The organism is Obesumbacterium proteus, assembly GCF_001586165.1.
Classification (GTDB): domain Bacteria; phylum Pseudomonadota; class Gammaproteobacteria; order Enterobacterales; family Enterobacteriaceae; genus Hafnia; species Hafnia protea.
The window spans coordinates 861,356-976,698 of sequence record NZ_CP014608.1; the positions used below are offsets into that span (position 1 = coordinate 861,356).

Annotated in this window: 97 protein-coding genes and 1 pseudogene (2 of these 98 running past the window's edge); 62 read left to right on the forward strand and 36 right to left on the reverse strand. The window is 49.5% G+C overall.

Annotated elements, in window-relative coordinates; all coding sequences use genetic code 11:
* Both dppD and dppF read left to right on the forward strand, forming a co-directional pair.
* Positions 1 to 970 carry the 3' portion of a dipeptide ABC transporter ATP-binding protein gene (dppD, locus tag DSM2777_RS04185; RefSeq protein ID WP_061553251.1) on the forward strand. Its footprint begins 11 nt before the window's first position, so the window shows 970 of its 981 coding nt (coding positions 12-981); the start codon falls outside the window, past its left edge; its stop codon occupies positions 968 to 970.
* Positions 967 to 1,974, forward strand: coding sequence for a dipeptide ABC transporter ATP-binding subunit DppF (dppF, locus tag DSM2777_RS04190; RefSeq protein WP_046458438.1), 1,008 nt, complete (start codon positions 967 to 969; stop codon positions 1,972 to 1,974). The genes dppD and dppF overlap by 4 nt, the downstream gene beginning before the upstream one ends.
* Before the next feature lie 439 nt (positions 1,975 to 2,413).
* Here dppF and bcsG read toward each other — a convergent pair whose 3' ends face one another.
* The 3 genes from bcsG to bcsE are packed head-to-tail and all read right to left on the reverse strand — an operon-like array spanning position 2,414 to position 5,845.
* Positions 2,414 to 4,078 carry a cellulose biosynthesis protein BcsG gene (gene bcsG / locus DSM2777_RS04195; RefSeq protein WP_061553252.1) on the reverse strand — a complete coding sequence of 555 codons (1,665 nt, stop codon included), beginning with the start codon at positions 4,076 to 4,078 and terminating at the stop codon, positions 2,414 to 2,416.
* Positions 4,065 to 4,286, reverse strand: a complete 222-nt coding sequence (bcsF, locus tag DSM2777_RS04200; protein WP_040044433.1) for a cellulose biosynthesis protein BcsF — start codon at positions 4,284 to 4,286, stop codon at positions 4,065 to 4,067. Before bcsF ends, bcsG begins: the two co-directional genes overlap by 14 nt.
* The gene (bcsE, locus tag DSM2777_RS04205; RefSeq protein WP_061553253.1) at positions 4,283 to 5,845 is read right to left on the reverse strand and encodes a cellulose biosynthesis protein BcsE; all 1,563 of its coding nucleotides are present in this window, start codon (positions 5,843 to 5,845) and stop codon (positions 4,283 to 4,285) included. The genes bcsF and bcsE overlap by 4 nt, the downstream gene beginning before the upstream one ends.
* A gap of 289 nt (positions 5,846 to 6,134) precedes the next feature.
* On the opposite strand from bcsE, the gene bcsR reads away from it, so the two are divergent.
* From bcsR to DSM2777_RS04250, 9 genes are all read left to right on the forward strand, one after another.
* Positions 6,135 to 6,332 (forward strand): cellulose biosynthesis protein BcsR, encoded by a 198-nt coding sequence (gene bcsR, locus DSM2777_RS04210; RefSeq protein WP_046458435.1) that lies wholly within the window; start codon positions 6,135 to 6,137, stop codon positions 6,330 to 6,332.
* Positions 6,332 to 7,087 (forward strand): cellulose biosynthesis protein BcsQ, encoded by a 756-nt coding sequence (gene bcsQ, locus DSM2777_RS04215; RefSeq protein WP_046458434.1) that lies wholly within the window; start codon positions 6,332 to 6,334, stop codon positions 7,085 to 7,087. The genes bcsR and bcsQ overlap by 1 nt, the downstream gene beginning before the upstream one ends.
* On the forward strand, positions 7,084 to 9,657 hold the full coding sequence (bcsA, locus tag DSM2777_RS04220; protein ID WP_061553254.1) for a UDP-forming cellulose synthase catalytic subunit: 2,574 nt from the start codon (positions 7,084 to 7,086) through the stop codon (positions 9,655 to 9,657). The genes bcsQ and bcsA overlap by 4 nt, the downstream gene beginning before the upstream one ends.
* 137 nt (positions 9,658 to 9,794) lie before the next feature.
* A complete protein-coding gene (gene bcsB, locus DSM2777_RS04225; protein ID WP_061555325.1) occupies positions 9,795 to 12,104 on the forward strand; it encodes a cellulose biosynthesis cyclic di-GMP-binding regulatory protein BcsB in 2,310 nt (769 codons plus the stop codon).
* Complete coding sequence (bcsZ, locus tag DSM2777_RS04230; RefSeq protein ID WP_082790853.1) at positions 12,104 to 13,288, forward strand: cellulose synthase complex periplasmic endoglucanase BcsZ; 1,185 nt, start codon at positions 12,104 to 12,106, stop codon at positions 13,286 to 13,288. Before bcsB ends, bcsZ begins: the two co-directional genes overlap by 1 nt.
* On the forward strand, positions 13,261 to 16,767 hold the full coding sequence (gene bcsC, locus DSM2777_RS04235; RefSeq protein ID WP_061553255.1) for a cellulose synthase complex outer membrane protein BcsC: 3,507 nt from the start codon (positions 13,261 to 13,263) through the stop codon (positions 16,765 to 16,767). Before bcsZ ends, bcsC begins: the two co-directional genes overlap by 28 nt.
* A gap of 302 nt (positions 16,768 to 17,069) precedes the next feature.
* The gene (gene hmsP, locus DSM2777_RS04240; RefSeq protein WP_211271124.1) at positions 17,070 to 19,079 is read left to right on the forward strand and encodes a biofilm formation regulator HmsP; all 2,010 of its coding nucleotides are present in this window, start codon (positions 17,070 to 17,072) and stop codon (positions 19,077 to 19,079) included.
* A 293-nt stretch (positions 19,080 to 19,372) separates the two neighbouring features.
* Complete coding sequence (locus DSM2777_RS04245) at positions 19,373 to 20,656, forward strand: dicarboxylate/amino acid:cation symporter (protein ID WP_025799519.1); 1,284 nt, start codon at positions 19,373 to 19,375, stop codon at positions 20,654 to 20,656.
* Positions 20,657 to 21,008: 352 nt separating this feature from the next.
* Positions 21,009 to 22,547, forward strand: a complete 1,539-nt coding sequence (locus tag DSM2777_RS04250; protein WP_061553257.1) for a M16 family metallopeptidase — start codon at positions 21,009 to 21,011, stop codon at positions 22,545 to 22,547.
* Between the two features lie 76 nt (positions 22,548 to 22,623).
* On the opposite strand, the gene kdgK is transcribed toward DSM2777_RS04250, so the two are convergent.
* Positions 22,624 to 23,568, reverse strand: a complete 945-nt coding sequence (kdgK, locus tag DSM2777_RS04255; protein WP_061553258.1) for a 2-dehydro-3-deoxygluconokinase — start codon at positions 23,566 to 23,568, stop codon at positions 22,624 to 22,626.
* Between the two features lie 352 nt (positions 23,569 to 23,920).
* Positions 23,921 to 24,121 carry a 2-hydroxymuconate tautomerase family protein gene (locus DSM2777_RS04260; RefSeq protein WP_025799514.1) on the reverse strand — a complete coding sequence of 67 codons (201 nt, stop codon included), beginning with the start codon at positions 24,119 to 24,121 and terminating at the stop codon, positions 23,921 to 23,923.
* 235 nt (positions 24,122 to 24,356) lie between these two features.
* On the opposite strand from DSM2777_RS04260, the gene pdeH reads away from it, so the two are divergent.
* From pdeH to DSM2777_RS04280, 4 genes are all read left to right on the forward strand, one after another.
* Positions 24,357 to 25,139, forward strand: coding sequence for a cyclic-guanylate-specific phosphodiesterase (gene pdeH / locus DSM2777_RS04265; RefSeq protein WP_046458466.1), 783 nt, complete (start codon positions 24,357 to 24,359; stop codon positions 25,137 to 25,139).
* Between the two features lie 114 nt (positions 25,140 to 25,253).
* Positions 25,254 to 27,305 carry an AsmA family protein gene (locus DSM2777_RS04270; protein WP_061553259.1) on the forward strand — a complete coding sequence of 684 codons (2,052 nt, stop codon included), beginning with the start codon at positions 25,254 to 25,256 and terminating at the stop codon, positions 27,303 to 27,305.
* A 114-nt stretch (positions 27,306 to 27,419) separates the two neighbouring features.
* Positions 27,420 to 27,932, forward strand: a complete 513-nt coding sequence (locus DSM2777_RS04275) for an E3 ubiquitin--protein ligase (protein WP_046458465.1) — start codon at positions 27,420 to 27,422, stop codon at positions 27,930 to 27,932.
* A 66-nt stretch (positions 27,933 to 27,998) separates the two neighbouring features.
* On the forward strand, positions 27,999 to 28,247 hold the full coding sequence (locus DSM2777_RS04280; RefSeq protein ID WP_061553260.1) for a GlsB/YeaQ/YmgE family stress response membrane protein: 249 nt from the start codon (positions 27,999 to 28,001) through the stop codon (positions 28,245 to 28,247).
* A gap of 41 nt (positions 28,248 to 28,288) precedes the next feature.
* Here DSM2777_RS04280 and DSM2777_RS04285 read toward each other — a convergent pair whose 3' ends face one another.
* The 3 genes from DSM2777_RS04285 to DSM2777_RS04295 all read right to left on the reverse strand — a co-directional run bounded on the left by DSM2777_RS04285 (position 28,289) and on the right by DSM2777_RS04295 (position 31,035).
* The gene (locus tag DSM2777_RS04285; RefSeq protein ID WP_061553261.1) at positions 28,289 to 28,939 is read right to left on the reverse strand and encodes a DUF421 domain-containing protein; all 651 of its coding nucleotides are present in this window, start codon (positions 28,937 to 28,939) and stop codon (positions 28,289 to 28,291) included.
* 106 nt (positions 28,940 to 29,045) lie between these two features.
* Positions 29,046 to 29,822, reverse strand: a complete 777-nt coding sequence (locus DSM2777_RS04290; protein WP_237087843.1) for a CDP-diacylglycerol diphosphatase — start codon at positions 29,820 to 29,822, stop codon at positions 29,046 to 29,048.
* 43 nt (positions 29,823 to 29,865) lie between these two features.
* The gene (locus DSM2777_RS04295; protein WP_025799500.1) at positions 29,866 to 31,035 is read right to left on the reverse strand and encodes an MFS transporter; all 1,170 of its coding nucleotides are present in this window, start codon (positions 31,033 to 31,035) and stop codon (positions 29,866 to 29,868) included.
* A 153-nt stretch (positions 31,036 to 31,188) separates the two neighbouring features.
* Here DSM2777_RS04295 and DSM2777_RS04300 point away from each other — a divergent pair, with 153 nt between their 5' ends.
* On the forward strand, positions 31,189 to 32,082 hold the full coding sequence (locus DSM2777_RS04300) for a LysR family transcriptional regulator (protein WP_061553263.1): 894 nt from the start codon (positions 31,189 to 31,191) through the stop codon (positions 32,080 to 32,082).
* Positions 32,083 to 32,145: 63 nt separating this feature from the next.
* On the opposite strand, the gene yhjD is transcribed toward DSM2777_RS04300, so the two are convergent.
* Positions 32,146 to 33,129 (reverse strand): inner membrane protein YhjD, encoded by a 984-nt coding sequence (gene yhjD, locus DSM2777_RS04305; protein ID WP_046458422.1) that lies wholly within the window; start codon positions 33,127 to 33,129, stop codon positions 32,146 to 32,148.
* Between the two features lie 544 nt (positions 33,130 to 33,673).
* Between yhjD and DSM2777_RS04310 the strand changes: the two genes are divergently transcribed.
* Both DSM2777_RS04310 and DSM2777_RS04315 read left to right on the forward strand, forming a co-directional pair.
* A complete protein-coding gene (locus DSM2777_RS04310; RefSeq protein ID WP_046458421.1) occupies positions 33,674 to 34,570 on the forward strand; it encodes a LysR family transcriptional regulator in 897 nt (298 codons plus the stop codon).
* 748 nt (positions 34,571 to 35,318) lie between these two features.
* Complete coding sequence (locus tag DSM2777_RS04315) at positions 35,319 to 35,948, forward strand: helix-turn-helix domain-containing protein (RefSeq protein ID WP_046458420.1); 630 nt, start codon at positions 35,319 to 35,321, stop codon at positions 35,946 to 35,948.
* Positions 35,949 to 36,037: 89 nt separating this feature from the next.
* On the opposite strand, the gene gorA is transcribed toward DSM2777_RS04315, so the two are convergent.
* Positions 36,038 to 37,390 carry a glutathione-disulfide reductase gene (gene gorA / locus DSM2777_RS04320; RefSeq protein WP_046448865.1) on the reverse strand — a complete coding sequence of 451 codons (1,353 nt, stop codon included), beginning with the start codon at positions 37,388 to 37,390 and terminating at the stop codon, positions 36,038 to 36,040.
* Between the two features lie 161 nt (positions 37,391 to 37,551).
* On the reverse strand, positions 37,552 to 38,418 hold the full coding sequence (locus DSM2777_RS04325; protein WP_046458418.1) for a LysR family transcriptional regulator: 867 nt from the start codon (positions 38,416 to 38,418) through the stop codon (positions 37,552 to 37,554).
* 227 nt (positions 38,419 to 38,645) lie between these two features.
* Between DSM2777_RS04325 and ampC the strand changes: the two genes are divergently transcribed.
* Positions 38,646 to 39,815, forward strand: coding sequence for a class C beta-lactamase (gene ampC, locus DSM2777_RS04330; RefSeq protein ID WP_061555327.1), 1,170 nt, complete (start codon positions 38,646 to 38,648; stop codon positions 39,813 to 39,815).
* 168 nt (positions 39,816 to 39,983) lie between these two features.
* Here the strand turns inward: ampC and gdhA are convergent, their stop codons facing one another.
* From gdhA to uspA, 3 genes are all read right to left on the reverse strand, one after another.
* A complete protein-coding gene (gdhA, locus tag DSM2777_RS04335; protein ID WP_061553264.1) occupies positions 39,984 to 41,327 on the reverse strand; it encodes an NADP-specific glutamate dehydrogenase in 1,344 nt (447 codons plus the stop codon).
* 225 nt (positions 41,328 to 41,552) lie between these two features.
* Positions 41,553 to 43,031: a dipeptide/tripeptide permease DtpB gene (gene dtpB, locus DSM2777_RS04340; RefSeq protein ID WP_061553265.1), complete on the reverse strand. Its 1,479-nt coding sequence runs from the start codon at positions 43,029 to 43,031 to the stop codon at positions 41,553 to 41,555.
* Between the two features lie 906 nt (positions 43,032 to 43,937).
* On the reverse strand, positions 43,938 to 44,375 hold the full coding sequence (uspA, locus tag DSM2777_RS04345; protein WP_008815546.1) for a universal stress protein UspA: 438 nt from the start codon (positions 44,373 to 44,375) through the stop codon (positions 43,938 to 43,940).
* Between the two features lie 786 nt (positions 44,376 to 45,161).
* Between uspA and uspB the strand changes: the two genes are divergently transcribed.
* A complete protein-coding gene (gene uspB, locus DSM2777_RS04350; RefSeq protein WP_025799478.1) occupies positions 45,162 to 45,497 on the forward strand; it encodes a universal stress protein UspB in 336 nt (111 codons plus the stop codon).
* Between the two features lie 307 nt (positions 45,498 to 45,804).
* Positions 45,805 to 47,118, forward strand: a complete 1,314-nt coding sequence (locus DSM2777_RS04355) for a sodium-dependent transporter (protein ID WP_061553266.1) — start codon at positions 45,805 to 45,807, stop codon at positions 47,116 to 47,118.
* Positions 47,119 to 47,167: 49 nt separating this feature from the next.
* Here DSM2777_RS04355 and pitA read toward each other — a convergent pair whose 3' ends face one another.
* Positions 47,168 to 48,661, reverse strand: a complete 1,494-nt coding sequence (pitA, locus tag DSM2777_RS04360; protein WP_046458412.1) for an inorganic phosphate transporter PitA — start codon at positions 48,659 to 48,661, stop codon at positions 47,168 to 47,170.
* A gap of 323 nt (positions 48,662 to 48,984) precedes the next feature.
* Here pitA and DSM2777_RS04365 point away from each other — a divergent pair, with 323 nt between their 5' ends.
* Positions 48,985 to 50,181 carry a BaiN/RdsA family NAD(P)/FAD-dependent oxidoreductase gene (locus DSM2777_RS04365; protein WP_061553267.1) on the forward strand — a complete coding sequence of 399 codons (1,197 nt, stop codon included), beginning with the start codon at positions 48,985 to 48,987 and terminating at the stop codon, positions 50,179 to 50,181.
* A gap of 41 nt (positions 50,182 to 50,222) precedes the next feature.
* Here the strand turns inward: DSM2777_RS04365 and DSM2777_RS04370 are convergent, their stop codons facing one another.
* On the reverse strand, positions 50,223 to 50,798 hold the full coding sequence (locus DSM2777_RS04370; protein ID WP_046458410.1) for a nuclear transport factor 2 family protein: 576 nt from the start codon (positions 50,796 to 50,798) through the stop codon (positions 50,223 to 50,225).
* A gap of 304 nt (positions 50,799 to 51,102) precedes the next feature.
* On the opposite strand from DSM2777_RS04370, the gene DSM2777_RS04375 reads away from it, so the two are divergent.
* Complete coding sequence (locus DSM2777_RS04375) at positions 51,103 to 51,372, forward strand: type II toxin-antitoxin system HicA family toxin (RefSeq protein ID WP_046458409.1); 270 nt, start codon at positions 51,103 to 51,105, stop codon at positions 51,370 to 51,372.
* Positions 51,369 to 51,698: a type II toxin-antitoxin system HicB family antitoxin gene (locus DSM2777_RS04380; protein ID WP_061553268.1), complete on the forward strand. Its 330-nt coding sequence runs from the start codon at positions 51,369 to 51,371 to the stop codon at positions 51,696 to 51,698. The genes DSM2777_RS04375 and DSM2777_RS04380 overlap by 4 nt, the downstream gene beginning before the upstream one ends.
* A gap of 60 nt (positions 51,699 to 51,758) precedes the next feature.
* Here DSM2777_RS04380 and mgtA read toward each other — a convergent pair whose 3' ends face one another.
* Entirely contained in the window at positions 51,759 to 54,467 is a 2,709-nt protein-coding gene (gene mgtA / locus DSM2777_RS04385) for a magnesium-translocating P-type ATPase (RefSeq protein WP_046458407.1), read from the reverse strand.
* A gap of 1,447 nt (positions 54,468 to 55,914) precedes the next feature.
* Between mgtA and DSM2777_RS04390 the strand changes: the two genes are divergently transcribed.
* Genes DSM2777_RS04390 through DSM2777_RS04410 form a run of 5 tightly spaced genes read left to right on the forward strand, consistent with a single transcriptional unit; the run spans position 55,915 to position 61,851 of the window.
* Positions 55,915 to 56,454 carry a fimbrial protein gene (locus tag DSM2777_RS04390; protein WP_046458406.1) on the forward strand — a complete coding sequence of 180 codons (540 nt, stop codon included), beginning with the start codon at positions 55,915 to 55,917 and terminating at the stop codon, positions 56,452 to 56,454.
* 48 nt (positions 56,455 to 56,502) lie between these two features.
* On the forward strand, positions 56,503 to 57,216 hold the full coding sequence (locus DSM2777_RS04395) for a fimbrial biogenesis chaperone (protein WP_061553269.1): 714 nt from the start codon (positions 56,503 to 56,505) through the stop codon (positions 57,214 to 57,216).
* A gap of 40 nt (positions 57,217 to 57,256) precedes the next feature.
* A complete protein-coding gene (locus DSM2777_RS04400; protein WP_061553270.1) occupies positions 57,257 to 59,854 on the forward strand; it encodes a fimbria/pilus outer membrane usher protein in 2,598 nt (865 codons plus the stop codon).
* 10 nt (positions 59,855 to 59,864) lie between these two features.
* On the forward strand, positions 59,865 to 61,172 hold the full coding sequence (locus DSM2777_RS04405) for a fimbrial protein (RefSeq protein ID WP_237087815.1): 1,308 nt from the start codon (positions 59,865 to 59,867) through the stop codon (positions 61,170 to 61,172).
* Positions 61,144 to 61,851: a fimbrial biogenesis chaperone gene (locus tag DSM2777_RS04410; protein ID WP_061553272.1), complete on the forward strand. Its 708-nt coding sequence runs from the start codon at positions 61,144 to 61,146 to the stop codon at positions 61,849 to 61,851. Before DSM2777_RS04405 ends, DSM2777_RS04410 begins: the two co-directional genes overlap by 29 nt.
* Positions 61,852 to 61,926: 75 nt before the next feature.
* Here DSM2777_RS04410 and DSM2777_RS24860 read toward each other — a convergent pair whose 3' ends face one another.
* Positions 61,927 to 62,286, reverse strand: coding sequence for a hypothetical protein (locus tag DSM2777_RS24860; protein ID WP_237087816.1), 360 nt, complete (start codon positions 62,284 to 62,286; stop codon positions 61,927 to 61,929).
* A gap of 29 nt (positions 62,287 to 62,315) precedes the next feature.
* Positions 62,316 to 62,789: a hypothetical protein gene (locus DSM2777_RS24865; protein WP_237087817.1), complete on the reverse strand. Its 474-nt coding sequence runs from the start codon at positions 62,787 to 62,789 to the stop codon at positions 62,316 to 62,318.
* A 441-nt stretch (positions 62,790 to 63,230) separates the two neighbouring features.
* Between DSM2777_RS24865 and DSM2777_RS04420 the strand changes: the two genes are divergently transcribed.
* Positions 63,231 to 63,869 carry a LuxR C-terminal-related transcriptional regulator gene (locus DSM2777_RS04420; protein ID WP_046458400.1) on the forward strand — a complete coding sequence of 213 codons (639 nt, stop codon included), beginning with the start codon at positions 63,231 to 63,233 and terminating at the stop codon, positions 63,867 to 63,869.
* On the opposite strand, the gene DSM2777_RS04425 is transcribed toward DSM2777_RS04420, so the two are convergent.
* On the reverse strand, positions 63,852 to 64,352 hold the full coding sequence (locus DSM2777_RS04425) for a GNAT family N-acetyltransferase (protein ID WP_046458399.1): 501 nt from the start codon (positions 64,350 to 64,352) through the stop codon (positions 63,852 to 63,854). The two genes, DSM2777_RS04420 and DSM2777_RS04425, sit on opposite strands and share 18 nt — an antisense overlap.
* Before the next feature lie 402 nt (positions 64,353 to 64,754).
* On the opposite strand from DSM2777_RS04425, the gene DSM2777_RS04435 reads away from it, so the two are divergent.
* The gene (locus DSM2777_RS04435) at positions 64,755 to 66,449 is read left to right on the forward strand and encodes a sensor histidine kinase (RefSeq protein ID WP_046458398.1); all 1,695 of its coding nucleotides are present in this window, start codon (positions 64,755 to 64,757) and stop codon (positions 66,447 to 66,449) included.
* A gap of 47 nt (positions 66,450 to 66,496) precedes the next feature.
* Here DSM2777_RS04435 and asd read toward each other — a convergent pair whose 3' ends face one another.
* Complete coding sequence (asd, locus tag DSM2777_RS04440; protein ID WP_061553274.1) at positions 66,497 to 67,600, reverse strand: aspartate-semialdehyde dehydrogenase; 1,104 nt, start codon at positions 67,598 to 67,600, stop codon at positions 66,497 to 66,499.
* Between the two features lie 286 nt (positions 67,601 to 67,886).
* Here asd and pldB point away from each other — a divergent pair, with 286 nt between their 5' ends.
* Together pldB and yigL are read left to right on the forward strand one after the other, a co-directional pair.
* Positions 67,887 to 68,912 (forward strand): lysophospholipase L2, encoded by a 1,026-nt coding sequence (gene pldB / locus DSM2777_RS04445; RefSeq protein ID WP_061553275.1) that lies wholly within the window; start codon positions 67,887 to 67,889, stop codon positions 68,910 to 68,912.
* Between the two features lie 16 nt (positions 68,913 to 68,928).
* On the forward strand, positions 68,929 to 69,741 hold the full coding sequence (gene yigL / locus DSM2777_RS04450; RefSeq protein WP_061553276.1) for a sugar/pyridoxal phosphate phosphatase YigL: 813 nt from the start codon (positions 68,929 to 68,931) through the stop codon (positions 69,739 to 69,741).
* 642 nt (positions 69,742 to 70,383) lie between these two features.
* Here the strand turns inward: yigL and fdhE are convergent.
* The 4 genes from fdhE to fdnG form a co-directional block, all read right to left on the reverse strand.
* Positions 70,384 to 71,313 carry a formate dehydrogenase accessory protein FdhE gene (gene fdhE / locus DSM2777_RS04455; RefSeq protein ID WP_025799437.1) on the reverse strand — a complete coding sequence of 310 codons (930 nt, stop codon included), beginning with the start codon at positions 71,311 to 71,313 and terminating at the stop codon, positions 70,384 to 70,386.
* Between the two features lie 94 nt (positions 71,314 to 71,407).
* Entirely contained in the window at positions 71,408 to 72,040 is a 633-nt protein-coding gene (gene fdoI, locus DSM2777_RS04460; RefSeq protein ID WP_061553277.1) for a formate dehydrogenase cytochrome b556 subunit, read from the reverse strand.
* Positions 72,037 to 72,975, reverse strand: coding sequence for a formate dehydrogenase subunit beta (gene fdxH, locus DSM2777_RS04465; protein ID WP_040046447.1), 939 nt, complete (start codon positions 72,973 to 72,975; stop codon positions 72,037 to 72,039). Before fdxH ends, fdoI begins: the two co-directional genes overlap by 4 nt.
* Before the next feature lie 12 nt (positions 72,976 to 72,987).
* Positions 72,988 to 76,038, reverse strand: coding sequence for a formate dehydrogenase-N subunit alpha (gene fdnG, locus DSM2777_RS04470; RefSeq protein ID WP_147288298.1), 3,051 nt, complete (start codon positions 76,036 to 76,038; stop codon positions 72,988 to 72,990).
* A 224-nt stretch (positions 76,039 to 76,262) separates the two neighbouring features.
* On the opposite strand from fdnG, the gene fdhD reads away from it, so the two are divergent.
* From fdhD to DSM2777_RS04490, 3 genes are all read left to right on the forward strand, one after another.
* Positions 76,263 to 77,069 (forward strand): formate dehydrogenase accessory sulfurtransferase FdhD, encoded by an 807-nt coding sequence (fdhD, locus tag DSM2777_RS04480; protein WP_061555328.1) that lies wholly within the window; start codon positions 76,263 to 76,265, stop codon positions 77,067 to 77,069.
* 407 nt (positions 77,070 to 77,476) lie between these two features.
* On the forward strand, positions 77,477 to 78,778 hold the full coding sequence (locus DSM2777_RS04485) for a GntP family permease (protein WP_061553279.1): 1,302 nt from the start codon (positions 77,477 to 77,479) through the stop codon (positions 78,776 to 78,778).
* 19 nt (positions 78,779 to 78,797) lie between these two features.
* A complete protein-coding gene (locus DSM2777_RS04490; RefSeq protein ID WP_418009382.1) occupies positions 78,798 to 79,934 on the forward strand; it encodes a glycerate kinase family protein in 1,137 nt (378 codons plus the stop codon).
* A 58-nt stretch (positions 79,935 to 79,992) separates the two neighbouring features.
* On the opposite strand, the gene DSM2777_RS04495 is transcribed toward DSM2777_RS04490, so the two are convergent.
* Positions 79,993 to 81,204: a CdaR family transcriptional regulator gene (locus DSM2777_RS04495; RefSeq protein ID WP_082790854.1), complete on the reverse strand. Its 1,212-nt coding sequence runs from the start codon at positions 81,202 to 81,204 to the stop codon at positions 79,993 to 79,995.
* Between the two features lie 398 nt (positions 81,205 to 81,602).
* Here DSM2777_RS04495 and sodA point away from each other — a divergent pair, with 398 nt between their 5' ends.
* Both sodA and yiiM read left to right on the forward strand, forming a co-directional pair.
* Positions 81,603 to 82,229 (forward strand): superoxide dismutase [Mn], encoded by a 627-nt coding sequence (gene sodA, locus DSM2777_RS04500; RefSeq protein ID WP_061553281.1) that lies wholly within the window; start codon positions 81,603 to 81,605, stop codon positions 82,227 to 82,229.
* A gap of 142 nt (positions 82,230 to 82,371) precedes the next feature.
* A complete protein-coding gene (gene yiiM, locus DSM2777_RS04505) occupies positions 82,372 to 83,043 on the forward strand; it encodes a 6-hydroxyaminopurine reductase (RefSeq protein ID WP_061553282.1) in 672 nt (223 codons plus the stop codon).
* Between the two features lie 10 nt (positions 83,044 to 83,053).
* Here the strand turns inward: yiiM and dsdC are convergent, their stop codons facing one another.
* On the reverse strand, positions 83,054 to 84,001 hold the full coding sequence (gene dsdC, locus DSM2777_RS04510) for a DNA-binding transcriptional regulator DsdC (protein WP_061555329.1): 948 nt from the start codon (positions 83,999 to 84,001) through the stop codon (positions 83,054 to 83,056).
* Between the two features lie 221 nt (positions 84,002 to 84,222).
* Here dsdC and dsdX point away from each other — a divergent pair, with 221 nt between their 5' ends.
* Both dsdX and DSM2777_RS04520 read left to right on the forward strand, forming a co-directional pair.
* Entirely contained in the window at positions 84,223 to 85,560 is a 1,338-nt protein-coding gene (gene dsdX, locus DSM2777_RS04515; protein ID WP_061553283.1) for a D-serine transporter DsdX, read from the forward strand.
* A 17-nt stretch (positions 85,561 to 85,577) separates the two neighbouring features.
* The gene (locus tag DSM2777_RS04520; protein WP_061553284.1) at positions 85,578 to 86,909 is read left to right on the forward strand and encodes a D-serine ammonia-lyase; all 1,332 of its coding nucleotides are present in this window, start codon (positions 85,578 to 85,580) and stop codon (positions 86,907 to 86,909) included.
* A 73-nt stretch (positions 86,910 to 86,982) separates the two neighbouring features.
* On the opposite strand, the gene DSM2777_RS04525 is transcribed toward DSM2777_RS04520, so the two are convergent.
* Positions 86,983 to 87,609, reverse strand: a complete 627-nt coding sequence (locus DSM2777_RS04525) for a lysoplasmalogenase (RefSeq protein ID WP_061553285.1) — start codon at positions 87,607 to 87,609, stop codon at positions 86,983 to 86,985.
* Between the two features lie 280 nt (positions 87,610 to 87,889).
* Between DSM2777_RS04525 and DSM2777_RS04530 the strand changes: the two genes are divergently transcribed.
* Together DSM2777_RS04530 and DSM2777_RS04535 are read left to right on the forward strand one after the other, a co-directional pair.
* Positions 87,890 to 88,210 (forward strand): DUF1820 family protein, encoded by a 321-nt coding sequence (locus tag DSM2777_RS04530; protein ID WP_046459987.1) that lies wholly within the window; start codon positions 87,890 to 87,892, stop codon positions 88,208 to 88,210.
* Positions 88,207 to 88,566 carry a DUF2500 domain-containing protein gene (locus tag DSM2777_RS04535; protein ID WP_046459988.1) on the forward strand — a complete coding sequence of 120 codons (360 nt, stop codon included), beginning with the start codon at positions 88,207 to 88,209 and terminating at the stop codon, positions 88,564 to 88,566. Before DSM2777_RS04530 ends, DSM2777_RS04535 begins: the two co-directional genes overlap by 4 nt.
* Positions 88,567 to 88,607: 41 nt before the next feature.
* Here the strand turns inward: DSM2777_RS04535 and DSM2777_RS04540 are convergent, their stop codons facing one another.
* Both DSM2777_RS04540 and rsmD read right to left on the reverse strand, forming a co-directional pair.
* Positions 88,608 to 88,880, reverse strand: coding sequence for a DUF1145 family protein (locus tag DSM2777_RS04540; protein ID WP_025799404.1), 273 nt, complete (start codon positions 88,878 to 88,880; stop codon positions 88,608 to 88,610).
* 15 nt (positions 88,881 to 88,895) lie between these two features.
* Positions 88,896 to 89,477, reverse strand: coding sequence for a 16S rRNA (guanine(966)-N(2))-methyltransferase (gene rsmD, locus DSM2777_RS04545; RefSeq protein WP_061555330.1), 582 nt, complete (start codon positions 89,475 to 89,477; stop codon positions 88,896 to 88,898).
* Positions 89,478 to 89,685: 208 nt separating this feature from the next.
* On the opposite strand from rsmD, the gene ftsY reads away from it, so the two are divergent.
* The 4 genes from ftsY to rpoH all read left to right on the forward strand — a co-directional run bounded on the left by ftsY (position 89,686) and on the right by rpoH (position 94,331).
* The gene (ftsY, locus tag DSM2777_RS04550) at positions 89,686 to 91,557 is read left to right on the forward strand and encodes a signal recognition particle-docking protein FtsY (RefSeq protein WP_061553286.1); all 1,872 of its coding nucleotides are present in this window, start codon (positions 89,686 to 89,688) and stop codon (positions 91,555 to 91,557) included.
* Positions 91,558 to 91,562: 5 nt separating this feature from the next.
* The gene (gene ftsE, locus DSM2777_RS04555; RefSeq protein WP_004090701.1) at positions 91,563 to 92,231 is read left to right on the forward strand and encodes a cell division ATP-binding protein FtsE; all 669 of its coding nucleotides are present in this window, start codon (positions 91,563 to 91,565) and stop codon (positions 92,229 to 92,231) included.
* Entirely contained in the window at positions 92,224 to 93,201 is a 978-nt protein-coding gene (gene ftsX / locus DSM2777_RS04560; protein WP_025799398.1) for a permease-like cell division protein FtsX, read from the forward strand. The genes ftsE and ftsX overlap by 8 nt, the downstream gene beginning before the upstream one ends.
* Before the next feature lie 278 nt (positions 93,202 to 93,479).
* Positions 93,480 to 94,331 carry an RNA polymerase sigma factor RpoH gene (gene rpoH / locus DSM2777_RS04565; RefSeq protein ID WP_025799396.1) on the forward strand — a complete coding sequence of 284 codons (852 nt, stop codon included), beginning with the start codon at positions 93,480 to 93,482 and terminating at the stop codon, positions 94,329 to 94,331.
* Positions 94,332 to 94,401: 70 nt separating this feature from the next.
* Here the strand turns inward: rpoH and panM are convergent, their stop codons facing one another.
* On the reverse strand, positions 94,402 to 94,815 hold the full coding sequence (gene panM, locus DSM2777_RS04570) for an aspartate 1-decarboxylase autocleavage activator PanM (protein WP_061553287.1): 414 nt from the start codon (positions 94,813 to 94,815) through the stop codon (positions 94,402 to 94,404).
* Positions 94,816 to 95,231: 416 nt separating this feature from the next.
* Here panM and DSM2777_RS04575 point away from each other — a divergent pair, with 416 nt between their 5' ends.
* The 5 genes from DSM2777_RS04575 (at position 95,232) to livF (ending at position 100,306) form a co-directional block, all read left to right on the forward strand.
* Entirely contained in the window at positions 95,232 to 96,344 is a 1,113-nt protein-coding gene (locus DSM2777_RS04575; RefSeq protein WP_040046461.1) for a branched-chain amino acid ABC transporter substrate-binding protein, read from the forward strand.
* 296 nt (positions 96,345 to 96,640) lie between these two features.
* On the forward strand, positions 96,641 to 97,567 hold the full coding sequence (gene livH / locus DSM2777_RS04580) for a high-affinity branched-chain amino acid ABC transporter permease LivH (protein ID WP_061553288.1): 927 nt from the start codon (positions 96,641 to 96,643) through the stop codon (positions 97,565 to 97,567).
* Entirely contained in the window at positions 97,564 to 98,835 is a 1,272-nt protein-coding gene (locus tag DSM2777_RS04585) for a high-affinity branched-chain amino acid ABC transporter permease LivM (RefSeq protein ID WP_046459441.1), read from the forward strand. The genes livH and DSM2777_RS04585 overlap by 4 nt, the downstream gene beginning before the upstream one ends.
* Positions 98,832 to 99,602 (forward strand): high-affinity branched-chain amino acid ABC transporter ATP-binding protein LivG, encoded by a 771-nt coding sequence (gene livG, locus DSM2777_RS04590; protein ID WP_025799388.1) that lies wholly within the window; start codon positions 98,832 to 98,834, stop codon positions 99,600 to 99,602. The genes DSM2777_RS04585 and livG overlap by 4 nt, the downstream gene beginning before the upstream one ends.
* A 2-nt stretch (positions 99,603 to 99,604) precedes the next feature.
* Complete coding sequence (gene livF, locus DSM2777_RS04595) at positions 99,605 to 100,306, forward strand: high-affinity branched-chain amino acid ABC transporter ATP-binding protein LivF (protein ID WP_040046465.1); 702 nt, start codon at positions 99,605 to 99,607, stop codon at positions 100,304 to 100,306.
* 51 nt (positions 100,307 to 100,357) lie between these two features.
* Here livF and DSM2777_RS04600 read toward each other — a convergent pair whose 3' ends face one another.
* Entirely contained in the window at positions 100,358 to 100,633 is a 276-nt protein-coding gene (locus tag DSM2777_RS04600) for a type II toxin-antitoxin system RelE/ParE family toxin (protein ID WP_061553289.1), read from the reverse strand.
* Positions 100,633 to 100,824 carry a type II toxin-antitoxin system RelB family antitoxin gene (gene relB, locus DSM2777_RS04605; protein ID WP_061553290.1) on the reverse strand — a complete coding sequence of 64 codons (192 nt, stop codon included), beginning with the start codon at positions 100,822 to 100,824 and terminating at the stop codon, positions 100,633 to 100,635. Before relB ends, DSM2777_RS04600 begins: the two co-directional genes overlap by 1 nt.
* A 343-nt stretch (positions 100,825 to 101,167) precedes the next feature.
* Here relB and ugpB point away from each other — a divergent pair, with 343 nt between their 5' ends.
* The 5 genes from ugpB to ugpQ all read left to right on the forward strand — a co-directional run bounded on the left by ugpB (position 101,168) and on the right by ugpQ (position 106,173).
* On the forward strand, positions 101,168 to 102,490 hold the full coding sequence (ugpB, locus tag DSM2777_RS04610; RefSeq protein ID WP_061553291.1) for a sn-glycerol-3-phosphate ABC transporter substrate-binding protein UgpB: 1,323 nt from the start codon (positions 101,168 to 101,170) through the stop codon (positions 102,488 to 102,490).
* A gap of 80 nt (positions 102,491 to 102,570) precedes the next feature.
* Positions 102,571 to 103,458 (forward strand): sn-glycerol-3-phosphate ABC transporter permease UgpA, encoded by an 888-nt coding sequence (ugpA, locus tag DSM2777_RS04615; RefSeq protein ID WP_061553292.1) that lies wholly within the window; start codon positions 102,571 to 102,573, stop codon positions 103,456 to 103,458.
* Positions 103,455 to 104,300 carry a sn-glycerol-3-phosphate ABC transporter permease UgpE gene (gene ugpE, locus DSM2777_RS04620; RefSeq protein WP_025799379.1) on the forward strand — a complete coding sequence of 282 codons (846 nt, stop codon included), beginning with the start codon at positions 103,455 to 103,457 and terminating at the stop codon, positions 104,298 to 104,300. Before ugpA ends, ugpE begins: the two co-directional genes overlap by 4 nt.
* Positions 104,301 to 104,304: 4 nt before the next feature.
* Positions 104,305 to 105,381 (forward strand): sn-glycerol-3-phosphate import ATP-binding protein UgpC, encoded by a 1,077-nt coding sequence (locus tag DSM2777_RS04625; RefSeq protein ID WP_061553293.1) that lies wholly within the window; start codon positions 104,305 to 104,307, stop codon positions 105,379 to 105,381.
* Between the two features lie 33 nt (positions 105,382 to 105,414).
* A complete protein-coding gene (gene ugpQ, locus DSM2777_RS04630) occupies positions 105,415 to 106,173 on the forward strand; it encodes a glycerophosphodiester phosphodiesterase (protein ID WP_061553294.1) in 759 nt (252 codons plus the stop codon).
* Positions 106,174 to 106,314: 141 nt separating this feature from the next.
* Here the strand turns inward: ugpQ and DSM2777_RS23630 are convergent, their stop codons facing one another.
* Positions 106,315 to 106,746, reverse strand: coding sequence for a hypothetical protein (locus DSM2777_RS23630; RefSeq protein WP_071889866.1), 432 nt, complete (start codon positions 106,744 to 106,746; stop codon positions 106,315 to 106,317).
* 273 nt (positions 106,747 to 107,019) lie between these two features.
* Here DSM2777_RS23630 and glpE point away from each other — a divergent pair, with 273 nt between their 5' ends.
* The 6 genes and pseudogenes from glpE (at position 107,020) to glpD (ending at position 111,717) form a co-directional block, all read left to right on the forward strand.
* The gene (gene glpE / locus DSM2777_RS04640) at positions 107,020 to 107,349 is read left to right on the forward strand and encodes a thiosulfate sulfurtransferase GlpE (protein ID WP_046459446.1); all 330 of its coding nucleotides are present in this window, start codon (positions 107,020 to 107,022) and stop codon (positions 107,347 to 107,349) included.
* Positions 107,350 to 107,396: 47 nt separating this feature from the next.
* Positions 107,397 to 108,233, forward strand: a pseudogene (glpG, locus tag DSM2777_RS04645) (rhomboid family intramembrane serine protease GlpG).
* Positions 108,234 to 108,279: 46 nt separating this feature from the next.
* Positions 108,280 to 109,038 carry a DeoR/GlpR family transcriptional regulator gene (locus tag DSM2777_RS04650; RefSeq protein WP_025799366.1) on the forward strand — a complete coding sequence of 253 codons (759 nt, stop codon included), beginning with the start codon at positions 108,280 to 108,282 and terminating at the stop codon, positions 109,036 to 109,038.
* A gap of 255 nt (positions 109,039 to 109,293) precedes the next feature.
* Positions 109,294 to 109,605, forward strand: coding sequence for a type II toxin-antitoxin system MqsR family toxin (locus tag DSM2777_RS04655; protein WP_061553296.1), 312 nt, complete (start codon positions 109,294 to 109,296; stop codon positions 109,603 to 109,605).
* On the forward strand, positions 109,589 to 109,990 hold the full coding sequence (locus DSM2777_RS04660) for a type II TA system antitoxin MqsA family protein (protein WP_226930139.1): 402 nt from the start codon (positions 109,589 to 109,591) through the stop codon (positions 109,988 to 109,990). The genes DSM2777_RS04655 and DSM2777_RS04660 overlap by 17 nt, the downstream gene beginning before the upstream one ends.
* Positions 109,991 to 110,232: 242 nt before the next feature.
* A complete protein-coding gene (gene glpD, locus DSM2777_RS04665) occupies positions 110,233 to 111,717 on the forward strand; it encodes a glycerol-3-phosphate dehydrogenase (RefSeq protein WP_025799362.1) in 1,485 nt (494 codons plus the stop codon).
* A 365-nt stretch (positions 111,718 to 112,082) separates the two neighbouring features.
* Here glpD and glgP read toward each other — a convergent pair whose 3' ends face one another.
* Positions 112,083 to 114,530, reverse strand: a complete 2,448-nt coding sequence (gene glgP / locus DSM2777_RS04670; protein ID WP_061553297.1) for a glycogen phosphorylase — start codon at positions 114,528 to 114,530, stop codon at positions 112,083 to 112,085.
* 94 nt (positions 114,531 to 114,624) lie between these two features.
* Positions 114,625 to 115,343, reverse strand: the 3' portion of a protein-coding gene (glgA, locus tag DSM2777_RS04675) for a glycogen synthase GlgA (protein WP_061553298.1). The gene runs 712 nt beyond the window's last position; only the last 719 of its 1,431 coding nucleotides appear in the window; its start codon lies beyond the right edge, outside the window — the gene reads right to left on this strand; the stop codon is at positions 114,625 to 114,627.

The window sequence follows — 115,343 nt, forward strand, 5'->3', positions numbered from 1 at the left end:
AGAAGTTAACGAGCTATCAGTTCACTTCGGTGAAAAAGATGCGCCGTTTCGCGCCGTAGATCGTATTAGCTATAGCGTCAATCAGGGTGAAGTAATTGGTATCGTTGGAGAATCTGGCTCTGGTAAGTCGGTGAGTTCACTGGCGATTATGGGGCTCATTGATTTTCCCGGCCGCGTGATGGCAAACGGACTGAGCTTTAACAATATCGATTTACAGAAAATCTCAGAGAAAGAGCGGCGTCAAATCGTGGGGGCGGAAGTCGCCATGATTTTTCAGGATCCCATGACCAGTCTGAATCCATGTTACACCGTGGGCTTCCAGATTATGGAAGCGCTCAAGGTGCATCAGGGCGGCAATAAAAGCACGCGCCGTCAGCGCGCTATTGACCTGTTAACGCTGGTGGGGATCCCCGATCCGGGCTCGCGTTTGGATGTGTATCCGCACCAGTTGTCCGGCGGGATGAGCCAGCGTGTGATGATTGCGATGGCGATTGCCTGTCGGCCAAAACTGTTGATTGCCGATGAACCGACCACGGCGCTAGACGTCACCATTCAAGCGCAAATTATTGAGTTGCTGCTGGATCTTCAGCAGAAAGAGAACATGGCGCTGGTGCTGATCACGCACGACTTAGCGCTGGTAGCCGAAGCCGCGCATAAAATCATCGTGATGTACGCCGGTCAGGTGGTTGAAGCCGGAACGGCGCAGGAAATATTCCGCACGCCACGCCATCCGTATACGCAGGCTCTACTGCGGGCATTGCCCGAGTTTGCCGCCGATAAAGCGCGCTTAGCATCGCTGCCGGGCGTTGTTCCAGGTAAATACGATCGCCCTAACGGCTGCTTGCTTAATCCGCGCTGCCCGTATGCGACGGACTTGTGCCGTGAGGTAGAACCGGAACTTAAGGAACTCAACGGACGTAAGGCGAAATGCCATACGCCGCTCGATGATGCGGGGAGGCCAACGCTATGAGTCAGGCAATATTGAATAAACAGGCACCGCTGCTTCAGGCCATTGATCTGAAAAAACACTATCCGGTGAAGAAGGGGATGTTTGGCGCTGAACGCTTGGTAAAAGCGTTAGACGGCGTTTCTTTCACGCTGGAAAAAGGTAAAACGCTGGCGGTAGTGGGCGAGTCGGGCTGTGGGAAATCCACGCTGGGGCGTTTGCTTACCATGATTGAGATTCCTACCGGCGGCGAGCTGTATTACCAAGGGCAGGACTTATTAAAACCAGACGCCACGGCGGAAAAGCTACGTCGCCAGAAAATCCAGATCGTGTTTCAGAACCCGTATGCTTCGCTGAATCCGCGCAAGAAAGTTGGCGCAATTCTTGAGGAGCCGCTCACCATCAATACCAAGCTTAGCGCCGCTGAACGGCGTGAAAAAGCGTTGGCGATGATGGCGAAAGTGGGGTTGAAAACTGAGCATTACGATCGCTACCCGCATATGTTTTCCGGTGGTCAGCGCCAACGTATTGCCATTGCGCGTGGGTTGATGCTAAACCCAGACGTTGTGATTGCGGATGAGCCGGTGTCTGCGCTGGATGTATCGGTGCGGGCACAGGTTCTGAACCTGATGATGGATTTGCAGCAGGAGATGGGGCTGTCTTATGTATTCATCTCTCACGATCTCTCCGTGGTTGAGCATATTGCGGATGAGGTCATCGTGATGTATCTGGGGCGCTGTGTGGAGAAAGGGCCGAAGGAAGCGGTGTTCAATAATCCGCGTCACCCGTATACCCAAGCGTTGCTGTCGGCAACACCTCGGCTCAACCCTGATATGCGCCGTGAACGTATAAAATTGACCGGTGAGTTACCGAGTCCGTTGAATCCGCCTCCAGGATGTGCGTTTAACGCTCGCTGTAGTCGTGCGTTTGGCACCTGCAAACAGCTGCAACCACAGCTCAGGCAGTATGGCGATCAGCTTATTGCCTGTTTTGCCGTCGATCAGGATGAGGCCGCACAGAGCGCTTAAAGCGGATTATCCATATAAATACTTATTTGAAGAGCCTCATACAGGCTCTTTTTTATGTGTACAAGATAGGCTTACTTTTTATGTGTAAATCTGCACACGAAGTGACTATTAGCATGCAAAAAAAAGAGAAATCAGATGTATTAGACTGCTGGTGCTATGACAGGCTTTTTCTTTGTTAGAAAAATCCTAACGGATGTTAATAGTATCAATCTTAATTGTCGGTTGCCGTTATTCTAAGGATACGTGTATTTGCAGATATATATTGTTGGGTTAATGGTGCATTAAAATATCCATATTAAAATAACGTCTACTCGTGGAAGATATATTTCCTGTATATGTAAACATATATTGGCGTAATGTGAAAATATGTTTTTATAGTGATCTAAGTAAGAAAAAGGCTCCCATTTGGGAGCCTTTTTAAACGTTTGACGATAGCGTGTTATTGCGGATAAGGAACCCAATCACCACCGTTAAGGCGAATATAAGGCTTGCCCTGATACTGAATAACGATGGCGTTATCGTTCTCTGAAACCGGTGCGGTTTGTGGCAGCCCTTTCAATAGATCCTGCCAATTCACGCTTGCTTCGGTGAAGATTTTACCGTCCACGGAGCGAGCGACCAGTTCTGAAAGTGCCAGATAGCTGCTTGGCTGATCGATAACGATTTCAGCCGGTCGCGGTGCTTTCATGCCGATAAACTTGATACCAACGGGAACGTCAGTGATGCTTGGGCTTGGTATATCACGCAGCCCAGACATCTGCATTTTATCCCCAACCAGCGCCGCACCGTGCTCAGGCACCACAACAACCATGATTTTGCGGTTTGATTTCTCTAGCTGGGTAAGGAACGTATCCAACTGATCAAACAGCTTCTGAGCGCGAGGCTTATAATCGGCAACTTTACTGCTGCCAACCATTCGGTTGCCATCGTGCAGCGGAATCAGGTTAAAGAAGGTTGCAGTACGCGCATCCCCTGATTTTTCAACCGTTTGTTCCCAGCGTTGCAGCACTTCAAGATCGTTAAAGATTGGCTCGCCATCAAAGGAAGTCAGCTCATTTGAAATACCTGCCTGAGACTCTAGCGGTGGCTGCAAATCAGCATATTTCCGTAGATCATCCAGATAGTTACCAAACTTGCCGCTATGGTCCATGATCAGGTTCTGACCGAAGCCTAGCTTAGCTAAATTATCCATCAGATAGCACTGCTGACCTGCGACAGAATAGAGCTCTTTATGCGACGGCTGCCCACAGCTGGCGCGTAACAAGCGGATAGAAGCCGGGCCACTGTAGGCGGTGGCTGAGTTGAAGTCTTTAAACAGAATATCGAAGTGTTTCCACAGCGGATGATCCTGTAAGCCAATGGAATCAACGTCAGACCATGCTAAAGAACAAATGTTGATAATCAGTAAATCAAAGGGTTGTGCATCAGTCGGCAGCGCTGCAGGGAACTGAGTTTGGCGCTGTTTTTCACTGGCATAGAACGCATCGAGGTAAGCCGACAAGTTCTTACTATCCGGTGGCGCCGTTTGTGCTGGCAGGTCGCCGGTTGCGGCTGGCGTAGAGCCTACGTTGGCGCTGGCCGTTGGTGTCGTCGCCGTATTATTACTTGCAATATCAGGGGTTAGCGAGATAGCAGGGCCGGCAATTTGCAACACATTCAGCCAAACGAGCGCACCCACCACGAAGACCGTTATGCGGATCCACTGTGAGATAAATAGGTAGCCGACCAGCATCACGAAGCCTGCGCCGATCATCTTCCAGTTGATAAAGCGGTTTATCAAATCCAGCATGTATGACGCTGAGAAGCCCGCCAACTGCGAGCCTTGACTCATAATACTGTTGATCCCCGGTAACCAGGTGTCGTGATAGAACAGACCAATACCGATAGGGATCGCAATCCAGTTACGCCAGCGATGCAAACGAGCATTTGGCAACGGGAAAAGCAAAAATGCGAGGAAAATCAGGTTAGAAAGCGCATCAAAATTGAGATAGCCAAACCACAACAGGGCGAATTTAAGCAGGAAATAGAAATTCCAACCGCCTAGCCCACGCCAGTAGTGCCACAGATCCGCTATGTTGTTCTTGGTATTACTATTCTTGGTCATTTTTACGGTCTACCGTGACTGAAGTGTTACGTTGCAAACGAGTATTACGCCGCAAGATCCCCTCGGATTTTAAATAGCGCGGCGTGAATAAAACCTGACGTACCGACTGAAGCAACATCGGCAATTTTTTACGCAAATAGTAGCCTAATGGCAGCAAAATCACCGCACACAGCACGATAAGTTGCAGTATATCCATACCGTTCATCATTCAGCACGCTCCTGATGTAATGCTAGAGACAGGCTGATTGGCTGCGGTGAATGCCGAGTTGGGTGCTCTTCGGCCACCGGACTGTTTTTATTACTGACCAACGGCGCGAGCCGGTCGGAAAGATGCCAGTTTGATGGCTTATTAAGCTGCATCTGCTGCAGTTCCATGATGATCAGCTTGTCTTGATACCAGACCATGCGGTTGGAGAAAACTTCTTCGACCGGCAGTGGGAAGATATGTTTAAGTGCAACATCTAAGTCATTGATTCGGCATGATGAAAGGAACAGCGTTAGCCGGTTTTCATCAATGGTGACTAAGTCACCAAAGCGGCGTGCGCGGCATAGCGTGAGCGCTTGTTCGGCGCGAAGTCCGGGTACTGGGCGCAACGCCACCAGAATGCCTTTGCTGTCTTCTGGTAATAATGTGTTATTCATCAATGACATCAACGTTTCACAGAAAGGATTATAAGGAATATATCCTTTCAAATTCAGCGGACGCATTGCATCAATGAGCAAATTAATATCGGCAGGAACATGGCGTGGATAGGTTTGCCCTTGAATCCCTTCTAACATGGTCAAACAGCGTGAAAGCGGTGCGTTATGCGGCACAATCAGGTTAGCACCACAGGCCAACAGCAAACGCTCATCGCTGAAACGTAAACAAGGGGCGCTTTCACGCACAACGAGCTTAATAATCTTTCCGCGCTGGCGGCGCAAAGTATGAATTTTTCGCGCTAACGCATCGAGCTGATCGCTGTTCGACAGCTGAAACACCAGCGTCGAGGCTTGCGCCGCGTAAGCGGCATTAAACAGCGCCAGATTACTTTCAAACAGATGCCAATTTTCTGACAACGGTGGAGCGCCTTCCAGCACGCCTTTATGGGCGAGATAGAGCTGTTCATCGTTACGTGGCTGCGGTGCCTGAGAGGTATCTTCTTGCGCGCGCCAGCCTTGCTCATCAAAAGAAACGCTAACGTCTTGCTGAGCGGTTACGCCGTTTTGATTACACCAATACGCCACATCATAACGGTGTAGATCCTGTAGCCAACGCAGGCTGGCAAGACCGCACAAAGTACGGTGTTGAGATTGCAGCGTTGCTCTTTGATTATTCGCGCTTTTTCCGTAATCTAAAATCAATAGCGTACAGTTTTGTTGGCGCAGCCAGCGGGCCGTGTTTTTCATCCAGTCGGTCAGCTCATAAGGCTGCAACTGCTCCCAAATGCTGGAGGGGGTTAGCAGCACCAACAGACGATTTTTCGGGTTTAAACCACGCATCAAATCTTCAGTCAGCTGCAATAGCGCTTTTTTATTTTCGGGCAGCGAATAGATTGGAAGTTTGTCGGGGCCATGGGCGTAGTTGGCGCTGATGATGTCCTGAGGAGGATGATTAACGCTGATTAATGCCGCGCGTGTTTCAGCTGGCTGGCTAGAGATAACCTGCTGGCAAAAACTTTTGGCATCAACTTCACGGTCTGCGCTTACCCAGTAGAGGCCGGGAGCCTGCATAATGAGAAGTTCATCCCATAATTGATGAACCCCAAGAGAAAACGATAGCGCCATAAGAGTTTAATTTCTCTGAATGTGGTTATGCCCAGTAAAACTGATTTTTTTATCTAATGGACAGATTTATCTTAGCCATATGAAATTCTTTTGCTTACTGTTTTACTACGACTTCATTTATTTGCAGGAGCATCAGTTTACTAGCGAAAAAGCATAAAGGAATGTAACATTATAAATAAATCACGACAAATTACTAAGACCCTTATGTTCTCGCTATTATATTGTAGCAACAGCTTTTCTTTATCTAGCTATAATCATAAACCATAGCCGATTTTTCACGGATAGCAGAATGAATGATAAAAGAAATAATCCGACTGAGAATAGCCCAACATTTACTTTCCAAAATGATATTGCGGCCTTAAGCAAAGCATTTTCTATTCCAAAAATCGACTATGTTGATATCTCTAGACAAGAACATATGAATGAAGTGATCCGCCGCTGGCCTCTTTTGGCGGAGCTGATGCAATTTTCAGGGAGCGCTAAGTAATGGCAATTATTGCTTTGCAGGGATTGCGGGGAGGTGTGGGAACCACATCTATCACCGCAGCGTTAGCGTGGGGATTGCAGCAGTTGGGTGAGTCAGTGCTGGTTATCGACGTTACCCCAGCGAATTTGCTACGCATGCATTTTAATACTGATTTCACTCACACGAACGGTTGGGCGCGTGCTGAATTTGATGGCACAGCGTGGCAAGACGCGGCGCTGCGTTACACCGACCTGCTTGATTTCCTGCCTTTCGGGCAAATTAGTGCGGATGAGCACGCGCAATTTTTCACTAATATTCATCGCTGGACACAGTGGGCGCAAAACATTTCTGCATTGCGTGCCAGTGGTCGCTACAACTGGATTTTGCTGGATGTGCCAAACGGTATGCATCCGCTGACACAACATTTCACCTCCCTTGCCGATGGCGTTATTAACGTTATTGTTCCAGACACTAACTGCCACACGCGTTTACATCAGCAGTCGCTGCCGCAGGGAACCTTCCTGTTAGCTAATCAACTGCTCGCCACCAGTAAACTGCAAGAAGATATTTACCAGCTGTGGCTGCAAAGTTTACCTTCGCTGTTGCCCATGGTGATTCACCGTGACGAGTCGATGGCAGAAGCGAGCGCCGCCAAGCAACCGGTTGGTGAGTATTATCCGCATTCTCTAGCGACTGAAGAAGTTATGACGCTTGCCAACTGGTGTTTGCTGCATTTTGATGCCGATGGCAACGTAGCTGATGGGTCGGTGTTATGAGGTTGATTCTCGATCTGTTTTTGATGACGCCAGCGCGTCAGGCGTTGGCCGATCGCTATCGTCAATACCGCCAGTATAATGAAGCCTCCCCATTAGGGGCGGCTTTAGGCTGTTTTTGGTTAGCCATGGCATGGTTGTTTCTAAAATTAGAATCTCCACGCTGGCAGCAAATCCGTAGCCAACAAATTACGCTTTTCCCCCACATTGATGCGCAGCGTCCGCGCCCGTTAGATATCATTCGTTATGCTATTCAGAGCCTGTGGCTGATCGTGTTCTCGATGCGTCGTTCGGCAAAGCGATATGGCTTGGGAACGCGATTTAAAGGCTTACACAATCGCTATCATGACTGGCTGAAAAGCTTACCCGATAAAGTACAAGAACACGGTGCTGAAGAGTCTGAAGAGGCCTTTAACCGTTTAGGTCAGGGCGTTCGGCGTATTATTTTAGGCGTGATGTGTGTGTTCTCTACCATCCTCGCCCTGTTGTGTATCTCGCAGCCGTTCGATTTAAGTTCCCAGTTTGTGTTTGTACTGCTGCTGTGGGGCATTGCCATGGTGGTGCGGCGTATTCCTGGGCGGTTCTCATCTCTGATGATGATTGTGCTGTCGTTAACCGTTTCCTGCCGTTATATCTGGTGGCGCTATACCTCAACGCTGAACTGGGACGATCCGGTCAGTTTAATCTGTGGGCTGTTGCTGTTAGCCGCAGAAACCTATGCGTGGGTGGTGTTGGTTCTGGGGTATTTCCAAACCATTTGGCCGCTTAATCGCCAGCCAGCACCGATGCCGGAAGACGTTAAGTCATGGCCAACCATCGATATCATGGTGCCAACCTACAACGAAGACATGAGCGTGGTTAAGCCAACGATCTACGCGGCGTTGGGCATTGACTGGCCGAAAGAAAAGCTGAATATCTGGCTGTTGGACGATGGTGGCCGCGAAGAGTTTCGTGAATTCGCGGAAACGGTAGGTATTAAGTATGTTGCCCGAACAACGCATGAGCATGCTAAAGCAGGGAACATCAATAACGCCCTGAAGCAGGCGACCGGCGAATTCGTAGCGATTTTTGACTGTGACCACGTGCCAACTCGTTCATTCCTACAGTTAACGCTGGGCTGGTTCTTTAAAGACAAAAAGCTCGGCATGATGCAGACGCCGCACCACTTTTTCTCCCCCGATCCTTTTGAACGTAACCTTGGTCGTTTCCGTCGCACACCGAATGAAGGCACTCTGTTCTATGGTTTGCTGCAAGACGGTAACGATATGTGGGATGCGACCTTCTTCTGCGGCTCTTGTGCTGTATTACGACGCACCGCGTTGGATGAAGTGGGCGGGATTGCCGTTGAAACCGTGACGGAAGATGCGCATACCTCCTTACGTTTACACCGTCGTGGATGGACTTCGGCCTATATTCGAATTCCACAGGCGGCGGGCTTAGCTACGGAGAGTTTGTCGGCGCACATTGGTCAGCGTATTCGTTGGGCGCGAGGCATGGTACAGATTTTCCGTTTGGATAACCCGTTGTTTGGCAAAGGCTTGAAGCTGGCGCAGCGTATTTGTTATGCCAACGCCATGCTGCACTTCTTATCGGGTATTCCGCGACTTATCTTCTTAACCGCGCCGCTGGCGTTCTTGCTGATGCACGCCTACATCATTTTTGCTCCGGCGCTGGCTATTGCCTTGTATGTTATTCCGCACATTGTGCATTCCAGCCTGACCAACTCAAAAATCCAAGGCAAGTACCGCCATTCGTTTTGGAGTGAAATTTACGAAACGGTTCTGGCGTGGTACATCGCTCGCCCTACGACGGTGGCGTTATTTAATCCGCACAAAGGGAAATTTAACGTTACCGCCAAAGGGGGATTGGTTGAGCACCAGCATGTTGACTGGGTGATCACCCGCCCGTATCTGATTTTGGTTTTGCTTAACTTTGCCGGGCTGATATTGGGTATTTGGCGTATGTCATTCGGGCCAGAAGATGAAATCTGGACGGTGGCGATGAGTATGGTGTGGGTATTCTACAACATGATCATTTTGGGCGGCGCCGTGGCGGTTTCGGTTGAAACTAAGCAGGTTCGTCAGTCCCACCGTGTAGAAATTGCGATGCCTGCCGCAATTGCGCGAAAAGACGGCCATATTTTCCCTTGTACGCTGCGTGACTATTCTGATGGCGGCGTGGGAATTGAGCTACGTTCAGGCAATGTGTTGCACGATGGTGAGAATATTACGCTGATGCTTAAGCGCGGACAGCAGGAATATTCCTTCCCAGCTAAGGTTACGCGAGTCTTCGGACAAAAAGCCGGTTTGCGTATGGATAACATGAGCGTAGCCCAGCACATTGAGTTTATTCAGTGTACGTTTGCTCGCGCAGATACTTGGGCGCTGTGGCAAGACAGTTTTGCAGAAGATAAGCCGGTAGAGAGTTTGGTGGATATTTTGAAACTCGGCTTCCGTGGATACCAAAGCCTTGCCGACTATGCGCCGCCGATTTTACGTAGCGTGTTTGTTGGATTTAACACTCTGGTTGCGTGGACGGTTTCGTTTATTCCGCGCGGGGTGAGCAGAGCGTGAGTAGGTAGGAAAAATAATAAGCTTTTCGGGACTTTTCTTTATTCATCGGTTTCAAGGCGCAGCGGAGACTCTCTGTGCGATGAGATGCGAAGGGTAAAGTGGTGACTCAGACATTGGCTCAACATGATGATAATGCGATGAATAAAAAAATATTTTGGCTAACTGCTGTGGCATTGGGTATTAGCACCTTGGTGCATGCTGAGCCGGTGTCTCCTGTAACCGAACCAGAAAATGTGGCGACAACAAATGCCGCTACGACCGCATTGACCGATCCCTCCGCGCCAGCAGCACCTCAGGTCGTTGGGATCCCGACGCGAGACGTTAACTTAACCTTCGCTAAGATTGCACCGGCGCCGGGCAGTATGCATTTGCGCGGCGTTGACCCTACCGGTCAGTTTGAATTTGGTGTGCGTAGCGATGAAGTTGTATCGAATGCGATGCTGAACTTAGAGTTTACGCCGTCGCCTGCGCTGTTCCCTGTGGAGTCACAGGTAAAGGTTTATCTTAACGATGAGCTGATGGGCGTGTTGCCGATTGCGAAAGAGCAGTTAGGTAAGAAAAATAGCGCACAGGTGCCGATTGATTCTCGCTATATCAGCGACTTTAACCGTGTACGCCTAGAGTTTGTTGGTCACTATCGTGCCGTTTGTGAGAACCCAGCGAGTACTGCACTCTGGCTGGACGTGGGCAAAAACAGCTCTATCAGCCTGACCTACCAAGGTTTGCCGCTGAAAAATGATTTGTCGCATTTCCCTGAGCCTTTCTTTGACGCTCGTGATTACAGCGCGCTAACGCTGCCTATCGTCTTTGCAGGTCAGCCTAACTTGTCAGAACAACGCGCTGCGGGCGTACTGGCATCTTGGTTTGGTAGCAAAGCGCAGTGGCGTGGGCAAAACTTCCCCGTTCTGTTTAACCAGTTGCCGGAAAAACACGGCGTCGTATTTGCGACCAACGATAAGCGCCCTGACTTCCTGCGTGATTATCCAGCCGTGAATGGGCCGGTGGTTGAGATGATCAGCCGCCCAGATAACCCGTATGTAAAATTGCTGCTGGTGCTGGGTCGTGATGATAAAGACCTGATGACGGCGGTACGCGGTATTGCCCAAGGTAACATTCTGTTCCGCGGTGATAGCGTTGAGGTTGAGGGCGTTAAAACGCTGACGCCTCGCGTGCCATACGATGCGCCAAACTGGGTGCGTACTGACCGCCCAATGACGTTCTCCGAGCTACAGACCTATGCCGAGCAGCTACAGTCGATAGGTTTAGAACCATCTCCGATTAGTGTGACGCTAAACCTGCCGCCAGATCTGTTCTTGATCCGTAGTACCGGCATTGATATGCGTATGAAATACCGCTACACGTCGCCTGCGACCGAAGACGGTTCACGTATGCGGATCAGCCTGAACAATCAGTTCATTCAGTCGTTCAACTTGGTACCTGAGCAAGAGAAAGGTGCATTGCTGATGCGCTTGCCGCTGTTCCAAGGGCTGATTGATAAAAATACCGATGTGGCTATTCCGGCCTTGAAGCTGGGTGCCAGCAACCAGCTGCGCTTTGATTTTGACTACGCGAATCCAATTTCTGGTGGTTCGGTGGATAACTGTGTGACCTCACAGCCAGTCCCTAACACGGTGGCGATTGACGGTACTTCAACCATCGACTTCTCAGGCTATCGCCACTTTATGGCGATGCCGGATTTACGTTCATTCGCCAACGCAGGATTCCCGTTCAGCCGTTTAGCTGACTTGTCAGAAACTGAAGTGGTTGTGGGTAAACAATCCACACCGGCTCAAGTGACGGCAATGCTTAACGCATTGGGCAGTATTGGTGCACAAACCGGTTTCCCAGCGCTGAATGTTTCGCTGACCGATGACTGGGCACAGGTGAAAGATAAAGACGCCGATGTGCTGCTGATTGGCTCTATTCCTGATGCACTCAAACAGGATGACAAAATCGACCTGCTGGTGGATGCAACGGAAAGCTGGGTCAAAATGCCGATGCGTCGACCTAACCTCGATACCATCATGCCAGAAGCTTCCGCGATGAAGCCTGACTCGCAGACCACCATTCGCTCTGAGGGTGCCATGGCTGCGGTGATTGGTTTCCAGTCTCCGTATCACGATCAGCGCAGCGTTGTTGCTTTGTTGGCTGATAGCCCACGTGGTTATAGCCTGCTTAATGATGCGATGATCGACAGCGGTAAGAAATCCTCGATGTCGGGTTCTGTGGTGGTTATCCGCGAGTCTGGTGTAAACAGCATGCGCGTGGGCGATGTTTACTACGTGGGTCATCTACCGTGGTGGGAACGTCTGTGGCATGTATTCTCGACTCACCCGATTCTGGTGGCCGTGCTGTCAGCGGTGAGCGTGGTGCTGTTGGCCATCGTGCTATGGCGTCTGCTGCGGATCTTACGTCGTCGCCGTTTATCTCCTGATGAGCGTGATTAATGATGTTTAGGTTTTTCACTCAGTCCCCCTTCGTTGGGGGACGACATGAGCCGAGATTCAGCGCGGTTGCGCTGTGTCTGCTCCTGCTGAGTTTTTGCACCCAGGCTGCCGCAAGCTGCGATTGGCCTGAGTGGCAACAGTTCAAACAGCACTATATCAGTGAACAAGGGCGGGTGATCGACACCAGCAGCCCGAAGAAAATTACGACCTCTGAAGGCCAAAGCTATGGCCTGTTCTTCGCTCTGGTAGCAAATGACCGGCCTACGTTTGAAAACATTCTGCAATGGACGCAGAACAATTTAGCGCAGGGCGATCTGAGCGCTCGCTTACCCGCTTGGCTATGGGGTATGAAAGAAAAAGATAAAAACGGCAAGCAGGAATGGGGCGTTCTTGATACCAATTCGGCCTCGGATTCCGATCTGTGGATTGCTTATTCATTGATGGAAGCGGGCCGTTTATGGAAAGTGCGCAGCTATCAGTCTCTAGGCGTTTTGCTGCTTCAACGTATTGCGCGTGAAGAGGTCGCTGACCTGCCGGGATTTGGTGAGGTGTTGCTGCCAGGTCGCGTCGGTTTTGCGCATGCACCGGTATGGACCGTTAATCCAAGCTATTTACCGCCGCAGCTGATGGCTCGCATGGCGGGTTTCCACGGGCCTTGGGCCGCGCTGCATAAAAATAATCAGCGCCTGCTGCTGGAAAGTTCACCGAAAGGGTTTGTGCCAGATTGGATAGACTGGCGTAAAGACAAAGGTTGGGAGCCCACGCCGGGCAAGCCTAACGTCAGCGGCTATGACGCGATCCGCGTTTATCTGTGGGCGGGCATGATGGCCGATAACGATCCTAACAAAGCTGCGTTGATCAAACAGTGGCAGCCAATGGCGGCGATGACCGCTGAGCTTGGATATCCACCGGAAAAAGTCGATGTTGCAACGGGCAAAGCATCAGGATATGGCAATTCAGGTTTTTCAGCAGCATTGCTGCCGTTCCTTGCCGGTTCTGATGCGCAAGCGGTTCAGCGCCAACGGGTACAAGATAATCCGTTGGGCGATGATGCTTATTACAGCTACGTATTAACGCTCTTTGGCCAAGGATGGGACCAACAACGTTTTCGTTTTAATTTAAAGGGTGAGCTTTTACCTCACTGGGACAGCAGCACATGCGCAAGTACCGCAATTTCTCATTAAGCGGGTTGAGTCTCTCGATCGGTTTATCTCTCGCTTCTCTGTCTGGTTCAGGCGTTGCCGCTGATGCAGCCGTTTCGCCAGAACAGTGGTTGCTAGAGCAAATCCGCGTGGGCGAAGCCAGCCATCGTGATGACTTAGTCACACAGTCGCTGTATCGCTTAGAACTGATGGATCCTAACAATCCCGATGTGATGGCGGCGCGTATGCGCTTGGCATTGCGTCAGGGCGATCAGCAGGTTGCGCAACAGCAGCTAGATAAATTGAAAGCGCAGGCACCGAATTCAGAAGCCTATAAGCAGGCAAAACTGAATATGGCGCTGACGACGCCTGAAGGCCGTCAACAGCTTCAGCAGGCGCGTTTATTAGCGACCGCAGGCCATGTTCCCGAGGCGGTGGCGGCTTATGATAAATTGTTTGAAGGTACGCCGCCGACTGTTGATTTAGCGGTGGAATATCTGCGCGTTGTTGCGCGTCAGCCGGGGCAGGAAAACAACGTCATTGCCAAATTGGAAGCGTTGAGCCAAACCAATCCGGGCAATGGTGAATTGCGCCGAGCGCTAGCAGGTATGCTTTTGGATACCAACCAAACGCAGAAAGCCTATGCAGTGCTGGAGAAAATGGCTGCGGATAGCAACACGCGGGGAGACGCTGCGGATCTGTGGATGGGTGAGATTAACCGTATTCCCGTCGGTGAACAAAGCGTTGCTGCTTTGCAGCGTTACCTCGTTATTTTTGCGCAAGATCCTTCCACCGTGGAAGCGCGTAAGAAGTTAGACGATCAGCAGAAACTTCTTTCCGACCCTGCTTTTATTGCCCGTTCTCGCGGTTTGGCGATGATTGATTCAGGCAAAGGCGGGGTGGCGATCCCTGAATTACAGAAAGCATTGGCATCCAATCCAAATGATTCCGACGTGCTAGGCGCGCTGGGTCAGGCCTATGCGCGGCAGGATAACCGTACAAAAGCGTTAGAGTATTTCCAACGTGCGTTAAAAGCCGATCCGACCGGATATGACCGCGATAAGTGGGTCAGCTTAATTAAAAGTAATCAGTACTGGTTGGCAATTCAGTCTGGTGATAAAGCGCTGAAGGCCAATCAGTTGGATGTTGCGCAGCAAAAATATCAGCAGGCGCGTGGGATTGATGATACGGATAGCTATGCCGTTCTTGGTTTAGCTGATGTTGCGGTGGCACGTAAAGATGATGCTGGCGCAGAAAGACTGTATCAGCAGGCGTTGCGGCTTGATTCAACTAACAGCAGCGCGGTGCGTGGGTTAGTGAACATTTACCAACGGCAATCACCCGAGAAGGCAATGGCCTATCTGGATCAGCTGCCGCGCAGTCAGCGTAAGGCGATGCAGAGTGCCATAAACAGCATTCAAAGTGATGTATTGCAGCAGCAAGCGCAGACTCTTGAGCAGCAACAGCAGTGGGCTGGAGCGGCAGATAAGCTACAACAGGCGCTGAAGCTGTCACCTAATGACGTATGGCTGACCTATCGCCTTGCTAAAGATTTGCATGCGGCTGGCCGTACTGATGATGCCGACCGTGCTTTCAATACCTTAGCGCAGCAGCTTCCAGGCGATCCTCAACAGGTTTATGCGCACGCGCTTTATCTTTCTGGCACCGATCGCGATCGGGCGGCATTAGCGCAGGTTGATGGATTACCGAAAGTGAAGTGGGATGCCAATATCCGTGAGCTTTCTGATCGTTTGCACTTCAGCGAAACGCTCAAAAAAGCCCAAGACCTGCGTGATGCTGGGCATGAAGACGAAGCGATTGCTTACCTACGTCAGCAGCCAGCCAATACTCGTGTCGATTTAACGATCGCCGATTGGGCATTAGAGCGTGAGGATTATGATGCGGCGTTGGCGGGTTATCGCGATGTACTAAAACGCGAGCCTAATAATGACTCCGCTCACCTCGGCGAAATTGAAGCCTTTGTTGCGCAAGGCGAGCTTGAACAAGCCCGCACTCAGCTACAGGCATTGCAGCAGGTTAAACCAACCGAAGCACCAAGCATGAATACCGAACGCCGCGTGGCGGGGGCTTGGGCATCCGTGGGTGATATGGCGAAGGCGCAGGCGATCTTTGATCGCATTACTCCGCAGGCAGCTAAAGTACCAGGACAAGACGGTGCATTGGTGATGCGCGATGCCGCCCGCTTTGAACAAAAGCAAGGGAACCCTGATAAAGCGCTCGATTATTACCGCGATGCGATGGTGTCTTCTGGCATTGCACCAACCAAACCGCAGGATAACGATACTTTCACTCGTCTAACGCGTAATGATGAAAAAGACGATTGGCTTAAGCGTGGTGTGCGTTCTGATGCGGCTGATTTGTATCGACAGCAGGATGTGAATGTCACGCTGGATCATGACTATGCACGTTCTAGCGGTACCGGTGGTTATTCCGATTTAACGGCCAATACCACCATGTTGCAGATGGATGCACCACTTTACGATGGGCGTATGTTCCTGCGTACTGATGTGGTGAACATGCAGGCGGGTTCCTTTAAAGGCGGGCCTTATAAAGAGAAATTTGGTACCTGTTACGTTAACGGCTGTAAGCCCGGTAATAGCCAAAACTCAACGGGTGCGAGCCTCTCCGCAGGTTGGAAAAATGACCATTGGGAAGGCGATTTTGGTACTACCCCAATGGGCTTTGACGTGGTGGATTGGGTCGGCGGGCTGAGTTATAGCAATGACTGGAACCATATTGGCTGGACGGTGAACGCTCACCGTCGTCCGATCTCAAGTTCGTTGTTAGCGTTCGGTGGTCAGAAAGATGCTCAAACCGGTATTACATGGGGCGGTGTACGCCGTACTGGTTTGGGAATCAGCGGCAGCTACGATCGTGGTGAAGCGCATGGCGTTTGGGCCGATTTGAGCGCCGATCAACTGACAGGGAAAAATGTTGCCGATAACAGCAGCATACGTTGGATGGCAGGGTACTATTACAAGCTGATCAACGAAAATAACCGCCGCGTGACCGTAGGCCTGAGCAATATGATTTGGCACTACGATAAGGACTTGAGCGGCTATACGCTGGGGCAAGGCGGTTATTATAGCCCGCAGGAATATATTTCCTTTGGTGTGCCGGTGAACTACCGCCAACGTACCGAAAACTGGTCTTGGGAATTGGGTGGCTCGGTGTCTTGGTCGCATTCGAAAACTGACACCGTCGATCGCTACCCGATTAAAAACCTGATCCCAGCACCAGATGTTGATAACAATAAGTACACGGATAAATATAATACGGATAGCGGCAGCAGCAGCAGCGGCGTAGGTTATACCCTACGAGCGATTGTTGAACGCCGAGTGACTTCCAACTGGTTTATCGGTGCGGGCGTAGATATTCAGGAAGCGAAAGATTATACCCCTAGCCACGGTTTGATTTATGTCCGCTATTCGGCGGCGGGCTGGCAAGGTGATATGGATCTGCCGCCGCAGCCATTAACGCCATACGCTGATTTCAAGTAATTACGTTATATCAAATCTGGTTCTACCAAGTTAAAAGGCCCGTATGTACTATGCATTACGGGTCTTTTTGTTTTTTGTTGGCATTGAGTTGCGTGCAATTTGGCGTTAAAAATGGTGCAAAATGCATCTACGTCACCCGATTATGCTTAAATGCGTGTAATTGTTTGTGAAAGAATTCGGCTTAAGGGTTAAAAACAGATGTGATCAAGTATACTCTGGCTGGGTCAATGGGGTGTTTAGCTAACAGTATCCCCACGTATTGGATTCTTATTGTTTAAATTAGATGTTATCGGAGAGACAGTTTGCGAGTCAGTCGTTCCTTAACGATCAAACAAATGGCAATGGTGTCGGTTGTGGCACTCATTACGATTTGTATTTTTGTCGTGATTCAGCTGTTCCATTTTGTGGACCAGCGTAAGGAGGACTACGTCCAGCAACTGGAGAATTTGGCCCATTCGGTACGTGAGCCGCTTTCTGAAGCCATGTTGAATATGGACGCGGTGAGAGCCCAAAAAATCCTCGATAGCTTAGTACCCATCGGTATTCTGAGCCGTGCCGACGTGATGTTGCCCAATGAGCTTCAGGCGCTTAAAGGACGTTTTCCTCAAGAGCGAGCCGTACCTGAAGCGGTGATGAAGATTTTCGATTTACCTGTTCAGGTTTCGATGCCGCTTTACGGCATTGAGCGCAATATCGCGGCGCGACAGCCGTCGTCTTACTTGGTTTTACAGGCCGATTCGTTCCGCATTTATCAGTTTATTTTGTCGACGCTGTCTACCATGGTATCGACCTATCTTTTGCTGGCGTTGATTCTTACCGTTGCCATCAGTTGGTGTATGAACCGGCTGTTGGTGTATCCGTTGCGCGCGCTGGCGCAAGAGTTGCGCAGCATGCCGCTTGATACACCTAATTTTCATCAGCTTACGCCGCCTCCGTCACACGGAGACGATGAGCTGGGCTTATTGGTGCGCAACTATAATCGCAATCAGCAGGCGTTAGAGAAAGCTCATCAGGTGATGAGCCGCATGTCTACACGCAATCCCCTGACCAATCTGCCCAATATGACGCTGTTTGTTCCTTTACTGGAACAACATTTATTGGTTTGTCGCAAAGAGAATTCTGGCATCGTTGTGATCAATATCGGCACCTTGCAAGAGGCGATGGGGGTGTTGGATACCACACAGCGTGATGCGTTACTGACGTCATTAGTGAGCCGGTTGAAAGAGTGTGTGAGCGAAGCCGATATGCTGGCTCAGGTTAATCAGGATCGCTTTGTGGTGCTGGTGCGGAACGTTGAAATGCCGCATTCGCTGATGCTCTTGGCGAAAGACCTGATGGACTCCATCACGCGGCAGCTTGATTTAGAGACTTTGGCGCTACGGCCAACGGCCAGCATTGGGATCTCGTTTTACCAGCCAAACGCTGAAGATACGATGGATGCCAAGAAAGAGGCCGAACTTCTCATGAGTCAGGCAAGCTCAGCCATGAATATGGCTATGCGTGAAGGTAAAAACCAAATCCTGTTCTTTGAACCGACGCTGGCCCGCAAGGCGAAAGAGCGGCTAACCAAAGAAACGGAGATTATGAACGCGCTCGCCCAAGGTGATTTCTCTCTCTATCTCCAACCGCAGATTGACTTGCGCACGGGCCGTTTGGCGGGGGCGGAAGCGCTGATCCGCTGGAATCGCAAAGACGGCGAGCTGACTTTGCCCTCTGAATTTATCCCGTTGGCGGAAGAAGTGGGTGGCATAGAAGCGCTGGATGAGTGGGTGATTAGCGAGTCGATGAAAATATTGTCGACTTGGCAACAGCAGAATATCGGCGTGCCGATTTCGCTGAATGTGTCAGGTATTCAGATTGCCAATCTCAGCTACGTTGAGCTGCTGGAAAGAATGTTGCTAGAGTATCAGCTTGATCCGCATATGCTGCATCTTGAGGTCACGGAAACGGCTTATATCAGTAACATGGAGCAGGCCGCAGAGATGTTGGCGCGTTTGCGCAAAACCGGTATCAAGATTGCTTTGGATGATTTTGGTATGGGCTACGCAGGCTTGAACTACTTGCAGCACCTGCCGGTGGACATCATTAAGATCGACAAAAACTTTGTTGACCAGATCCCTGCCGACGACGCGCTGGTGCGTATTGTGGCGTCGATTGCCGATGTGCTGGCACTGGACGTGGTGGCCGAGGGCGTGGAATCTCATGCGCAATGCGAGTGGCTGCTTGAACACGGTATCTACTACGCGCAAGGTTACTGGTTCTCTCCGGCGCTACCGCAGGAAGAATTCCAGAGAAAGTATTTTCTCATCTAAAGATAACGCTTAGTAAACAATTGATTATGGCCAGTTCGCTGGCCATCCTTCCATAAAAACCCCTTCCCTTTGTAGTGATAACCCTTTTTTCGTTGCGGGTTTGATGCGTTTCAGCTCATAAAAATGATAAAATTTGGTTACTAACTACAACATTGCATTTCCATATTGTTACGCCGGTGTTATTTTGCGTCCAACGCAGTACAGAGTCATAAAGGATGGTTGTACCGAGTGTAACCCCTGCCTTTAGTGCGTTGTATCTGATGCGTGCGTACCCGATAAGGAAGTGTATAAATATGAAAAAAAACCTCTTTAAAAGCCTCTATTTCCAGGTGTTATTAGCTATTTCTCTGGGGATATTACTAGGCCATTTCTACCCTGACCTCGGCGCACAGATGAAACCTCTGGGCGACGGATTCGTTAAACTGATCAAAATGATTATTGCTCCAGTTATCTTCTGTACGGTGGTGACTGGGATTGCAGGTATGGAAAGCATGAAAGCCGTTGGCCGTACCGGCGCAATTGCTCTGCTTTATTTTGAAGTCGTGAGCACCATTGCCCTGATTATTGGCTTGGTGATTGTGAATATTGTCCAGCCGGGCGCAGGGATGAACGTCGATCCTGCCGCGTTGGATGCCAAGGCGGTGGCGGTCTATGCCGATCAGGCTGCGCAACAGGGCTTGGTTGCCTTCATCATGGATATTATCCCAGGCAGCGTTATTGGTGCCTTTGCGAGTGGAAATATCCTTCAGGTTCTGCTGTTTGCCGTGATGTTTGGTTTCGCGCTGCATCATTTGGGCGAGAAGGGACAGATGATGTTTAACTTCATCGATAGCTTCTCAAAAGTCATTTTCGGCATCATTAACATGATTATGAAACTGGCTCCAATCGGTGCATTCGGTGCGATGGCCTTTACCATTGGTAAATACGGCGTCGGAACGCTGGTGCAACTGGGGCAGTTAATTATCTGCTTCTATATCACCTGCGTACTGTTTGTGGTGTTTGTACTGGGCTCCATCGCCAAAGCCACCGGATTCAGTATCTTCCGCTTCATTGCCTACATCAAAGAAGAGCTGCTGATTGTATTAGGGACCTCCTCATCTGAATCTGCGCTGCCGCGCATGCTGGATAAGATGGAGAAAGTGGGCTGTAAGAAATCGGTCGTGGGGTTAGTGATACCCACCGGATACTCCTTTAACCTTGATGGCACCTCGATTTACCTGACCATGGCAGCGGTGTTTATTGCGCAGGCAACTAACTCGCACATGGATATCTGGCACCAAATTACCTTGCTGGTGGTTCTGCTGTTGTCATCGAAAGGGGCCGCAGGTGTAACCGGAAGTGGATTCATCGTTCTGGCCGCCACCATTTCCGCGGTAGGGCATCTGCCGGTAGCGGGTTTGGCGCTGATTCTTGGTATCGACCGCTTTATGTCAGAAGCGCGCGCATTGACGAATCTGATTGGTAACGGCGTGGCGACTATTGTGGTTGCGAAGCGTGTTCGCCAGCTAGATGAAAAACAAATGAAGGCGGTTTTAGGTAAAAAAGACCGTAACGCAGCTCAAACACAGACCCTGTAACCCTCCTATTCCTCGGTTTTTGTTACCGAACATGACGGATTGCCCCCATTCGCTTGATGCGAGCGGGGGCATCTTTATAATGTGCCCATTCATTTCTACAACAACTCATTCGTCATACTTTCGGTTTCAGATGCGCGAGCGATCCTAACTTGCGACCTTCCTGAGCCTTTTGTTGTTTGGTGTCGATGTTGTTTAGAACTTTTTTCTCTCTGTCGGGTGACATAATCCCACTCTTGTGGTCTAAAAATCGATGTTTGACTCATCGCGTTGAGTTAGCCGTTTTTACAGGCCAGATGGGTTATCTTCCTCAGGGGAATTCGCACATTTTTGTCAGTATTTAGTAGGGGTTCACATGCAAGGCACCAAAATTCGGCTCATGGTTGGTGGATTGTTGTTGGCAGCGGCCAGCAGCTCTGTGCATTCTGAAGCACTACAGCCCGATCCCGCGTGGCAGGAAGGAAAACTGGATAATGGTTTTTCATGGCAGTTGTTAGCCACACCACAGCGCCCATCCGATCGGATTGAGTTGCGTATGATAGTGAGCACTGGCTCACTTGTAGAATCAAATCAGCAGGTGGGGTTTGCCCATCTGTTGCCGCGTTTAGCATTAACGCATAGCGATAACTTTACTGCGAGCCAGCTCCAATCGTTCTGGCAGCAGAGTATCGATCCTCAGCGCCCGTTACCTCCGGCGGTGAGCTCTTATGATTACACCGCATACAATTTAAGCTTGCCGAATAACCGCCCTGAGCTGCTGAAAGAAGCGTTGCAGTGGCTAGCGAATACCGCGGGTAAGCTGAATATTGATAGCAATACGGTGATTAGCGCCCTGCAATCACCGGAAAATTTAGTAGCGACGCTACCTTCTAACGCTAACGATCCTTTATGGCGTCTTCGTCTTAAAGGCTCAACGATGCTTGGACATGAGCCTGGTCAGGGGCCAAACCGTCCGGTAGATACTCAGATGCTGAAGGCGTTTTATCAGCAGTGGTATACGCCAGATGCTATGACGCTTTACGTGGTCGGCAACGTTGATTCCCGCTCTCTGAGCGAGCAGATCAATAAGGCTTTTGCCGAATTGAAAGGCAAGCGTGAAACGCCAGCAACCCTACCGACATTGGCTCCGCTGCCGACTACGCCGATTAACCTGATTGCTGATAATGCGCAGCAGGATACGCTGTCGATCACGTGGGATGTGCCTTGGCAGCCAATCCGTGATTCTCAGGTTCTTCAGCGTTACTGGAAAAGTGATTTCGCTCGCGAAGCGCTGTTCAGCCATTTACAGCAGGTATTGGCAAACAGCGATCTGAAAGGGTCGGTCAATCTGATGTTTGATTGTCAGGTGCAATATCAGCGTTCCCAGTGTGCCATCCATCTGTCGACTACGCAGGCCAATCTGAATAAAGCTCTGAGCTTTATCGCTACGGAAATGTCTGCGGTGCATGATGACGGTGTTACGCAGCAGGAATTCGACACCATGATTGCGCAGAAGAAAGATCAGCTAACCAAGCTGTTTGCGACTTATGCCCGCACGGATACTGATGTTCTGATGAGCCAGCGTTTACGCTCGCAGCAAAGCGGCGTGGTGGATATTTCTCCTGAAACCTACCAAAAACTGCGCCAGAATTTCTTGGCAACGCTGTCTCTGGATGATTTGAATCAGGAGCTGCATAACCAGCTTTCTCGTGAACCAACCTTGATCTTGCGCCAGCCGCGCGGCGAACCTGAGGAAAACGTGAAGGCGTTACGTGACGTCTACAACAATACCATGGGGCTGAACATGGAAGATGCCTCAGCGGCCGCTGAGGCAGTGCCGGAAGATGCATCATCTTCTGCTACAGCACCACAGGCGGATCCGGCGGCAAAAGAAGAGCCAACGTCAGCCCAGTAGATTTCAGTAATGCTGTTAACTAGATGATTTCCCATCCTTTCCCTTATTAGGGCAAGGATGGGATACAGACCGGTTATTAGCGAGGCATTGCTTCCTGCGGAATGATAGCGCCACGGTACTGAATGACGGTGCTGGCGGTTTGATGTCCGCGCTGTGCCGATGCGGTTGGTGTTCCCCCAAGCAGACGAACAGATAAATAACCGGCGCTGAATGAGTCACCCGCTGCGGTGGTATCAACTACTTTTTCTTTGGGTAGTTTAACCGCTGGCACATCGACGGTTTGCCCATCGACTGAAACGATACAAGAATCAGCGCCGCGCTTAATCACCACTTCGCTCACGCCAAGCGCATGAGTGCGTGCAATAACCTCATCAGCAGATTTTTGCCCCCACAGCAGATCTTCATCATCCAGCGTTAAAAAGGCGATATCGGTGCAGGCAAGCATAGCGGTATAGGCTGCTTGTGTTTGTTCGGCGCTCTGCCACAGGCGTGGACGGTAGTTATTATCAAAAATAACTTTGCCCCCGTTGGCGCGACAGCGTTTTAATAAAGTGAGTAAGCGCTTACGACTGTTATCATTAAGGATAGCGAGGCTAATCCCGCTGAGATAGAGATAATCAAACTGGGCTAATTGGTCACAAATGGCATCGGCGTTTTCGCCGTCTAACCAATAGCGTGCAGCGGCATCGTTGCGCCAGTAGTAAAAGGTACGCTCGCCGCTGGCGTCGGTTTCAATAAAATAGAGGCCGGGAAGTTTGTTATCCAAACGTTGGGTTAACTCCGTTTTTACCCCTTCACGCTGCCATGCATCTAACATTTCGTTGCTGAACGTATCTGTACCTAAGGCGGTGACATAGTGCACGGCCAGCTCATTTTCAGGGACCTGACGTGAAAGATAAACCGAGGTATTCAGCGTATCGCCACCAAAGCCACGGGAAAGATCCGCACCTTTCTGCGACAGTTCAATCATACATTCGCCGATGACGGCAATTTTTGCATTGGAATGGGAAGCAATGGTCATGAAGGAAAGCCTGTTTTATTGAGGTCGTAAAAACGCAGTTATCTTAGTTTCCCCGTTGGAAAACTCAGCGTCAATATAAATAAAACAGTGTTCTATTTTTATATGATATGGATCTAAAAATGAGTGTTTTGTGTAATGCCGTTTTGGCGATCGAGATACACGGGGCTAGTACCCCGCGGGGCCGTTATGGAACACATCCTTGTGTTCCACCTCAAGGGCCAACGCCGAAGCGTTGTTCAACTTTGCTCCAGGCAAAGTTGTCGGCGGCTTACGCCGCTACGACCCCATCGGTGTACTTCCCCTAAAATTGAGCTTAAGTGGGCGGCATTAGGTTACTGTTTACTACTGCACGCTACTTTTTCTTGCGCAGCTCGGTCACGCTTTTTCCGCCAATTCCCCAGTTATCGGTTTCGACTTCCTCAATGATAACCACGGTGGTGGCTGGGTTTTTTCCCATCGTATCGACCAGTAACTGAGTGACACCAGCAATCAGCGCTTCTTTTTGCTCGGTGGTGGCACCTTCACGAGTGATTTTGATATTAACGAAAGGCATTTTCAGACTCCATTGGTGTAAAAAATAAGCGAACAAACTCCCATAAAATGAATTAATAGCGTAGCTCATTTGCCAAACTCTGCTATCTGGCTACATCTGATTTACCCGCCGTCTTCAAGCAACTTGAATGATTTTGGCTATAAAGGTTTAAGGAGCCTTGCCGATAACTGATTTTGTTCATTGTCCGCAAGGGCAAGAAAGTGGTTCTCACATGATGTATGCGGATGGTGGATACATGAAAATTGGCAAGACAATCGAGGCGGGGTGGATTATGCCCACGTTGCCCGCACTGGAGCCTACCCGCGAGCTAAATTTCTGGAGCCAGTGCCAGAGAAGCTATACCTTCCAGCCTATTTACTGTACCAGCGGTGTGCCGTTAGCGATTGAATTGCTGACAGCGGTTTGCCACCCAGATAATCCTGATTGCCGTTTGTCACCTGAAGATTACTTCGAGCAAATCTCACAGGATCTGCGTGAAGATGTGGTGCTGGAACAGCTTAGACTGATTCAGCACTGGCATAGCTTTATTCAGCAGCGCGATTTGTTGGTATCTGTGAACGTTGATGGACAAACGCTGCAGTCTATTCAGCTATTGCCAGAAGCTCGCAAACTACTGGAAAGTATGCCCTATTTGCGCTTTGAAATGGTTGAACATGCCTATGCAGCGCTGACGATCCCTATTCAGTCGCTAGAGGACGTACATCGTTTATGGCTTGATGATTTCGGCAGCGGATTAGCGAATTTCTCTTCGCTGATGGAGTGCCGCTATGAGTTCGTTAAACTCGATCGTGCGCTGTTCTCGTTTTTACGCGAGAGCCATGAGGGCGTTCGGCTGTTTTATGCATTAGTTGCGCTGATGAGTCGTTATACCAAAGGCGTTATTGTCGAGGGCGTTGAAACGCCTCAGGAATGGATGTTGGTAAAACGTTCAGAGGCCTGCGCTGCGCAGGGTTTCTACCTCTCCCGCCCGAATCGGTTTGACTCTTTGCACCAATTGCCCACGTTCTTTCGCGAGTAATTTTTACGGGTAACAAGTCTGCTGTTGCGCCCATAAACGGGCATATCTTTAATATTTAACCTATGGTTATGTGTGGGAAACATCATCAATTAGATTAAATATTTAGGATATGCCATGACCAGAACAGGAAAAGCATTTAGCTGGTTAGCAGGGATCTTAGTGGTATTGATCGTTGGGATCGTTATCTTTGTGATGATCTTTGATTGGAACCGCCTCAAGCCGACGATCAATAAAAAAGTCTCTACAGAGCTAAACCGGCCGTTCGCCATTCGAGGCGATCTTGGCGTAGATTGGGCGCGCCCTACCGATGAAACGGGCTGGCGCTCTTGGGTACCTTGGCCGCATATTCACGCCGAAGATATTGTGCTCGGCAATCCGCCAGAGATCCCCGCGGTATCGATGGTTACGCTGGAACGGGTTGATGCCAGCCTTGCTCCGTTAGCGCTACTGGGCAAACAGGTTTATATCCCCCGCATTAAACTCAAACAGCCAGATGCTTCGCTGCGTAGGCTTGCGAATGGGAAGAATAACTGGACGTTTGAACTCGCCAATTCATCAACGGACGATCAGACAAAAGATCAAAAGTCTGCATGGTCTTTTAAGATCGATGACATCGTGTTTGATCAGGGCGTGATCGCCTATGACGATGCGATCGCCCATGCAAAACTCAAAGCCACCGTCGATCCGCTGGGGAAACCGTTGCCGTTTAGTGAGGTGATGGGAAACAGCGGCGCAGCGAAAAAGGTCGCGAGTAAAAAAGCACCTGATTATGTCTTTGGCTGGAAAGTTGATGGAACGTACAACGGTGAATCACTCTCGGGCAGCGGCAAGATAGGCGGGATGCTGGCGTTGCGCGATCCTGATGGTTTATTCCCACTCCAGGCCGATGTGCGTTCAGGAAAAACCCGGGTTGCGGTTGCCGGTACGCTCAGCGATCCTTTGAATTTAGGTGCGCTGGATCTGCGCTTACAATTCTCCGGCCAGAGCTTAAGTCAGCTACATAAACTGACCGGAATTGTGTTACCCGATACTCCGCCTTATTCCACCGATGGTCATTTAAGCGCAGAGCTTAAACGCGCTAAAGGCGCGATTTATCGCTATCAAAACTTCAACGGTAAAATTGGCGATAGCGATATTCACGGTAGCCTGACCTATCAAGTGAGCAAACCACGTCCTTCACTGAACGGTGAATTGGTGTCTAATCAGCTCCGTTTTGCTGATTTAGCGCCGCTGATCGGTGCTGATTCCAATCAGGAAAAGGTGAACCGTGGAGATAAAGCCACACAGCCGTCTGACAAAGTTTTACCCGCTGATAAATTTGATACCAAGCAGTGGTCGACGATGGATGCCGACGTTAAGTTTACCGCCAAACGGATTGAGCACGGCGAATCTCTGCCGCTTAGCGATCTTTATACCCATTTGCTGCTTAACAACGGCACGCTGTTAATGGATCCGCTGCGTTTTGGCGTGGCTGGCGGTAATTTGAATTCGACTATTCGCCTGGAAGGGCAACGTAAGCCAATGCGTGGTATGGCGGATTTGCATGCGCGTGGTTTCCAATTACAGAAGCTGTTGCCTAACGTTGAGTCGATGCGCCGTAGCCTAGGACAGCTGAACGGCGATGCCAAAATCAGTGGCACGGGTAACTCGGTGGCTGACTTGCTGGGTACCAGCAATGGCGATGTGCGTCTGTTGATCAACGACGGTGTGATAAGCCGCAACCTGATGGAAATTGCGGGCCTGAACGTGGGTAATTATCTGGTGGGTAAGCTGTTTGGTGATGACGAGGTGAAGATCAACTGTGCGGCAGCGGATATCGGCATTAAAAATGGTTTAGCCGCGACTCGCCTGTTTGTGTTCGACACCGAGAATGCGGTGATTAATATTTCCGGCAACGTCAATCTGGCTACTGAACGTATGGATTTGTCTGTCGATCCCGAGAGTAAAGGGCTGCGTGTGCTCACCTTACGTTCGCCGCTGTATGTGAAAGGCACGTTCAAACATCCCGACGCGGGCGTTAAAGCAGGGCCGCTGATTGCGCGTGGCGTTGCCGCCGTGGCACTTGGCGCTGTAGTGGCACCCGCAGCAGCTTTGCTGGCGTTGATTTCCCCTAGTGATGTGGACTCTAACCAGTGTGGTGGCATGCTGAAAGGGATGAAAAAATAGTCAATCGCCTCGCCATTACTGGCGAGGCATAGAATTTATACTATGCTTTCTGGGTGTAACAACATGATTGTGTTGTTCATTTTTAATACACACAGATATCAAGGAAAACGGATGATGAAAGTATGGAATAAAGTCCTGTTAGCTTCTTTTATTGGGTTGGTTGTCGCGGGCTGTGACGATTCCACTAAAGTTGATGCCAATCTTGATAAAGCAAAAGATAACGCGGAGCAAATTAAAGACGCTGCGGATAACAAGGCCGATCAAATTACCGATGCCGCGAAACAAAAAGCCAATGAGCTGAAGAAAGAGGCGGATGTGCAGGCCGATCAACTCAGCGACAAAGCTAAAGCAATTAAAAGCGAGGCCGAAAAACGTGCCGATGCCCTTACGGATGATGCGAAAGCTAAGGCCAAATCCATAGAGCAGCAGGCTAAGCAGCAGAGCGATCAAATCATCGATCAGGCGAAGACCATTAAAGAGAGCGCCATCAGCGGCGCGAACGATCTTTCCGCCGAGGCTCAAACCAAAACTCAGGCGATTAAAGACAGCATGAAGCAAAACCCACCGGCTCAGAATGGTGCAGCTCCAGCGTCAAATGAAACGCCAAAGACAAATGGTAACCCGTAGCGTAAGGCGCACTATAATTTAGGTGTGGGTAAGATTATTTTTAATCAGTAAATTTAGGGGGAGTGTATGGGTATCCTTTCGTGGATTATTTTCGGCCTTATTGCCGGTATCTTGGCTAAATGGATTATGCCGGGGAAAGACGGCGGTGGGTTTATTGTTACCGTGATCCTTGGGGTTGTCGGTGCCGTTGTTGGTGGATATATCAGCACCTTCTTTGGCTACGGTAGAGTGGATGACTTTAATTTCGGCAGTTTTATCGTTGCCGTTATTGGTGCTCTGGTGGTGTTGTTTATCTACCGTAAGATCCGCAGCTAGACGTACTCTCGGGGCGGATTTCCGCCCCGATGTTTTATGGATTAACGAACAATTTCGCCATCACGAAGAATAGACATCAGTTTCCCGTCCCAAAATTCTGCGATAAACACATCTTCAGCTTTGATACCGCAGCGTTCTAATTCTTGTTCTATCCATGCCTCGTCTTTTTCTATTTGATTTAGCTCATAAGAGCGCAAGCGTCCATCTTTCATGAGAATGATCGACGGCATTTGAGCCCCTTCGCATACTACGGTTAGCTGGCCGCTTGGCTCTATTTGGGCATAGTTGATTTCTTGGAACGAATGAATGCCTTGAGCGTGTAGCTGCGATGACACGTTTAAAATATCGATTTTGTTTTTCTTGGTCAGGATGTTCTCCATCAGGAAACGACCCTTTTTAATGATAGGAATGGGATCGCCGATGGTGACCGAACGGAAGAAATAGACATGCTTACTGATCGCATTCAACAACGAGATTAAACCTACGCCGATGAGCAGTACGATAATGTATTGGTAAAGAGGAATAGCATCGCTGTAGATCACGCCGCCAATAATGCCGCCTAAAACAAAGTTGCCGATAAAATCAACAGGCGTCATTTGCGATAGCTGAGTTTTACCTGAAAAATTCAGATGCGTAATAACAATGGCGAAGCCCAAAATAAACTTCACCAAAACGTATCCGTAGTATTCCATACGCCCTCCCAAAGCGATCAAAAACTATAAGATTATCTTTATGTTTCTTAATCATAAAAACAGAAGCTCTCTTTTTATACAAGAAAGCTTATAGGGGAGCTTAAATTTATTGAGGGGTATTTGCGCGAGAAGTCAGGCTTGCACAGCTGTGATCCTGTATTTCCTCGATAGACGCCAAATTCAATCGCCACCATTCGCGCTGGGTTGCTAACAGCACAAAGTTACCGTCAGCAGCGGGGAGCAATGCCAATCCAAACGCGCCCATGTTTTCCCGCGCCTGCGGTAAGCCTTCGGCTAACAGAATGAAGGGGCTATTTTTTGCCAGCGCGTTTTTGTCGAGCGTGCGTGCCCAGTAACTGTGGTTATTGATCCCAATCTGTACCGGTTGCCATTGTGATGAGAGTGAAGGTGTTAAAGCCGTAATCCGTGCAAGTACCTTAGGTTTCGTACAGGACATATGGATATGCAGCTGATTTTGCGTTCGACCATATTCAGAATTAATGGTGAATGACAGCAGGTTATCCGGCACTGGTTTGCCATAACGCTTTGACAGCCAATCGCGCTGCTGCCATGCGGCGGCAAAATAGTTGGGTTGCTGTGGGTTTAACAAGAGGGGCGATTCAATGCCCGTGACCTTGGCGGTTGGCATCAATAGATATTGCAGAGGGCCGTTGCGGTCTTTAAAGACCACAAATCTCTGTGCAAGGTTGACCTCAGCACAGGGACTCGGGTTTTGTCGTTGCTGTTGATGCGGTACGCACTGCTGGCTGACAATTTTCCACAGAGCATCAGGATGTGAGGGCCGAAGAAAGAAGAAGCCGGTAATGACAAGGAGCACAATAACAATCAGTACGATGAATCCTGTTTTGCGCTGAAATCTCATCATTACCTAACTTCCCAATAAAGTCGTCTAAAGGACGCTTACCTTACTGAGCACATGCTCGTTTGTCTAATGCACCGCTCCAGCGAGTCATACCAAATGCGAGCAGAACCACAATTGCGCCAACCCACGGGGTCACCATCAGGCCATAGTTCTCAACGATCATACCGCCAACCCATGCACCACCGGCGATGCCGAGGTTGAAGGCTGCGATGTTCAAACCAGAAGCGACGTCAACGGCGTGAGGGGCATAGCGTTCTGCCTGTTGCACCACGTAAACCTGCAAACCAGGAACGTTACCAAAGGCGACTGCACCCCAGAACAACACGGTAATCAAGGCCAGCACTGGGCTGTGTGCGGTGAAGCTGAACACGGCAAGTACGGCGGCTAACAGTAAGAAAATAATTTGCAGTGCTTTGATTGGACCCATGCGGTCGGCTAAGCGTCCACCCCACAGGTTACCCGCAGCCACAGATACTCCGTAAATCAGCATTACCCACGTTACGGCGCTGGCGCTAAATCCACTAACCTGCTGCAAAATAGGCGCAAGGAAGGTGAAGACTACAAAGTTACCGCCGTAGCCCAATGCTGTTTTAGCATAGACCATCAACAAGCGTGGCTGTTTTAAGATGGTCAACTGACGAGCGATGGACGCAGGTGGTGTATGTTTTAAACCGTTAGGCACGAAAATCAGGCTACCGATAAGAGCGATAATCCCAAGCAGCGAAACCGCCAAGAAAGTTTCATGCCAGCCAAAATGTTGGCCAATGAACGTCCCTAAAGGTACGCCGGTGACTAATGCCACGGTTAAACCGGTAAACATAATCGCGATGGCGCTGGCGGCTTTTTCTTTCGGCACTAGGCTGGTGGCCAGCGTAGAACCGATAGAGAAAAAGACCCCATGGGCTAAGCCGGTCAGCACGCGAGCGGTCATCAGCGACATGTAGCCGGGCGCTTTCCACGCTAACAGGTTACCGAGGGTAAACAGCACCATCAGGCCAATCAGCAGCGTTTTACGCGGCATACGGCCGGTTAACGCGGTGAGCACCGGTGCACCAATGGCAACGCCGAGCGCATATAAACTCACAAGCAGACCCGCAGACGGCAGGGAAACTTGTAAATCTGCGGCGATAGTTGGGATCAGGCCCACGATAACAAACTCCGTGGTGCCGATGGCAAACGCGCTGATGGTCAGCGCAAACAGAGCTAATGGCATAACTGCAAACTCCTATCTTCTTCATCTTTCAAGCCACGGACAGCGGGGTTTGAAATCTCTTGGGTATGAATAATTGATGGCGCTGAGTTTGCACGGATTATTTTTGCAGAAAAATAGGTCTATACTCACAAGATAATTGATTGGTGAGCAATAATGAAAACAACAACCGAAGAGCTGGTGGCTTTTGTCGCCGTTGTCGATGCGGGAAGCCTGACCGGTGCCGCAGAGCAGTTAGGTCAAACGCCCAGCGGTATTAGCCGTGCGCTGGGGCGCTTAGAACAAAAGCTGGAAACGACGCTGCTTAACCGCACTACGCGGCGCATTGATTTAACCGAAGAAGGGCGAATTTTTCTCGATCGCGCACGCGCTATTCTCGAAGCGATTGAAGAAGCGGAAGAGCAGTTGGCCTTGCAGCGGCACCGTCCGGCAGGCCGTTTGCGGATAAACGCCGCATCGCCGTTCATGCTGCATGTTGTGGTTCCGCTGATTGAAGAGTTCACCGCGCAGTTTCCAGAGATTGATCTGGAGCTCAACACCAGTGACCAAATCATCGACTTGCTGGAACAGCGCACCGATGTGGCGATACGCATTGGGACGCTGCAAGACTCCAGTCTACATGCGCGTCCTATTGGGCGTTCGGGATTGAAGGTGCTGGCTGCGCCGGAATACCTACAAAAATTTGGTACTCCAGAGCGGGTGGAAGAACTGAGTGAACATCGGCTGTTAGGCTTTACCCAGCCACAATCACTTAACCAGTGGCCGCTTAAGCAGAGTCAGTGCGCGACATTTTCTGTTACGCCGAATATTGCGGCGTCTAGCGGTGAAACGCTGCGCCATTTGGCGATAAACGGGCGGGGAATTGTATGTCTTTCTGATTTTATGACGCATCAGGATATTGCTGAAGGGCGTTTAGTACAGGTGCTTGCCGAGCACACCTTGGAGACATATCAGTCAATTCATATGGTGTATTATCGAAATAGCCAGCTTTCGGCTCGCATTCGCTGTTTTCTAGATTTTCTGGCGGAGAGATATCCGCTGCACCCGTGACTAAACGATAAATATCAACGCCAATCTTGCCCCTTCACAGCGGAAAGATTGGCGTGGGATCGCTTAGGGCTGCGGTTTTTTGCGTTCTACGGTGGTGTCGCCGTCATAGTCGGCGGTGGCAATCCACGCGGCGCAAAATAGCGTTAAGCGGGCGAAGAAATAGAAGAAAGCCATCAGACCAATGACCGACCCAAACGCCGCGCCGGAAGGTGAGCGTGCAAGGCTAGGCAGCGTCCACGTCATCACAAATTTAATCACTTCAAAGCCAATCGCTGCAATTAAGGTTCCACGCAGCAAGGCTTTTTTCTTTGGTTTATGACGCGGCAATACTAAGAAAATCCAAAGGAACAACAGATAGTTAGCCATGATCGAAATGGATAGCGCAATTGCTGTCATCACGGGGCGTAGCCATTCGATGCCGTCTAAGCCTAAGGCGCGAACAATAGAAGCTTGCGCGGCACCTGCGATAGACGTAAAAGAAAGCGAAACAATCAGCGCAATCACTAGACCTGTTAGCGAAATAAAATCGCGCAGGTAGCGGAAGTAGAATTTTTCCTGATCCTGCGGATTACGCTCCCAAACCTCTCGAGACTGCGCGCGAATCGCCTCACGCAGATTTCCCATCCAACTAATGCCTGAATAGAGCGCAATGGCTAAACCGGTCAGACCCACGGTGGTACGCTGCTGGATGGCGGTATTCACGGTATTTTTTAGTGTCGTCGCCAAATTGGGATCGCTAATGCTACTGACTATTTTATTAATCAATTCAGTCAGCAAATCGGGATTTGAGGCAAGCACAAAACCGACAGCGGCAAACGACACCATCAAAATAGGGATAAGAGACAAAAACGAAAAGTAGGTAATCGCTGCACCGAACTGACTGCCTAGGCGGTCATTAAAGCGATCAACTGCGCGGATAACATGGGCCACGCTGGGAATGGCTTTGAACCAGGACATTACGCCATTGGCTTTATCCAGCGTTTTCGCCACCTGCGTGGTGACGGTTGCTTTACTGCTTTTTTGGTCGAATTCTTTCGGCATAAGCATTTTCACCTGTCTGCATTTGGGAACGTATGCAATTTCAGGCGCTTAATTTCTCACGTCAGGATGGGCGAATAATTTAGATCCTAGCAGAGTCGAGCTGTAAGGCAAAATAGGTGAAGAGAAAATTTAGGTTAATAAGTATTTTATGATTGCTTTTAATGCCATTTTTATCGTCATTTAGCCATGACTATTAAGAATATTCTGCTAATTTAACTCGAACTGAGTAAATTACGATATAGAATGCATAATATGACGAAAAAATAGAGCGTAATATCGGGGTTAAGCTAAAAATTAAACAAACAATCTGTGATGTGGGTTTTTTATTTAATGAGTTTAATTCAGTATGTTATGGCATAATTAGACCGTTCAATTACCAGTTTTCAACTTTTAGTAACATATGTATTGGTGTGCATAATCAACCAATTCACAAACTTGGGTAAGCCTACAAGAATTTACCTGCTTGCCACTCAAATTATTTAGGGTATAGACGGATAGGAAATGGGTTTTGACCTATATTCGTCCTTAGCTAACGATTCAAGGTAAAGGCATGCTCGATATTGATGTTAGCGTTATCCGAATTTTTCTTACCGTGATGGATACACGCAGTGTCACCTTAGCGGCAGAGCTGCTGGATAGTTCAACGGCGTCGGTTAGCCGTGCACTCAAGAAAATGCGCGACAGTTTTAACGATCCACTCTTTATTCGTACAAAGAAAGGATTAGAGCCCACCGCTTTGGCTTATAACATTACGCCGAATTTGGCGCTGGCCCTGAATAGCATTCAGAGCGCGGTGAGTGTTTCGACCACTCTACGTAATGGTGATAATCGTCAGACGCGTTTAAAGCTGAGCTTGTCTCCGATGCTCGAATATTACCTGACCAGCATATTGCAGCATCAAGGGTATCCTTTTGACGACGTTGCACTGGCCAATGAAACCCACGATGGTGATTTGACCAAAGACATCACGCGTCTGCGTACCCGAAAAATTGATATTAGCTTTACGCCGCAGAAATATGCAGATTGGATGATAACCAATGTGCCGCTTTTCGATCTGGTACCGGTAGTGATGTGTCGCAAAGACCACCCGCGAATTAAAGCCGGATTTAGCTTGCAGGAGCTTGAGCGGGAAGAATATTTAAGCCCAACGATGTGGCCATCTTTGTTTGAAGATAACATTGTGCTGAATCCGCATAACAAAGCGCCTATTTACTCAAGCACGTCGGTACTCAATTTGATGATGATGACGGCGACCACGGATTATATTTTGATTTGTGGCCAACCTTTTGCTCGTGAGTTTGAAAAACTGGTAGATGTACAGGTTCTCGAATTCCCAAATGCGAAGCCAATGGGAACCATTTATGCCCATTATCATAAGAGCCGAGCAACGGACGTTAATATTGTTAATCTCATTAATAAAATTAAGGCTGGAGCATTTCAAGAATAAATACAATAAGAATTAACTGATAGTTAATTCTTATTAGTTGTTTTTTCCTTCCAAAAGAGAATTAATTTTCATATATATAAAAAAGGATAAATAAAGTGTTATCCATTTTTATCTATTCAATAGAGAACTATTAGCGTTTAGCAAGCAAAATATCGCATAACTATAAATATTTTACTCTGAACATTTAGTGCTTTTTTTGTGATCTGGTTGGCATTACTGACATCGTGCTGTGAATAGTCTTAAAGTCATCAAAAAACGAGCATATGTTAACTTTATTCAATAACGATATGAAATTTAAAGTATTTTTTGTTCATTTGGAATTGCTTTTGGCTTTCGTTCGCCTACATGACGGACACAAAAAGACTACATTTCGTTTTGTGCAAAAGGCATTTCCGCCCTCAGTTATTGTTAAGACTCTTCTTTCTGCCTAACTTGTACCCAAGATATACCGAATCATATTCAGCTTGCTGTTATTCTGCATTTAGGATGTCTTGGTTATTAGTCCTCCCTAATTATGATGCACATTACTTTCTATCTTCCTGCGTTTGTTTGAATCAACGTAACGAGACGAAAGGCACTCATTTGGTATTTTGGATGATATTAAAAATCATCCTATAGCGTTCTTATCTCATGACTGTTTGATTTTATATTGCAGCTGCATAGCGTCGGATTGGAGTTATCACAAGGATGTACTACTAGGCAAGATACCCCGCAGTGGTGTTGCCGATGATATTTAAGGTAATAAAAAGTGAATTCATTATCCACATCATCATCTGAGCTTGAAGTCATTAATATTGATAACGCGGTGATCGCTATTTTATCTGACGATCCTATGTTTGCTGCGGGAGTGAGAAGCCTATTGAAGAAGATTGCGCCGCTAGGTCAAGGGGCCGTGATTGATTCTGATAGAGCCAAAATTGTGATGGTTGATTTAGACAGTTTGAATCAATCTATTTTTCAGGTTGTGCGCACGCTGGCCGGATTACGTTCTTATGATGACTACCGCACCGTATTCTGGACGTCTAATCAGGCAGAGCATACGCTGAACTTCGTTCGACTCATTGATAACGCAAGCTTTATTAACAAGAAAGCGTCTCTTGAGTCGGTAGAATCAGCGGTGCAAGAAGTCCTACGCGGTGGTCGTTTTGTAACGCAAGAAGTTCAGCATACGTTCCAGACATCTAATGGCCCGGGTCGCGTCACTGAAGAAACGTTCACGATCTTAGATGACATGATGAGCGGAATGCGTGTGAAGTGTATCGCTGCCAAGCTACATACTGCGGACAAGTCGATCTACAGCAAGCTGCGTCAGTTCCGTGAACGCCTATCTTTGTTGCGTAAAAGCGACTTTTTGAGCTTTATTCACGATATTTCGTGATCGTAGGCTAGAGACGAAGTACGAGATATAAGATAAACAAAAGGCCGAAGAGAAATCTTCGGCCTTTTCTGTTACTGCGCCATCAATGGTTAGCGCATGGTCACAAACTCTTCCGAGCCTGTTGGGTGGATCGCTACGGTGTTGTCGAAGTCTTTTTTGGTTGCGCCCATTTTCAGTGCAACGGCAAATCCTTGCAGCATTTCATCCATACCGTAGCCAATACCGTGGATGCCAACGATCTTCTCATCTTTACCCACGCATACCAGCTTCATGCGGCACGGTTGGCGGTGCTGAGTCACAGCGGTATACATTGCGGTGAAGGAGGATTTGTACACCTTCACGTTGTCTTCGCCGTGCTGCTCTTTCGCCTGGTCTTCAGTCAAACCAACAGTACCAATTGGCGGATGGCTGAATACCACGGTCGGGATATTGCTGTAGTCGAGATGCTCATCTGGCTTGTTGTTAAACAAACGCTCAGACAAACGACGGCCAGCAGCAACGGCGACCGGTGTTAACTCAACGGCACCGGTGTTATCACCAACGGCATAAATGCCTTTTACGTTGGTATTCTGATATTTATCAACGGTGATATAGCCTTTATCGTTGGTTTTGACACCCGCAGCGCTCAGGTTGATATTGTCGTTAGCAGGTTCACGGCCAATGGCCCAAATCAGGCAGTCAACTTCAAACGTTTTGCCATTTTCCAGCGTTAACGTCAGGCTACCGTCGCTATTTTTAACCACGGATTTTGGAACCGACTGGGTGTGCAGCTGCGGGCCTTCGGCGTTCATCACTTCAACCAGCGCTTCAACAATCATTGGGTCAAAGGTACGCAGAGGCGCGTGTTTACGCACGAACAGATGGGTTTCAGAGCCCAAGCCATTCAGCACACCGGCAATTTCAACGGCGATATAGCCAGCGCCGACCACTGCCACGCGTTTTGGCAACGCATCTAATTCAAAGAAACCATCGGAGTTAATGCCGTATTCAGCACCCGGAATATTAGGGCGAGAAGGGCGGCCGCCGGTTGCGATCAGGATATGATCGGCCGTGATGGTTTCGCCGTTCACTTCAACGGTATGCGCATCAATAAATTTGGCGAAGCCGTGGATCACATCCACCTTATTGTTGCCCAGCCCACGTTCATAGGACTGATGGATACGGTCGATATAGGCGGTGCGGCTTTCGATCAGTTTGCCCCAATCGAACTTATTCACCGTGGTATCAAAACCATAGTCAGGGCCATACAAATGGATCGCTTCCGCGATTTGCGCGGCGTGCCACATCACTTTTTTCGGCACACAACCCACGTTTACGCAGGTGCCGCCCAGATACTTGGCTTCAACCAGTGCACATTTTTGGCCATACATGGCCGCACGGTTGATGGAAGCAATACCGCCGCTGCCACCGCCAATTGCGAGATAGTCATAATGTTTAGTCATCAGGGAGTTCCATGAGTTGTGTACCCGGCATTCAGCATAGTGCTGATGATAGCCGGTGAGAAAATTGCCTTAGAGTGTAACGCTACTCACGCTATTGCCGCAAAGGTTGCGTCTATGGTTGTGATAGGCCACGGTTTTGTCTTGACCATCGTTGGACAGCGCTACTCGTTGGCTTGTGCCACAAGCCATTGTTGAAACTGCTGCATGGCGGGGGATAGGGGTTTGGATTTCAGCCATGTTAGCCAGTAACTGCCGATTTCAACGTTGATATCAAAGGGGCTCACTAATATGCCGTTTTGCAGTTCGTGTTCGAACATTTTGGCTGGAGCCAGCGCGACACCCCCATTTTGAATGGCGGCTTCAACCATCAAGCGTGACGAATCGAAAATGGGCCCGTTAATTCTGATGGGCTCAATGCCCGCCGCACTAAACCAGTTGTTCCACTCTTCAGCACGATAAGAGCGCATAAGCGTTTCTTTGGCTAAATCTTGAGGCCGCTCTAATCGCTGAGCAACGCTGGGAGCGCACAGCACGCTGAGGGGAGCATCAAATAGCCGAACGTTATGGGTGGCTGGCCACATACCGTTGCCAAAGCGTATGGCAAAATCTAAGCCTTCTCCGGCTAAATTAACCAGATTGTTATTGGTGAGCAGTCTAAGCTCAACAAAGGGATGGTCAGCGTTAAAGCTTTGTAAGCGAGGCATCAGCCAGCCCACCGCAAAGGTACCTACCGCGGCGACGGTCAGCACTTCATGGAAATGGCCGCCGTCAAACTGCTTGAGCACCGCCTCAATCTGGCTAAACGCTTCGCTGAGCACCGGCATCAAAACATGAGCTTCATCGGTGAGTTCTAATCCTCGCGGTAAGCGCTTGAATAACTGCGTTCCTAACCGCGCTTCAAGGGTGCGCACTTGCTGGCTAACGGCGGCTTGAGTCACGCTGAGTTCCAGCCCCGCACGAGTAAAACTTAGGTGGCGGGCAGAGGCTTCAAAGGCGCGCAGCGCGTTAAGCGGGAGATGGGAACGCATGATGATGGCCCTTTAAAAAGCTAGCTATAAGTTTTTCTTTACCCTAAGGGAATTTAATCTCGCTTGTCAATCTACGGGTGATAGCGGATATTCCTGCCGCCACGGTGAGTTTGGCGCTGTTGCGCCATAGGTTCATCATGTGAATGATTATTTCGCTAAACTTTTTCTTTTGCATGCTGATAGGCGTGCAAGATTCAAAACATATCCGATTAAAAAGGTCATTTAATATGCGTAAAAAAATGCAGAGCACATTGAAGTTGTTATCCGTGATTACCTGTCTGGCGGTAACGGCTCAGGGTGGCATGGCGTCAGAAATGGATCAGGCCAAAATTAAAGACACCGTTGATAGTCTGATCCAGCCGTTGATGCAGAAAAACAATATTCCAGGCATGTCGGTGGCAGTTACGCTGAACGGTAAAAATTATATTTATAACTATGGCTTAGCTTCCAAACAGCCACAGCAGCCCGTAACGGACAACACGCTATTTGAAGTTGGCTCGTTGAGCAAAACCTTTGCCGCGACGCTGGCATCTTATGCTCAGGTCAGCGGCAAGCTATCGCTGGATAAAAGCATTAGCCATTATGTGCCAGAACTGCGCGGCAGCGATTTCGATCACATCAGCGTGCTCAATGCGGGAACGCATACCACAGGTTTAGCGCTGTTCATGCCTGAAGAAGTAAAAAATACCGATCAGTTGATGGCCTATCTGAAAGCGTGGAAACCTGCCGATCCTGCGGGAACTCACCGTGTTTATTCCAATATTGGTACCGGCCTGTTGGGCATGATTGCCGCGCAAAGCATGGGAATGACCTACGAAGATGCGATTGAGAAAACGCTCCTTCCGAAGTTGGGCATGACGCACACCTATCTTAATGTTCCAGCAGACCAAGCGGAAAACTATGCTTGGGGCTACAACAAAAAGAATGAGCCGATCCACGTCAATATGGAAGTATTGGGCAATGAAGCGTATGGCATTCGAACCAACGCGAGTGACCTGATTCGCTATGCGCAAGCCAATATGGGACAGCTAAAACTTGATGGAAATTCGACGCTGCAAAAAGCGTTAACCGACACGCACACCGGTTACTTCAAGTCAGGCAAAATCACGCAGGATCTGATGTGGGAACAACTGCCGTATCCGGTTTCTTTACCGGATCTGCTCACCGGCAACGATATGGCGATGACAAAAAGCGTTGCTACGCCGATTGTTCCACCGTTGCCACCGCAGGAAAATGTATGGATTAACAAGACCGGTTCCACCAATGGCTTTGGTGCCTATATCGCGTTTGTTCCGGCTAAAAAGATGGGTATCGTGATGCTGGCGAACAAGAACTATTCTATCGATCAGCGTGTGACGGTGGCGTATAAAATCTTAAGCGAGCTGGAAGGGAAGTAATCAGTTCGGTTGTACAGACCCCCTCCCAGCCTCCCCCTTGGCAGGGGGAGGGGCAGACCGAGTACCTAATCAGCATCGCTCGTTGGCAGCTCGAATATTTGATGGGGCACCGTTCGGCTCCCTCCCCTGTGAAGGGGAGGGCTGGGGTGGGGTAACTTCTGTAAAAACCTATAAAACGCCCTGCGCCAGCATGGCGTCAGCGACTTTCACAAATCCTGCAATATTCGCCCCGCGCACATAGTTGGTTTGTTTATCTTCACCGCCATATTCCACGCAGGCTTGGTGAATATCTAACATGATGTGGTGCAGGCGCAAATCCACTTTCTCGGCTTTCCAACCCATACGTGCTGCGTTCTGCGCCATCTCTAAGCCCGATGTTGCTACGCCACCGGCGTTAGCCGCTTTGCCTGGGGCAAATAAGACACCGGCCTCAAGGAAGAGATCCGTGGCTTCAATCGTGGTTGGCATATTTGCGCCTTCGGCCACCGCTTTGACTCCGTTGGCGATCAACTGACGTGCGGCTGGCGCATCCAGTTCGTTCTGGGTGGCGCAAGGCAGAGCGATATCAACGCTGATACCCCAAGGTTGTTGGCCTTCAAGATAGGTGAGGCCGAACTCTTTGGCATAGTCGGCAATGCGTCCATCCTGCTGAGATTTAATCTGGCACAGGCGCGCCAGTTTTTCCGGCGTAAAGCCTGCTTCATCAACCACGGTGCCGTTGGAATCTGAGGCGGTGACGACGCGCGCGCCCAGTTCCATTGCTTTTTCGATGGCGTATTGAGCCACATTTCCCGAACCTGATACCGCGACTTTCATTCCTTCAAAGCCTAAACCATGGCGTTTTAGCATGGCGTCGGTGAAGTAAACCAGACCATAACCCGTCGCTTCAGGGCGGATTAAACTGCCGCCAAACGACAGCCCTTTTCCGGTGAATACGCATGCCGTATTGTTCGACAGCTTTTTCATCATGCCGGCCATAAAGCCCACTTCTCGTCCACCCACGCCGATATCACCCGCTGGAACGTCGGTGTCGGCACCTAAATGACGATAGAGTTCAGTCATTAAGGCTTGGCAGAAACGCATGATTTCGCCGTCGCTTTTTCCTTTTGGATTGAAATCGCTACCGCCTTTACCCCCGCCCATCGGCAGCGTGGTGAGCGCGTTTTTAAACGTTTGCTCAAAGCCGAGGAATTTCAGGATCGAAAGGTTAACTGAAGGATGGAAGCGCATTCCGCCCTTAAACGGCCCAATGGCAGAGCTGAACTGTACGCGCCATGCGCGGTTGACCTGAACCTGCCCGCGATCGTCAACCCATGTGACGCGGAACTGAATCACACGTTCAGGCTCGATCAAGCGTTCTAGCAGGGCGGCGTCACGATAGCGTGGATTTTTCTCTAGAAACGGCCACAGGGTGGTCATCACTTCTCGCACGGCCTGCAAGAATTCGGGTTGGTTGGGATCGCGTTGTTGTACGCTGGCGAGAAAGTTTTCCAGAGACAATAGCTGCTCCATAGTTTGGTACTCCTTATTTCCCGTAGTCCTCCAACTTGGATTATTTAGGGGAAGCGTGGTTGATGTTTTATGCGTTTTTTATGGTTATAAATGCAATTGTGTTTTGTGTTTGCGTTTTGACTATATCACTAGGAATAGGTTTTTAATCAAGCGATTTATTATCACGTAGCAAATAAAAACGCCTCCAGATGGAGGCGTTAGGGGAAATGAAGAAAAGACGTGTATTTACGCTTTTTGGCTTTCCGGTTGGGTATTCATCATGCGGTTTAGCCATGGCACCATCGCGGCCATAATGATGGCGATAACAAAGGTGGCGATGCCGATTTTGCTGAATACGCCGGTATAAATTGGCAGGGTTTGCAGCGGATCGCTAATGCCTTCAGGCACGGCGGTAAAGGTTGCCACGTAGCCACCAAGCAGGAAGGCGGCGGCCTGAGTTAAGAACCACATCCCCAGAATGAAGCCCATCAAGTACTGAGGCACCAGCGCAGCCACCATGGCCAAGCCTAAGGCGCTGATCATCAGCTCACCCAGACTTTGGAACAGATAAACCAGCACAATAAACCACGGAGATGTCAGACCCTGCGCATCGGCAAACCAGAGCCCAGCCGCTGCGGCAGTTAGGAAGCCCAGCGAGCACAGGAACATACCCAGCGTAAATTTGGCAGGCATGGTCAGGTCTTTGCCTTTAGCGCCGAAACGCGTATAGAGCGAGGCCAAAATCGGGCTGGCAACCACTACCCAGAACGGGTTTAGCGCCTGGAAGCTGACTGGGTTAATCGCGATACCAAGGATCTCATGATGCACGTTGTTAATCGCAAAGAAGTTCAGCGAGGTCGGCATCTGGGCATACAGAATGTAAAACAGCACGGCTTCAATCATTAAAATGAAAGCCACGTACATGCGGTTGCGGTCGCTTTTGTTCTGTTTAAACGCTTCACGGAAGAAGAAGAAAATTACAATGATCGACAGCACGATCAGCACGATATTGGCGACTTTGACGTTATGCATCAACCATGCACAAACGTACACCATCACTACGGTGCCGATGAGCACCAGCAGCAGGTTTTTGAAGTTCATCGGTTTGGCATCAGGCTCTGAACCGATGTCACGCACCATGCCACGACAGCAGAAATAAACCAGCAGTGCGACGACTAAACCAATACCGCATAAGTTATAGGTAACGGCGTAGCCATATTTGTCGGCAATAATCGGAGCCAGTGATAATGACAACAGCGAGCCGATATTGATAGACATATAAAACAGGGTAAATGCGCCGTCTAAACGGGGATCTTTTGGCGGATAGCATTTCGATAGCAGGCTGGCTGGGTTGGCTTTAAACAGGCCGTTACCGACAGCGATAGTCCCGAGGGCGATAAAGATCATATCGGGTTTATGCAGTGACAGACCGGTCATGAAGTAGCCGAGCGCTAAGACAATTGCGCCGAATACCATTGTTCGTTTGGTGCCAAGCAGGTGGTCGCCAACGTAGCCGCCGATGGAGATCAGTCCATAAACCAAAGCAGCAAATGCGCCGAAGGTGATGAAGGCCTGTTCCTGTGAGAAGCCTAGCTGTTTAACGAAGAAAACAGCCAGAATGCCTTGCACGCCGTAGTAACCAAAGCGTTCCCATAGCTCAACAAAGAAAATCATGAAAAACGGTTTAGGTTGCTGCAATAAACCGACTGGGGCGGGCTTATTCATATTAGTTCGCCTTCGAATATTGATTAATTAAGTGTAGGCATGCGCGGAGCCTGCTGCCGAAGATACATCCCTGATGAAATAGAATTCCGTTTTTATATGTTTTGATGCCGTGTTAATGCCGATTTTTGGTGATGATGTAGATTATTGTATGGACTGATTGCGATCTTAGTGGTTGATCACACTATTTAAAAGATGATTCGCGGTTTTTTTGTAGAGAATTCAATGGCCCTACATTAGGTTTTTAGCTGAAGCTTAAAGCATAACCCCACCCTAACCCTCCCCTTTGCAGGGGAGGGAACCGTGCTGTGATGCTTGTAAGAATCGCGATCGGCGTTGGGATGACCCAACCTAACCCTCTCCTTGGCAGGGGAGGGAACTGTGCTGCGATGTTTGTAAGAATCGCGATCGGCGTTGGGATGACCCCACCCTAACCCTCCCCTTTGCAGGGGAGGGAACTGTGCTGCGATGTTTGTAAGAATCGCGATCGGCGTTGGGATGACCCCACCCTAACCCTCCCCTTTGCAGGGGAGGGAACTGTGCTGCGATGTTTGTAAGAATCACGCTCGGCGTTGGAATGCCCTCCTAACCCTCCCCTTGGCCGGGGAGGGAACCGTGCTGTGATGCTTGTAAGAATCGCGATCGGCGTTGGGATGACCCAACCTAACCCTCTCCTTGGCAGGGGAGGGAACTGTGCTGCGATGTTTGTAAGAATCGCGATCGGCGTTGGAATAACTCCACCCTAACCCTCTCCTTGGCAGGAGAGGGAATTGTGCTGTGATGCTTGTAAGAGTCTCGATCGGCTCCTCCCCCTGCGAAGGGGGAGGCTGGGAGGGGGTTGGCAGGGTAAAAACAAAAACGCCCGCAGAGCGGGCGTTGAAAGCTTAGTTGAGCAGAAGAACGAAAATGTTAGTCTTCGTCTTCGTCACGCAATGGAACAATCAGCATGTCGATATGTACGGTGTTGATCAGCTGGCGCGCAGAAGACATCAGCTTGCTCCAGAAATCCTGATGATGTCCGCACAGAACCAAGTCCATATCGTATTTTTTGATGGCATCAACCAGTACCTGCCCCAAATCACCGCTGCCGCTCAGGGTTTCGGTAATTGGGTAGCCTGCGTTTTGAGAAAGCTCGGTCAAGGCGTGGTGAGTTTCGTCAGAAATACGTTTCTGCATGTCGCCCAGATTCACGTCAATTAGGCCGGTGTACAGGTCAGAATAGTTAACATCCACGTGAATCAGAGAAACTTTAGCGTCATAAGGGCGCGCCATAGATACTGCTTTCTCAACCAAGATGTTACTTTCTGGGGAAAGGTCTACAGCAACCAGAATGTGTTTATAAGCCATAAGTTTACTCCTTCCATAAAGCCGGTTAACGGGGGAGCAGGCATTGGGTGTCGCTACCTAGTTTCGCTTGCATGCCTGCATGTTAGCATTCATTCATACCCATCATACTTAAGGCTGCATTTTTGTTGGCTGTGTTCACTCGCTGCCTCAATGCAACCCGAATCATTTCGGGTATAGATCACGAGGGTGTCGTTTTGCTCACACTCGTCACTCAAATCCTTAACATATTGCTTCTATCTATTGTTTTACTCTTTTGAGCCAAGGCTGCACATACTTTCGTCACAAAATTCGCGGTCTTACACGTTAAAACTGCGTAAGCGGCGAAAAAATCGTCTTATTGGGCACTCTGTAGCGTGCGCTTTAGCCTGTGACTAAAAATAGTAGACCCGTTTTTTATAAGGATAGCGTGGCTGTAAAGCAAGAGCTGATTATCTTCTGAAGAAAGATTTTCACCTTTTTTTGCTTTTGTTATTTGGTTTATCTCTATTGGGCCGATTTCTTATAGGGATTAATCGCGAGGTAAAATCATTCGCCAGCGTATTCTGCGTTTTATCGCTTAGCCCGCTAAATTAATTCTGTGATCCCCATACCGTTTTTCCGTTCCTTTCCTAAACTGATTAATGGGCACTGTTGCGGAGCGTGAAGCGTAATTCTGCCGACGTTGATAATAACCATCGTGGTTTAGTCTGATGATGCCTGTTGGACTAAGGTTGTCTGGCGAGAAAATTGAAAGGCACCGTTATCTCATCGCCGAGATTTGGCGAGAGAAGATGCCGGGAGGAGATCATGATTAATACCGTCGCGCTTTTTTGGGCGCTGTTTTTTGTGTGCGTGATTAACATGCTGCGCTATTACTCCTCGTTGCGTGCGTTGCTGGTGGTTCTGCGTGGTTGCGATCCGCTGCTTTATCAATATGTTGATGGCGGTGGTTTCTTTACTTCGCACGGGCAGCCGAGCAAGCAGGTGCGTTTGGTGCGTTATATTCAGGCTCAGCGCTATCTCGATCACCATGACGATGAGTTTATTCGCCGCTGCGAGCGGCTACGCCGTCAGTTTATTTTAACCAGCGGGCTATGCGGTTTGGTGGTCGTTAGCCTGTGCGCCATGGCCGTTTGGTATTAGCCCGATAGGGGATTCTTTGGTGCAGCAGAATGTTGCCGAAAGGTAAAAGTGAAAAATAATGATTGCAGGCACGATGCACATTGATTAGTTTGAAAAGGTATTCAATTTTAGGAAATCCTAACGTGCAAGCAGTTAACCTCCAACTCAGCCTCCTTCTCCTTATCATCTAGGTGGCCTGCACGCATTCAAATTTCACAAGGCCGCCGGAAGGGCGGCCTTGTTGTTTCTAGCACCCTCCGGCAGCGTTTATTCAACACCGGAGCATCAACATGAAGTTCAGCATTTTTACCTCCCCTCGGAGGTTCGCATGAGTCAGCAGTGGTCATCTCGGATTGGGCATATTTTGGCTGCCGCAGGTTCTGCGATTGGCATTGGTGCTATTTGGAAATTCCCTTATGTGTCTGCCACCAACGGTGGCGGCGCATTTCTGATCGTGTTTCTGGTGTTCAGTTTTACGCTGGGGATGGCCGTATTCATGGCGGAGACGCTGCTGGGCAGCCATACCCGTGAGGGCGTGGTAAAGGCATTTAAGCAGCTGGCAGGACGTCATTGGGGCTGGGTTGGCGTGCTGGGCGTGACGTGCTCATGGTGCATTTTCAGTTTCTACAGCGTGGTTGGCGGTTGGACGGTGGGATATACGTTCATGGCGGCGGCGGGCAAGCTGAATATTACCGACTCAAGCCAGCTGAACTCGCTGTTTACCGATTTTATTAGCAACCCGTTTTTGCCAGTGATAACTCATCTGCTGTTTGCAGCACTGACCTGCTATGTGGTGTTAGGCGGCGTGCAGCGCGGCGTTGAGAAAGCGGTTAAGATCATGATGCCGCTGTTGTTCTTAATCATGCTGGTGTTGATTGTGGTGGGTATGACGCTGCCGGGATCGAGCGCTGGGCTGAAGTTGTTCCTGTATCCTGATTTTAGCCATATGAGCGGAAAAAGCGTGCTGGATGCGCTGGGGCTGGCGTTCTTCTCGCTGTCGATTGGCTTAGGTATTCATGTGACCTACGGGGCTTATTTGCCGGATAGCAAAGGCATTGCGCGTTCAAGCGTTTGGGTGGTTACGCTGTCGTGTCTGGTTTGCGTGCTGGCGGGCTTAATGATTTTTCCTGCGTTAAGCTCGGCGGGTCTGGACCCTGCCGCAGGCCCTGGATTGACGTTTATGACCATGCCGGTGTTCTTCGCGCATTTGCCGGGTGGTGCCATATTGGCCGTCGCGTTCTTCTTGCTGTTGCTGGTGGCTGCGCTGTCTTCGTCGATTTCTCTGTTAGAAAATATTGTTGCCTTTACTCAGGGGCGCTGGGGCTGGTCGCGCCGCAATGCGAGCCTGATTATCACCGCGAGTATTATGCTGGCGGGTATCCCTGTGACTTTATCGTTTGGTGAATTAAGTGGTTTTACGCTGGGCGGCAAAACGCTGTTTGACGTGCTGGATTTCTTAACTTCGAATCTGATGATGCCGCTGTTCGGTATTATTATCTGCTTGGTATTTGGTTGGTCGCCGCGTGCGGCAACGTTGATGCCAGAGGATATTTCACCTTTCTGGCGTGCCAGCCTGCGTATCACTTGGCGCTATATTGGCCCGCTGTTTATCGGTGTGATTTTGGTGCGAGGGTTGATTTAAGGTAAAAAAAAGCCCGTTCAATGAACGGGCTTTTGACTGTTGGAATGCGTTAGATCACGAAGGTCAGCGCCAGCCAGTACAAACCACCAGAAAGCACAATCGCGACTGGTAAGGTTAGAACCCATGCCAGCAGAATGCTTTTGATCGTTTTACTCTGTACACCGCCGCCGTCCACAATCATGGTACCTGCAACCGCAGAAGAGAGTACCTGAGTGGTGGAAACCGGCATACCTGTGTAGCTTGCCACGCCGATAGAGATGGCGGCAGTCATCTGCGCAGAAACGCCTTGCGCATAGGTCATGCCTTTCTTACCAATCTTCTCACCGATGGTGGTCGCTACGCGACGCCAGCCAACCATGGTACCCAGAGACAGCGCCAGAGCCACAGCAACGATAATCCACATCGGTGCGTACTCAACGGTCTCCAGCAGGTCTTTGCGCAGGTCGTTCAGGAAGCGCTTATCCTGAGCGTCTGTTTCTGGCAGCTTGGCAACTTTACCCGCTGTATCAGCAACGCACATCAGCAAACGACGCATCTGATTACGTTGATCAACGGTCAGTTCATCGTAGCGTTGCAGGTTGTTCAGCAGTGCTTTGCTGTGGTCGATAGCAATCAGTGCGCGTGAAGAATCACAATGGAAATCATTGTTGCCGGTGCTTGGCGCAACGGGCTGATGTTCTTCAATGCCAACGATATGCGGCAGTGCTTCCTGATGCTTCTGATAATACTGTTCCAGATGCGTGATGGCATCGCGGGTACGAGTGATGTCATAGCCAGTGGCGTCCATGTTAACCACAAAGCCGGCCGGAGCCACACCAATCAATACCAGCATCAACAGACCAATGCCTTTCTGACCGTCGTTCGCGCCGTGAGAGAAACTCACGCCGATAGCCGACAGGATCAGGGCGATACGTGTCCAGAACGGTGGCTTACGTTTGCCATCAATCTTTTCACGTTCAGCAGGCGTCATATGCATACGGCGGCGTTTTTTCGTGCCGCTCCAGTAACGACGCAGTACAAATACCATCAGCCCGGCCAAAACCAGTCCGATGAGTGGGGATAGAATCAACGATAGGAAGATTTCAAGCATCTTCGGAATGTTGAGCGCATCCACCACGGAAGTGTTAGATATCAGTGCGTTTGTCAGTGCAATACCGATAATCGCGCCGATTAGCGTGTGAGAACTGGATGCCGGCAGACCAAAATACCAGGTGCCGAGGTTCCAGATAATCGCAGCTAGAAGCAGAGAGAACATCATCGCCAGACCGTGAGTCGAGCCCACGTTCAACAGCAAATCTGTTGGGAGGAGGTGCACAATTGCGTAGGCGACGCTGAGGCCACCCAACATCACACCTAAGAAGTTGAAAACACCCGCCATAACGACCGCAATCTGCGAGCGTAGTGCACGAGTATAGATAACTGTTGCGACTGCGTTTGCTGTGTCGTGGAAACCATTGATGGCTTCATAAAACAAAACAAACATCAGTGCGAGGACTAACATAAGGCCAGTGTGAAAATCCAGCCCTGCAAATAGATGTAGCATAAGCGTTACGCCAGTTAGTGGTCATGAACGCGGCGCATTATCTGCGAGAACGCGTACTGGGGAAAAGCAAAATATGACGTTTTTTTGATTTGTTTACATTGGTTATCAATACATATCTCGGATTAGTCCTATCATTTCAGTATGTTGAGTGAATATCTTAAGATTAATTTTTTCTGACACTGGCGGTGAAGAATTACCCCGTTTACAATCCCCCGCCGCTGGTCTGGGATTATTTCGCCATTTATTACCAGATTAGCTCATATTGGAAAAATCGGTATTTACGTTCGCGGCTGCGTTTAAAACCGCGAAATAAGAGGTTATGTGTGGAAAATTTTGATGTAGTGATCGTTGGCGCTGGTGCCGCGGGCCTGTTTTGTGCTGCTCAGGCAGGGCAACTTGGTTTGCGCGTGCTGGTTGTTGATAACGGCAAAAAAGCAGGACGTAAAATCCTGATGTCGGGTGGCGGTCGCTGCAACTTTACTAACATGTATGCCGAGCCTGCGGCTTATTTGTCGCAGAATCCACACTTCTGCAAATCAGCATTAGCACGTTATACCCAGTGGGATTTTATTGAGCTGGTGAGCCGCTATCAAATTGCGTACCACGAGAAAACCTTGGGTCAGCTTTTTTGCGACGATTCCGCCGAGCAGATCGTGGATATGCTGCTAAAAGAGTGTGAAATAGGACAGGTAGTTATTCGCTTACGCAGTGAAATCTTAAACGTTGAGCGGATGGAGAACGGCGAGTTTTCTCTTCAGCTAAACGGCGAGCAGGTTAACTGTCGATCGCTGGTGATTGCCAGCGGCGGTCTTTCTATGCCGGGCCTTGGTGCCACGCCTTTCGGTTACAAAATTGCCGAGCAGTTTGGTCTTAAGGTATTGCCAACGCGTGCGGCGTTGGTGCCGTTTACGCTGCATAAACCGCTATTAGATCATCTGCAAACCCTGTCGGGTGTGGCCGTTCCTTCGGTTGTGACCGCAGAATCAGGCACTAGCTTCCGCGAAAGCATTCTCTTTACTCACCGTGGTTTGTCTGGCCCAGCGATTCTACAGCTTTCCAGTTATTGGCAGGCCGGTGAAAAAGTGACGATTAACCTGCTGCCGGATTGCGATCTGTCTGCTTTTCTCGATGCAGAACGCGTTGAGCATCCGAATCAGAGCCTGAAAAATACGCTAGCAAAACAGCTTCCTAAACGTTTAGTTGAGTGCTTGCAAACCTTAGGGCAAATCCCTGACCTAACGCTAAAACAGCTAAACGCTTCACAGCAGATGCAGGTGGTGGAAACCTTGCAAGCCTGGCAGGTGATCCCGAACGGAACCGAGGGCTACCGTACCGCAGAGGTAACGTTAGGCGGTGTGGATACCAATGAGCTGTCGTCGAAAACCATGCAGGCGCACAAAGCTCCGGGGTTATTCTTTATCGGCGAAGTGGTAGACGTAACTGGCTGGCTGGGAGGATATAACTTCCAATGGGCGTGGAGCTCTGCTTGGGCCTGTGCGCAGGCGCTGGCGGCACGATAAAATCGCTCTTCCGCCCCTTTCGGGGCGGATTGATTTGAGCGTTATCCTTTCAGCCACGCTTGTCCTTCGGCTTTCATTTCTGTTTCTAGCACGCTGCCTTTGCTGGCAAATTCACGCGATAGCGGGAAACCGCTCTTTTCCAACAGGTATGCCAGTGGCGCATAGGCGATAGGGAATTTTTCCGCCGTGGCTTTATCGATTTCAACGATGCCCTGTGGGAAGTTGAACGAGCCAAAATCATAGATAGACTGACGATGCGCGATCTTCCACACGCCGTTACGTTTTTCCACCCAGTCGTAAAAACGGTTATGAACGCTGGCACCGAGTTTCATTTGCGCATTTTCAATCACGATCATGGCGTTGGTTTCAGCGATAGCTTTGTCGCCGTTAAACTGGATCATCGGTGAGCCGATAAGGTGCTTAGTGACTAACGCAGAATTTCCCATGCGCTGGGAGCCTTTCACAAACTCGGTAAATAAGCCTTCAAACCATGTCACCTCGATGGTTCCGTCTGGGTGAAACAGTTCTAGCATTTTGTCCCACTCGGCCAGATCTCTGTGCATCCAACCCGTCATTAAATCGGCAATGATTAAACGGTCTTCCCAAGAATGTGTCATGTGATGTCTCTAAATAGGATGAGCAGCATGTCGCTGATGTTGTGCTGTTGGCGCACAAACGGTACGAAGGATCAGTATAGGTGGCTGTCACTTAAATGGATTATGCGAGAAGTGCCGCAGAGATTATCCCATCCCACTGGGGATACATTTTTTGTTTGCGAGGCAGGATAAATAACGGCGTTTAGCTGTTAGTCACTGCATTCAATTCGCTCTACATTGCGCTCAAATTTTCATCGCAAAACGCTTGCTATGATATCAATTTTTGATATCGTTATCGCGTGAGCGACACGGATGAGGTGCAAGGATGTCGACTCATAAGCTCAGTGCCAGACACCAACGAACGCTATACGTTATTTTCACTAACCCGCCGATACGAACGCTAGAGTGGCGGAAGATTGAAAACTTGTTAATCGCCCTCGGTGCCGTGGTTTCTGAAGGTCAAGGCTCACGGGTTAAATTTGAAATCGGTAGTTTGTCGGTTGCATTTCATCGGCCTCATCCTGGAAAGAATGCGAAGATTTATCAGATTATTGATGCCAGAGTCTTTCTTGAGGAGTTAGGAGTTATTCCATGAACACTATGCTCTATAAAGGCTATGCAGCACGTATTGAATACAGCGAAGAAGATAAATGTCTGGTAGGGCATTTGGCAGGGATCAGAGATATTATCGGCTTTCATGCCGACAACGTGGCTGATTTGCGTAAAGAGTTTGAGATTTCGGTAGATGATTATCTGGAATATTGCGCCTCACGAGGGCGTGAACCCCAGCGCCCCGCGAGCGGCAAAATTAGCCTACGTGTACCGCCAGATGTGCACTCACAAATCAATGTGGCTGCAGAGGTGGCGGGTAAAAGCGTGAACCAGTGGATCACGGATACCTTAGTTAAAGTCTGTTCTTAATATAAAAGCAAAAGCCGCGGCATGATGACCGCGGCTTTTAGGTCCAATCAGAATTCGAGATTAGAACCACTGTCCGAAACGACGAATATAGAAACGCTTCATGAGCTGAGTAACAACGCAATAGCTGAACAGCGTACCCACTAACCATGGGAAGTACTGCCATGGCAGCGGTTGTAAGCCTACCCATGTGCCCAGCGGTGAGAACGGAATATAAATACCAAGCGCCATGATGATGCCCGTGGTGAGCATGACCGGCAGCGCCGCCGTGCTTTGAATGAACGGGATCTTCTGGGTACGCAGCATATGCACAACCAGCGTTTGTGACAGCAAGCCTTCAATAAACCAGCCAGACTGGAACAGCGCCTGATGTTCAATGCTGTTGGCGGCAAAGACAAACCACATAATGGCGTAGGTCGTGATATCAAAAATGGATGACGTCGGCCCAATCCACAGCATGAAACGCCCAATGTTTTTGGCATCCCATTTACGCGGTTTGCGTAGGAACTCTTTGTCCATTTTGTCCCATGGCAGAGTTAGCTGTGAGATGTCATACATCAAGTTCTGCAGCAACAGCTGAATGGCAAGCATCGGCAAGAACGGAATGAATGCACTTGCGACTAACACGGAGAACACGTTGCCAAAGTTAGAACTGGCGGTCATGTTCAGGTACTTAATGATGTTCCCGAAGGTTTCACGGCCGGTGATGACGCCTTCTTCCAGCACCATCAGATCTTTTTCCAACAGAATGATATCGGCAGACTCTTTGGCGATATCGGTGCCGGTGTCTACCGAGATACCAACGTCGGCATCGCGCAGCGCTGGAGCATCATTGATACCATCGCCCAAGAAACCAACGGTATGATCGTTGCTTTGTAGCGCTTTCAGTACGCGTGATTTTTGCAGCGGCGTTAGCTTCGCAAACACGGTGCGTTGCTCGGCCAGCAAGGCAAGGTGCTCGTCGCTCATGCCTTCAATTTCGCTACCTAGCAGAGGTTCGCCCGGTTCCAAACCCACATCACGGCAGATTTTGCTGGTGATAATTGGGTTATCGCCGGTCAGTACTTTAACCATCACGCCGTTTTCACGCAGCGCGGTGATCGCCTCAGCCGCAGACTCTTTTGGTGGATCGAGGAACGTCAGTAACCCGCAAATCACTAAATCGCGCTCGTCGCTGTTGCTCAGCGGGAAAACGCAGCCATCGATACCTAAATCACGCGTACCCACCATCAGCACGCGGAAACCTTGCTCGTTATAGTGAGTGGCTAATTTCAGCAGCTCGGCACGTGCGCTGTCGTCGAGCGGCAAAATGTTGCCGTCATCGCTGATATGCGTGGCAATAGCCAGCATCTCTTCGACGGCACCTTTGCAAATCAACGTATGGCGGCGTTGTTCATCACTCACCACAATCGACAGGCGGCGGCGAATAAAGTCGAATGGCAGTTCGTCAATTTTGCTAAACCGAGCCATAGCCTCAACTTCAGGGCGAGCACGCCCGAAGCGGATGACCGCTTTATCCATCAAGTTTTTCATGCCGCTCTGGTGGTAGCTGTTTAGCCACGCCAGTTGTAGCACTTCTTTGTTCTCGTGCCCATTGATGTCGATGTGATGTTCAAGAATGATGCGGTCTTGCGTTAGTGTGCCGGTTTTATCCGTACACAGGACGTCCATCGCACCAAAGTTTTGTATGGCATTCAAACGCTTAACTACAACTTTACGGCGGGACATGGTAATTGCCCCTTTCGCCAAGTTCGAGCTTACGATCATTGGCAGCATTTCTGGGGTTAAGCCCACGGCAACGGCCAAAGCAAACAGCGCGGCGTCTGCCCAATCACCTTTGGTGAAGCCGTTGATCAATAGAACAACAGGTACCATCACCAGCATAAAGCGGATCAGCAGCCAGCTAACGCTGTTAACACCACGGTCAAACGACGTTTGTGTGCGTGTGCCAACAATGGATTTAGCCAGAGAACCAAAATAGGTTTTGCCACCGGTCGCAACCACAACGGCTTTCGCGGTACCGCTGGCTACGTTAGTTCCCATCAGACAAATGTTGGACAGCTCTAATAGCTCGCTTTCACTATTATTGCCGCTGCATGATTTTTGGCTGATACTGGCAGTAACATCGTATTTTTCAATTGGAATAGCTTCGCCGGTTAGAACGGCTTGGCTGATAAACAGATCGCGTGATTCAATTAATTTGACGTCGGCAGGAACCATATCGCCTGCGGAAAGCAAAATAATATCGCCTGGAACCAGCTCTTGCAGAGGGATCTCTTTGCACTCGCTTTTGGCCGCAGGATGCGCGCGACGCAGCACCGTTGCGGTGGTTCTTACCATTGATTTCAATGCATCAGCGGCTTTGTTGGTGCGAAACTCCTGCCAGAAACGCAGTAATCCGCTTAATGACACCATGATCAAAATAATGATTACGCCGATGAGATCGGTTTCTTCACCGCGTTGTAGCGGTAGCCAGTAGTCGGTGAAGAAACTGATCGCAGCCAGCACCATCAGAACAAAAATGAAGGGATTGTTAAACGCGCTGATTAACTGCACCAAAGCAGGCGGCACTTTTTCATGAGCAACCTGATTTGGGCCAGCTTCCAGCAGGCGTTCGCGTGCGTCTTCTTCCTCAAGTCCGCTGAGGTTTGAAGAGAGGTTAGATAGGGTTGCATCCAAGCTGACCGCAGCTTCTTCTGCAATCAGATAGGTCACTTTTTTCTTGTCTTTGCGGCTGCGTTTTTCAGCGGCCTGTTCGATTATCTGGGTCATAACACAGTACTCATCACTGTTTTTTGCGTGCAGAAACCCGCCCCAAAATGAGGAGTTTTCTTTCGCTAAATTACTTAATTAGCCAATGGCTAAGAGTATGCGTTGCAGACTAGGGACGGAGTTTGCTCACGTCAGCCCGTGCAACGCGGATAACGTTGCTTCTGGGGTGCTCGTCCATATTGATTCCTTACGCCTCGCGGCGAGAGTGTTTGCTGTGTGTCCAAAGTGGACGTATATCGAAATACCGGCGTGAGAAAGCCTTCCTGCGCAGGTTGACTAGGTGCAATCAACAGCAGCAAGAAAAGCAGACGCGAGAAAGTTGGCGACGTTAAACGTTACCGACAACTCACATCGATAGGTTTCTCCCCGGAGGGAATAGGGCGCGAGTATAAATTTGCATGATAACTGTCCGCATCAAATCCATCAGCCTATTGGCTGATAGCGTCTTTAAGGGTATGCAACAGTTCTAATATGAGAAGTGATGCTGCCCGCCGAGTCTGGCAAGCAAAGCATCTGGGGAGACAGTCAGCTTGCCAGTGATATGTCACTGCTATGTAAATTACTACTCTGACTTTCCAAGGAAGGATCTCCGCTGATTAACTGCGCAAACTATAGGTGTGGTTATTGGTTATGTAAAGGTTGATTTGATAAACCAATAGTCAACGTAAGTGATTTATTGCATCTGGATGTAACGGGGCAGCGAAAACATATAGATATAGCGAAGGCCGCAAAAACACGATTTATCTTATTTTTGCAAAAATTGATCACGACCCATCTATGTATTTTTGCAAAAAAGCATGTTTTTAGATATGACCCCAAAAATGTACACCCTGCACAAAAATGGGTCGATTTTTTGTAGGTAAAAAAGTTAGCACTCATGATAAACATGCTAATTATATGTAAAACATGGTGTTTTTTTACCTTGCATTCACAAATGTTATCAATTTAGCGCCTGAAATAGGTCTTACTTTCGAATGAAATAACATTTATTTAACGCCTTGTTAACTTTGTGGGTATAGGAATCTTCTGACCAGTCTGTTAATCTTTTCTTACTTTCTATCTGGTCACGTTTATAAGGATGAACTGAATCGAATTAAAAAATATATAACAAATCTCTTGGTTAATTACGCATATTCCTCTCGGATAAGAGGAACGCTTCCTGCTATGTGAACGCATAGAAAAGTGGTGTTAGCCGATATATAGGTGAAGGATCATGAATACATTTTTGTTTGCTGTGAAATGCACTTTTAATTCGACGTTTTTGTTTCCTTAGGTAACTAAAAGCTTGCTTTAGGTTTCTACTCCAGAGTGATCGCGCTTCATTCTGCAGTAAACACCAAATGGCCCGTTTTTATTCTAGCGACTAAAAAAACAGGGATTTTTAAATTAATAAGATCGTTAAAACAAATAACGATAGTCATCTGTATAAATTAAAGGATAGAACCTAATGAATAAATCTATTTTATCAATCGCATTAATGGCGGGCTGTTTTGTTTCTGCATCTGCAATGGCAATCAGTGCGAATACCATCACTTTCCAAGGTGAAGTTACCGCTCAGACTTGCTCTGTTTCTATTAACGGAAATGACGCTAGCCCAATTGTTTTGCTGCCAACCGTAGCTGCTACTGATTTGGGTGCGTCTGGCGATACTGCTGGCCAAACGATATTTACTCTGGGCGTCACTGGTTGCACCAAAAACGATGCAGCAGACACCAATATTAAAACCGTTTTCGTTGGTAATAACGTGACCAATAGCGGCAACCTGGGTAATACCGGTGGCGCAGGAAACGTTGAATTACAAATTCTGAAAAGCACGCAAGACACTGCGGGTATTAATTTAACGAGCCCTCAAAGCGTTGATGGTCTGGTACTGAAACAAGGTGAAACCGAAGCTACACATGACTTCGCTGTTCAGTATTACGCGACAGCAGCAGCCACCGCGGGCACCGTAGCGGGCTCACTACAGTACGCAATTTCTTACCAGTAAGCCATACAGACCGGGATGCCGGTCTGTAAATTATTTAGGAACAACAATATGTTATCTGTCATGGATGTTTTTACTGGATGTGTTTTGGCGCTCTGTCTGGTTGCTTCGGCACAGGCAAGCGTGGTGATGACAGGAAACCGTGTGGTTTATCCTGCACAAAACAAAGAGGTAAATATCCAACTGACTAATCACGATGATTTTCCTAATGTGATTCAGGTATGGATGGACAGCGGTAATGAAGACTCAACGCCTGAAACAGGCCAAGCGCCATTCATTATTACCCCGCCATTTTTTAAAATGGCGGCAAAAGCAGGTCAAACTGTACGGTTAATGTTTACTGGGGCTCAATTACCTCAGGATCGCGAGTCCGTCTATTACCTTAATTTTTTGCAAATCCCACCGAGAGAAGCAAAAAGTAGCAGCAATCAAATGCTGATAATGCTGCGTAACAGAGTGAAGGTTTTTTATCGCCCTGCTGGAATAACGACATCTCCGACAGAGATCGCTCTGCATGTAAAACCAAAAATAGTTCAGCGTGGGAACACTTACGCAGTTGAATTAGAAAATATGAGTGGCTATTACCTGTCTATTTCAGGGGCGAGTATTTTATCAGAAAATAAAGTAACTCAACTCGGCAATAAAATGATCGCCCCATTTAGTTCTGACACTTGGCCGGTGACAAGCAAAGTTAGAAATCCTGAGTTAACGATTAATTATATTAACGATCATGGAGCGAAAATAACGCACCGTTACCAATTATGATGGATTCCTCATTCATCTCATGGAATGAGAGGGTATTTAGATGAATAATCGTAAATTAGCTTCGTGGATTACCTGTGCATTATTCCCGATGAGCGTTTATTCGTGGGCGACAGATAATAGCCAATATACCTTTGATGAGTCATTGTTTTTAGGTGGTGGATTTGCTAAGGGACTAAAGCGTTTTAATACGGATAATAATACCGCTGCGGGAAAATATTCAGTCGATATTTATCTGAATGGTCGTTTTATGCAGCGGGACAGCGTTGACTTTGTTAACAACTCAGCTCAAGAAAAGAGCGAACCTTGCCTTAGCCGCGATTTTTATTTGGAATCGGGGGTTAACGAAAGTTCGCTGCCGCCTGTCGATAAAACTGCCGATCCACAAGAAAAAACGGTATGTCAGGCGCCTGAAGAGTTGCTCAAAGGGGCAAGTTGGGCCTTTGACCAGCCTCGGCTGCGTCTGGATCTCTATATTCCTCAGGCTTTACTCACGCGCTCGCCGCGTGACGCGGTTCCCGTGGAAAGCTGGGATGCTGGGGAATCGTTGATGTTCCTCAACTACAGCACTAACTATTATCAAAGCCGCTATCGTTCAGGATCGGGTGGTACCAGCCAGTATGGCTTTCTTGGCTTGAAATCAGGTATCAACCTAGGTTTATGGCAGTTACGACAGCAATCATCGGCAACGTATAGCCAATCGCCGAGCCAATCCCATTATCAGTGGCAATCGCTGCAAACCTATTTGCAAAGGCCGATTGCGGCGTTGAACAGCAACTTAATGATTGGTCAAAGTTACAGCGGGGGTTCGCTGTTTGGCAGCATGGCGTTTAACGGCGTTAAGCTGGAAACCGATCAACGTATGTGGCCACAGTCGCGGCGTGGCTATGCGCCTGAGATCCGTGGAACAGCGCAGACCAACGCGCGCGTCGTGGTGAGCCAAAACGGCCGCACTATCTACGAAACTAACGTCCCTCAGGGGCCTTTTGTTATCGATGATTTGAGCAGCACCCACTATGAGGGTGACTTGAAGGTCGAAGTTATCGAAGCGAATGGGCGTAGCTCAACGTTTACCGTGCCATTTTCTGCGGTGCCTGATTCGATGCGTCCTGGCGTTGGTCGCTATAACGCTCTCATCGGTAAAGCGCGTGATTACGGCGGTACGCAGAACCTGTTCGGTGATTTTACCTATGAACGCGGGCTTTCCAATAGCCTTACTGGCAACCTCGGCGTACGTGTTGCTGATGATTATCAGGCTATTTTGGCCGGTGGCGTATGGAGCCATTGGTTAGGCGCATTCGGTGTGAATACGACGTGGTCGCATGCCAAAATTGATGATGAACAAAGCCAGTCAGGGTGGCGTGTGCAGGCTTCGTATAGCCGAACGTTCGATTACACCGGTACTAACGTTGCGCTGGCAGGCTATCGCTATTCCACGGAAGGTTACCGCGAGTTGAGTGACGTATTAGGCGAGCGGGCAAGTAAAAAGCATGGTTCAAACAATGTGTTCAAGTCAGACACCTTGAACCAGCGAAATCAGTTTACCGCGATGATTAACCAGACGCTGGGTGATTACGGCAGCCTGTATTTGTCCGGATCGGTAATGGATTACTACGATAATCAATCGCGTAATACGCAGCTTCAGCTGGGTTATTCCAACAGTTGGAAAAGTATCAGCTACAACTTGGCGATCAGTCGTCAGCAGTCGATATACCGCAACCAAATGGATATTGGTGGTGATGATGATTCTGAGCGTAGGTATTCCTCTTCCTACGTGGGTAACACTGAGAACCTGATTACGCTCACGTTCTCAATTCCGCTTTCGTTTGGCGGGCGTGAAAACTATGTTTCGACGTCGCTCAGCCATGCCGATAGCTCAGGTAACTCAGCGCAAACATCCCTTTCCGGGATGTTAGATGAACAAGGAACGCTGAATTATTCGGTGTATGCCGGATACCAGCAAAATCGCGAAAACCAAGCGGGTAGTACTAAGAACTGGGGCGCGAATCTGCAAAAGAACTCTGCGTTCGGTACGCTTAACGGCAGTTATTCCGCCTCAAGTGAATATACCCAATGGGGTGTCGGCGGGCGCGGTGCTGCGGTGATTCATCAGGGAGGCATCACGGTTGGGCCTTATCTGAGTGAGACGTTTGGTTTGGTTGAAGCCAAAGGCGCTAAGGGCGCACTGGTGAAAAATGGGCAGGGCGCTCGCATAGACAGCAATGGCTACGCCATTATTCCGTCGCTGACGCCTTATCGTTACAACACGATCAGCCTTGATCCGAAAGGGATCAACAAGCATACCGAGCTTAAGAGCACGCAAAGCCGCGTGATCCCGTATGCGGGTGCTGCTGTGAAGGCAGCTTTCGATACGCTGAGTGGTTATGGCGTGTTAATCAAAGCCAAAATCAACGGCACCGATGCTTTGCCAATGGGCGCCAACGTCGTGGATGACCAAAATCACGTGGTGGGGATGTCTGGCCAAGCGAGCCTGATTTATGCCCGTGTGCGCGAGCGACAAGGCACGTTGACCGTGCGTTGGGGTGAGAGTGCAGAAGAGATGTGTCGCGTGAGCTACGTCTTACCAGAGTCGTCTGAAGAGCAGGAGTTGGTTTCTGTTTCTGGGCAATGTGTACATTAAGGGGAAGGGAATGTTCAGGATGAAAGCCAATACCAGTGCAATATCAACGCTTTTTCTGCTGATGATATCTTCATCTGTACTTGCCAATTGCACAAAAATTACGGCGCAATCGCAGCTGAGCAGCGCCAGTGATGGCGTTGCGAGCTCATGGACTGGTAGTTTAGATACCAACAACGGCTCTTTAGGCTTACCTAGCGTTGTGGATATTAGCACCAGCAATGATTTTCAGCCTGATGGGACGCTGTTGGCTTCTGGCGTCGCTCCTTTCACCAGCTATGCGCTCAACTCCGGTTATGAAAGCGAGCGAGTGTTATTCCGTTGCGATGCGGCGGATGCAAGCCAAATATTTGAGATGTATGCCACTAACGGCGATGCGGCATATGGTGGTCTGTACGATGACGGTAGTATCACTGGTGTTGCGCCAAAGGCTTATGCGACCTATGTACGTAACGTTGCTATTCGGTTTACCAATATGGAAACCGGCCAATTCTACGACAAAATCTGGAAATCGCGCCTGCTAACCGGGCTTGATACCGATAGCCAAGGACGCTTGCTGATTAAAGCGAAAAATTTTAGTGCGGTACAAACGGAGCTCTTTCGCCTGAACTACGCCCGCGCTGGCACTAATAACGCGGCCAGCTACCAATATCTATATACCCAACCCAATGCGTATATTGCATTTCGAGGCCCAGGTATTACCGGCCCTGCTGACGGTGCGGATTCACAAACCAGCTTCCCCGGTTGGTATGGGACTTGGCCTGCGTCTATTGGGGTCTATAAATATCTGACGTTTCGCCGTGGTGCGACCTGTAAGATCAGTAATTTCACGCCGGTGGTGACATTGCCTGCAATCAATATCAGTGCTCTTCAGGCGGGAGAAGTAAGCCAGTCACCGTTTACGCTGGATTTCAAATGCCAGTCTGCCGCAACTTCGGGGTTGAAGACTGGCCAGATAGCGTTAGGGTTTTTAGCCCCGCCTGCCAGCGTTGCGGCTGCAACCCAATATGGGCTGATAACCTCAGGCGCAGCGAACTATTTGCTTGATGAACAGTATGGCACGCAGGGACATGCCCGCGGAGTGGGAGTAAAGATCTACCGCAATAATCAGCCGATGCAGTTTTTAACCACGGATACGACTAAAACCACCGGCTGGTCACCGATTCTTGGCGGCGATCAAACCAAAGTGGATTCGAATACGGCTCAGGGAATTGATAGTTACACCGAAACCTTTATGGCGCAGCTAGAGAAATTTGGCTCGGATGAACTCACCGCAGGGAGCTATCAGGCGCATGCACAGATTCTTATCCGTATTCAGTAATTTTGGCTGCATTATCTTTGCTCTGTTAGGCGCAGTAAATGTGCAGGCAGCGGTAAACGCAGAAGCGACTCGCGTGGTGTTTAACGACGGTGAAACAGAAGCATCGTTGCAGCTCGTAAATAAAAATACTTATCCCGTAGTAGTTCAGGCTTGGTCTGACGACGGTGATCCACAGTCAACGCCGGATAAAAGTGCGTCTCCCGTTCTGGTGTTGCCCGCGGTATTTAAGCTGCAACCTGAAGAGATGACAAATTTGCGTTTAATGCTGATGGATAATCAGCTGCCTAAAGATCGTGAGTCTATGTTTTGGCTGAATATTTATGAGATCCCGCCAAGTCTGGTTGGGGGCTCCGTGCAGAAAATTACGATTGCATTACGTACTCAAATGAAGTTGTTTTTACGCCCGAAAGGACTGGAAAAGCCACAGGAGTCCATTGGCAAAAAAATCACATTTGTGCGGCAAAACGAAGTGTTGATGATTGAAAACCCAACCGAGTTTTATTTAAGTCTTATTGGCGTGACAATAAATAATATTCCTATAGATATAGGAACGTTACCGCCCAAAAGCCGTCATCAAATTACGTTGCCTTCGGGCTTAGGAAATATGAGCAAGAAGATATCCTTCTCGCTAATAAACGATGAAGGGAATTACTGGGATTATAACCAGATAATCAACTAATCATTTAAGTGACCATTTTCCATAGGCGCTATTTCAGGTGTGACTAGTTATATATCTGTAGTTGTAGTAACTGCTTTACATTAATGTCGAACTCGTAGGATCAATATCTAAACAATACAGAACAAAAGCAAAATATAAGCCCATGTACTCTTCCGCTAATGTAATGAATGAATCATGCAGCGTCAGCGTCATATTCTCATGAGGCGTCATGAGATTTTTCTTGGCTGCGGCATCAACAATTCTACGCAAGTGAGTACGTGACACGGAAGTTTCTTTCGCGATTTGGCTATAGGATATATTGGCCGTGACGCCTTGATTTTCCTTTTGTTTCAAGGATTCGATGTAAAGACGTATAAAAATCATATGTCCAGCATCTTTTAATAAAAAGACTTGGGAGTCAGGCAGTATAGTGCTTACGATGACATCGTTGAACATCAAATCAGCGCAGCGAGTGAAGAAATTTTTTAATCCTCATAATTATTAAGGTGATCTTTTTTTAATCGATAATCAGGTAGAAGATCGGGAAAAATAGCGAGAGAGTTTTCTAAATAACGACGAGTCTCATCCAAACCTTTTTCAGTTGGATTGAACAATAGAATTCGTTTGTCTTTTTCGCTTTTAGTTACATTAAGTCTTCCGCCAACTCGTAAGAAAAACATTAATGATTCCAGACTGTTATGACTACCCAGTCCGTGGCTTACGCAGTAGTTTTTAACATCGGATAATGTAGGGTCTTTACGCGTAAAATAAAAGCATAATATCGTTATAGCGATATTGAAACGCGTATCTTTAAACATCGTTTTATAGAATAAAGGATGTGTTTTACACATTGATAACATCAAGTCGTAATGTCTTCCGATGGACTGCCTGAAATTAGGTAGTTTTTGTATTTCTGAACTATAAAGAAATAGTTCTTTTGCTAAATTGTTTTTTTGCATATTTTCTTTTTATTTTGATGGCAAATACCGCGATAGGGGTATCTGCTCGGTGTTTAAAAATTTAGGTTAGTGTTCCAGAATCATTATATCTAGATTAAACGCAATGTCATGATGTCAATGCTATCTATTATTTGTATAACCTATTATTTGATCGGGTGAAATACAGGCATAAAATGACTTTTTAGGCATGTTATACATTGCGATTGTAGTTAATATCTCTTCTTTTTAATAAATAAATGGATTTTTATTCTGCATGGTGTGCTGGTTTTATATACAAAACATACCAGAAATGTTCATGTATTTATAACAACTTAAGGTGTTATAGTTTTCTTTAAGGTTTGTGAATAATTATTTTCATGCCTTTAGGAATTTATACATTGAATTGCAAAATTGCAGGATAATTTGAAGGTTTTTCCTCATATAATTATCATTAGGGATAAAATGTTAAGAATTGCATTAGTTGAAACCTCTCATGTTGATGCGATGGGAATATATAGTTGCATGGATGGCATGGATATGAAATGTCAGCCTTTCGACTTGTGTTCTCAGTTTGTTCTTGAGCACACGCTAAAACCATTTGATGCATTAATTATCGAAATTGTTCCTTTTGAATATGGTTTATCAGGCGCATTAGATACTTTGCATTTTCTGAAAGCGGCTTTTCCTAAACTTCCGGTGATCGTCTTAACTCGTTCTGAAGATCCCTATGTTTTGTCGAGAGTTATTTCACACAACACCTATACGCTGCTGTCTAAGCAGGAGCCGATTTCGTTGTTGCGTGAGGCGATTATGGCACGTCTATTATCGGGCGTGGTTGAGCATAGCGATGCCATTAGAGGCTTCCTTGAAAAACGAGGAAAACAAGCCGATGTTAAGATAACGCGCAGCGAAGAAAGGGTGATGAGCTGCTTACAGCAGGGGCAAACGCTCGGAGAAATTGCGCGTAAATTAAAAGTGAGTGAAAAAACGATCAGTGGTCATAAGCGCAGCGCAATGCGTAAGCTTGGACTAACCAACCATGCCAATTTCTGCCGTTATCTGGTTAGCCACAAGGAAGGGTTGCTACAGGAGCGCGCGTAGTCTTGCCATATGGAATGCATCAACGTAATTACCATCACGATAAGCGTAGCTACGGCTGGTGCCTTCTATTTCAAAACCAAATTTTTTATATAGCGCAATCGCGCCAACGTTATCGGTAAATACCGTCAGCTCAACTCTTTTTAAATCCAGCCATTTATCGGCAAGTTCCAGCATAGCCGTCATCAGTTTGCTGCCCACGCCGCGGCCTTGAAAATCATGCCTAACGCTGATGCCAAAGGTTCCGCTGTGGCGCATACGTGGCCGCTGGTAGGCGTCTAAACTCACACATCCTACGATGTCATTTTCATGCACAGCCACGAGATGATAGGTGCCAGCCGGCGTTTGATTCAGGCGTTTTTCCCAAACTTCTGTTGTGGCATAGGGAAGCTGTAGCGTTTGAGCGTAGACCTGCGGATAAGTATGTAATTTGTGCAATTCTTCGACATCTTTTGGCGTTGCTGCGCGAATTATAATCTCGGCCATTTGTTTTTCCTGTCAACGAGTTAGCGAATAACCCATTCAATATAAAGGATAAAAACTATTTTAGTAGGGTTATTAATAGATAAAAAAACGCTTTACAAGTGATATTGATAATGATTATCATTGCCGTGCGTTCTAGGGAAGACAACCTTAGAGAAACGTCTGTTAAGTAGCTCATATTTGGCCGACGCTATCCAAGGAGTCCTTTCGAGAAGGCACGACATTGCTCACATTGCTTCCAGTGTTTTTTTAGCCAGCTCGGGTGCTGGCTTTTTTTTTTGCCTAAATTTGGCTGTGCTTCGAGTATCGCCTATGACTTTTGGGGATAAAAGCACTGTCGTCATCCCTCGATCAGTTACACTATTTACCATGTGAAACCTGCCATGTGAATGAAGGATATTTTCCATGGATGTCAGCCAGATCGATTTAATTCTCTCCCTGCTTCAACAGATGTGCGTTTATCTGGTTATCGCCTATTTGTTGAGTAAAACCCCGCTGTTTATCCCGCTGATGCAGGTCACTGTTCGTTTGCCGCATAAGCTGGTGTGTTACCTCACCTTTTCGATGTTTTGCATCATGGGAACCTATTTTGGCCTGCACATCGATGATTCTATCGCCAATACCCGTGCAATAGGCGCTGTTTTAGGTGGGGTTCTTGGTGGGCCATCGGTGGGCTTTTTGGTGGGATTGACCGGCGGTCTGCATCGCTATTCGATGGGCGGCATGACTGCAATGGCCTGTATGATTTCCACGGTGGTGGAAGGCTTAGTCGGTGGGTTATTGCATCGCTATATGCTGAAAAATAATCGGCTAGATCTGCTGTTCCAACCGCTGGTGATTGCTGCGATTACTTTCTTGGCTGAGTGTTTCCAGATGCTGATCATTTTGATCGTGGCGCGCCCGTTCTGGGAGGCTGAGGAGCTGGTAGAAAATATTGCGTTGCCGATGATGATCACCAACACCGTCGGTGCGGCTATGTTTATGCAGATCTTGCTCGATCGGCGGGCGATCTTTGAAAAATATACTTCGGCGTTCTCCTCAAAAGCCCTGCAAATCGCGGCCCGAGCAGAAGGTGTCATGCGGCAAGGCTTTAACCCGCAGAACAGCATGAAAGTTGCCAAAGTGCTGTATGAAGAATTAGGGGTTGGTGCAGTGGCGATCACCGATCGTGAAAAGCTGTTGGCGTTTATTGGCATTGGCGACGATCATCATCTAGTGGGATCGCCCATTACTTCTCATCACACGCATCGTGCCATTGAGCTCGATCAAGTGGTCTATGCCGATGGTAACGAGGTGGCGTATCAGTGTTCAGTCACGCCGAACTGTAAGCTTGGCTCAACGCTGGTGATCCCGCTGCGCGGTGAAGATAACCGTGTGGTAGGTAGCATCAAGCTGTATGAGCCGAAGAATAAGTTGTTCTCCAGTATTAACCGCACACTAGGTGAGGGTATAGCTCATTTGCTTTCAGCACAGATATTGGCGGGTAAATATGAGCAGCAGAAACAATTATTGGCTCAGTCTGAGATCAAGTTGCTGCATGCACAGGTGAATCCTCACTTTCTGTTTAACGCGCTGAATACCTTATCGGCGGTGATCCGGCGCGACCCCGACCACGCGCGTAAGCTGGTGCTTTCGCTGTCGACGTTTTTCCGCAAAAATCTAAAACGCAGCAGCGACGAAGTGACGCTGGGTGATGAAATCGAGCATGTAAAAGCCTATTTGGAGATTGAGAAAGCGCGTTTCTCCGATCATCTGATGATTGATTTTGATATCGACGAGTCCTTAATGCATATCCGTTTGCCCGCGTTTTCGTTGCAGCCGATTGTGGAGAATGCGATTAAGCATGGCACGTCGCAGCTGTTTGGCGTTGGTGAGGTTCGCTTGCATAGCTGGAGAGAGGACGACGATATTCTGATTAGCGTTGAAGATAATGCGGGTCTCTATCAGTCCAAACCACGCGGCGATGGCCTAGGCATGAACTTGGTCGATCGTAGGATTAAAGCTCGCTATGGCGATAGGTTTGGTGTGAGCGTGGAAAGCGAGGCGGATAAATTTACTCGCATTGTGATTCGCGTACCGAAGGTGGTGGTCGAGGCGTAATAGTGACGGAATAGGAACCCTCTCCAACGAAGGAGAGGGCTAATCATTTACAGCACAAACTTCAGCATGCGACGCAGAGGTTCAGCTGCGCCCCACAGCAGCTGATCGCCAACGGTAAATGCTGAAAGGTACTGTGGCCCCATGTTCAGCTTACGTAAGCGGCCGACCGGCGTTGATAGCGTACCGGTGACGGCAGCAGGGGTTAGCTCGCGCATGCTAAGCTCGCGGTCATTCGGAACCACTTTCACCCAGTCGTTGTGGCTGGCCAGCATTTGCTCGATTTCAGGCAGGGAGACATCCTGTTTGAGCTTGATGGTGAAGGCTTGGCTATGGCAACGCAGAGCGCCAACGCGCACGCATAAACCATCGACGGGAATGATCTCTTTGGTGGCTAAAATCTTGTTAGTTTCAGCCTGACCTTTCCACTCTTCTTTGCTTTGACCGTTATCCAGCGCTTTGTCGATCCAAGGGATCAGACTACCCGCCAGCGGTACGCCGAAATTATCGATTGGCAGCGTGCCGCTGCGGCTTAACTCGGTGACTTTGCGTTCGATATCTAAAATGGCAGAAGCCGGATTTTGTAGCTCTTTGGCAACGCTGTTATGCAGCATCCCCATTTGGCTGAGCAGCTCACGCATATGGCGCGCACCGCCGCCGGAGGCTGCCTGATAAGTCGCCACGGATACCCAATCGACCAGATTGTTGGCAAATAGGCCGCCCAGAGACATCAACATCAGGCTTACGGTGCAGTTACCGCCCGCGAAGGTTTTAATGCCTTTATTGAGCGCATCATGAATCACATCGTGGTTAACCGGATCGAGGATAATCACGGAGTCCTCGTTCATGCGCAGCGAAGATGCGGCATCAATCCAGTAACCTTGCCAGCCGCTGGCGCGCAGCTTAGGGTAAATCTCGTTGGTGTAATCGCCGCCCTGGCAGGTAATGATAATGTCCAACGCCTTTAACGCGTCGATATCATACGCATCTTGCAAGGTGCCTTGCTGACCGGTAAAGGTTGGTGCAGGTTCACCGTGCTGAGATGTGGAGAAAAAAACCGGGCGAATGGCGTCAAAATCGCGTTCTTCAATCATGCGTTGCATGAGTACAGAGCCGACCATCCCGCGCCAACCGATAAAACCAACGTTTTTCATATGTAGTCCTGCCTTGGAGTTTTTATATTAAGAAATTAAAGCCGCCTGTCTGTGCGGTGGGGCTTGCCCCATTAACCAAACTTACAAAATGTGTGACGATGCGCAAGTGAATTTATTCGATATGGGTGAATGTATTCATGTGCGTAACTAATAATCACCTTTTGGGTTCGCGTTCTGCCGACAATATGGTTATCACTCCCTGAACGCGCGCTTTTATGCCACAATACGAAACAGTTATTTCTTGTGCGATTGCTCACAAAATTACCAAAGGACAATAACGGCTCCTATGCCTCCTCTGAACCAAAGCTGGTTGCAGCGCGAGAACGAATTCGCCGCATTTACCACCGGTCCATTACTCGATTTCTGGCAACAACGTCAGGAAGAGGTTTTTATGGGAGTGGACGATGTTTCGATTCGATTTGTCCGTTTTACGTCAAAACAGCATTCCCGTGTGGTACTGGTTTCGCCAGGTCGCATCGAAAGCTACATGAAGTATCCCGAACTCGCCTACGATCTGTTTCACAGCGGCTATGACGTGGTGATTATTGATCATCGTGGTCAGGGAAAATCAGGGCGAATGCTGGACGACCATCACCGTGGTCACGTCGTCCGTTTTGATGATTACGTCGATGATTTAGAGATTCTGTGGCAGCAAGAAATTTTATCTAAACCCTACAAACAGCGTTTTGCGTTGGCCCACTCCATGGGCGGTGCGATACTCGCGCTGTTTTTGGCTCGCAAGCCGCAGGGCGTCACCGCCGCCGCGCTGTGTGCGCCCATGACAGGGATAAAATTGCCCATGCCGTTATGGGTTGCCAAGCGAATTGCGGACTGGGCAGAACGTTATCCGAAAATGCGGGATAATTACGCATTAGGTACCGGCCATTGGCGCCCATTGCCTTTTATTGTTAATGAACTCACCCATAGTCGGGTTCGCTATCGCCGTTTTTTACGCTATTACGCTGATTACCCTGAATTACAGGTCGGCGGGCCGACTTACCGCTGGGTGCGCGAAAGTATTCAGGCGGGGGAACGAGCCATCGCCAACGCTGAAAATATCACTGCGCCACTGCTGTTATTACAAGCGGGTGATGATCGGGTCGTTGCCAACGCATCGCATTTTTCTTTTTGTCAGTCACTCACGAAAGCGGGGAATCCACCATACGGTGGGGCTCCCCATATTATTAAGGGCGCACGCCACGAGATCCTGTTTGAGCGGGACGCAATGCGCACTGAGGCGTTAAATGCCATTTTGCATTTTTACGCTCTTCACTCCGATTCGTCGGCAGAAACTGCCGCCAACCCCAGCTGAGGTTAGAACACACTTTATGTACCACATTGTTGCTTCTGATATGGACGGCACCCTGCTGTCACCTGCTCATACATTGACTCCATTTGCCCGTGAAACTTTGCAACAGCTGACCCAGCTCGGGGTAAATTTTGTATTTGCCACAGGCCGTCATCATATTGATATTGCACAGGTTAGAGACAGTTTAGGTATCAGCGCTTTCATGATTACGTCAAACGGTGCGCGTGTACATAACACCGCCGGTGAGCTGATTTTCAGCCATAACGTGGATGAAGATATTGCCCGCGACCTTTACAACATCGTGCACAACGATCCAGATATCCTGACCAACGTCTATCGTAATGATGATTGGTTCATGAACCGTGAAAGCCCTGAGCAGAAAGCGTTTTTCCAAGAGTCCGTTTTCCACTATCAGCTGTTTGAACCGGCATTTTTACCCACCGACGGCATCTGTAAAGTCTATTACACCAGCGATACTCACGAAAAACTGCTGCCGTTGGAAGAAGCTATCAATGCACGCTGGGGTGACCGCGTAAACGTCAGTTTCTCACTGCCAACCTGCTTAGAAGTGATGGCGGGCGGCGTATCAAAAGGCCATGCGCTGGAATATGTGGCGAAGCTCTTGGGCTATACGCTTAAAGATTGCATCGCTTTCGGCGACGGCATGAACGACATGGAAATGCTGTCGATGGCGGGCAAAGGTTGCATCATGCGCGATTCCCATCAGCGCCTGAAAGACGCGTTGCCAAATCTGGAAGTGATCGGCAGCAACGTTGATGATGCGGTACCGCATTATCTGCGGAAGATGTATTTGGAAGCATCTGCGGACTGACCCCCTCCCAACCTCCCCCTTGTCAGGGGGAGGAGCCGATCGAGATCCTTACCAATATCACTGAACAGTTCCCTCCACTGCGAAGGGGAGGGTTAGGATGTGGTAAATATCAGTATTGCTGACTGACCCTTTCCCAACCTCCCCCTTGGCAGGGGGAGGAGCCGATCGAGAATCTTACGAACATCACTGAACAGCTCCCTCCCCTGTGAAGGGGAGGGTTAGGGAGGGGTAAATGCGGACTGACCCCCTCCCAACTTCCCCCTTAGCAGGGGGAGGAGTCGTTCGAGAATCTTACGAACATCACTGAACAGTTCCCTCCCCTGCGAAGGGGAGGGTTAGGGTGGGGTAAATGCGGACTGACCCCCACCCAATCTCCCCCTTGGCAGGGGGAGGAGCCGATCGAGATACTTACGAAAATCACTGAACAATTCCCTCCCCTTGTTTAATGAGGGAGGAGATCGAGCACTATTTAGTTTCTCGTTTGTGAAGAACCACGCTACGCCAGCTTTTAAGCCAAGAAAACAGTTTGGATGGATTTACAGAATGTTGTCGCCAAGGATGGAATTGAGCTCGCAGAATGGGCAATAAAAAACCCGCCATAGATCGGCGGGTTTTTTTATGAAGAAATAGAGCGGGTGTGGTTTACTCCCCTGGGAACAGGAACGGGTTGATGCTGCTGCGCCCGAAGCCTTCTTCTTCCATTTTTGCATCGAGCACCAGCGTTGCTAAGTCGTCGGCAACGGGCTCAACTTTCGGGTCTTTTTCCTGATAAACCATTTTCAGGTAAGTTCCGCAGTCCCCACAGCTTTCTGCTTTAACGGCGGCATTTTCGCTGTCGAGTGACCAGTAGTTCAGATCGCGCGTTTGTTCGCAGTTGGTGCATTTTACGCGTACTACGTGCCATTCGCTTTCGCACAGGTTGCAATGCAAATAACGTAAGCCGTTAGTGGTGCCCATGTGAATGACGCTGGCTACCGGCATGCTGCCGCATACCGGACAGAATTGGCGATGTTCGCCATATTCGGCTTTGGCTTTGCCCGGAATTTGGGTTGCCATTTGCGCCCAGTATAAAGATAGCGCAGCCCAGATGAAGGGGGCTTTATCGCTGCCAACGACGCCGTAGTTACCCGCAAACAGATCCTTCGCCATGATTTCCAGCTCGGAGTCAGATGTCTTAGATAGGTTCTCCAGCACCGGCTGAACATGCTCTGGCGCATCAGGCATCAGTTCGGCAATCAGCGCCTGCAACAGGGTATGCCAGTGATGAGTGCGTGGGAAAATACTCGTGTCCAGAGGCGGTTTGCCCATGGCGGCGGCGTTAGTTAGCGTTTGGGTTAAATCAATGGTTAATGGGTTGTCGTGCAATGCTTTTTGCTGAGCATCAGCGATCGCCGCTGCAAAATTCAGGTAGTCGCCCAGAGGATTATTTTCCGCAAGTTGACGCAGACGTTCCGCGCGGCGGGAATAGAGGCTCTTGAGGTTAGCAAACAGCACCGGAGGAATATTGTCTAAACCACCTGATTTTTCGCGTTCTGCACCTAGCTGTTCTTTCGGGACGATTTTAATGCTCATGAAATTGATCCAGTGTTAAGACCTCCTCTCGCTCTCCCCCTCTTCAGGGGGAGACGCCTGCGCAAAACGACGCTGACGTATGGAGGAGATAAGGTTACTTCCGCTCTTGTTCTTTGGCTTTCACTTCTCGATACCAGCGCGGATGATGTTTTTTGGCCCATGCAGCAGGTACCCAGCCTTCGACCATCGCGGTGATCGTACCTTTCACCCACAGCGCCGCATAGATATGTACCATAATAACAATAATCAGCAGCACTGCGGCGAATGAATGCACCATCAGCGCCAAACGGATCACTGGAATGGAGAACGCATCGGCGAAATAAGGGCGCCAAATCACGATGCCGCTGGCCAAAAGGAGGAGCAGGCTGCCGATGGCGGCCCAGAACACACACTTCTGCCCAAAGTTATAGCGACCGGTATCACCCACTTCTTCATTCATCGCGATCTTATGAATGCTTTTTGCCCATGTGATGTCTTCGCGATTGATCAGGTTATGTTTCCAATAGCGGAAGAACATGATCAGGAACGAAGCGAACATCACCACCCCAAAGAAGGGATGCAGGATGCGTGCGAGCTGCGGCGTACCAAAGACATTCATCAGCCAGTTAAACGAGGGGAAAAAGAACCCCAAGCCGCTGATGGACACCACAATAAAGCAGAACGCCACCACCCAGTGGTTAATCCGTTCTGGCGCTGAGTAACGCTGAATCGGCTTTTCCTTCTTCATTTGCGCTCCTCCTTATCGTGCTGTTCGGTATCTGGTGGGATATCGTCGACTTTGCCATCCACCTCGTTTTCTTCCTCGTCGTGAACGCGGTTAGGGCCCACGCCAACGTAGTGGAAGATACTGGCGGCAAAGGTCGCCGCAAAGCCAATGGCGGCCAGCGGTTTCCAAACACCTTTCCAGAACTGTACGGTTGGGCTGATGGTTGGATCTTTTGGCAGGCCGTGATAGAGCTCTGGCTTGTCGGCGTGGTGCAGTACGTACATCACGTGCGTACCGCCGACGCCAGCAGGGTCGTACAGTCCTGCATTCGCAAAGCCGCGGGTTTGCAGCTCGGCGACACGCTCTGCGGCAAGGTTCTTCATCGCTTCTTTGGTGCCAAAATGAATGGCGCCGGTTGGGCAGGTTTTCACGCAGGCGGGCTCTTGTCCCACGGTAACGCGGTCGACGCACAGGGTGCATTTGTACACCCGATTGTCTTCCTTGTTCATGCGCGGCACGTCAAACGGGCAGCCAGCGATGCAGTAACCACAGCCGATGCAGTGCTCTGACTGGAAATCGACAATGCCGTTAGCATACTGAATGATTGCGCCTTCCGATGGGCAGGCTTTTAGGCAGCCCGGATCGGCGCAGTGCATGCAGCCATCTTTGCGGATAAGCCATTCCAGCTTGCCGTTTTCCTCAACTTCGGAAAAACGCATCACCGTCCAAGATTTAGCGGTTAAATCGGCAGGGTTATCGTACACCCCGACGTTATGACCGACTTCATCACGGATGTCGTTCCATTCGGAACAGCCCACCTGACAGGCTTTGCAGCCTATACAGGTGGTCACATCGATCAGCTTTGCCACTTCTTCCTGATGGTTACGCGCCTCGGGAGGCGGCGTCAGGGAATTGGTGGCAGAGCGCCGGATTATGTCCTGAGATTGATAAGCCATAATGCGTCTCCGTTACACCTTTTCCACATTGACCAGGAACGCCTTGAACTCTGGCGTTTGCGTGTTGGCATCACCGACAAACGGTGTCAGGGTGTTGGCGATAAAGCCTTTCTTCGCCACGCCTTGATAGCCCCAGTGGATTGGAATACCGATGGTATCGATATCTTTGCCGTCCACCTTCAGCGTGCGGATACGTTTGGTCACCACCGCCTTGGCTTTGATATAGCCACGGTTGGAGCTGACTTTCACTGTATCGCCATGCTTAATGCCTTTTTTCTCTGCCAGCGTTTCACCAATTTCGACAAACTGCTCAGGCTGAAGAATGGCATTCAGCAGGGCATGTTTAGTCCAATAGTGGAAATGCTCGGTCAGGCGATAAGTGGTGCCCACGTAGGGGAACTTATCGGCTTTGCCCATGGCAGCCAGATCGTCTTTAAACACGCGAGCAGCAGGGTTAGACACCACGTTTGGATGCAGCGGGTTGGTTCCCAGCGGCGTTTCAAACGGTTCGTAGTGTTCAGGGAACGGACCTTCAGCCATTTTATCAATCGCAAACAGGCGTCCCATACCTTCCGGCTGCATGATGAACGGGCCGACACCGCTGTTTGGTGCTGCGGTGCTGTAGTCAGGAATATCAATGCCTGACCATTTTGCGCCATCCCACTCCAGCAACTGACGTTTTGGATCCCACGGTTTGCCCGACGGATCGGCTGAAGCGCGGTTATACAGAATGCGGCGGTTCAGCGGCCATGCCCATGCCCAACCTAAAGTATTACCTAAACCGGACGGATCGCTATTGTCACGGCGCGCCATCTGGTTACCTTCTGGCGTCCAGCTTCCGGCGAAGATCCAGCAGCCACTTGAGGTGGTGCCGTCGTCACGCAGCTGAGCAAAGGAGCTAAGCTGTTGGCCTTTTTTCACCAGAACGGCACCGGTCGCTGGGTCAACCAAATCAGCCAGCGCTTTACCGTTGCTTTCCCTTGCCACTTCTTCCGGCGCAGGATTTTCTGGCGTGAGGTAATCCCACGTCATATTAAGCACTTGCTCAGGCACGGCGCCGCCGTCTTTGGCATACATTTCACGCAGGCGAAGGAAAATACCGGCCAGAATTTCACCGTCATTTAACGCTTCACCCGGGGCGTCAGCGCCTTTCCAATGCCATTGCAGCCAGCGGCCAGAGTTCACGATCGAACCGTTTTCCTCGGCGAAGCAGGTTGAAGGCAAGCGGAAGACTTCAGTCTGGATCTGTGACGGATCAACGTCGTTGAATTCGTCATGGTTTTGCCAGAACGTTGAGGTTTCCGTATTCAGAGGGTCAATCGTCACCAAGAATTTCAGCTTGGAGAGTGATTTCACCACTTTGTTTTTGTTCGGGAACGAAGCCACAGGGTTAAAGCCTTGGCATAGATAGCCATTCACTTTGCCCTGCGACATCATCTCGAAATACTGCAGGACGTCGTAGCCTTTGTCCCACTTCGGCAGCCAATCAAAGCCCCAGTTGTTTTCTTTCTGCGCTTTATCACCGTAGAAAGATTTCATCAGGCTGACGAAGAACTTAGGCGTATTACCCCAGTAGTTCACCTGACCCGGTAACGTTGGTTTTGGCGTTGTCGCTGCGAGATAGGTTTGCAGGTCGGCCTGTTTTTCTGACGGCAAATTGAGATAGCCCGGCAGGCTGGTGGACAGCAATCCTAAGTCGGTTAGACCTTGAATGTTGGAGTGACCGCGCAAGGCGTTAACGCCACCACCGGCCATCCCCATGTTGCCCAACAGCAGCTGGATCATCGCCATGGTGCGGATGTTTTGCGCCCCCACGGAGTGCTGGGTCCAGCCTAAGGCGTACAGGAACGAAGCTGTTTTATCAGCGGCGCTGGTTTCTGCGATATATTCGCAAACGGTGAGAAAATCAGCTTTTGGCGTACCGCAGACGTTTTCCACCACTTCCGGCGTATAGCGGCTGACGTGCTCACGCAGCATATTCCACACACAGCGCGGATCTTGCAGTGTGTCATCGCGTTTGGCGAAGCCATTTTCGTCGAGCTGATAGTTCCAAGTGGTTTTGTCGTAGGTACGTTTTTCTTCGTTATAGCCACTGAATAAACCGTCGTCGAAGGCATAGTCTTCGCGCACCAGCAGGCTGGCGTTGGTGTAGTTCTTAACGTATTCAGCGTTAATTTTGTTATTGGTTATCAGATACAGCAATACGCCCGACAGGAAGGCAATGTCGGTACCGGAACGGATCGGCGTGTAAAAGTCTGCCACCGAGGCAGTTCGGGTAAAGCGTGGATCGATAACGATCAGCTTGGCTTTGTTATGGATCTTGGCTTCCATCGCCCAGCGGAACCCTACGGGATGCGCTTCGGCGGCGTTGCCACCCATAACAACGATCAGGTTGGCGTTTTTAATATCAACCCAATGGTTTGTCATCGCACCGCGACCAAATGTTGGAGCAAGACTTGCTACCGTTGGTCCGTGTCAGACGCGCGCTTGGTTATCCACGGCAAGCATGCCGAGGGCGCGACTAAATTTTTGGGTTAATAAACCAGTTTCGTTGCTCGATGCAGAGGCGCAGAGCATACCGGTCGAGAGCCAGCGGTTAACCGTGGTTCCCTGATCGTTAGTGGGAATAAAGTTGGCGTCACGGTCGGCTTTCATCAGCTTGGCGATGCGCTCAAAAGCATCGTCCCAAGTTAGGCGTTGCCATTTGTCAGAGCCGGGAGCGCGATATTCAGGGTATTTCAGACGAGATTCACTGTGGATGAAATCCACCAGACCTGCACCTTTCGGGCACAGAGCACCACGGTTTACCGGATGATCCGGGTCCCCTTCAATGTGGAAAATGCTTTCTTTTGCGTTTTTTGCGCCGTCGCCGAGGCTGTACATCAACAACCCACAGCCGACAGAACAGTATGTACAGGTATTACGGGTTTCGCGTGCTCGCAGCAGTTTGTACTGCCGAGTTTCCGCGAGTGCTACCGCTGGAGCAAAGCCCAGCGCCGCCGCCGTGGTGCCTGCCATACCGCCAGCGCAGATCTTAAAGAACTGTCTTCTGCTGACCTGCATGGTGATCTCCTTCCTATCACATTGCTTCAAAAAGTGTGTTTTATTTGGTTTGTTTGCAAATTCATCGTTAAACCTGCGCACGACTTTTTCGGTATGGCAGGTTTAGAGTCATAAGAACTTAACGGACTTGCTCACTCTTAGCGGCGAGCGGAGTCGCTTTGTGCTTAAATACTACCACATGAATCCTGTGGTTGTTACAGGTAGGTATCAAAGACGTGAATAAGATGAGTTTATTAAATAATAATCCAGTTAATGGCGTTCGCCAGACCATGGTGCAACAACGTGGGCAGCTGCACACTTCTCAGCCAGACTGGGTGGCAGAAGAAGTCCCTGTTGCGCTGGTGTATAACGGCATCTCTCACGTGGTGATGATGGCGTCGCCGAAGGACTTTGAAGCTTTCGCGCTAGGCTTTTCGCTTTCAGAAGGCATTATTCGTTCTCCGCAGGATATCTACGGTATGGACGTGGTGCCAGCCTGCAACGGCGTGGAGGTGCAAATTGAGCTTTCAAGCCGCTGTTTTATGGCGCTCAAAGAGCGTCGGCGTTCGATGGCTGGGCGTACCGGCTGTGGCGTGTGTGGCGTTGAGCAAATCACCGACGTTGTTCGTCCGCTAGAGCCATTGCCGTTTACCCAAACGTTTGATCTACAAAATCTGGATCAGGCATTGCGTCAGCTGCGTAGCGTGCAACAAATCGGCGATCTCACCGGTTGTACTCATGCTGCGGCGTGGATTGATCCGCAAGGTGAATTACTCGGAGGCTGCGAGGATATTGGCCGCCATGTGGCGCTGGATAAACTGTTGGGCATACGTGCCAAGCAGCCGCGGACGCAAGGCGCGGTACTGGTTTCTAGCCGAGCAAGCTATGAAATGGTACAAAAAGCGGCGATGTGCGGCGTCGAAATTTTATTTGCCGTTTCGGCAGCCACGACGCTGGCGATTGATGTTGCTGAAAAATGCAATCTCACGCTGGTTGGTTTTAGCAAACCGGGGCGTGGCACGGTATTTACCCACCCGCAGCGGCTGCGGTAGTTTTTATTCGTTCTCTATATTTGTTCTCTATATTTTTTCTATGCCTTGTTTCGTATTGAAGGAAGGCATAAAAACGATATTTTTGTGTCGGTAGGCCAAAAGTACGATCTCCGTCACTTTGCGTTGTGCACTTATCCAAAAAATAAAATATTTGCTCGCTATCTTCTAGGCAATAGCACATACCTTCGGTTTGATTAATCCCTTACTATTAAAGCACCAATATATTGGTGAATATTACTCTAATAAAACACATATATATACCCGTGATACTTCAAGTTGTATGTGCGTTGGCTACGCTCGTTCACCTCAGTCACTTACTTGAGTAAGCTCCTGAGGATTCGCTCACTTGCCGCCTTCCTACAACTCGAATTATCTAGGGTGAAAATAGAACATCTTGGGGAATAAAAATGGAAGACCTACTGAGTTGGTATGGCGCCCTAATAGGGCTGTTCGTTGCAATATTTCTTATTCTAAAAAAATTCAATCCGGTATATTCATTATTTTTCGGCGCAATTGTTGGTTGTTTAATTGGTGGCGCTGATTTAAGTAAAACTATAAGCATTATTATTACCGGCACTCAAAGCGTTATGGGTACGGTTATTCGCGTCTTAGCTGCGGGCGTATTAGCAGGCGTGATGATGCAGTCGGGCGCGGCGGGTACGATTGCGCAGGCCATTGTAAGAAAAATGGGTGAGAAAAAAGCGATTCTTGCGCTTGCCCTAGCCACGATGGTGATCACCGCCGTAGGCGTATTTATCCCTGTTGCGGTGCTTATCGTGGCACCTATTGCGCTGGAAGTTGGCAATAAAATGGGGATCTCAAAGCTGGCGCTGTTGCTGGCGCTCTCCGGTGGCGGTAAGGCTGGGAACATTATCTCGCCAAACCCAAACACCATTGCGGCCGCAAATGGTTTTCATATTAGCCTGAGCGATGTGATGATTGGCGGCTTTATTCCTGCACTCTTTGGCCTCGCGATGACCGTTATTGTGGCTTCTATGATTAAACATCGTGGGGTGATGGTTACCGATAAAGAAGCTAATTTAATCTCATCAAAAACAGACGATGACGATCAAAAAAGACCACCATTAAATAAAGCCATTATTACTCCGGTGATTGCGATTGTATTACTGATGGTGAACCCGATTGGTTCTATTCTTAATATTGACGCGTTATCTCACTTTAAGCTTGATGCATTATATGTTCTGCCGTTTGCCGGTATTGTTGGCATGATAGCGATGGGGCAAAAAAATAAAATAATATCTTATACAACCTCTGGCGTTGAAAAAATGACGGCGACAGTATTAATTCTGATTGGTGCGGGTGCGATTGCCGGGCTAATTGGCGCGTCAAACCTTTCCATGGAAGTTGTTAAATTAATCGATATTTCAGGCATTTCAGGCACTTTCTTAGCGCCAATATCAGGGATCCTCATGGCTGCCGCGACGGCTTCAACGTCAACCGGCGTCATTTTAGCAACAGGTACCTTCGGGACCGCCATTTCGCAGGTAGGGCTATCTCCATTGGCCTCTGCGGTGATGGTTCATACTGGTGCTACCGTCATTGACTCTTTACCACAAGGCAACTATTTCCACGTTACCGCTGACAGCATGCATATGTCGATTAGACAACGTATGGCGTTAATCCCTTATGAGGCGATGGTAGGTGGAACAATGACGATTGTGGCGACAATTATGTATGGATTCATCTAAGGGAATAATTATGAAAAGAATGAAGTTTGTTTTGGCACCAGATTCGTTTAAAGAAAGCATGACCGCCAAAGAAGTGTGCAAGGCAATGGAAGCGGGACTCAAAGTCGTATTCCCTGACGCTGAGTTCATCCATGTTCCGATGGCTGACGGCGGTGAGGGAACGGTTCAGTCGTTGATCGATGCCACCGATGGAGAAATCTATCACCAGACGGTCACAGGGCCGTTAGGTACGCCGGTTGATGCACAATTCGGGATTATTTGGAGCCAGCAAACGGCGGTTATCGAAATGGCGTCGGCGAGCGGCATTCAATTCACCACCAAAGAAACCAAAAATCCGCTCACGGCGACGACCTTCGGAACCGGCGAACTGATTAAGGCCTGTCTCGATAAAGGGATTAACAAGATCATTCTGGGCATCGGCGGCAGCGCCACCAATGACGGCGGGGCGGGGATGGCGGCTGCGCTTGGGGTTCGCTTCTTAGATAAAAACGGTTTACCACTGCCAGCGGGCGGCGGTGCGTTAGGCTCGCTGTGCAAAATCGATCTGGATGGCATAGATCCACGGCTCGCTGACGTCGAATTTTTGGTTGCCAGCGACGTGACAAATCCGCTGTGTGGCGACACGGGCGCATCAAAAACGTTTGGCCCGCAAAAGGGTGCCACACCAGAAACCGTGGCGATTTTGGATAGCGCGTTGGCGCACTATGCTGATGTGATTGATGTACAGCTGGGACGCAAAGTGAAAGACGTGCCGGGAGCGGGCGCTGCTGGAGGCTTAGGGGCCGGTTTGATGGCATTCACCCACTGCAAAATGGCGCGTGGCATTGATATTGTGACCCAATATTCTGGCTTAAGTGAAAAGCTCGTGGGTGCCGATTACTGCTTTACCGGCGAAGGTGGCATCGATTTCCAAACCAAGTTTGGCAAAACGCCTTATGGTGTTGCTCAGGCGGCTAAAGCACAGGGAGTACCGGTTATTGCTCTGGCTGGCTATATCGGTGAAGGCGTGAGTGAGCTGTATAGCGAAGGTATTGATGCCATCTTTGGTATCGTGCCAGGCGCTGAGAATATCGACGCGCTGCTCAAGAATGGCTGCTCCAATGTTGAAAGAACCTGTGAAAATATTGGCAGACTGCTGAAGATCGCGCGCGCGTAATAAGCTTTAGAGACATAAGCCCATGAAAGAGCAATACGATCAGCGTATTGCTCTTTTTTTATTGTCCTGCTTGAGGAAGGTGGCTAATGGAATCCGTATCGCCAGCAGGATAAAGAAAGCCGCTATCTAGCTGTAATGAGATATAAATCAGCAAGCGATCGTCAAAGTTATTGAGATCGAGCCCCGTAAGCTCAGAGATTCGGTGTAAGCGATATTCCAAGGTGTTGCGATGAATAAACAGCGCTTTGGCGGTTGCGCTTGGCTGAACGTTATTCATAAACCATACGGTAAGTGTTTTTCTTAGTACGCCGTTGCTATCGATAGCTCGAAGCCGTGCCAGTGGGCGAACCAGCTCTTTGGCTTGCCATCCGCCACGCAGGCTATCGAGTAAAACAGGTAGGATCAGGTCTTGATAAAAATAGCTGCGCTGTTCCGGCGTGCGCTGTTTGCCCACCATCATCGTGGTATAGGCCGTGCGGTATGAGCGAGCAATGCCGCTTTCATCCGGGAAGTAGTTGCCCAAAGCAATTCTGATTTTCAACTGACTGTTTTTGGCCAGCTTCTTGAGCAAAAGGTTAATTTGGTTGCGCTGACTTTCTGGTTCCCAGCGGCCAAGCGAGCTAAATGCGGGTCTGAGAACTACCATCTGATTGAGCGATACGATTGCCGCAAGGTTATCGTGTTCTGCCGTCGTCAGTAATGTTTGGAGTTGTTGAAGATCGACGATGGCGCTATCCACGCCAAGCTGGCCGCTATCGACTTCCACTACTACCACCACGCGGGGCTGATTGAGATCTATCCCTAGGCGCTGAGCCCATTCCTGAAGCGCAGGAGAGAGCTTTTCGGCGCGAATAAGGTTAAGCACTAACTCTTCGCGCAGGCGAGTATCTTGCGCCAGCATGTGCATCAGATGCGCTTGCTCCAGCATCATTTCTGCGGTCATGCACACCAGCTCACCATACCGCCTCAGCTCAGAGGGATCGCCGGTGAGCCCTATGACGCCAACAATTTCACCGTCGAAATGCAAAGGAAGATTCACGCCGGGGCGAACGCCGTGCAGGTGGCGGGTCATATTCTCATCAATATCGACAATTCTTTCCTGCGATATCGCCAGCAATGCACCTTCGTGCAATTCACCAATGCGTTCTTGAGCACCACTGCCTATTATTCTGCCCCGTGCGTCCATGACGTTAACGTTGCTGTCGATGATTTTCATGGTGCGGTCCACGATATCCTGAGCAAGTCGGGTATCGAGATGGTAGGTCGCCATGCTGCGCTCCGTGTATGTTAAGTAGAATATTCCGAGCATACCGAGGCGGATACCGGTAAACATTGTGCAAATGCACAATGTTTAAGATAGCAGTTAAGAGTTGCAAAAGAAGTCACAGTTTTTTGCTCACTTTTAACTCGTTACCACTACATAGTGGGGCCATTGGCGCTGGCAATCGCAACTATTGATATTAACGATGGCGGCCAAATACAATGCGAGCATCGGGCTGAGAGCCTTGCAGGGACTGAATGTACGCTATTTCCCCGCTTGTTTTTATCATACCCTTACCGCTTATAAGCGATTGATAATCATTTTCAATATCATTTAATTAACTATAATGACCAGACTGCTTAACCGGAGCGGATGTTTTGCTCCTTTGAAATCTGGAGAAGATGAATATGAGCTATACCCTGCCATCCCTACCTTATGCCTACGACGCATTAGAGCCTCACTTCGATAAGCAAACGATGGAAATCCATCACAGCAAGCACCATCAGGCCTACGTCAACAACGCGAACGCTGCGTTGGAGTCTCTGCCAGAATTAGCCAAATTAACCGCAGAAGAGCTGATTGCTCAGCTGGATAAAGTCCCTGCTGAAAAGCGTACTGCGCTGCGTAACAACGCAGGCGGCCATGCAAACCACAGCTTCTTCTGGAAAGGTTTGAAGCTTGGTACTGAGCTAAAAGGCGATCTGAAAGCGGCTATCGAACGCGATTTCGGCAGCGTTGATAAATTTAAAGAAGAATTTGAAAAAGCAGCGGCAACGCGCTTTGGCTCCGGCTGGGCGTGGCTGGTGTTGAAAGCAGACGGCAAACTGGCCCTGGTTTCTACTGCAAACCAAGATAGCCCGCTGATGGGCGAAGCGGTTTCTGGTGCTTCCGGTTACCCAATTGCGGGTCTGGACGTGTGGGAACATGCTTACTACCTGAAATATCAGAACCGTCGTCCAGACTACATCAAAGCGTTCTGGAGCGTGGTGAACTGGGACGAAGCAGCAAAACGTTTTACTGAAGCGAAAAAGTAATCGTCTGTAGTCACTGTCCATAGTGAGACAGCACCGATCGTAGCGTGGGGAAACCCACGCTTTTTTTGTTTTTAAACCCCATGGGAACGGTATAGTAAGGGTATTGTCATTTTCTTGATGAATCTGCTTTTGGGAGCCCTGCATGCACTATCCAACGATTTACACCGGTACCATCATTCCTTATGAAGGCAGCAAGCCGAGTGCAATTGGCAAACGTCAGGTTTCCGGTGGCGTGATGCTTAACCGCCTTGGGTTGGAAGGTGATGAACAGGCAGAGAAGAAAGTCCATGGCGGCCCCGATCGGGCGTTGTGTCAGTATCCGCGTGAGCATTATCAGTTTTGGCAACGGCAGTATCCCCAGCAGGCTGAGCAATTTTGCGCTCCGGCCTTAGGCGAAAATATTTCCACTGAAGGGATGACCGAAGAGAATGTTTTTATCGGTGATATCTACCGTTGGGGAGAAGCGCTGATTCAGGTCACTCAGCCGCGTTCGCCGTGCTATAAGCTCAACTATCACATGGATATCGATGAGTTTTCCGTGCAGATGCAACAAACTGGCCGCTGCGGTTGGCTGTATCGCATCGTTGGCGAAGGTATGGTCAGCGAAGATCAGCCGCTGGAACTCGTTTCACGCAACAGCGATATCAGCGTGGCAGAAGCGATTTCTATCTGCTTCCATATGCCGTTTGACAAAGAAGAGTATCGCCGCCTGATGCGTGCGGCCGGGATCTCGGCCAGCTGGAGTAAAACGCTCCAAATGCGGGTTCTCAACGGCAAAATTGAAGATATGAATCGAAGATTGCTCGGGGTTTAACCTTTAGTATTTAACCCTCAGTATTGCCTGCCATCGTTTTAAGCCATTGAATAAAAACGTTGATCTTTGGCCACTGGCGCTCTGAAAGAGTTGAAATGTAGTAGCGTTGCTCGCACTGCATTTCAAACTCAGGAAAGGGCGCAATTAACTCTTTGCTCTCCAGCCGCTTATTCACCAGATTTTTACGCCCCATCGCGATGCCCACATGGTTCATTGCAGCGATGACCGCCAGATCGGAACGATCAAACCCCATACTTCGCTGATCTTCAGCGATATCAACGTTAAAATTCCGCGCCCATGAATGCCATTCACTTTCGTTGGAGTCGTAACTCCATGCCTGACGATCGTGCAGCAATGTGCTTTGGCGCAGATTAAATGGCTTGCCGACCAAATCGTGCTGTTTGGCATATTCTGGGCTACAAACCGGTATCATTGACTCATTCATCAGGTGCTGACATGACAGCGTTTCGGGCGGTTTATCGTCAAAATAAATCGCCAGGTCGATCCCTGCGCCGTTGAAGTTAACCATCTCGTTGCCGGTTAAAATGTTTAAGCTGATTGCCGGATATTGTTTAGCAAAATCAGCCAGTTTAGGCACCAGCCAACATTGCGCGATTGAAGGGCGAGAATAAACCGTCAGCGTTCCCGACAGCTCTTGGCTTTTTATCTCAAGAATTTCTTGGTTGAGATAGCTGAGAGAAGATTTTAGCGCCCAAAATACCCGCTCTCCTTCGGGCGTTAGCGCAATGCGGCGATGAAATCGCTGGAATAACTTAAATCCCAACTCTTCTTCAAGCTGATTGATGCGATGGCTCACAGCGCTAGGACTTATCGATAACTCTTCCGCCGCGAGCGCAAAAGACTCATGTCTGGCCGCAACTTCAAAGGTATAGAGCTTTGATAGCTGATAGCCATTAAGCAGTTTGTTACGTGCGATATATTTTGAATGCTCGAACATGATGACCTCGTTTGGAGAGAGTATCAGCATATCCCAGCAGAGCGTTTTAGTGGGCATACAGATGAGTTAATGTGACTCAATCGCGATAATTCCTTTCTATTTTGACCAATATCACCCATTTGATTCAATCTGGTTCATGTGAAGGCTGAATTTGATCGTTTGTCAGCGATGTTCACTTCTTATCCAATAGACAGGTGATTTATTACAGGGTGAGGTTGGAAATGAGCTCGCAAATTTGGGTCGTTGGAACGCTATTAACAAGCATCATAATAATTATATTAACCATCGTTAAATTTAAGATTCACCCATTTTTAGCACTACTGCTGGCCAGTTTTTATGTCGGCGTATTAATGGGAATGAACCCGTTGGAAATGGTGAATGCCATTGAAGGTGGGATTGGTGGAACCTTAGGCTTTTTAGCCGCCGTGATTGGTCTGGGAACTATTCTGGGCAAAATGATGGAGGTTTCCGGTGCCGCTGAGCGTATTGGCATTACGTTGCAAAAATGCCGTTGGCTATCACCAGACGTCATTATGGTTTTAGTTGGCTTGGTTTGCGGTATTACGCTGTTTGTGGAAGTGGGCGTGGTATTGCTGATCCCTCTGGCATTTTCCATTGCTAAAAAGACCAATACTTCTTTGCTGAAGCTGGCGATCCCGCTGTGTACGGCGCTAATGGCGGTGCATTGCGTTGTCCCTCCGCATCCGGCGGCCTTGTATGTGACGAATGCGTTAGGGGCTGATATTGGCACCGTGATTGTATACGGTCTGTTGGTGGGGCTTGTGGCTTCGCTGATCGGTGGCCCGCTATTTTTGAAGTTTGTCGGCCATCGCCTTCCGTTTAAACAAGTCCCCGCCGCATTTTCAGAACTGGAAGTACGTCGAGAAGAGGATCTGCCATCGCTGGGTGCCACGTTATTTACCGTGCTGCTGCCGATTGTGCTGATGCTGATCAAGACGGCGGCCGAACTCAATATGGCCAAGGGTTCAGCGCTGTATAACTTCTTTGAATTCATTGGTAACCCGATTACTGCGATGTTTATCGCCGCCTTCGTTGCCTATTACGTTTTAGGCATCCGTCAGCATATGGGCATGGGTAAACTGCTGAGCAAAACGGAAGATGGCTTCTCTTCAATTGCTAACATTTTGCTGATTATTGGTGCGGGTGGCGCATTTAACGGCATTCTTAAAGCCAGTGGCCTTGCTGATACTTTGGCAGTGCTGCTCTCCAATATGCACATGCATCCGATTTTGCTGGCTTGGTTGGTGGCGATCATTCTTCATGCCGCGGTAGGTTCTGCCACGGTGGCTATGATGGGTGCTACGGCGATTGTTGCGCCGGTATTGCCACTCTATCCCAACGTGAGTCCTGAAATTATCACACTCGCCATTGGCTCTGGCGCGATTGGTTGCACCATCGTTACCGACTCCCTGTTTTGGCTGGTTAAGCAATACTGTGGTGCAACGCTGAGTGAGACATTTAAATATTACACAGTGGCGACTTTCATCGCGTCGCTGATCGCTTTAGGTACGACTTTCCTACTCTCTTATATCGTTTAATCGAGAAGATACTATTTATGAATACGTTTGAAATTGAACATTTGGTTGAACAATATCCATTGGTTAAACAGCTGATTAACTTAGATGAAGTTACATGGTTTAACCCAAATACCACCACGTTGGCTGAGGGGCTTCCTTACGTTGGTTTGACGCAGGACGACGTCGCACAGGCGGAAGCGCGCCTTAAGCGATTTGCACCATACCTTTGCTTAGCGTTCCCAGAAACGCAAAAAACGCACGGTATTATTGAGTCAGAAGTCGTTGCGATCCCGGAGATGCAGGCTGCAATAGAACAGCGCTATCAGCAAAAAATTGCGGGTCAGCTGATGCTGAAAAAAGACAGCCATTTGCCTATCTCTGGGTCGATCAAAGCGCGTGGCGGGATTTATGAAGTGCTTACCCACGCTGAAAAACTGGCCATTGAAGCGGGAATGCTGTCAGAAGATGACGACTATAGCGTGTTGTATTCCGACAAGTTTCGTCAATTCTTTAGCCAATACAGTATTGCGGTAGGCTCTACCGGTAATTTAGGCATGTCGATCGGCATTATGAGCGCAAAACTTGGCTTCAGCGTCAGTGTGCATATGTCTGCCGATGCGCGGGCTTGGAAAAAGCAAAAACTGCGTGAGCACGGCGTGAATGTGGTTGAGTATGCGCAGGATTATGGCGTTGCCGTTGCTCAAGGGCGCAAAGAGGCGGAATCAGATCCTCATTGTTTCTTTATTGATGATGAAAATTCACGCACGCTATTTTTAGGTTATGCCGTTGCCGGTGGGCGTTTACGCCAACAGTTTAGCCAGATGAATATTCGTGTTGATGCCGAACATCCGCTGTTTGTTTATCTGCCGTGCGGCGTTGGTGGTGGCCCTGGCGGAGTCGCATTTGGCCTGAAATTAGCCTTTGGCGACAACGTACATTGTTTCTTTGCGGAGCCGACTCACTCACCGTGCATGCTTCTGGGTATTCATACGGGTCTGCATGATGAAATTTCAGTGCAGGATATTGGGATCGACAATATCACCGCAGCCGATGGTTTAGCCGTTGGACGTGCATCCGGCTTTGTTGGGCGAGCGATGGAGCGCCTGCTTGATGGTTTGTATACCTTAAGCGATCAGGAAATGTATAACCTGCTGGGGCTTTTAAACCAGCAGCAAGGTATTCAGCTTGAACCTTCGGCGCTGGCGGGAATGCCGGGAGCGGCACGAGTCTGTGGGGATGCTCAATATCTACAGAGCCACGGATTAGACGCACAGAAAATGCAAAATGCGACTCACTTGGTGTGGGCGATGGGTGGGGGTATGGTGCCAGCAGATGAGATGGCGAAATATCTCGCGGCGGCGAAAATCTAGTTCTAGCGTGATTAATAGGCGAACGGGGCGAATTGCCCCGTTTCTATATCTATCTGAGGATTATCAGCGGATCTTACAGATACAACGAACGCACAATCAGGAAATGACCGGCAAAATAGCTGGCGGCAATAATGGCGTCGGCGGCGCGAAAAGTGAAGCGATAACGATTGACCAGCCATACCACGTTCGACAACAGCAACAGCGATGCTCCCACCAACAGCGAGAAACCAAAATCGGTGCCGCGAGCAAAGTATTGATCGCCTGCCATCCATACCATCAACAGCGTCATCGCAATGTAGGTCACAACCGGCCAGCGCATATCGTCTAAACGCGTCCAAATGGTGGCTATCAAAGCAATACCGATAACGATTAATACCGCTAACATAGGCAGATAGAACGATACCGTTAAGGCACTGGCGAAGCTGATGGTGTAGAGAAGATGTGATAAGAAAAACGCCCCAATGGCATACAGCACACGCTCGCGTGGTAGCAATAACAGCGCATCGGCGGCAAGTGTGGCGAGTAGGCCAAGTAGAATCAGATAGCCGCTGGCCTGAATATTGGGTGCGCCCCATGCCAGCAAAAGTAGTAACAGCAGGGTGACGGGTTTGAAAACCCAACGTTGCCAGCGCGGGCCACGGTAGCTGGCATCAACAAATAGCCAGCCAGAAAATAAGACTGCAAGAAAAGCCCAACTCATCATTTATCCTTTTTTAATTAGCAGGTTAATTTTCTGATTCTTATGATGCTGACTTCACACCAAGAATAAGAATAAATAGATAGTCACTTATCTTCTGAGTGTAGGGGATCACCGCGGGCGACGACAATCACTTTACCTGCTATCGGTGCGGATGAAGTGTAAACAACTTCATGTTATGTTAACCCGCTGTATCCATAGCGCATATGCTGCTTAGCAGGCGTTGTGGTCGCCACAAAGTTATTGAATTTGAAATTGCCCATTGGCAGTGATGAGGAACGTCATGTCTGGTCAAGCGCCTTTATACCGAATTCAGTTTATGAATAACGGTAAAAACTATCAGCTTTACGTGCGTGAAATTGTACAAAGCAACCTGTTTGGTTTTCTCGAAATCGCTGATTTTGTTTTTGATACCCAAAGCGCCGTATTGGTCGATCCTTCAGAAGAGAAATTGAAGAACGAGTTCTCTGGCGTAGAGCGCAGCTATATTCCTATTCAGGCCGTTATTCGCATTGATGCCGTCACCGAACGCGGCAGTGCGCGGATCTCTGATTTAGGCGATAATGTCACCGCTTTCCCTTATCTTCCCGGCAAAAAACCATGAGTAAACCACCGCTGATATTCGTCGTGATCGTTGCTGTTATTGTGGTATTTGCGGCCCAACGTTTCATGCAGCAACGCCGTCAAAATGCCATCAACGATGCCGCACCGCTGAGCACGCAGCAGGTTGAAGTGAGCGCTAAGCGCGAGTTTCCTGCGCCCAATCGGCGTTCACGCCAGCGCGAAGTGATTGCGGGGGAAGATATGCGTTATGAGGTTTATTTCCAGCCGATAATGGGGGGAAGTGAGCTGAAATTTGTCGTACCGGAAAAAACCTATCATCAGATAGACAAAGGTGCGCGGGGTACACTCAGCACGCAGGGCACGCGCTTCGTAAGTTTTGAACCACAGGCGCAATAGCTAAAACCTCCCCTGTAGGGGAGGATTATTCAGCCAATTTATTATTTCTTCGGCGGAGTATTCTTTTTCTGCCAAGCCAGCAGCTCAAAAACGCCAAACAGGAAAATGCGTACTTCCTGCCATTTGCCGATCTTAGGCTGGTCTTTGGTTAACGTGGTTTTCAGCATCGTGACCTGTAAACCGTGCATCAACACCATAAATACCAGTGCCACGTTCATAAAGATATTCAGCGGGCGAGTGTAAGGATGGATGATGTTAACCAGCATAAATCCCCATACGCACAGCATGAGCAAGCGGCCAATATTAATTCCCATTGTGATTTCCTCGAATTATGACGCGCTGCGCGTATATAAACGATAAGCGACCTGACCCGCCACTTTTTCGCGATGCAATGTCCAGTTCGCGGGCACGTCTGCCGCTGCGCTTTCCGCTTCGGCCTCAACGTAAATAAAGGCTTCATCCGCGAGCCAACCATGTGTTTCTAACAGCGTAATCGTTTCTGCCAATAGCCCTTTTCTAAAAGGAGGATCGAGAAAAACCACCTGATAGGGCGTACCCGGCTGTGATAACCATTTTAGTGCATCGGTGTTTTGCACCGTGATTTTATCGGTGCTAATCAGCGTGACATTTTTTTTGAGCTGCGCGGCCACCGTGCGGTCTGCTTCAAGCAGCGTAGCGTGCTCGGCATAGCGAGAAACGGCTTCAAATCCCAAAGCACCGCTGCCGGCAAAACAATCGAGACAGCGAGCGCCATTTAGCTCGGGAGCCAACCAGTTAAACAGCGTTTCACGCACGCGATCCGTAGTGGGACGCAGGCCGGGACTGTCTGGCACAGGAAGTTTTCGGCCACGCCATAGGCCGCCAATGATGCGGATTTGTCCGCTGGATTGGGATGCAGGTTTTTTTGCCATGAATGCGGTATTTTTTGTTTGGGTTGCAGTATTAGACGGTGCCATTACAGGCCAATCTTCATTGTTGCCGTGCAAGGTAACCGTTTATTGATGGAAATGCCACTTGAAACCCATCGGCATGCATGTTGCGATAAGGGGTTAAGTGATAAACTTGTTCAATTGCAGTTTATCAACAATTTTGAATTTCAGGCGGGAGAGTCGTCGCACTATGGCAAAAGATAAAAAACGTGGTTTTTTCTCCTGGTTAGGGTTTGGTCGTCAGGAAGAGCAGCCGGAAAAGGCGCAAGAAGACGAACAACAAACACCACCAGTGGTAGAAGAAACAGAACAACATCAAGCTGATGCGCCATCAGAGCAGACAACTACGCCAGAATCGCTGGATGACAAACTGCCTGAGCGTGAATCTGACTATGCGGCCTCAGTGGAAACTCCCGGCGAATGGGATGCCACCGTTGCACCAGAACATGCCGCTGAGAATCTGCCGTTGGCGGAGCAGCATGCCCAGCGTGAAGCACCAGCTAAAGTATTGGCTGATGAACTGGTTGAAACGACGGAGCATTTAGCGTCAAGCCACGAGCATCGCCCTGATGCGCAAAGCGCCGAAGTTTTTGCTGAGCAAATTGTAGAGCTTACTCAGGCGCATCACGAAGAAGCGCCTGCGCCGGAAGCTATCGCTGAACCGGAACAGGCCGAAGCTGAGCATGCGTCAGTTTCCGCTCAGACAACCGCTGAAAATATTATTCATGCCAGTGAACCGCTGGTAAACAAGCACGATAATCACCACGGTGGCGAGCATCTCGAGCATGATGCGGAAGTGTTTGCCGAACAAGTGATTACGTTGACGGAAGCGGCGCACCCGCATGTTCATCAAGAGCCGGTTATTGACGAGCCGTACATCGAAGAGCTGGTTGAGCAAGAAATCGCTGAAGATGATGCGATTAAACATGAGCCGGTGGTGGGTGAATCCGTTTCCGAGCCTGAGCCTGAAGCTATCGAAGTGATCGCTGAGATTGCGCGTTCAGAAGAAGTTGTCGATCTGGATACCGACGTCGTTGATGAAGCAGATGCTGACGTTGATGAAATCGATGAGGATGAGTCTCACGCTGACGTGCAGCCAGAAGCTGCGGCGGTTGTGCAGCATGAGCAGGAACGCCCAACAAAAGAGGGTTTCTTTGCTCGTCTTAAACGCAGCCTGCTGAAAACCAAACAAAATCTGGGTTCCGGATTTTTCGGCTTGTTCCGTGGTAAGAAAATCGACGACGATCTGTTTGAAGAGCTGGAAGAACAGCTGCTGATTGCCGACGTGGGCGTTGAAACCACCAATAAAATTATTAAATCTCTGACTGAACATGCTAGCCGCAAAGAGCTCAAAGACGCAGAGTCGCTGTATGGCAAACTGAAAGAAGAGATGGGTGAGATTTTAAGCACCGTTGATAAACCGCTAGACGTCAGCGGCCGCACGCCGTTTGTTATCTTGATGGTTGGCGTTAACGGTGTGGGTAAAACCACGACGATTGGTAAGCTGGCTCGCCAGTTCCAAGCCGAAGGCAAATCGGTAATGCTCGCGGCGGGTGACACCTTCCGTGCGGCGGCGGTTGAACAGCTGCAGGTCTGGGGGGAACGCAATAATATCCCCGTGGTTGCACAGCACACCGGCGCTGATTCTGCTTCCGTCATCTTTGATGCGATTCAAGCCGCCAAAGCTCGTAATATCGATGTGTTGCTGGCAGATACCGCAGGACGTTTGCAGAACAAATCGCACTTGATGGAAGAGCTAAAGAAAATCGTTCGTGTAATGAAAAAGTTAGACGAAGATGCGCCGCATGAGGTTATGCTGACGATTGATGCGAGCACCGGACAAAACGCGGTGAGTCAGGCAAAACTGTTTAACGAAGCGGTTGGCTTGACCGGTATTACATTAACCAAGCTGGATGGCACCGCTAAAGGCGGGGTGATCTTCGCCGTGGCCGATCAGTTTGGCATTCCAATCCGCTATATCGGGGTTGGTGAAGGTATCGAAGATTTACGGCCATTCAAGGCCGACGATTTTATTGAGGCACTTTTTGCCCGTGAGGATTAATACGGATGATTCGCTTCGAACAGGTCAGTAAAGCGTATCTGGGCGGGCGTCAGGCTCTGCAAGGCGTAGATTTCCATCTACGTCAGGGCGAGATGGCGTTTCTCACCGGCCACTCAGGCGCAGGGAAAAGTACCCTGCTTAAGCTGATATGTGGCATTGAGCGCCCAAGCGCAGGACATATTCTTTTTGGTGGTCATGACATCAGCCGCTTACGGAACTCAGAAGTTCCGTTTCTGCGTCGCCAGATTGGCATGATTTTCCAAGACCATCATCTGTTGATGGATCGAACGGTATACGACAACGTGTCGATGCCGCTGATTATTTCAGGCGCCAGCAGCGAAGATATTCGCCGTCGTGTTTCTGCGGCGCTGGATAAAGTGGGTTTATTGGACAAAGCCAAAAACTTCCCGATCCAGCTTTCCGGCGGTGAACAGCAGCGCGTTGGGATCGCACGTGCGGTGGTTAATAAGCCTGCGGTGCTGTTAGCGGATGAGCCAACCGGTAACTTGGATGAGGCGCTATCAGAAGGTATCTTGCGCCTGTTCGAAGAGTTCAACCGTGTGGGCGTTACGGTGCTGATGGCAACCCATGACATGGGGCTAATTGCGCGCCGTCGTTACCGTATGCTGACGCTCAGTCAGGGACGTATGGACGGAGGTATTTCGCATGGCTAAGGCTCCAAATCGTTCGGCCTCGCGCGCGAAAATGCCGGACAAAGCCAAGGCGCTGCGTGGCGGCTGGCGTGAACAGTGGCGCTATGCATGGGTTAACACGCTGGCTGATATGATGCGCCAGCCGTTGGCGACTCTGCTTACGGTGATGGTCATCGCTATTTCACTGACGCTGCCCAGCGTGTGCTATCTGGTCTACAAAAACGTTAGCGAAGCGGCTTCGCAGTGGTATCCAACGCCGCAGCTAACGGTTTATCTGGATAAAGCGCTCGATGATGACGCTGCCGAACAAGTGATGACGGTGCTGAAAGGCGAAGAGGGCGTGGATAAAGTTAACTACCTCTCGCGAGAAGAAGCGCTAGGCGAATTCCGCAACTGGTCCGGTTTTGGCGGCGCGCTTGATATGCTGGAAGAGAATCCGCTTCCTGCCGTAGCTATCATTACGCCAAAAATGAATTTCGAAAGCAGTGACACCCTCAATACCCTGCGCGATCGCGTGGCGGCCGTGAAAGGGGTTGATGAAGTTCGCATGGACGACAGCTGGTTTGCGCGTTTGGCTGCGTTAACTGGGCTGGTCGGACAGGTCGCGGCGATGATCGGTATTTTGATGATTGTGGCTGTGTTCTTGGTGATTGGTAACAGCGTGCGTCTGAGCATATTCAGTCGTCGTGACACCATCAACGTGATGAAGCTGATTGGGGCGACCGACGGATTTATTCTTCGACCATTCCTTAATGGCGGCGCGCTGTTAGGCTTTAGTGGTGCAATTCTATCGCTGATTTTGTCTCAGGCGATGGTCTGGCAACTGGGTTCCGCGGTTGCTAAAGTCGCCTCGGTATTTGGCACCACATTTGTGCTGCATGGTTTAGGCTGGGATGAGTGCCTATTGCTGGTGCTGGTTTCCGCCATGATTGGCTGGATTGCCGCGTGGCTGGCCACCGTTCAACATTTACGCCGATTTACACCACAATAGTGAAATAGTGTTATACTCTTCCCTCGTTGAGTTGCTGACGGGGGAAGAGCCATTCTGGTTAAACCCGATACCGGTTCTCCATCCTATACTCCCCCCATCACGTTCCCAATGAGTTCATGCCTGTTGTAGAATTGTGCTAAATTTATGCACGCAACATTGAACTTGTGGGGTAACTCACGGTCAAATTTTGCAGAATCGTGTTAGTGTCCGCGCTGTTATATCGTTAGAATTGCTACGGCGTTACTAGTACGGCTGGATTGAATATTGAGAGGGTTTGAATGACCAAAGAGATGCAAACTTTAACCTTAGTTCCTCAAGGTAGCTTGGAAGCTTACGTTCGTGCGGCCAACACCTATCCGATGCTGACAGCAGAGGAAGAGAAAGAACTGGGTGAACGACTGCATTACGAGGGTGACTTGGATGCAGCAAAACAGCTGATTCTGTCGCACCTGCGCTTTGTTGTTCATGTTGCCCGTAACTATGCCGGCTACGGGTTGCCGCAGGCAGACCTAATTCAGGAAGGTAACATCGGCCTGATGAAAGCTGTGCGTCGTTTTAACCCAGAAATGGGCGTACGACTGGTGTCCTTTGCGGTTCACTGGATCAAAGCTGAAATTCACGAATACGTGCTGCGTAACTGGCGCATCGTGAAGGTTGCGACCACCAAAGCCCAACGTAAGCTGTTCTTCAACCTGCGTAAAACCAAGCAGCGTTTAGGCTGGTTCAATCAGGATGAAGTTGAATTGGTTGCTCGCGAGCTGGGCGTGTCTGAAAAAGACGTGCTGGAAATGGAATCGCGTATGGCCGCGCAGGACATGGCTTTTGACATGTCTAACGACGACGATGACAGCTCACCTGCTGCGCCAGTGCTGTTCCTACAGGATAAATCTTCTGATTTCGCCAACGATATCGAAGATGACAACTGGGATAGCCACGCCGCTGACAAACTGAGCTTGGCGATGGAAGGCTTGGATGAGCGTAGCCAGCACATTATTCGTGCCCGCTGGTTAGACGACGACAACAAAGCAACGCTGCAAGAACTGGCCGATCAATACGGTGTGTCTGCAGAACGTGTGCGTCAGCTTGAAAAGAACGCAATGAAAAAACTGCGTGCAGCAATTGAAGCTTAAACTTTAAATGCACGGCAGTCCGACAAAAGGCGATGCTTGGCATCGCCTTTTTTGTTTGTCATTTTCATCGCTAACTCTGCCAGCCCTGTTCGCCGTTGCTCAGTTCGCAGAAGTTAAACCCACACGCCTTCATGAAAGCATCCATCTCTTCACGGTTCTCGGTTGGAACCTCGCTTGCGGCCAATTGCCAAACGTTGATATCAGGCAACTGACGCAGAGTATCTTCAATCAGATATAAACCTACGCCGCGGCGGCGCGTTACTTCACGCACACATAGGTCATGCAGCGTGGCGAAGCCTTTGGATTTATCGGCAAATACCTTTACGGCACCCAATAGACGGTCATTGAAACGGGCGGCGAAGAGGGCATTTCCCGCTTCGAGCCACGCTTGCCATGCTTCTGGCTGCTGTTCTGGCCACACTTTTCCCAAGTCACGGATGTCGTCTGAATTTAATTCTACTAAGCGCTCAATGGTGAGTTTCATGTTTTATCTTCTGCCGAGAATAATTGATAAGCATTGTAAAGGATCTGCATCCATTGGCGGTGTAACTTTTGGTGTACAAAATCTGAGCGGATTATTTTTACCGATCTGCTATTTTCAGAGTAAAAAATTAGTAAATGAATTGTTTAACAGATGAACGTGCTTACCTAGTGATAAATGTCGCCTTAACGCTCCGGTTTTTGTGCTGTTTACACCGCTTGTTTCTAGTATTCTGATTTGATTTGCAGAATAAATCTCCTGTTTAATGATATGAAAAATAAAGTCTTATTAGAAAATATTGCTGTGAAATCACATAATTCATTATTTCTTATGCATAAAAATGTTTATGTTAATAATATGTTGCGTGATGTCACATCAAAGCAAACACAACAAACATAACAACAGGCGGGGATGAGCGGATGAGTATTAATAAGGGTAAGGTTTTTCTGGCGGGTTGTATGGCGTTAGCCATGAGCAGCAGCGTGATGGCGAAGGATATCAAAATCGCCATTGTGGGCGCGATGTCTGGTCCTGTAGCGCAATATGGCGATATGGAGTTTACCGGTGCTAAGCAGGCGATTGCGGATATCAACGCGAAAGGCGGCGTGAACGGCGACAAATTGGTCGGCGTGGAATATGACGATGCCTGCGATCCAAAACAAGCGGTAGCGGTGGCAAACAAGGTGATTAACGATGGCATTCGCTACGTTATCGGCCATCTGTGTTCTTCTTCCACTCAGCCCGCTTCGGATATCTATGAAGATGAAGGCGTGTTGATGATAACCCCAGCGGCGACCAACGCCGATCTCACCACGCGCGGCTATAAGCTGATTATGCGTACCACCGGGCTGGATTCCGATCAGGGGCCAACGGCGGCGAAATATATTCTCAACACCATTAAACCGCAGCGTATCGCCGTGGTGCATGACAAACAGCAATATGGTGAAGGTCTGGCTCGTTCGGTTAAAGATGCGTTGGAGAAATCCAATGTGAAGCCCGTGCTGTTTGAAGGTGTGACGGCAGGTGACAAAGATTTCTCCACGCTGGTGGCCAAGCTGAAGAAAGAGAACGTCGATTTTGTTTACTTCGGTGGCTACTACCCAGAGATGGGGCAAATTTTGCGTCAGGCTAAGCAAGCGGGCCTGAAAGCTAAGTTTATGGGACCAGAGGGCGTGGGTAACTCTTCTTTGTCTAACATCGCGGGAGATGCTTCCGAAGGCATGCTGGTCACTCTGCCGCAGCGCTACGATCAGGTTCCGGCCAACAAAGCCATTGTGGACTCGCTGAAAGCCAAAAAACTGGATCCGACTGGCCCGTTTGTGTGGACTACCTATGCCGCGCTGCAATCGCTGACTACCGGCATGGAGCGCAGCAAAAGCGAAGAGCCTGCTGACATCATCAAAAATCTCAAAGCTCAACCGGTTGATACCGTGATGGGGCCATTGAGCTGGGATGACAAAGGCGACCTGAAAGGCTTCGAATTCGGTATCTTCGAATGGCACGCCGATGGTTCATCCACCGCGGTGAAGTAAGTTCTGATCGATAGTGTTTTTATGTATTGGTAGGACGAGCCAGCACAACAAGGATGTTGTGCTGGAGTTTGGGGCGCCCTGGATGGGCGATACCAAACCGAAGCGAAAATGCCATCTCGGAAAAAGTGCGGGAGTGCAGAGACCACGCACTGGCGGTCTCTGCCCGTACGCCTACGCGCATGTTGCATAAAAATGCGGAATCAATGGGCGGACGGAATCTTACACATATGCTTTAGATAAGCATGATACCGAGCTGGACATCATCACTAAGCCCTTGTGTGGTATGAGGATAGGGTATGTCAGAACAGTTCCTTTATTTCATTCAGCAGATGTTCAACGGCGTAACGCTGGGGAGCACCTATGCGCTGATCGCCATTGGTTACACCATGGTTTACAGCATTATCGGCATGATCAACTTCGCGCATGGCGAGGTTTATATGATCGGCAGCTATGTCTCCTTTATTGTGATTGCGGCGCTGATGATGCTCGGTATCGATGCCAGTTGGTTATTGATCGGCGCGGCATTCATTGTGGCGGTCGTCATCACCAGTGCCTATGGTTGGAGCATTGAGCGCGTGGCTTATAAGCCTGTTCGCTCGTCAAAACGCCTCATTGCGCTGATCTCCGCAATTGGGATGTCCATCTTCTTACAAAACTATGTCAGCCTTACGCAGGGCTCGCGCGATCTGGCGCTGCCGCGCTTGGTGACCGGTCAATGGACGCTAGGGGAAAGCAACGGCTTTGCCGCTAGCATTTCCACCATGCAAATCATTATCTGGGTGGTGACGTTCCTCGCCATGCTGGCGCTGACGTTATTCATCCGTTATTCCCGCATGGGCCGCGCCTGCCGTGCCTGCGCCGAAGATCTCAAAATGGCGAGCCTGCTGGGTATCAGCACCGATCGCGTTATCTCTCTGACCTTTGTGATTGGTGCCGCTATGGCGGCCGTGGCTGGCGTATTGCTGGGGCAGTTTTACGGCGTTATTAACCCATACATTGGGTTTATGGCGGGCATGAAAGCCTTTACTGCGGCGGTGTTAGGAGGTATTGGCAGTATTCCTGGTGCGATGATTGGCGGCCTGATTCTAGGCGTAGCTGAAGCGTTAACCTCGGCGTATCTGAGTACGGAATATAAAGACGTAGTGTCTTTTGCCTTGCTGATTGTGGTGCTGCTAGTGATGCCTACCGGCATCTTAGGGCGCCCGGAGGTTGAGAAAGTATGAAACAGCTCAATCTGGTTAATGCGATTATTTCCACCGTCACGATGTTTGTTCTCGCGTCATTTATTATGGGTGTTCAGCTTGGCCTAGATGGCACCCATTTGGTGGTGAATCTGGCGGATTCTGTCCGCTGGGAATGGATTGGCGCGGGCTGCGTGGTGGTCTTCTTCTTCCAATTGATGCGCCCGATGATCCAGCAGGGTTTCAAGAAAGTCTCCGGCCCCTCTCTAGTGCTACCAAGCTTGGATGGATCCACGCCAAAGCAAAAACTGGTGTTGGCGCTGATCCTCATCGCTGCGGTGGTGTGGCCGTTCGTGGTATCACGTGGCACCGTGGATATTGCCACACTGACGCTTATCTACGTCATGCTGGGGTTGGGTCTGAATGTCGTGGTCGGGCTGTCTGGCTTGCTGGTGCTAGGGTACGGCGGCTTTTATGCCATCGGCGCTTATACCTACGCGTTGCTCAATCACTATTATGGCATTGGATTTTGGGAAAGCCTGCCAATTGCGGGGATCGTTGCCGCGGCCTTTGGCCTGCTGCTGGGATTCCCGGTATTGCGGCTGCGCGGCGACTATTTAGCGATTGTTACGTTAGGTTTCGGCGAAATTGTGCGTATTTTGCTGCTTAACAACACAGATATTACCGGTGGCCCAAACGGCATCAGCCAGATCCCAAAACCGACCTTCTTCGGGCTGGAATTTAACCGCAGCGTGCGCGATGGTGGCTGGGGATCATTCCATGAATTTTTTGGTCTGAAATATGATCCAAGCGATCGCATCATCTTCTTATATCTCGTGGCGTTGCTGCTGGTGGTCATCACGCTATTTGTCATCAACCGACTGCTACGAATGCCGCTTGGGCGAGCGTGGGAAGCGCTGCGTGAAGATGAAATTGCCTGTCGTTCATTAGGCCTGAGCCCAACGCGGATCAAGCTGACGGCGTTTACCATTAGCGCGGCGTTTGCTGGCTTTGCGGGAACCTTATTTGCGGCGCGACAGGGGTTTGTTAGCCCTGAATCATTCACCTTCGTAGAATCAGCCTTTGTGCTGGCGATTGTGGTATTGGGCGGAATGGGATCTCAGTTTGCGGTGATTCTGGCTGCGGTGATCTTGGTGGTATCTCGCGAACTGATGCGTGATTTAAATGAATACAGCATGTTGTTGCTCGGTGCGCTGATGGTGCTGATGATGATTTGGCGGCCGCAGGGATTACTGCCAATGAAACGTCCACAGCTGAAATTTGCCCCACGCAAAGGAGGCCAAGCATGAGCGCAAAACCTCTGTTGCTAGTGAATAATTTATGCATGCGCTTCGGCGGATTGTTGGCGGTGAATAACGTCGCGCTGATGCTTAATGAGGGAGAAATCGTCTCTCTCATTGGGCCAAACGGGGCGGGGAAAACCACGGTATTTAACTGCCTAACCGGTTTTTATCGCCCAAGCAGCGGCTCGATAAAACTGCGCGACCGCGAACTTGCGGGGCTGGCTGGACAACAAATTGCACGAATGGGCGTAGTACGCACGTTCCAGCATGTACGCTTGTTCAAAGAGATGACGGTGGTTGAAAACCTGCTGGTTGCACAGCATCAGCACCTGAAAAGCGGGGTGTTCGCTGGTCTGCTAAAAACGCCAACGTTTCGCCGCGCTGAAGCCGATGCGCTAGAGCGTGCCGCCGTATGGTTAGATCGCGTGGGGTTGCTGGAGTTCTCAAACCGTCAGGCGGGCAATTTAGCCTATGGTCAGCAGCGCCGGTTAGAGATTGCCCGCTGCATGGTGACGCGTCCTGAATTGCTGATGCTGGATGAACCGGCCGCAGGGCTTAATCCAAAAGAAACCGATGAGCTTAACGAGCTGATCGCCGATTTACGCAATCATCATCAGGTCTCCGTGCTGTTGATTGAGCATGATATGAAATTGGTGATGGATATTTCAGACAGAATTTACGTGGTAAATCAGGGAACTCCGCTGGCACAAGGCTCACCTGAAGAGGTGCGCAATAATCCGGATGTCATTCGTGCGTATTTGGGAGAGGCGTAACTATGCTGACTTTAGACAATGTCTCGGCTCATTACGGAAAAATTCAGGCGTTGCACAACGTCAGTATTCAGATCCAGAAAGGTGAAATCGTTACGCTTATCGGCGCGAACGGTGCGGGAAAAACGACGCTGCTGGGCACGTTATGCGGTGAGCCGCGAGCGACCTCGGGGCGCATCAATTTTCTTGGGCAAGACATCACCGACTGGCAGACGGCCCGCATTATGCGCGAGGCAATAGCGATTGTGCCGGAGGGGCGTCGGGTATTCTCACGTATGACGGTTGAAGAGAACTTGGCGATGGGCGGTTTTTTTGCCGATCGCCACCAGTATCAAGAACGTATTGCGCGAGTTTATGATCTGTTCCCCCGCTTGCATGAACGTCGTATACAGCGCGCAGGCACCATGTCTGGCGGCGAACAGCAGATGCTGGCAATCGGGCGTGCCTTGATGAGCCAGCCTAAGCTGTTGCTGCTCGATGAGCCGTCGCTAGGCCTAGCACCCATCATCATTCTGCAAATTTTCGACACCATTCAACAGCTGCGCGAAGAGGGAATGACCATATTTTTGGTCGAGCAAAATGCCAATCAGGCGCTCAAGCTGGCCGATCGTGGCTATGTGCTAGAAAACGGGCACGTGGTGCTGGAAGACAGCGGCTCAGCGCTGTTAGCAAACAGCGCCGTTCGTAGCGCGTATTTGGGTGGGTAGAGCGCTGGAATTACGATATGAACATAGCAGCATGGATGCTGCGTTTAAGGCTTAAGGATATTCTTGTCGGGAATGAAGAACAGATAGCACTTCAATGCTGTCGATGGTTATCTGATAAACCACAATATAGTTGGGATGTGCAACGATCTCTCTGGTTCCTAATACTCGGCCAGATCGGAACAAATAAGGATGTTCGGCAGCAGGTAATATCGCTTCATCAATGCGTTGCATTAAAGCTTCAGCAGCAAAAGGATTTTGCTCGGCAACGAAAGCTATCAGGGTATATAAATCGTGTATGGCATCGTCAGTCCATTTGACGGTTAGCATTAGGCTAATTTCCTTTTAGCTTTGGCTTCAGCAATAATTTTACGTGCGCCCGCCATGACTTCGTCATGAGGTACTCTGGCACGATTATTATCCATTGATGCTTCTACTTTCGCTTTAAACCAATGCTCATAGCTATCTGCTTGTTCCTGAGTTTCAAACTCTGAAACGATAGGGGAGAGTTTTTTCTGCATGATGTTAACTCCAAAACTGCTGACCTTTTAACCAGTATAGCGTTCTCCACTATTCAAACCAAGTTATACCCTCATACTTGAAGCGGCTTCGGCGTTGGCTACGTTCGCGCACTCGAATCACTTACTAGAGTAAGCTCATCGGGATTTACTCACTTTCCGCCTGGACGTAACTCCAATTATTTTGGGTATAGAACGCGTGCTTCACCGTTATCCCTCCGTCACATTTCCTTCACCTATTGGTTATTTTTCTGTCATACGCGCATGTCATGGTACATCCCGAAAATAAGACGTTCTTTATCACTCAACTTTTGTGGTGATAACACTCATTCGACGGGGATTTAGCATGATGAATAAGACAATAAAACGCAGCATCTGTAGCTTGGCGGTCACGTTTTGCCTCAGCGCTCCGGCGTTGGCAGTCACTGAAATTCCGTTTTGGCATTCAATGGAGGCGGAGCTCGGTACTGAGGTCGATAGCCTTGCTCAGCGCTTTAACCAATCTCAAAATGAATACAAAGTGGTGCCGGTTTACAAAGGCGACTATGAGCAAAGCCTAGCGGCGGGGATTGCGGCTTTCCGTGCGGGTAAAGCTCCGGCAATCTTGCAGGTTTATGAAGTCGGCACGGCCACCATGATGCAGGCTAAACAGGCGATTAAGCCGGTTTATCAGGTATTCAAAGATGCGGGCATTCCTTTCGATGAGTCCCAGTTTGTTCCAACCGTCGCAGGCTATTACGCCGATAATACTTCTGGGCAACTTCTTTCTCAGCCATTCAATAGTTCAACGCCGGTTCTCTACTACAACAAAGACGCTTTTAAAAAGGCGGGCTTAAATCCGGACGAGCCACCAAAAACATGGCAGGCGCTGGCAGAGGACGCGGCGAAGCTACGCGCTAGCGGTATGAGCTGCGGATATGCGTCTGGCTGGCAGGGTTGGGTACAACTGGAAAACTTCAGCGCGTGGAACGGTGTTCCTTTTGCCACTGAAAACAACGGTTTTGGCGGCCCATCGGCGCGTTTGGAGTTTAACAAGCCGTTGCAGGTGAAGCATATTCAGCTGCTGTCAGACATGCTCAAAAAAGGCGATTTCAGCTACTTTGGCCGTAAAGATGAGCCAACGGCTAAATTCTATAACGGTGATTGCGCCATGATGACCGGTTCTTCCGGCTCGCTTGCCAACATTAAACAGTATGCCAAATTTAACTATGGCGTGGCCTTTATGCCTTACGACGCCGACGCAAAAAATGCCCCGCAAAATGCCATTATCGGCGGTGCCAGCCTGTGGGTGATGAACGGCAAAAAGCCTGAAACTTACAAAGGCGTAGCGGAGTTCTTCCAATTCCTAGCCAAGCCAGAGATTGCCGCCGAATGGCATCAAAAAACTGGCTATCTGCCGATCACGACGGCGGCCTATGAGCTGACCAAACAGCAGGGCTTCTACGATAAAAATCCGGGCGCAGATGTTGCTACGCGACAAATGCTGAACAAGCCGCCGTTGGCGTTCACCAAGGGCGTTCGTTTAGGCAATATGCCGCAAATTCGTACCGTGGTTGATGAAGAGCTTGAGGGCGTTTGGACCGGTAAGAAAACGCCACAGCAGGCATTGGATGAAGCGGTATTACGCGGCAATCAGCTGTTAGAGCGCTTTGAAAAATCGGCGAAGTAGTTTTTGTTCTACCTTGCCAATCGCCTTAGAGATGAGGTGATTGGCAGGTGCCTGTATCTGGTAGCAAATTTTGAGGTGTTATGAGTTCTCTAACTCCCACGTTTAAATGCAGCTGGTTGCCTTATGCGCTGGTGGCTCCACAGCTTTTAATCACCGCGATTTTCTTCCTGTGGCCTGCGGGTGAAGCGCTGTGGTATTCGGTACAAAGTCTCGATCCTTTCGGCCTTTCCAGTGAGTTTGTCGGTTGGCAAAACTTTGTTTCCCTTTGGCACGATCCCTACTATTTGGGCGCGTTTCGCACCACGTTATGGTTTAGTGGTCTGGTCACGTTTTTTGGATTGGTGATGTCGCTATTTTTTGCCGCGCTGGTGAATCATGTTTTGCGTGGCCGCCGCATTTATCAAACCTTGTTTATCTTGCCTTACGCGGTCGCGCCCACTATCGCTGCCGTGCTGTGGATGTTTTTGTTTAATCCGGGGCTGGGGCTGGTGTCGCATTTTCTTGGCGCGATGGGCTATAACTGGAACCATGCACAAAACAGCGGTCAGGCCATGTTTTTGGTTGTGCTGGCCTCAGTATGGAAACAAGTAAGCTATAACTTCTTGTTTTTCCTCGCCGCGTTACAGTCCGTGCCGAAGTCCTTGCTTGAAGCTGCCGCCATCGACGGTGCAGGGCCGATTCGTCGTTTCTTCCACATTGTACTGCCCCTGATTTCTCCAGTGAGCTTCTTCTTGCTGGTGGTTAATCTGGTTTACGCCTTCTTCGACACCTTTCCGGTTATTGATGCCGCCACCGGCGGTGGGCCAGGGCAATCCACAACGACGCTGATTTATAAAATCTACCGTGAAGGATTTGCGGGGCTCGATCTTTCTAGCTCAGCCGCGCAGTCGGTGGTTCTGATGTTGATGGTCATTGCGTTAACCCTGATCCAATTCCGCTACGTTGAGCGTAAGGTACGTTACCAATGATTGAGAACCGTAAAGGCCTAGATGTGTTTTGTCACATTATGTTGGTGTTGGGCGTGATGGTGATTTTATTCCCGCTGTATGTGGCGTTTGTTGCCGCAACGCTCGATAAGCAACAGGTATTTGATGTGCCGATGACGCTGATCCCTGGCTCACAGCTGTGGCATAACGTTTCGCAGGTTTGGCATCAGGGCGTGGGCAGCGCCGGAGCGCCGTTTGGCATTCAGTTGATGAATAGCTTTATTATGGCGTTAGTGATTACGGTAGGGAAAATTACGGTATCGATGCTTTCAGCATTTGCCATTGTCTATTTCCGTTTTCCATTGCGTAACCTGTTCTTCTGGTTGATATTCATAACCTTAATGTTGCCGGTCGAGGTGAGGATTTTCCCCACGGTTGAAGTGATGGCAAACCTAAATCTGATGGATAGCTACACGGGATTAACGCTGCCGCTGATGGCTTCGGCAACCGCCACGTTTTTATTTCGACAGTTTTTTATGACGCTACCGCATGAGCTGCTAGAGGCTGCGCGTATCGACGGTGCGGGGCCGATGCGCTTTTTCCGCGATGTGCTGTTTCCTCTTTCTAAAACGAATTTAGCGGCGCTGTTTGTCATCACGTTTATCTATGGGTGGAATCAATATCTTTGGCCATTGCTGATAACTAGCGATCCCTCAATGGGAACGGCGGTCGCCGGTATTAAAAGCGCCATCTCCAGTGGAGAAAGCGCAACGCAGTGGCAACTTGTGATGGCCGCATTGCTGATGACGCTATTACCTCCGCTGTTGGTGGTATTAGGTATGCAGCGCTGGTTCGTCCGTGGTCTGGTTGATAGCGAGAAATAACTGAATGGCACGTTTAAAATTACAGACCGTTAGCAAAAGCTATGACGGCAAGAATGCGATAATCAAAGGCATCGATCTGGATGTTGCCGACGGCGAGTTCATCGTGATGGTGGGCCCGTCAGGCTGTGGAAAATCGACGCTGCTACGGATGGTTGCTGGACTTGAAGAAACCACCGGCGGGGATATTTATATCGATGACGATCGCGTGACGCATAAAGAACCTAAAGATCGCGGCGTGGCGATGGTGTTCCAAAACTACGCGCTTTATCCGCACATGAGCGTATTTGATAATATGGCCTACGGCCTGAAAATTCGTGGTCTGGGCAAAGAACTCATTCGCACCAAGGTGGAAGAAGTGGCGGCCATTCTTGAATTAGGGCCGCTCTTAAACCGCAAGCCAAGTGAGCTATCTGGTGGACAACGCCAGCGAGTCGCGATGGGGCGCGCAATCGTGCGCGAGCCCGCGGTATTCCTGTTTAACGAACCGTTATCCAATCTTGATGCAAAACTGCGCGTTCAGATGCGCCTTGAGCTGCAACAGTTGCACCGCCGCCTAAAAACGACCAGCCTGTATGTGACGCATGATCAGGTTGAGGCCATGACGCTCGCCCAGCGCGTGATTGTGCTTAACAAGGGTGTTGCTGAGCAGATAGGAACGCCGACCGAGATTTATCATCGCCCAGCCAGTCGCTTTGTCGCTGGTTTTATGGGATCGCCGGCGATGAATCTGCTTGATGGTCAGATTAGCGCCGACGGACTGACCTTCGAGGTTAACAATGGCCCGCAGCTGCGTTTAGAACACCCTCTGAGCAAGCTGGCAGGGCAGACGCTGACGCTCGGTATTCGACCAGAACATCTGCGTCGTGCGGCTGAGCTAGAAGCTGGAAACCCGTTTACGGTAATGACGCTGGAGCTGCTGGGTGCCGATAATCTGGCGCACGGGCGGTGGGGGGAACATGGTGTGATCCTGCGCTTGCCGCATCAAATTCTCCCGGAGTCGGAAAGCGAGCTGCGTTTGGTTTTGCCACAGGAAAACCTGCATTTCTTCGATATAACAACCGGTTTGCGCATCGAGCCGTGAACCTGAAGTAAAGCCTTTATGGCGGAGTAAAAGATGACAACATATTGGCCCTATCCAAAAATTATCGCCCACCGCGGTGGTGGCAAATTGGCGCCAGAGAACACCTTAGCGGCGATTGATATTGGCGCGGAGCACGGGCATAAAATGATTGAGTTTGATGCCAAGCTCAGCGCCGATGGGCAAATTTTTTTGCTGCATGACGATAATCTAGAACGCACCACCAATGGTTGGGGCGTCGCCGGTGATTTGCCTTGGGAAAAATTGGTGAATCTGGATGCCGGAGGCTGGTTTGGTCGTGCGTTTCGCGATGAACCTTTACCGCTGCTCTCGCAGGTTGCCGATCGCTGCCGTGAATTTGGCCTAGCGGCGAATATTGAGATTAAACCAACGACCGGCGTTGAACGTGAAACAGGCCGCGTCGTTGCACTCGCGGCGAAAACGCTGTGGGCAACGCATCCGATCCCGCCTTTGCTCTCATCTTTCTCGGTTGAGTCATTGGCTGCGGCGCAAGAAGCGGTTCCAGAATTGCCACGCGGTTTGCTGCTTGAAACATGGGATGAAGAGTGGCTGGCGTTAACTACGCGCTTAGGCTGCGTTTCATTGCATATCGATCACAATGAGCTGACAGCGGAACGCGTTGCAGATATCAAAGCTGCTGGGCTGCGTATTCTGGTGTACACGGTGAATAACCCGAAACGCGCCCGATTGCTGCTGGATTGGGGAGTTGATTGCATCTGTACGGATAAAATTGATGTGATTGGTGCTGATTTTACAGACCGTGAATCCGTTTAAATTGGGGAGCTGACCCACCCCACCCCACCCCAGCCCTCCCCTTCGCAGGGGAGGGAGCCGTTCGGCGATGTTTGTAAGAATCTCGATCTGCTCCTCCCCCTGCTAAGGGGGAGGTTGGGAGGGGGGCATTCGATATACGACCTACTGCCCACCGTTATTTTTTCTATTCTGATCCACGGTATTTTGCTGGTTCAGCATTCTTTGATTATTCACTTTTTTCTGCTGATCCATCTGATTAAGTTGCAGCTGCTGTTGACGTTGCTGGCGATTCTGGTTGTTGAGCATGCGCTGCTGATTGTTATTCTGCCATTGCTGATCGGCATTCAGGCGCATGTTTTCATTCAACTGGTGTATCTGCTGCGCTTGGTTATCTCGCTGGATTTGAGTTTGCGTATTACGCAGCTGCTGTTGATTGAAACTGCTGTTTTGGTTCTGGAAACCTTGTTGTTGCTGTTGGATCATTTGCTGTTGTTGCTGCATGACGGCCGACTGCGCATAGGCATTTGCACTGCAAAAAAGTGACAATGGCGCAAGCAACAGGGCGGGGAGCACAGCACGAAATAGGGTTTTCATAAGACCTCCTGTGATGCTATTCCTTTAAGTCTATGGCATTTCGCCTTGGTTTGCGTGGCAAGAGAAGGGAAAAATGAGCGATTAAATACCATGAATTTTCGTAATCGCTCGTTTAGTTCTTGCATTTCTGGCTAAAAACCGCAATCTCTTGATGGTCTTTAGGTTGTTGTGTTCTACGGTTTTAGCAACAATTCCATATGCTTAATGCGGTTTTTTGTCAGTAACATGTTCGTTACAATGCGGGCAATTTGAATACAGTAATGGAATGGTGTTATGGAACAGTTTGTCGTTATTTCAGTTGAGCAGGCACAGCAAAAGTTACAACAACCGGGTGTCGCGTTGGTTGATATTCGCGATCCGCAGAGTTATGCCGCCGGGCATGCCGAAGGCGCATTTCATCTGACCAATGAGACGTTGCAAAACTTCATGCAAAACAATGAATTCGATACACCGGTGATGGTGATGTGCTATCACGGTAATAGCAGCCGTGGCGCAGCACAGTATTTGCTGCACCAAGGATTTGAAGAGGTATACAGCATCGATGGCGGATTTGAAGCATGGGCCCGCGCTTATCCGCAGCAGGTCGAGAGCTCATCCCTGTAGCGCCTATTAGGCATCAAGATGGTGCCCATTTTAACAAGCAGGTATTCATGGTTCGTATTATTTCCCTGCCTAACCCAAGGCTGGCGCAGGCGTTTATTGATTATATGGCGACGCAGGGCGTGCGTTTAGAGCTAGAAGTGCACAACGACGAAGTTGTGCTGTGGCTTGCTGACGACGCCCAACAGGCGCAGGTTGAACAAGAGCTTGCCCGTTTTCTGCAAGAGCCTTTGCATCCGCGTTATCAGGCGGCCAGCTGGCATGCAGGATCAACGCACAGCGGCTTGAAATATGGCAGCTTTAGCTATCTGAAAAGCTTTACCCGACAGACAGGCCCCTTAACGGTTGGGATCACGGCAATCTGCGTAGTGGTCTATCTGTTAATGCTGTTGTTGGGGGATGTTGCGGTAATGAACTGGCTGGCGTGGCCCGCAGATTCAAGCCAATATTTTCAGGTTTGGCGCTGGGTTAGCCATGCGTTTCTGCATTTCTCTGCGGTGCACATCATCTTTAATCTTATGTGGTGATGGTATCTTGGGGGGCAGGTTGAGAAACGCTTAGGCGCAGGCAAGCTGTTGCAAATTGCGTTAGTTGCGGCCTTTATGAGCGGCTGGGCGCAGTCACTGTTTAGTGGTTCTAATTTTGGTGGCCTGTCTGGCGTCGTGTATGCGTTGATGGGCTATGTGTGGTGGTGTGGTGAACGCGCTCCGCAAATGGGTATCAATATGCCACGTGGCCTGATGGTTTTTTCAGTGCTATGGCTGGTGGCCGGACATTTTGATTGGTTTGGTATGTCGGTTGCAAACGGTGCGCATATTGCAGGCTTAGTGATTGGACTGTTGATGGCGTTTTGGGATGCTCATCATCAGCGCAAGACATCAGCGTAAGAGCAACGTCTAACTGCCGGACATCCGGTAACTCAGGGGAATTGATGTGAAGCAGACACAGCGCCATGACGCGATAATCGATCTTGTTCGCCAGCAAGGATATGTGAGCACGGAAGAGTTGGTCGAGCACTTTGCGGTGAGCCCGCAGACGATTCGCCGCGATTTGAATGACTTGGCGGAGCAAAACAAAATTCAGCGTCATCACGGTGGCGCGGCACTTCCATCCAGCTCGGTGAATGCGGCTTATCACGATCGCAAAATCATGTGGTCGGCGGAAAAAGCGCGTATCGCACAGCACGTTGCTAGCCTGATCCCCGACGGTGCCACGCTGTTTATTGATATCGGTACCACGCCGGAAGCGGTCGCGCATGCATTGTTGAATCACCGCAATTTGCGTGTCGTCACCAACAACCTTAACGTTGCCACGTTGCTGATGGGCAAAGAAGATTTTCGGTTGATACTGGCGGGTGGCGAAGTGCGAACCCGTGACGGCGGCATCATGGGCGAAGCCACGCTAGATTTTATCTCTCAGTTCCGTTTGGACTACGGCATTCTCGGCATCAGCGGTATTGATATGGATGGCTCACTGCTGGAGTTTGATTACCATGAAGTGCGCACCAAGCGCGCGATTATCGAAAACTCACGCTGCGTCATTTTAGTGACTGACCATTCTAAATTCGGCCGTAATGCGATGGTGAATCTGGGCAACATGGATCTGATTGATTACCTGTTTACCGATGAACAGCCACCGGCCAGTATTCAGAAAATCATCGAGCAGCACGAAGTTCAGCTCGAAATCTGCTAAGCCTTTTCCTCTCTATTTCTAAACGCACAGAGCCAGTTTGGTCTGTGCGTTTTGCTTTGTCTTTTCCCTTAGATTTTTAATGCGCGGTGGATTCCAAAAGTGCCTGCAGCGCTGTAAGTCTCGCAAATTTCTCTGAATCGATTTCGCAGTAACGTGCGGCTGTCCTTGAGTCAATTTTAAGCTCCAATAAATTGTTATTGATGGTTTATTAATCGATGAAATTAACCTATTAGGTTATATTGCTAAGGAGAGCCGATGGAGAAGCGAACGCCGCATTGTAGCTTGGAAAAGGTACGGAACTTGATTGGGAAGGGGATGATTAAAGCTACAAAGGTCGCTTATTTGAATGCGAAGCGCCTCGATTTTAGCTGTGCGGGTATGTACCGAGTCGTGAGTGAGTTGTCCGCTAAAGACTTTTATAAAAGTATGACAACGTATCAAAACCACCAAGTTTGGCAAGATGTGTACCATTGCCATCTGGATAAGGTTTCCCTCTATCTGAAAATAACGGTAGTTGATGAAGTGCTAATCGTGTCTTTTAAGGAGCTAGATGATGATATGTCCTGAATGTGGATCGTCCAATACGGTGAAGGAGTATCGTGATACCCCCTACACTTATAAAGGCCAAACGATGATAATCAAGGCATGGGGGGCTGACTGGTGTTTAGACTGCGGGGAAGGCGTGATTTTTAAAGAAGAGTCTCTGCGTATCGACAGCATTTTGACGGAGTTCAACAAGCAGGTTAATGCTTCCATCATCGATCCTGAGTATGTGGTAGCAATGCGAAAAAAGCTGAACCTTTCCCAAAGTGAAGCCGGTGAGATATTTGGCGGTGGTGTGAACGCGTTTTCGCGCTACGAAACAGGTAAAGCGCTGCCCCATGTATCGACCATCAAGTTGTTAAAACTGCTTGATAAGTATCCAGAATTGCTCGAAGAAATTCGTAACTAACCTTTCTCTTTCAGCGCCTAAGTCTATCCGCTTGGGCGGCTATGCTTCCTAATACCCACACAGTATGTAATTTTATTATCTCTCAACTGTTACCTTCATCACGCTGAAATGTTTTTGTTTGGTTAATTTCTGGCGCTAATGTTTGTTTGTGAGTATTATAATGCTCGTAAACGAACATTATTCGATTGTTTTTCTATCATCAACGACAAAATTAGAACTGTTTCGAGCATCCGGAGGGGAAAGTGGAAACCAAAGACTTGATCGTTATCGGTGGTGGCATTAACGGTGCCGGTATCGCTGCGGATGCGGCAGGACGCGGGCTTTCCGTTCTGATGCTGGAGGCTAAAGATTTGGCCTGCGCCACGTCATCAGCGAGCTCCAAATTAATCCACGGTGGCCTGCGTTATCTGGAGCACTATGAGTTTCGTTTGGTGAGCGAAGCCTTGGCAGAGCGTGAAGTTTTGCTGAAACTCGCGCCGCATATCGCTTTCCCGATGCGTTTCCGCTTACCACATCAGCCACACTTGCGCCCAGCTTGGATGATCCGTACAGGCCTGTTCCTTTACGATCATTTGGGCAAACGTACCAGCTTGCCAAGCAGCAAAGGCCTGCGCTTTGGTCCTGAATCGGTCTTGAAATCCAGCTTAACGCGTGGGTTTGAGTATTCAGATTGCTGGGTTGATGATGCTCGTTTGGTGCTGTTAAACGCGCAAGAAGTTGTGGTGCGCGGTGGTGAAGTTCGCACTCGCACTCAGGTTACTCGCGCCTATCGTGAAAATGGATTGTGGGTTGTTGAAGCCAAAAATGCAGACACGGGTGAAGTCTTTACCTGGCGTGCTAAAGGTCTGGTGAATGCGACCGGCCCATGGGTTAAACATTTCTTCGATAATGGATTAGAGCTGAAATCGCCTTATGGTATCCGTCTGATCAAAGGCAGCCATATTGTGGTTCCGCGTGTCCATAATCAGCCGCAGGCTTATATCCTACAGAACGAAGATCATCGCATTGTCTTTGTGATCCCGTGGATGGATGAGTTTTCTATCATCGGGACTACCGACGTGGAATATAACGGCGATCCGCATGATGTGAAGATTGATGATAATGAAGTGAATTACCTGCTGAAGGTTTATAACGATCACTTCAAGAAACAGTTGAGCAAAGACGACATCGTCTGGACTTATTCCGGTGTGCGTCCGCTGTGTGACGACGAATCAGATTCTCCACAGGCGATCACCCGTGATTATACGCTCGACGTGCACGATCAGGATGGCAAAGCGCCGCTGCTTTCCGTATTTGGCGGTAAGCTCACCACCTATCGCAAACTGGCGGAACATGCGCTAGAGAAACTGTCTGGTTATTACGATAACTGCGGTCCTGCATGGACTAAAAACGGTGTATTGCCGGGGGGCGATTTAGGCACCGATCGTGATAGCTATGCCGCGCAGCTGCGTCGCCGCTTTACGTGGTTGCCGGAAGCGTTAGCCCGTCGCTACGTGCGCACTTACGGCACTCGCGCTGAACAACTGATTGGAACCGCGCAATCGCTGGAAGATCTGGGCGAGCACTTTGGCCATCATCTGTATGAGGCTGAGCTGCGTTATCTGGTTGCTGAAGAGTGGGTGGTTGAGCTGGATGATGCGATCTGGCGCCGTACTAAGTTAGGTATGTGGCTGGATGATGCCCAGAAACAGCGCGTTGCGCAGTGGCTGGCAGAGCATAAGTCATAACATGACCCCACCCTAACCCTCCCCTTGGCAGGGGAGGGAACTGTTTAGTGATGTTTGTAAGATCCTCGATCGGCTCCTCCCCCTGCGAAGGGGGAGGCTGGGAGAGGGTCAGTCCGCATTTACCCCACCCTAACCCTCCCCTTGGCAGGGGAGGGAACTGTTTGGTGATGCTTGTAAGATCCTCGATCGGCTCCTCCCCCTGCGAAGGGGGAGGCTGGGAGGGGGTCAGTTCGCAATACTGATATTTACCCCACCCTAACCCTCCCCTTGGCAGGGGAGGGAACTGTTCGGTGAGCTTGTAAGATCCTCGATCGGCTCCTCCCCCTGCGAAGGGGGAGGCTGGGAGGGGGTCTTTTCTTTGTTCTCTACAATTTCACCGCTTTAATATTCCATATCTCATCCGCGTATTCCTGAATCGTTCGGTCAGACGAGAAATACCCCATATTGGCGATATTCATCACCGCGCGGTGCGTCCATTCAATTGGCGTTTTATAAAGCTCATCCACTTTATCCTGTGTATCAATATAGCTACGGTAATCCGCCAGTAGCTGATAGTGATCGCCGAAATTTACCAATGAATCAAAGAGGCTTGCATAGCGGCGTGGATCTTCAGGGCTGAATGCGCCCGTCGCAATTTGGGTGAGTGCTTGGTTTAGCTCAGGGTCCTGTTCGTAGATTTGGCGCGGGTTATAGCCATTATTACGCAGTGCCTCAACCTGCTCGGTGGTATTGCCGAAGATAAAGATATTCTCTTCACCTACGTGCTTGAGCATTTCCACGTTTGCGCCATCTAACGTACCGATGGTCAATGCGCCGTTGAGCGCAAATTTCATGTTGCTGGTGCCCGATGCTTCGGTGCCTGCCGTAGAAATCTGCTCTGAAAGATCGGCGGCTGGAATAATCATCTGTGCCAAACTAACGCCATAGTTAGGGATGAAAACAACTTTGAGCTTGCCTTTGATGCGTTCATCGTTGTTGATCACTTTAGCCACATCGTTGATCAAATGAATGATTTGCTTGGCGTTGTAATAGGCTGAGGCCGCTTTACCGGCAAAAATCTTCACCCGTGGTGTCCAATCGTTTTCAGGATCTTGCAGGATGCGATTGTAGTGGGTGATGACATGCAACACGTTCAGCAGCTGGCGCTTATATTCGTGGATCCTTTTGATCTGCACGTCGAATAGCGCATTAGGATCCAGCACCACATTAAGCTTTTGCGCGACATATACGGCGAGCTGCTTTTTATTATGCAGTTTGGCCTGCTGCACATCGCGAATGAAGGTAGGGTAGTCGATGTGTGCTAACAGCTCATTAAGCTGGCTTAAGTCGGTGCGCCAGCGCTGCCCGATGTTTTCATCCAGCACTTTTGACAGCGGCTGATTAGCCAGCGCCAGCCAGCGACGTGGAGTGACACCGTTGGTTTTATTGCAGAAACGGTTCGGGAACAGATGCGCAAAATCGGCAAACAGCGATTGCACCATCAGCTCGGAATGCAGCTCAGATACACCGTTGACTTTATGGCTGGCAATCACCGCTAACCACGCCATGCGCACGCGGCGGCCATTGGTTTCATCGATAATGGAAACGCGTGACAGCAACGCATCATCATTAGGATATTGCTCTTTCACGTCTTTCAGGAAATGGTCGTTGATCTGGAAAATCAGCTGTAGATGGCGCGGCAAAATTTTGCCCAACATATCTACCGGCCACGTTTCGAGAGCTTCGCTCATTAACGTATGGTTGGTGTAGGAGAAAACCTGCACCACGACGGACCACGCCTTTTCCCACGTGAATTTATGATCGTCAATGAGCAGCCGCATCAATTCAGGAATTGAAAGCACCGGATGAGTGTCGTTCAGGTGGATGGCAATTTTCTCGGCGAGATTCTCTAAGGTGTGATGCGTTTGCCAATGGTGATGGAGAATATCTTGCACCGTTGCGGAGGCGAGGAAGTATTCCTGACGCAGGCGCAGCTCACGGCCTGAATAGGTGGAATCGTCCGGATAGAGCACGCGAGACACGTTTTCCGAGTGGTTTTTATCTTCCACTGCGGCAAAGTAATCGCCCTGATTAAACTTACCTAAATTGATTTCGCTACTGGCACGCGCTGACCATAAGCGCAGGGTGTTAGTCGCATCGGTGTCAAAGCCTGGGATGATTTGGTCAAAAGCCAGCGCCAGCACTTCTTCGGTTTCCAACCAGCGGGCGCGATTGCCCTCTTGCTGAATACGTCCGCCGAATCGAACTCGATAGCGCGTGTTATGCCGCACGAACTCCCACGCATTCCCGTACTCCAGCCAGTTATCGGGGGATTCCGCCTGCTGCCCATTAACGATGTTCTGCTTGAACATGCCGTATTCATAGCGGATACCGTAGCCGCGTGCCGGTAGGGCGAGCGTTGCCATGGAATCGAGAAAACAGGCCGCTAATCGACCAAGGCCACCGTTGCCAAGACCTGGGTCGATCTCTTCATCGATAAGTTCTTCAAGGTCGAGCCCCATTTCGTCTAAGGCTTGCTTGGTTTCGTCATACACGCCCATCGCCATTAAGGCGTTAGAAAGCGTGCGACCAAGCAAAAACTCCATCGAAAGGTAGTAAACCTGACGCACATCCTGCGAGAACTGAGCGCGCGTGGAACGCAGCCAGCGCTCGACCATTCTGTCTCGTACCGCGAATAACGTGGCGTTTAACCAGTCATGCTGATTGGCGATAGACGGATCTTTGCCAACCACAAACATCAGTTTGTAAGCAATCGAGTGTTTAAGCGCCTCGACGCTGACCACGGGCGAAGTATAGCTAAACGGTGAAGTCATAATCAGTACACCCCGATAATGAAAAATATGGGTTACAGCATCGATGGCAAGTCATGCAATTGGCGCCAGCCATGCCGATGAATTCTATATTTGGCTAAAGTCGGCGGTAGAGATCCAAATAGCTCACGGCCGCTTTTTCCCAACTGAAGTTTTGTGCCATGGCTTGGCGCTGCACATAGCGCCACAGCGTTGGGCGCGTCCAAAGAACAAAGGCGCGGCGCAGCGCATTCGACAAATCTTTGGCGTCACAGTCATTAAAGACAAAACCGCTGGCGCTGCCTTCGGAGAGGTTTTCCAGCGAGCAGTCATTCACCGTGTCGGCTAAGCCGCCGGTATGGCGCACCAACGGCAGGGTGCCGTATTTCAGTCCGTATAGCTGGGTTAGCCCGCAGGGCTCAAAACGACTCGGAACTAAAATAACGTCGGCGCCCGCAATGATTCGATGTGAGAACGCTTCGTGATAGCCGATTTGTACGCCAACCTGACCGGGATAGGCGGCTGCAGCGGCCAAAAATGCCTCTTGTAAAGGAGCATCCCCCGCGCCGAGCAGCGCCAGCTGTCCACCGCCGTTTAATAGCGTGGGCAGCGCTTCAAGGACCAAATCCAATCCCTTTTGGCTGGTTAAACGGCTGACAACCGCAAAAATCGGTTTTTCCGGATCGACGTCTAACCCCATGGCGGTTTGCAGATGCTGTTTGTTTAGTGCCTTCTCTTTGAGGTTTTCTCGCTGATAACAGTTGGCGATGAGTTTATCGGTCGCGGGATCCCAAATAGCATCATCAACGCCGTTGAGAATGCCGCTGAGTCTGCCTT

Coding starts and splice junctions, on each gene's coding strand:
- dppF (WP_046458438.1), top strand. CDS start 967: ATGAGTCAGGCAATATTGAATAAACAGGCACCGCTGCTTCAGGCCATT.
- bcsG (WP_061553252.1), bottom strand. CDS start 4,078: ATGACCAAGAATAGTAATACCAAGAACAACATAGCGGATCTGTGGCAC.
- bcsF (WP_040044433.1), bottom strand. CDS start 4,286: ATGATGAACGGTATGGATATACTGCAACTTATCGTGCTGTGTGCGGTG.
- bcsE (WP_061553253.1), bottom strand. CDS start 5,845: ATGGCGCTATCGTTTTCTCTTGGGGTTCATCAATTATGGGATGAACTT.
- bcsR (WP_046458435.1), top strand. CDS start 6,135: ATGAATGATAAAAGAAATAATCCGACTGAGAATAGCCCAACATTTACT.
- bcsQ (WP_046458434.1), top strand. CDS start 6,332: ATGGCAATTATTGCTTTGCAGGGATTGCGGGGAGGTGTGGGAACCACA.
- bcsA (WP_061553254.1), top strand. CDS start 7,084: ATGAGGTTGATTCTCGATCTGTTTTTGATGACGCCAGCGCGTCAGGCG.
- bcsB (WP_061555325.1), top strand. CDS start 9,795: ATGAATAAAAAAATATTTTGGCTAACTGCTGTGGCATTGGGTATTAGC.
- bcsZ (WP_082790853.1), top strand. CDS start 12,104: ATGATGTTTAGGTTTTTCACTCAGTCCCCCTTCGTTGGGGGACGACAT.
- bcsC (WP_061553255.1), top strand. CDS start 13,261: ATGCGCAAGTACCGCAATTTCTCATTAAGCGGGTTGAGTCTCTCGATC.
- DSM2777_RS04245 (WP_025799519.1), top strand. CDS start 19,373: ATGAAAAAAAACCTCTTTAAAAGCCTCTATTTCCAGGTGTTATTAGCT.
- DSM2777_RS04250 (WP_061553257.1), top strand. CDS start 21,009: ATGCAAGGCACCAAAATTCGGCTCATGGTTGGTGGATTGTTGTTGGCA.
- kdgK (WP_061553258.1), bottom strand. CDS start 23,568: ATGACCATTGCTTCCCATTCCAATGCAAAAATTGCCGTCATCGGCGAA.
- DSM2777_RS04260 (WP_025799514.1), bottom strand. CDS start 24,121: ATGCCTTTCGTTAATATCAAAATCACTCGTGAAGGTGCCACCACCGAG.
- pdeH (WP_046458466.1), top strand. CDS start 24,357: ATGAAAATTGGCAAGACAATCGAGGCGGGGTGGATTATGCCCACGTTG.
- DSM2777_RS04270 (WP_061553259.1), top strand. CDS start 25,254: ATGACCAGAACAGGAAAAGCATTTAGCTGGTTAGCAGGGATCTTAGTG.
- DSM2777_RS04275 (WP_046458465.1), top strand. CDS start 27,420: ATGAAAGTATGGAATAAAGTCCTGTTAGCTTCTTTTATTGGGTTGGTT.
- DSM2777_RS04280 (WP_061553260.1), top strand. CDS start 27,999: ATGGGTATCCTTTCGTGGATTATTTTCGGCCTTATTGCCGGTATCTTG.
- DSM2777_RS04285 (WP_061553261.1), bottom strand. CDS start 28,939: ATGGAATACTACGGATACGTTTTGGTGAAGTTTATTTTGGGCTTCGCC.
- DSM2777_RS04290 (WP_237087843.1), bottom strand. CDS start 29,822: ATGAGATTTCAGCGCAAAACAGGATTCATCGTACTGATTGTTATTGTG.
- DSM2777_RS04295 (WP_025799500.1), bottom strand. CDS start 31,035: ATGCCATTAGCTCTGTTTGCGCTGACCATCAGCGCGTTTGCCATCGGC.
- DSM2777_RS04300 (WP_061553263.1), top strand. CDS start 31,189: ATGAAAACAACAACCGAAGAGCTGGTGGCTTTTGTCGCCGTTGTCGAT.
- yhjD (WP_046458422.1), bottom strand. CDS start 33,129: ATGCTTATGCCGAAAGAATTCGACCAAAAAAGCAGTAAAGCAACCGTC.
- DSM2777_RS04310 (WP_046458421.1), top strand. CDS start 33,674: ATGCTCGATATTGATGTTAGCGTTATCCGAATTTTTCTTACCGTGATG.
- gorA (WP_046448865.1), bottom strand. CDS start 37,390: ATGACTAAACATTATGACTATCTCGCAATTGGCGGTGGCAGCGGCGGT.
- DSM2777_RS04325 (WP_046458418.1), bottom strand. CDS start 38,418: ATGCGTTCCCATCTCCCGCTTAACGCGCTGCGCGCCTTTGAAGCCTCT.
- ampC (WP_061555327.1), top strand. CDS start 38,646: ATGCGTAAAAAAATGCAGAGCACATTGAAGTTGTTATCCGTGATTACC.
- gdhA (WP_061553264.1), bottom strand. CDS start 41,327: ATGGAGCAGCTATTGTCTCTGGAAAACTTTCTCGCCAGCGTACAACAA.
- dtpB (WP_061553265.1), bottom strand. CDS start 43,031: ATGAATAAGCCCGCCCCAGTCGGTTTATTGCAGCAACCTAAACCGTTT.
- uspA (WP_008815546.1), bottom strand. CDS start 44,375: ATGGCTTATAAACACATTCTGGTTGCTGTAGACCTTTCCCCAGAAAGT.
- uspB (WP_025799478.1), top strand. CDS start 45,162: ATGATTAATACCGTCGCGCTTTTTTGGGCGCTGTTTTTTGTGTGCGTG.
- DSM2777_RS04355 (WP_061553266.1), top strand. CDS start 45,805: ATGAGTCAGCAGTGGTCATCTCGGATTGGGCATATTTTGGCTGCCGCA.
- pitA (WP_046458412.1), bottom strand. CDS start 48,661: ATGCTACATCTATTTGCAGGGCTGGATTTTCACACTGGCCTTATGTTA.
- DSM2777_RS04370 (WP_046458410.1), bottom strand. CDS start 50,798: ATGACACATTCTTGGGAAGACCGTTTAATCATTGCCGATTTAATGACG.
- DSM2777_RS04375 (WP_046458409.1), top strand. CDS start 51,103: ATGTCGACTCATAAGCTCAGTGCCAGACACCAACGAACGCTATACGTT.
- DSM2777_RS04380 (WP_061553268.1), top strand. CDS start 51,369: ATGAACACTATGCTCTATAAAGGCTATGCAGCACGTATTGAATACAGC.
- mgtA (WP_046458407.1), bottom strand. CDS start 54,467: ATGACCCAGATAATCGAACAGGCCGCTGAAAAACGCAGCCGCAAAGAC.
- DSM2777_RS04390 (WP_046458406.1), top strand. CDS start 55,915: ATGAATAAATCTATTTTATCAATCGCATTAATGGCGGGCTGTTTTGTT.
- DSM2777_RS04395 (WP_061553269.1), top strand. CDS start 56,503: ATGTTATCTGTCATGGATGTTTTTACTGGATGTGTTTTGGCGCTCTGT.
- DSM2777_RS04400 (WP_061553270.1), top strand. CDS start 57,257: ATGAATAATCGTAAATTAGCTTCGTGGATTACCTGTGCATTATTCCCG.
- DSM2777_RS04405 (WP_237087815.1), top strand. CDS start 59,865: ATGTTCAGGATGAAAGCCAATACCAGTGCAATATCAACGCTTTTTCTG.
- DSM2777_RS04410 (WP_061553272.1), top strand. CDS start 61,144: ATGCACAGATTCTTATCCGTATTCAGTAATTTTGGCTGCATTATCTTT.
- DSM2777_RS24860 (WP_237087816.1), bottom strand. CDS start 62,286: ATGTTCAACGATGTCATCGTAAGCACTATACTGCCTGACTCCCAAGTC.
- DSM2777_RS24865 (WP_237087817.1), bottom strand. CDS start 62,789: ATGCAAAAAAACAATTTAGCAAAAGAACTATTTCTTTATAGTTCAGAA.
- DSM2777_RS04420 (WP_046458400.1), top strand. CDS start 63,231: ATGTTAAGAATTGCATTAGTTGAAACCTCTCATGTTGATGCGATGGGA.
- DSM2777_RS04425 (WP_046458399.1), bottom strand. CDS start 64,352: ATGGCCGAGATTATAATTCGCGCAGCAACGCCAAAAGATGTCGAAGAA.
- DSM2777_RS04435 (WP_046458398.1), top strand. CDS start 64,755: ATGGATGTCAGCCAGATCGATTTAATTCTCTCCCTGCTTCAACAGATG.
- asd (WP_061553274.1), bottom strand. CDS start 67,600: ATGAAAAACGTTGGTTTTATCGGTTGGCGCGGGATGGTCGGCTCTGTA.
- pldB (WP_061553275.1), top strand. CDS start 67,887: ATGCCTCCTCTGAACCAAAGCTGGTTGCAGCGCGAGAACGAATTCGCC.
- yigL (WP_061553276.1), top strand. CDS start 68,929: ATGTACCACATTGTTGCTTCTGATATGGACGGCACCCTGCTGTCACCT.
- fdhE (WP_025799437.1), bottom strand. CDS start 71,313: ATGAGCATTAAAATCGTCCCGAAAGAACAGCTAGGTGCAGAACGCGAA.
- fdoI (WP_061553277.1), bottom strand. CDS start 72,040: ATGAAGAAGGAAAAGCCGATTCAGCGTTACTCAGCGCCAGAACGGATT.
- fdxH (WP_040046447.1), bottom strand. CDS start 72,975: ATGGCTTATCAATCTCAGGACATAATCCGGCGCTCTGCCACCAATTCC.
- fdhD (WP_061555328.1), top strand. CDS start 76,263: ATGAGTTTATTAAATAATAATCCAGTTAATGGCGTTCGCCAGACCATG.
- DSM2777_RS04485 (WP_061553279.1), top strand. CDS start 77,477: ATGGAAGACCTACTGAGTTGGTATGGCGCCCTAATAGGGCTGTTCGTT.
- DSM2777_RS04490 (WP_418009382.1), top strand. CDS start 78,798: ATGAAGTTTGTTTTGGCACCAGATTCGTTTAAAGAAAGCATGACCGCC.
- DSM2777_RS04495 (WP_082790854.1), bottom strand. CDS start 81,204: ATGGCGACCTACCATCTCGATACCCGACTTGCTCAGGATATCGTGGAC.
- sodA (WP_061553281.1), top strand. CDS start 81,603: ATGAGCTATACCCTGCCATCCCTACCTTATGCCTACGACGCATTAGAG.
- yiiM (WP_061553282.1), top strand. CDS start 82,372: ATGCACTATCCAACGATTTACACCGGTACCATCATTCCTTATGAAGGC.
- dsdC (WP_061555329.1), bottom strand. CDS start 84,001: ATGTTCGAGCATTCAAAATATATCGCACGTAACAAACTGCTTAATGGC.
- dsdX (WP_061553283.1), top strand. CDS start 84,223: ATGAGCTCGCAAATTTGGGTCGTTGGAACGCTATTAACAAGCATCATA.
- DSM2777_RS04520 (WP_061553284.1), top strand. CDS start 85,578: ATGAATACGTTTGAAATTGAACATTTGGTTGAACAATATCCATTGGTT.
- DSM2777_RS04525 (WP_061553285.1), bottom strand. CDS start 87,609: ATGAGTTGGGCTTTTCTTGCAGTCTTATTTTCTGGCTGGCTATTTGTT.
- DSM2777_RS04530 (WP_046459987.1), top strand. CDS start 87,890: ATGTCTGGTCAAGCGCCTTTATACCGAATTCAGTTTATGAATAACGGT.
- DSM2777_RS04535 (WP_046459988.1), top strand. CDS start 88,207: ATGAGTAAACCACCGCTGATATTCGTCGTGATCGTTGCTGTTATTGTG.
- DSM2777_RS04540 (WP_025799404.1), bottom strand. CDS start 88,880: ATGGGAATTAATATTGGCCGCTTGCTCATGCTGTGCGTATGGGGATTT.
- rsmD (WP_061555330.1), bottom strand. CDS start 89,477: ATGGCAAAAAAACCTGCATCCCAATCCAGCGGACAAATCCGCATCATT.
- ftsY (WP_061553286.1), top strand. CDS start 89,686: ATGGCAAAAGATAAAAAACGTGGTTTTTTCTCCTGGTTAGGGTTTGGT.
- ftsE (WP_004090701.1), top strand. CDS start 91,563: ATGATTCGCTTCGAACAGGTCAGTAAAGCGTATCTGGGCGGGCGTCAG.
- ftsX (WP_025799398.1), top strand. CDS start 92,224: ATGGCTAAGGCTCCAAATCGTTCGGCCTCGCGCGCGAAAATGCCGGAC.
- rpoH (WP_025799396.1), top strand. CDS start 93,480: ATGACCAAAGAGATGCAAACTTTAACCTTAGTTCCTCAAGGTAGCTTG.
- panM (WP_061553287.1), bottom strand. CDS start 94,815: ATGAAACTCACCATTGAGCGCTTAGTAGAATTAAATTCAGACGACATC.
- DSM2777_RS04575 (WP_040046461.1), top strand. CDS start 95,232: ATGAGTATTAATAAGGGTAAGGTTTTTCTGGCGGGTTGTATGGCGTTA.
- livH (WP_061553288.1), top strand. CDS start 96,641: ATGTCAGAACAGTTCCTTTATTTCATTCAGCAGATGTTCAACGGCGTA.
- DSM2777_RS04585 (WP_046459441.1), top strand. CDS start 97,564: ATGAAACAGCTCAATCTGGTTAATGCGATTATTTCCACCGTCACGATG.
- livG (WP_025799388.1), top strand. CDS start 98,832: ATGAGCGCAAAACCTCTGTTGCTAGTGAATAATTTATGCATGCGCTTC.
- livF (WP_040046465.1), top strand. CDS start 99,605: ATGCTGACTTTAGACAATGTCTCGGCTCATTACGGAAAAATTCAGGCG.
- DSM2777_RS04600 (WP_061553289.1), bottom strand. CDS start 100,633: ATGCTAACCGTCAAATGGACTGACGATGCCATACACGATTTATATACC.
- relB (WP_061553290.1), bottom strand. CDS start 100,824: ATGCAGAAAAAACTCTCCCCTATCGTTTCAGAGTTTGAAACTCAGGAA.
- ugpB (WP_061553291.1), top strand. CDS start 101,168: ATGATGAATAAGACAATAAAACGCAGCATCTGTAGCTTGGCGGTCACG.
- ugpA (WP_061553292.1), top strand. CDS start 102,571: ATGAGTTCTCTAACTCCCACGTTTAAATGCAGCTGGTTGCCTTATGCG.
- ugpE (WP_025799379.1), top strand. CDS start 103,455: ATGATTGAGAACCGTAAAGGCCTAGATGTGTTTTGTCACATTATGTTG.
- DSM2777_RS04625 (WP_061553293.1), top strand. CDS start 104,305: ATGGCACGTTTAAAATTACAGACCGTTAGCAAAAGCTATGACGGCAAG.
- ugpQ (WP_061553294.1), top strand. CDS start 105,415: ATGACAACATATTGGCCCTATCCAAAAATTATCGCCCACCGCGGTGGT.
- DSM2777_RS23630 (WP_071889866.1), bottom strand. CDS start 106,746: ATGAAAACCCTATTTCGTGCTGTGCTCCCCGCCCTGTTGCTTGCGCCA.
- glpE (WP_046459446.1), top strand. CDS start 107,020: ATGGAACAGTTTGTCGTTATTTCAGTTGAGCAGGCACAGCAAAAGTTA.
- DSM2777_RS04655 (WP_061553296.1), top strand. CDS start 109,294: ATGGAGAAGCGAACGCCGCATTGTAGCTTGGAAAAGGTACGGAACTTG.
- DSM2777_RS04660 (WP_226930139.1), top strand. CDS start 109,589: ATGATGATATGTCCTGAATGTGGATCGTCCAATACGGTGAAGGAGTAT.
- glgP (WP_061553297.1), bottom strand. CDS start 114,530: ATGACTTCACCGTTTAGCTATACTTCGCCCGTGGTCAGCGTCGAGGCG.